A 115,343-nucleotide genomic window follows, 5' to 3' on the forward strand; every position below is an offset into this window, starting at 1 on the left:
ACGGACATTGACGGTGAGGAAATCCAAGCCTTCGGTGACTCGTCATTCGACTTGAAATTCCTGAAAGAAAAACCGGACTTCAGCGAATTGACCGATACGCAATTTTTGAATTGAATAAATGCATCCGTCCCCCTCACGAGAAAGTGAGGGGGTTTTTCATGCCCGCTGCGCTTTTTCAAAGCCGTAGCGGCAGCAATTAATTTCTCATAGGCTCAATAGCCGTACTTGAATAGAAAAAAGCGGAGGCTTGGATGCCTCCACTTTTTTATGAAAGAACGGTTTCTTCATTACGCCAAAACCAAATGACGACAGGCACCAATAATAATGATAGAACGCCGCCTGCAAGCGACAACACTGCAAAACTCGTGCCGGCTACAACAAGGCCGGACATGCCACCGCCAGTCGCGCCGGCGAGTGCGATCAAGACATCGACTGTGCCTTGTGTTTTGGCGCGTGCTGCCGGCTTCGTCGAATCGACGATTAGCGCTGTCCCACTGATCAAGCCGAAATTCCAGCCGAGACCAAGCAACGCGAGTGCGAGAATCAACACAAACAACGAGTCTCCTGGAGCGAACGCAGCGACCAGCCCTGCTGAAAGCAAGGTCACGCCGGCCGCGACGACCATTGCGACACGCCCCACTTTATCGACTAGCACACCTGTCACGAGCGAAGGCAAATACATCGCGGCGACGTGAATGCCAATGACCATGCCGATCGCACTGAGTGAATGGCCATGATGGCCCATATGCACCGGTGTCATCGTCATAATAGCGACCATGACGATTTGCGTGATGACCATCACAGTTGCCCCGAGGAAAACGCCACGACTATTGATTGCAGGCCCTGTTGCTTCTGCTTCACCTGATGCTGCCTGGTCCCGTTTTTTTTGATCGCTGATGACACGCGATACTACAAGCGGGTCCGGACGCAATAGCGCGAACAACACAGTGCCCGCCAGTAAATAGGCAGCACCTGCTAAAATAAACGGTCCAGCAAGCGCGGGCACTCCAATTGATTCGGCAAAACTTCCCATGACACCGACCAGGTTCGGACCGGCAAATGCGCCGAACGTGGTCGCCACCATTGCCACACTGATAGCCGTGCCGCGCTGCTTCGCGCTTGCCAAGTCGGTTCCGGCATAACGTGCTTGAAGGTTCGTCGCCGAGCCTGCGCCGTAAACTAGAAGGGCTGCGAACAATAAGAAAACATTGCCCCATATCGCGGCGAATACCACGCCAATCGAACCGGCACCCCCTGCCAAAAAGCCGGCGGCCAGCCCTGTCCTGCGGCCGAAACGTTGCGACAAGCGCCCAACAACGAGCGCGGCCCCTGCTGATCCGAGGGTAAAGAGAAAGACTGGCAATCCCGCATAACTTTCAGTGCCAAGCATATCGCGCGCAAGCAACGCACCGACCGTGATGCCAGCCGCTAAACCTGCTCCCCCAAAGATTTGCGACAGCATGACGATCCATAAAGTGCGTTTGTATAACCCCTGTAATTTTTCTGGCGAGTCGCCATAATGTTCAAGCGAGCGCCCCCCTGTCTTCACATTTTCATCAGCCATCCTCAGGCCCCCATTCGGAAGTAAAACAACGGTTCCATTATAACGTGTTTCCGCTTACTTCGGAGGATGGAGTTTCAGCTAGAAGTCTGGCGTGCTACTATCGGCAAAATAGATGGGAGCGGTTTTTCCTTGCGGGATGACGCTTGCCTCCTGTTCTGCCGACCTTTTCTCTCTGCACAAAGACCGGGAATTAAAAAATTTGGGCAAGATGTTTAAGGAGCCGCCACATGTGGTAACTACTTAACAGAAGCGTATAGTGAGCTTCCCCTTCACCCCCAAATTTTTTGAAGGCCCGATGCAGGCGACTGCACCGGGCCATTTCTTTTGCTCATTGCAAAACAAATCCCCGCAGCTTTTTCGCTGCAGGGATTCTACTGTTTATATAATGCCTTGCCAACGCAAGATCACCTCAGCGATAAGAGCCGATCCGAGAAAAGTCCCAAGAAAGACCAATATCGCCACCAAGAAGCTTCGGAAGCCTAACTGGCGGAAATCTGCCCAGTTTGAACCGACTGAGATGCCGGCATAGGCAAGAATAGGTGTAGCAAGCGACAAAATGCCGATTTGGCTCGTCCACGCGACCACATATTCAGAACCTGGGACCCCAGGCAAGGAAATAAGGATAGCGAGTATCCCGATATAACCGACAGCTGGCATGCTAAAGGGCAAAGCCTTCTCCAACATCAAGCCAACGAGACTGACTGCCATCAAGACCAGCATTCCCGGAATCGCCTGCCACGGCAACACATCCATCCCAAACCAATTGCCAATCAAGGCGGCGATGCCAAAAATGGCCAACACCCACGTCCATTCAATTACGCTTTTAAGCATTTGGCCCGCCTCCTTTAGCTATTTTGCGTTCAGACCTTCTCATCATGATGCTGTATAATTTCTCCGTCAGCGGCAACCCGATAAAAATACTGAAATATAAACCGGTCGAAAGTGATAACAAATTACTCGCTCCTGCAAATGCGACAATCTGTTCTTCAAGCTCCGGATACGCTCCAATTAGTGAACCGCTCGCCGCCGCCATCATCGATCCGCTCCCAACACCGGATGCCATAGCGAACGATAGCGGGTGCAGCGGTGTCGCCGTCGCAAGCAAACCAGAGATCAAGCCCAGGAAAACAGCACCGAACACCGTCCCAAAAATATAAACCGCCATAACACCGCGGCCTTCCGGTGATGAGAATCCGAACTTATTGACGATCAGCCCAACATTCGGCTCACGCGCAATCGAGTGGGTCATGCCGATGCTTTCACGGCGGAATCCAAGCAGCACTGCAAGCGGCAGCGCCAGGAAAATGGTCCCTAAGTTGCCGAGTTCCTGCAAGAGCAAGGCCGGTCCTGCTGCGATAATCGCTTCAATCTGCGGCCCGATCGTAACCCCGATTTTGGCAATCAGCAGCGTCACCCCTAAAATAATGAGCGGTTCTGCATTTTTTGCATTTTTCTCAGAAATGAGCGGCGTGAAATACAAACCGAGTCCTAGAAAAAATGCGTACAGCATCGGTAATAATAGAATAACTCCTGGCCCTACAGAAATGCTGAACAGGCCGATTGCTTCGGTAATGGCGACTAAAATGAAGGCAATGGCATGCAAACGCCAATCCTTGATGACCGATTTCAATTCTACTTTCTCCATCTCTTCTCCCCGCTTTCTTCGTAAATAACAGTAATTATGAAAATAAATCGCATTCCATAAATCCAGTCTACGCTATTTAACGTACGATTCAATACATTATTTGAAATTCGTTCGCTTTTCATCTAAGTGAAAGCATGTCATTTACAGAAGTGACAGCTTTTTCAATCAAAAGAAAAACAGCACAAGCTGACGAGAAAGCGAAAAGCTATATTTTCCGAAGCTTATCGCTCGCTTTCCGTGGGCTCGCGCCCAAGCCTCCTCAGCCGCTTCGAAACCCTTGTGCTCCCACATCTGCTTAACGCAGATGCGTCGCAAATGAATGCACTCAGCAAAGCTTCGTTCATTCATTCCTTGCGGGGTCTCGGTCGTCTCGCTGATCCACAGGAGTCGAGCGAACGCTTCTTCAAATATTGAGAGAGGTCATTGATTATTGAATGCGAAAAAAGTAGCTTCTTTCGTATTTGATAATGAACTATGGACTTCTTCAATACTCTAAAAAACAGCACAAGCGGAGGCTTGTGCTGTTTCATTCCGTCGGATCGTATAGAGTGACGCTTTCAATATAATTGATGTATTTTCTTAGTTCCTTCGCTTGCTGCCTGGTGATTTCGGCGGCATCGTACATATCATAAATTTTGGCGCGGCCCATGTCCATAACATTGATGCGCAGCTCTTCTTTTTGCATCTCGTAACGCTCGTCATACAAGGTTTCCGGCTTTCTCAAACGACTGATCATTTTTCGGTATTCGGTTAGAACTGACTCAACGATGTCTTTGCGGCTAGCTTTTTCATGATAGGCTTCTAAGTTTTCAAGGGCGGCTTCGAGTGCCTTTAATTGCACTTCACGGCCGACCTGATATTCGACCAGCCGGATTTCCTCGTCCTGCCAGTTTTCCCCGCGGAATCTCCGCCACGCCCGGATCAGCTTGCCTTGCAGATACAAAAGCGTCGAGCGGGCGTTGTGGGCAATCGCTTCTTCGCGGCGATTTAAGGAATGTTCGAATGCTTCATAGACCTCCCGCTCCATGCCATCCGTCTTCTTCACTTTTTCGATATAGCGGCGCTCTGCTTTTAATGCCCTCAGCCGAACTTCTTTCATACGGCGCTGGTATTTCTTATTGGCTTCTTTCGCTTCCTCGCCTTCCGGCTGCACTTGCTGGAAACGCAAGCGGTATTCATCCATCAATTCGTACGCTGCAGTTTCGTTTGCTTCTGTTAACTCCGATTTGATGCGGGCGATCGATGCCAGCAATAGCCGGCGCCGCGCTTCTTCTAAATCGATGGTTTCGCCGTCCTCGCTTCCCGCCAATTTGCCTTTACTGAGCAATGGCAAACATACGGTCGCCAACAGCAAGGTTGAAAGGATCGTCCCGACTGCCAAAAACAGCAACAAGGAACGTTCTGGAAAGATATAGCCGCCTTCAATGATCATTGGCAAAGACAAAACCCCGACCATGGTCACGGTTCCGCGTACACCCGTCAAGCTGACGAATAAAGTCAATTTGAGAGTTGGCTTAGCGGCATCTTCCATCTTGCCAAAGCGGTATTCGTAATGGGAAAACAAATACGCCCAAACAAAGCGGATACCAAGCAGCATGGCCGTAATTGCCAGCACATACGACAGCAAGACGCTTTCATCCATGCTTGGGTTTTCCAATGCGCCGCTCATCGCTCCTGGGATGTTGAGACCGAGCAGGAGGAAAATGATGCCGTTCAAGACAAACGTGATGATCGTCCAAATATTTTCCGTCAGCATTTGCTCTTCTGCGACTAAGGCTTCCGTGTCTTCTTGCACAAGCGAATGAACGATGCCCCCGACGACTACTGCGATAACGCCAGACGCACCAAATAGTTCATCTGCGATGACAAAGATAATGAATGGCGTCATGATTTGCAAAAGCGAATGGAAGGTCACGTCATTGATGCCTTGTTTGCGGAACAGTAGCCGGATGCCGACGAACAGCAACGCCAACAGGCCACCGAGCAGCGCACCCGCAAGAAATTTATAAGAAAAATTAAAGATTGCGGAGTACAACGAAAAGGTACCCGTTACGACTGCAGCGACTGCATAATTAAATGCGACAAGCCCCGAAGCATCATTGATCAGTGACTCTCCCCGCACCAAGCTCAGCACATTGCTCGGGATGCGGACACGCTGCGAGATGCCGTTTACTGCGACCGGGTCCGTCGGCGACAGAATGGCAGCAAGTGCGAAGGCAGCGGCCAGTGGAATGTCTTCAATGAGCCAGTGGATAAAATACCCACCGATCATGGTCGTCAACAGCACCAGGATGACCGCATTGCCGAAGATCGGCCCGCGCATTCGCCATAATTCTTCACGCGGAAAATGCCGCCCATCGTTAAAGAGGAGCGGTGCGATAAACAATAGTAGAAACCATTCGGCTTCCAATTCAAAGGTGAAATCCTCGAAGACCAGCACGATAATCGTTCCGAGCGCTACTTGGATAAGCGCTGTCGGCACTTGTGGCACATAGTGGCTCACTACATTGGAAACGAGAAGCGCGATCAACAGGATCAATATAGTCAGCAATAATTCCATCGTTATTCCCCATTTACTTGTGATGATATATGTATACCCCGATTGTGATTTTAGTTATCCATTTCGCTGCGACTTTCTAATTAAAGCACACACTTTTCGGGTAAACTATGAGAAAGCAGAGGCTATCCGGCCGAAGGGGGTCTATTACTTGTCACGGCAATCGTATCGAAAAGAAAAAAACCAACTGACTTATACCCAACAGCACCTCGCCAACGAACGCACTTATCTAGCCTGGATCCGCACCGCGATTTCGATCGTCGGCGTCGGGTTTCTCGCCACCAGCCTGCATTTTACAATGGGCGTCGTCCGCAATCCGTTTGTCGATTTGTTTACGATTATCCTGGGTATTTTTGCTTGTGTGTTTGGCCTGGTCATCATTTTCACAGCTACCCGAACCTATCGCGAAAAGCGCCAACAGATCATTCAGGAGACATTTTACTCCTCAAACTTGCGCATCAGCATGATTTCGACGATGCTGTCTATTATGATCATTATGGTTATCATCTATTTCTTTATTATTATGTAATTCATTTGCGGCAGCAACTTGTTTACCTCTCATTAAAGTAGGCTATTGCTCACCCATAACACGAAAAAACCTAGTGAATTCCTCATTGTTATAGTATTCTGAAGTCAACAATGCGAATGAATACAAGCTGTCTTGGCCATGATTCTGGCTGAGCAGGCGAAAGGAATACAAGAATGTTAATTTCCAGAAAATGGTGCATGTCATGCTTGGCAGCAATGGGGATCTTATCCACTAGCGAGTTACCCGCTGCAGCTGAACCGGCCCCCACTGAATTTACAGAACGCTCGATGCCACTTGCCGTTACGCCGGAGCGATTGGCGAGAAAGAACCGTGTGAGTTTATCCGCCATTGGCGATGTACTCATTCACGAGCTTGTTTATGAAGACGCCAAAACCGGTGCTGCATACAATTTTAATTCGATGTTCGAACCCATCCAACCCTTTCTTGAAACGGCGGATGTTACCATCGCCAATTCCGAAAGCATTATCGGCGGCAGCGACATCGGGGTTTCGACTTATCCGTCGTTTAATAGCCCATTCGAGCTCGGCGATGCCATGAAAGCGGCTGGAATCGACGCTGTCTCCATGGCAAATAACCACACTTTGGACCGCGGCGTAAAGGCCATCGAAAACGCCGTTACTTATTGGCGGGACATTGGGGTGGTATCTTCCGGCGCTTATCTGTCTGCACAACAGCGTGCGGACATTCCAGTGCTCGAACGCAACGGCATTACTTTATCTTTCTTGTCTTATACGTATGGAACAAATGGCATCCCGACGCCCGCCCGCCAGCCTTATTTGGTCAATCGCATCGACAGGGAGGTGATCCGAGAAGATTTGGCAGCTGCCCGGAAGAAATCCGACGTCACGGTGCTGAGTCTCCATTTTGGAAATGAATATGAAACGATGCCTACGCAAGAACAGCTGGAGCTTGCCCGCTTTGCAGCTGACAATGGCGCAGACATTATTTTAGGGCATCATCCACATGTCTTGCAGCCCCCAGCTTGGATTGACACTGCCGATGGACGACGCAGTTTTGTCTTTTACTCACTCGGCAATTTTCTGTCTGGGCAAAAAGGCGTCGAAAGGCGAATTGGCGGCATCGCTCACCTCGAAATCGAGAAACGCATAACGGCAGATGGCTCAAACATCTCCCTGACAAATCCAGCCTTCACCCCGACCTTCGTACAGCACCAAAGGTATGAAGACTATGAAGTTTTATTATTGAAAGACATCAGCGGGGAATGGAATGACCATACAAAAGCTCATCTGGCCACTTGGATACCAGAACTCGAATTCCGCGAATAAAGGAGAGAATCGATGATGCAGGACTGGAAAAGGGACGAACAAAAATTATACCTTCCCGCCACTAAAGCCCATACCGTCCACATTCCCAAACAATTCTATTTTGTCATCGACGGGCGTGGCAGCATTGGGTCCGATGATTTCCACGAACGCCTTCGTTTGTTGGAGGCTTTATCAGAAGCCGTGAGAAACAGTCCGGAGACGGGTTATCGCCCGCCGGGATTTGCCGAATACGCTCTATATCCAGTGGAAGCCTTGCATCACTTTGAAGGACCGTCCTCAACTTTCTCACTGATGATTAGGCAACCAGACTTTATTGATAACGAGACGATCAATCGTGCCTTTAAGCAGATTCACCAAGAGCGGCAGTTCCCCATGCTTCCAGAAGTGGCATTCGAGGAGTTCACCGATGGCTTATCGGTTCAATTGCGCAGTTCCACAACACGCGAAACGATTGGGGAAGCTTTTGGCAAGATCGACCATTTTCTTTTGGCGAATGCCCTGAAGCGCCGCAACCTTCAGTACCGTGAACTTTATCCTGATGCGGACAATGCGCTATTCGAAGAAGTGGTGTATCGCGTTTTTGTAGAAGAAGCGGAATAGTTCCGGTCTGTTTACAGGCGAGCTCCAGCCATAGGAAAAGCCGCCCCGAAAAAGTGGTTCCACACTTTTATGGGGCGGCTTATTTCATTACATTTGATGTTTCTTATAGTTTTCATCTCGCCGGAAGTTCCCGACGACTTCCATCGTCTCCGTGATGCTGACAAAGGCATTCGGATCAATTTCCCGGATCAGCGGGCGAACAAATGCCAGCTCATACCGTGTGATGACGCTGTGCAATATTTTGACTTTGGCACCCGTATATGCGCCTTCCCCGTCCGTCACTGTGATGCCACGGTACAGGTTCGTCAGGAGTTTCTTCTTCACTTCGTCGCCTTTGGAGGTTACGACCATCAAGCTGAGCTTGATGTGGCGCGTATGGATGCGGTCAACAACGATACCGGTGATGTAGATGGAAGCCATTGTATACATCGCTAGCTCCCAATTGAAAATAAAGCCTGAAATGAAGACCACACCGCTGTTCAAGGTAAACACCATGAAGCCGAGCGGGATATCGCGTTTCATCGTCAATAATAGGCCAACCACATCAAAGCCGCCCGTCGAACCGTAAAAGCGGATGATGATCCCGACCGCTGCGCCTGAAATGACGCCGCCGAATACGGATGATAGCAAAGCATCTTCCGTTACTTGAACAATCGGGATGTACAGCATGGCGATCGATGTAACAGCTACCGAGAAGATGCTGTTGGCGATGAAGGTTTTCCCAAGCTTCATCCACCCGACAACAAGAATCGGCAAGTTCAGCAAAATCAGCCAGATCCCTGAGTTGATTGGCGTCATCAAACCGAAGATCATGGCGACCCCAGTAACGCCCCCTGATAGAATTTCATGTGGCAAGAGAAACATATTAAAAGCGATCGCCATTACAATGGAAGCAATGAAAATTGCCCCGAGGCGTAAGAATTTGTCCATTTTTATTCTCCGTTCGTCTATACATAATGAAGCGATGCCCACATTCCGTTGAAGGCGATGAGGCAAGGCAGCGATTCACATTATAGGGGGTGGGCTTATAGAAAAGCAAGCACTTCTGGTTGGATTTTCACTTTCTTATTATTCACGCAATATTTCTCATTTAAGTGGTGTTTCGAAAGCTTCAATTGAATGCTGGGATAATTAAGATTAAAATAGAAGAAGACTGTGGACGGCAAGGAGAGATATTATGGATCCGTTAGACATCATCGACAATATGGACAACATCATGCCAGTGTTTCAGCCGATCGTCAGCGCCGTCAAGCATGACGTCATCGGTTATGAACTGCTCGGCCGCTTCGTACAACCCGACGGAACCAAGTCACTCGGCGATTTTTTCAACGATCCGGAAGTTCCGGATGAGTTCAAAACAGACGTTGACCAAAAGCTGCTGGAAATGGCGCTGGATCAAATGCTGCTGGAAAACAACGACTGCTTATTGTTTATCAATCGCAACGCACGCCAGCTGATGGCGGGGAACGGCGAAGATTTCCTGAAAACATTGCTCGAATATCAGAAACGCGGATTCCCGTTAGAACGCATTGTCCTTGAAATTACCGAACACGATTTCAATGAGGATTTTGACACACTCAATCACCTGCTCTTATATTTCAAGACATACGGTATCCAAATAGCGGTCGATCATGTCGGAGCGAAAAGTTCGAACATCGACCGCATCCGTCAGCTGCGGCCGCATATCTTAAAAATCGATATGAGCATTAGCCGCCACCACCAACCTGACGCTTTTCAGGACATCATCCATTCATTATCGATGCTTGCCCACCGTATTGGCGCACGTTTGTTGTACGAATACATAGAAGATAACCATCAATTGTATTTTGCTTGGAAACATGGCGGCCATTATTACCAAGGTTATTATTTGGCGCATCCAAACCCTGCCTTGCTGACGACGGATTCTTTATCCATCCACGTAGGCGAAAAAGTAAAAGAATTTGTCCACCGCGAAAAAACGATGGTCAGCGAACGCTTGGCTTATACCGCCCGTTCTGAAGAAAAACTCAAACGCTTGATGGGCAAATGGCAAACCCCTGATTTGGCCGACCAGTTCATTCAGGAAGTGCAACCCTTTTTTGAAACGGAAAGTTTCCGCATCTATATCTGCAACAGCAACGGAGAACAAATCTCTTCCAACTTTCGGAAGACCGCTGGCTTTTGGCATGGCGAACCTCAACACAGCGGTTCACATTGGGCTTTCCGCCCGTATTTCCTAGAAAACATGATGCTTATGAAAGCGAGTCACAAGGGCCGATTATCGGACATCTACGCCGATATCGAGACTGGGGAGATGATTCGCACCTTCAGCTATCCGCTATCGGACGAATGCTTCCTATTTATTGATCTAAGTTACGACTTCCTCTCCGAAAACGACTATTTATTGTTTCAATAGCCATCCAAACAAAACCCGAACCAGCGTTTGCTGATTCGGGTTTTGTCATTTTACTTCCTGTTCCAATTTATCGATATAATACTGCAGCTTTTCTTTTTGTCCCCCGCTGATCTCAGGCAATTCCGGGTTAATGTCTTTCAGCATTTCCACCATTACACGGGCAATAATCAAACGGGAATACATTTCGTCATCCGCCGGCAATACGTACCACGGGGCGTGGTCAGTCGCTGTATGCGTCAGCATATCCCCAAAAATATTCTGATATTCCTCCCAATGCTCTCGCTCTTCTACATCGCTGAAAGAAAACTCCCAGTTCATTTCGGGATTTTTCATGCGTTCAAGCAGACGTGTCGTTTGCTCTTCTTTCGAGATATTAAAGAAAAATTTCACAAATGGGAAACCATTTTCGCACATATAACGTTCAAAATCGTTGATTTGCCTGTAGCGCCGATTCCATACTTCGCCGTCTATCAACTGGTCTGGCAGCGGCTCTTCTTCGAGCAGGTTATGAACGCGCGGCGCAATCACTTCCTCGTAATGGGAACGATTCAAAATGCCGATTTGTCCCCGCTCCGGCAAAGCTTTGTTCAAGCGCCACAAATAATCATGCTTCAATTCTTCTTCCGTCGGTTTGCCAAGTGTCGTCACTCTCAAGCCCTGGGCCGTCAAGTGTGAGAACAAGTACGTGATGGCTTCGTCTTTACCCGCCGCGTCCATTGCCTGAAGAACCACTACGATGCCTTTTTCTTCTTCAGCATGAAGCCTGGTATGCCATTTTTTAAGTTCTTCGATTGTTTCTTTCAATTGTTCCTTGACTTGACCGAGTTCCATTCCGCTCTTTTCATGCGTTGGCCAGTCAGCTAAATCCACTTTCTTTCCCAACTCCACTTTATAGCGCCGTGTATCCATGAAATTCCTCCTCAAAATCGAATTGCCTCTTTCTCCATACCCGTTTTCTCAAACTGCAATGACAGGGCTTTTTCCTCAAACGCTTTATACACATTCTTATATCATGGGCCTCAGTCAGCGATTTTAAAACATAAAAAAGCTCCTTCGCCATCCATGATGGATGGCGAAGGAGCTTTTAATCGCGTTATTCATAAGCAATCGTTCCGTCTGCCTGTTGTTCATAACGAATATTTTCCTGTTCCATTAAAGAAATCAAGATTTCGGCTTTATCGTCCGCTTGCACTTTTTGGCGATCCAGAATGTCGTCCAATTCCTCATGAACTTCCTCGGCCTGGTTTTTTTGCAAAGTCTTTGTCATTTCACGCGTCAACTCAATTTGAGCAAAATGGTAGGATTCCAATCGCGCAAGTCGCGGATCATCCGTGTCGAGTTCTTTGGCAAGTTGCTTCAATTTCTCTTCCATCTCATTGATGTGGAGGTCTGTCAGCGAATTGTGATCATATAAGCGAATGAGCGAATTGCTGACTTCTTTGAGCGTTTCCTCACTTTTTTCGCTTCGGTGAATGTATTGCTCGATTTCATCCTGCTCAGCATCGCCAGTTGAACGCTCATCACTCCACGGAGCAACATAGCTTGCAAAAGCATACACATTGCATAGCACAAACAATAGCAAAATACCGCCACCGGCTTTTAGCCAAAATTTGCGGCGTTGCGAATTCTTTTTATTTGATCGAAAATTTGGCGGTTCAGCACCTGTCTCGGTACCTTTTTCCGCTTCGATTCGATTGGATTCATTATGCGGATTACCGTCTGAAAACTGATTGTAATTAGCCATGTTACCCTCCGGACATCTATTCGTAACATGATTGTAACAAATAACACGAAAAATAGCATCCGTTTTTTTATAAAACCTAAGAAATTAAGACAAAATTCGACAAATCTACTGTGTTTTTAAAAGAGAGGATTGACGCAGAATGATCGACTCATCTTGACTCGAGAAGAGTATTCGCCCTTTTTTCGGGTAAACAATTGGAAAACCTGATAAATTGAATCTACCTCGTGGCCCTTTTACAGTCATCCTGAAAGGAAAGAAAGGCGGGCAATTCATGCGCATTTCCTGTATGGGAAGTTTATTGATTTCCATCATCTTGTCAATCGTATTAACCATCTTGCTAAATTTACTATTTTTCTAGTTGTTCTCTTGCCAATTTGTTGATCGTAGCGAACGCTTTGTACTTGAAGAAATGGAGGAATGCCCGATGACGAGAACATTTGTCATTTTACTGATCGTATCGGCGCTGTTGTTCATCGGATTCTATGTTGCCATTACCTTGTATAACCGTTTTGTCGGAGGCTTTATGATAATGGAACCGGCTTTTTCTACAACGTTAGCTTTATATGACCAGCTTGCTTTCAAGTTTCAGTAAAGCAAGCTAACAACCCCCATCGCTGAGGCGATGGGGGTTGTTATTCTCGGTTGCGACCTTTGACTGGCCAGGTTTCTCATTTTCGATAATCGAATTGCCATTGCACGCCAAACTTATCTTGAACCACACCATAAGCTTCGCTCCAATAGCTTTCTTCAAACTCAAAAATCACTTTGCCGCTTTCCGCTAACTTATTGAAATCGGCTTTCATTTCCCCGAGATCTTCCGACTGGATCGATACATGAAAATTGCTGCCGAATGTCGCTGGCTTTCCGGGCATGGCATCCGATAGCAGCAAATAGTTTCCATAGAGCGGAATGGCTGCTTCTAAAATCAATTCCTTCAGGTCCTCGTCTAGTTTCGACCCTGGGTTGTCGCCGTAATGGATGACGGATACATCGGAGACGCCAAACACGCCTTCATAATAAGACAGCACTTGTTTGCAGTTTCCGTTAAAAATAATTTGTGGATAAATCGCCACATCGTCGCCTCCTTGAACTTTCTGTATCCTCTCCTTTTCCCTGTCACTTTTGGCACTAAACTCCCCGTCCTATTTCCAAGCGGGTAACTTTTTCAAGAAGGCATACACAATGGGCCCAAGGAAAACAGCTGCTAGGAATAGATAAAATGAAACGGAAGCAACGAGTATCGTGAAAATACCGCTCCACAACCCTGCCACTAAGTACAAGAACAGCAAAAGCGTCGCCCATACGATGCTCACGCGCAGTGCTGCATTTTTCATGCGAATCCGCCTCAATGCCGCTAAGCCCAGTGACAGCAAAAAGGCCGGAACAATCATCCACAGCAAGGTGTTTGTTGCCATGTTGCCCCTTACTTCATCATTGAGCAATAATGTATCCGACCCAGCGGAAATCGCCATTGTCACCAACAGCCCGACGACCGTGATCAATGCATAAAGACCCAATCCGAACAACATATCTTTGACTAGCTCCACCGCTTTCCAATTTTCCAACGCCTTCCCTCCTCAACATGCTAAAAATCCTATCGGCTATTTCGCCTATAAGAAAACATTCACTATTTCGATTAGTTCGCCGCGCTACCGCTTTTCCCCTGCCAGTCCTTTTAAATCCCTCGGCGGGTTCCACCATCGACTGCCGTCGTCAAAATATTTCATTCCACAATAGTTCCCACTTTGTAGATACGCGCCGAATACACTAAAATTAGGGTGCGACTACGACCTTTAAGGAGTGACAATATATGAACGAAACGATTCGTCAATTGACAAGCGATGACCTGCAAGCTTTACAAGATATGGACACCGGCATCGACGATGATTACGTGATTCGAGTATTCGACCGGATTTCCACAGGGGGCAACCGCTTGTTTGGCTTGTTCTGCGACGGCCAACTTGCGAGTATCGGCGGTTATACTGTTTTTGCCGGTAGCTACGCCATGCTCGGGCGGATGCGAAGCGATATGCGCTTTCGTGGCCTCAATTTATCTTCCCGATTGATGGCTCATGTTCGCGACGCAGCTCTTACGCACCCGGGCATTCGATTTGTCGGTGCGAATACACAGGAGTTCAATGTTCCGGCACAGCGCGTCTTGGAAAAAATTGGGCTCTCCCGCCAAGCTGAGTTGTTTTCAGCCATCGCAACGAACGTCGAAACTTTTGAATACGGCGCTGCGCCTTGGAAAAAGATCGATAGCGACGAGGAAAAAATGCGCTGGCTTGAGACAGTTTATATCCGTTCCGGCCGGGTCTTTCCTTTTGAGTGCTATTATCCGTTCCCTGCAAGTACGGAGTTGTTTTCTGGCCAGCCATTTGCAGATTGGGAGTTTTATGAAAATCCGGCACGCGACCGCATCCTCATCACTAAACACGACGTAAAAAAATATGACTATCTCCATACACTCTACCCTTGGGAAGATTTATTCGAACAACCCGGTTTATGGGAAACTTTGCGCGCCCCACTCGAAAAGATCCGTCTGCAATCTGAAGAAGGTGCTTTTGTATGGATGGATTTGACCCGAAATCAGGCCGGCCAATTGCCGGACCAGCATCCATTTGACTTGCCATCGCCCTGGTTCTTGTACGGGACAGATATCTAGTCATCCTTTCTCCTTCGATTATGAATGTTTAATGCTCTGCGTTAATAGGAAGACACAGAGTATAGAAGCAAATCAGCCAAGGAGGAGAATTGCATGACACAGCAAAAACATCGCCAAGAAGAAGTAACGGAAGACTTGAAGCAGGAAATGCCAGTTAAAGAAGTGAAAAACGGCGTCGAGCTGTCGAATCCGCTTGAAATCGTCCAGCGAATGCTCGAAGTAGCGACACAAGATCTCGAACTTCCGCAAGGAGTATACGAGATTCTCAAAAAGCCGAAGCGTATTTTGAAAGTGTCGATTCCGGTGCGCATGGACGACGGCACCTATCGTGAGTTCGAAGGCTACCGTTCCCAGCATCTAGACGTGCTCGGACCGACCAAAGGAGGCGTCCGTTTTCACCCAGGCGTGACCGAAGATGAAGTCGCTGCCTTGTCGATTTGGATGTCGATGAAAGCAGCCATTCTCGGAATTCCATATGGCGGCGGTAAAGGCGGCATTGTTGTCAATCCGAAAGAATTGTCCGAACGGGAACTCGAGGAATTATCCCGCGGCTTTATCCGGGAACTGGAACCGATCATGGGGCCTGAAAAAGATATCCCAGCTCCGGACGTCAACACGACGCCGCAAATCATGGGCTGGATGATTGATGAATTCTCCCGCTTGAAAGGGAAAAACGTCCCCGGCACGATCACTGGTAAGCCGTTAATCCTTGGAGGATCGGAGGGCCGAATCGAAGCGACCGGTCGCGGTGTTGTTTTCACCATTGAAGATGCCGCCCAGAAGTTGGGGCTCGAGCTGAACGGCATGACCGCAGTCGTACAAGGTTTTGGCAATGTCGGGTCCATCACTGCTAAACTCTTGCACGAACGGGGCGTAAAAGTGCTCGGAATCGTGGATGCAGGAGGCGGCATTTATCATCCAGAGGGCCTGCCAATTGGAGAATTGATCGACTATGCCCAAAAGACCGGAACAGTTTCCGGATACAATGGCTATGAGTCTCTCAGCAACGAAGAATTGTTTGCAGCTGATGTCGATATCGTGGTCCCTGCTGCGCTTGAAAACCAAATCACTTCAGTTACTGGCCCTACTATTCGCGCCAAGATTGTGGCAGAAGCAGCGAATGGGCCGACGACACCAGACGGCAACGTGGCGATGGAAAAGAACGGTGTCACAGTCATCCCGGATATTTTATGTAATGCTGGAGGCGTCACAGTGTCCTATTTCGAATGGGTGCAAAACACTACACACTTGCGCTGGACTGAACAGGAAGTGAATGAACGGCTCCACACCGAAATGACGGAAGCTTTCAACGATGTCTATGAAATGAAAGAACAAAAAAACAGCACGATGCGCGAAGCGGCATATTTGGTCGCAGTCGAACGGATTGCCCAAGCGATGGAGGCGCGCGGCTGGATTTAATGACAGAAGCTGTCCCGAAAGCCCATAACGAAGGGCATTTGGGACAGCTTCTTTTTCTTTTTTTTGCTCCGATGTTTCCGAACAGCTTTTTACAGGTAGTGAATAGGAAAGGCCCCTATCGCCAGAAAAGGAGAACAATCATGAAAACAATTGATTACTGGGTCTATTTGGCCTTTTCCGCATTTAAATTATTTCTTTTCAGCTTATACACCGATACCCCGTTCAGCTTCGGTTTTTTCCTGATTAGTTTGTCCAGTGCATTGCTGCTGTCGAGCTGGACCTTGCTCATCGATGCGCGCAAGCGGCGGTGGATTTTATTGTCGCTTTTGGCATTGCATAGCACCTTATTGATTTCAGACGTTTGGTATTACCGTTATTTCGGCGACCTGCTGTCAGTGCAATTGATTCCTTCGATGACGCAAATGAATGATGTGGGTGGCGGTTTTATGAGTTTGATCCGCTGGACGGACTTCCTGTTTTTCGCTGATTTCCTATTGTTCCTGTTATTCATTTTTGCACTGAAAAAGAGCCAGACAGTACCGGCACAGAAAGCGAACGGCAAGCTTGCCGCCGTGATTGCCACAGTTGGATTATTGTTATTTTCAGCACCGCTTTTTATGAGCATTGCAAAAGGCGAACGCTGGCTCGCTGGGGATGCGACCAGCAATATGCGTGAATACTACGAACTCGGCTTTTGGGGCTACCACGGATATGATTTTGGCAAAGGCGTCGTTTCGATATTCCGTGATCCCATGCCTTCCGAACAAGATAAGGCCCTTTTGTTAAAAGCCGCGGCCGACATCAGCACAATCAATAAAGGCGAGCAGCCCAACATCATCCTCGTGCAACTGGAATCGCTGCAAACTTCCGTCATCGGGCAAGAAATCGGCGGTGAAGAAGTCACGCCATACTTAAACACCTTAAAAGAAGAAATGCTCTACTTCCCTTCTTTCCATCATCAGACTCATGAAGGGCGCACATCAGATGCTGAGTTTGCCATCAACTCCTCCCTTCACCCGCTGCGTACAGGTTCTGTCTATACCCGATTCCCTGACAATACCTTTGCCCCGTTGCCGGAAGCCTTAAGAGATAGCGGTTACGATACCGCTGCGATGCATGCTTATGAAGCCAGCTTTTGGAACCGCAATACTGTCTATGAACATATCGGATTTTCCCATTTTTTTAGCAAAAAAGACTATCCTGATACAGAAAAGATTGGCATGGCGATCAATGATGAAGATTTTTTCACCACTTCGATTGAGCATATGGAAAAACTCAAAGAACCGTATTTTTCGTTCATGGTCGCTTTGAGCAGCCATATTCCATTTGAGATTCCCGAAGATAAAAAACAATTGGCTCTGCCTGGCTATGAAAACGAATTGGTCCGGAACTATTACCATACCGTCCATTATGTCGATGGCGCCGTTGAAGTGCTCGTCGAGGAACTAAAACAACGGGATATGTGGGACGATTCGATCGTCATTTTCTATGGAGACCACGATAGCGGCTTGACCGAGGCAGGCCGTGAGATGGCAAATAAGCTCGATGCCAATGGAGTGACAGAGCAATTTGAATTGGCACGCCAAGTTCCTCTGTGGATCAAGCCGCCTGAACTCGCGCAAGGTGAAACGATCGAAACTGTCGGTGGACAGATCGACGTGGCACCAACGATTCTTGAACTTGCGGGCGTCGACCAAGGCTTCATGCTTGGCACTTCGCTGCTATCTGATACAGAAAGAATGGTCGTCTTCCGAGATGGCTCTTTCCGAAAAGGCGATGTGTACTTCCAGCCTGATTTGACGACGGTGCCGGGTACCGGTGAATGCTATTCGATTGAAAGCGGCGAACAAATCGATGGTTCCGCTTGTGAGCCATATATCGACGAAGCGCTCGATCAATTGCGCATATCGGATACGGTAATCGAAGACAATGCACTGGAATACATCCAATAAGAAAAAGCATTGGACTCTCTGGGAGAGTTCAACGCTCAGCTTGTCGAGAAAGTTAAAAAGCCGTATTTTCCGAAGCTTATCGCACGACTCCGTGGGCTCGCGCCCAAGCCTCCTCAGTCGCTATGCGCCTTGCGGGGTCTCGGTCGTCTAGCTAATCCACTGGAAAGATAAGGTCGACCTACGGGAGACATTATCTTTGCGAAAGTAATGCGCAGCATTATTGAGCAGAAGGGGTTACGAGCGAACGCTTCTCCAAATACTTGGAGAAGTCATTGAATATTGGATATAGAAAAAGGTTCTCTCTTTCATAGTTGAGAGCGAAATGTGGACTTCTTCAACACTCTGAGCGTTGGACTCTCCGTGAGAGTTCAACGCTTTTTTCATCTCATGACGCTCCCGCCTGAGATTTTCACCGATTCACCGACGATATTCGGGGCTGCGTCGGTTAATAGAAACGCGATTGTCTGGGCAACTTCTTGAGGCTTGGATAAACGGTTCGACGGAATGCCGGATTGCGCTTCTTCCATCGCCTGCTCCATAGAGATTCCTTGTCGTTCCGCCTTTCTTCGGATGCTGGCCCTCGCCATTTCCGTATCGACGTATCCCGGGCATACTGCATTGACCCGGACGCCGTATTCGATTGCTTCCAATGCCATCGATTGTGTCCAGCCGACTACCGCGAATTTACTTGCTGCATAAGCGGTATTTCCAGCCGTACCGCGAAGGCCCGAAAGTGAAGCCAGGTTGACGATGTCGCCTCGGCCACTTTCCATCATGCGCCGGTACACGAGTTGCGTCAGCAAGACTGTCGAAGTGTAATTGATGTTCATCAACCGCTCCAATAATTCCTGATCCAACTCTTCCACATGCTTGCCCCCAGCCACACCGGCCGAGTTGACCAAGCCATCGATCCCTCCTAAATGTGCTTCAGCTGCTGCGACAAGTTGCTCACGCTCATGGGCGTCCGTCAAATCTGCTGCGTAGAGATACAGCCTGTCTGGATCCATCAAGGGCACCAATTCACTTTCTAGTTTTTTTAACTTCTCTAAATCGCGTCCTGTGATCGTTAGTTTCGCGCCCATTTCCGCTAGCGTTTTCGCTGTTTCCCATCCAATTCCACCAGTGGCGCCGGTAACCAATACATGCCTTTTTGCCAACGCTTCTTTGTCAAAAATCCCCATAAACTTACGCCTCCTTTTTGTGCAGTCATTCCCTTAAGCGCAAGCTATGTAAACATACGAAACGGCTGTTCGGTTAGAAGAAGCATAAAGACACCAGATAGTATATACTAAGGGGAGGTACACAAGTGCTGTCATTTTTTTCACTTCCTGCTTCGTATAAGGCTGCAGGCGAATTTCATCACTATTTGGATCATGCGTTATATGGAGGGGAAAAAAATGAACCAAAAAATGAGCGATTTCACCGAAACCTTGCGTCAGGCAGACTATGCGCATATCTTATACTTGACTGAACAAACAGATGATTATATTGATAATGCTGTATCCTTTGTCCTCGATGGCGTCCGGAACGACGACCGCGTATTGTTCGTGGAAAACCCAAGAATCTATCCTCAGATCCAGAAAAAGCTCCAGCAGCTGTTGGGCGCTGACGAACTGGATTTGGTCCACTACGTCAACAACTTCGATTTCTATTGGCGCAAAGGGAACTTCCATCCGGAAGCCATTTTGCAATATTTCGAAAGCGTCATCGAATCTTTCACTGTCGATGGACGGCATTGCCGGACGTGGGGCCATATCGAGTGGGGCAGCCAGGAAGACATCGACCAGAAAATCGTCGATTACGAAATCGAGATCGACCGCTCTGTCCCGCAGCGCAAAGTTATCTCCGTTTGTGCATACGATACAAGCCGCGTCTCGGATAGTCTCCGCGAACGGCTGATGCGTTGCCATGGCTATTTAATGAAAGACCAGAGCATCACGACCTTGTCTTTTTACGATGACACAAAGGCCCGGAATTAATATTTCCAGGCTTTTTTTTCATTCAGCTTCATGCTCTTGCTATACGATGCATATTTTTTACAAACTCAGGGAATACTGAAACAACTGCCAACAAAAGGCAAGGCTGATATAGAATGAAGCGGAGGATAGTGCTATGAAAAAAGAAATCACAGTCGGTGCGGCCGAGTTGAAATGGGATTTGGAAACAGGGGAAGTGCTTTTTGATGGAGGCGATGTCGTCTTTTTCTGGACTTCTGCCATGGAAACCTTTTTCGACACCATTCGAGAAATCTCTGGAGCAGAGGCAACTGACCTGGTACTGGAAACGACAGGGTTCAGGCAAGGGATCGTTGTGGGAGAAGGGTTCCGGGAACTAAAGAAGATTGATGCCAGCAATGTCGTCGAATGGATTTCCAATACTTATGCACCGGCTGGATGGGGCAAAGTGGAAATCGTCGAGATGGATATTGAACAATACACTTTCACAATGCACATCCAGGACGACTGGGAATACAAAATGAATCAATTGAACCACAAAGGTACAAAAGGCATTTTTGTTCCTTCCCATTACGCTGGGGTCTTGACTGGGTTGTTCGGCCAGAATTTCTGGTACCGGACGATCCACTATCAAAATTCCGAACAGCCTTACAGCATCGTCGAGTATTATCCATCAGATGTCAACGTCCAACAAAATATCCGGGAACTCGCGAGACGGCAAGAAGACCAACAGATCCGGCAGCTTGAAAATATGGTCGATGAAAAAACCAAAATGCTTCAAAGATTGGTGCGTGAACTTTCTTCTCCTGTCATCCCTGTGCTCGAAGGCATCATCGTTGTCCCGATGATTGGAAGCTACGATGAAAATCGTACCGAAGACCTGATCAACAACACATTGAATGAATTGCCAAAGCATAAAGCCGAGTTTCTATTGCTGGACCTGACAGGATTAAACCGCAACATTTCAGAACACACTGTCCAACTAATCGACAAACTAGCAGCTGCAGCACGATTGCTTGGCACAGAGACCATTCTGGTCGGTGTGTCGCCAGAACTCGCCATGATCATTACGCGAACGATGCAGGACCTATCAAAATTCGAAACCTTGCAAAGCTTGCAGCACGGCATCTATTACGCACTTGGGCGCAGCGGCCGCTCCATCAGCACTAAAAACAAGTAAAGACGAGGGTTTCCTCATCTTTGCTTGTTTTTTTATCCTCTTTTGCGGGCGGCTGTTTCAGAAAACGTCCGCCCGTATTCATATATATCAAAGCAGCTCCGATACACACCAAAAACAAACCCACGCCAACATAAAACATCCAATTTGCTCCACTCCATATGCCAACGATCCATAATGCCAAGGCCAACAATAGCTTTCCAATAAAGCGTGCCATCGCTGGACTATCATATTTTTCTTGTTCTTCTCTCGGCATCGTGTTGTAGCCAGTGATTAAAAACATCCCCTTCCCCTGCAACATATAAAGCCCCAGAAGCACTAACAACAAAGCCACCCCGCCGATAATCATTGCTGTTAATTCCATTTCTCCCATTCCATCACCGCCTTGCTAGATCATTCCATAAACGCTCAAAAAAATCCTTTTCAAACACGAAAACATCCTGCACCCGTCTTCCCTGTACAGGATGTTCCGTAAAGCGTTCCACATTTTCCATTAATGTGTCCAATTTTTAAATGAGAATACCATCCCGATGATGACTACAGCTATTCCGCCAAAAATGAGCATGGGCAGCAGCCCAACAATGTCGACCATCTCAAGGGCACCTCCTTTTCTTCGATCATACGCCGATATTGCAGAAATCGCCACAAAATTGTTTGATTTTTCGGTCATTTTTGATTGTATGGCCATTATAATGAAACTAAGAGGTGGCAATGCAAGCTTCTTGAAAGCCATATATTCATTTTCAGTGCATTCGTTTCCCATCGAAGGACAGTTTTTATCGAATAAATGACGTCATCAAAGTCTTAGCAACAGGCTAGAAAAAAGCCGCCGGCATTACCGGCAGCTTTGTCCTTATAATTTGTCCATTAGGGCTCTGTAAACAGGTGCCAATACTTTTCGTAAAGCGGCTACAGGCGGCACTGGGCTTCTTTGCTGCCATTGAATCCATTCGAGTGCCACAAGACTTAACACAAGCCAGATGGTGCCGGCAATATAACCTGCGATAACATCACTTGGAAAATGGGCGCCGAGGTAAATGCGGCTAACGCCGATCAGTACGATTAACACACTTAACCCAATAACGGTGGCCCATCGCACCCAGGGTTTCTGCCCCGTCCGGATAACCAAATAAATAAGGAAGCCGTAAAAAATCAGCGAACCCATCGAATGGCCGCTCGGGAAACTATAGCCGACCGCATCGATTGTTTCATTGATGCTTGGCCGTTCACGGCTGAAAAAATGTTTCAATAGAACAGTCAACAGCGAGCCGCCGCCAACCGCAACCAAGTAAAACAAGACGCCCCATTTATCGCGCATCTTGACACCCAAAATCCACAAGACGCCGATCGATAGCATGACGAGAAACCAAACGGACCCCAGCTCTGTGATGATGAACATGATGGTATCCATCCAATTGCTTCCAATCGCTTCTATCAAATGAATGGTGACAGCATCAAATACTGCCAACTCCTGATCTAGCATTTCATCTGCCAATTCTGCAAATAATACAATGAATAATGTCGCCAGCCCAAGCCCTGCAAGAAGTACGATAAAGGCAAATCCTGATAATTTCGTTTCTCTATCCATTCAACCGCTCCCATACTATTACTTACGGTCAGTTTACCCGACTTTATCGATAAGTATGCCGCATCCTTTCAGTTTCGTGGTTCAAAGGACTTTATTTGGGGAATAACTCAAATAGATAGCAATTCGCGCAAGAAAACGCCAATTTTTCAGCGAATTGCTTGCCCTCACCTGGAAGGATGATCATCATGAAATTACCACAACTGCTGCTTTTACTAGTTGCCCTTCTGCTCACCCTCTCTTCCTGCTCGGAAGCCTTATCAGAAAACCGCGGCCCTGAGGCACCTGATTTTGCGTTACCTGACCTCAACGGCACCGTCCATCATCTCTCCGACTACCGGGGCGAGAAAGTTTATCTGTTCTTTTGGGCATCCTGGTGCTCGATTTGCCTTTCTGGATTAAACGAGCTGGAAGAATTGGCCGAAAGTGATAACGACTTTACGATTCTCACCATCATTTCCCCGGGAACCTACGCTGAACGAAATGCCAATGAATTCAATGCTTGGTTCTCAGCCATTGACCATCACGGGGATTTTATTGTCCTGCTGGATGACGGAGGGGATGTATTCGGACAGTTCAAAATGGAGGCCTATCCGAGTTCTGCCTGGATCAGTTCTGCTGGAAGAATCACCAAACAACGCACCGGTCATATAAGCAACGACGAAATACTCGAATTGATGAATTCGATTCGCTAGAAAGGCGGAACCACCAATGACACGATATTTCATGCCTATACTCTTACTGCTACTATTGCTCGCAGGCTGTTCAAGCGAAGCAGCTACTGACTCCACTTCAGTTTCATCTTCAGCTTCGGAATCTCGTTTCCCAGACAATCCGAATGAAGAACTTGAATTCGATACGGAAAACCTCGAAGACATTTGGTTTGCAGGCGGCTGCTTCTGGGGTGTTGAAGCCTATATGGCACGCATCTACGGCGTTTACGATGTGACTTCTGGCTATGCCGGCGGAACGATCGAAGACCCGACTTACGAAGAAGTACTGACAGGCGATACCGGCTACGCCGAAACTGTCCATTTACGATACGACCCAGAACGCGTATCGCTCGAGGAACTGCTCGACCGCTATTTCCTGATCATCGATCCGACGCTTGTCGATCAGCAAGGCAACGACCGCGGCAATCAATACCGGACCGCCATTTTTTACGATGACCCGTCTACTGTGAGTACAATTGACGAGGTAATCACAGAAGAGCAAAAGAAATACGATAAACCAATCGTCACCGAAGTCGAACCGCTGACGAATTACTACCTCGCGGAAAACTACCATCAAGATTATTTGGAAAAAAATCCTGACGGCTATTGCCATGTGGATTTCACTAGCCTAGAAGACCAACAAGTACCGCAATTAATCGATCCAGCCGATTATCCAAAACCAGATGAAGAAGAAATTCGGGAGATGCTGACAGATGAACAATACCGCGTCACTCAAGATGACGGCACCGAAACGGCGTTCGATAATGAATACGACGGCTTTTACGAGCCAGGTATTTATGTCGATATCGTCACTGGTGAACCGCTCTTTTCATCCACAGACAAATACGATTCCGGAACTGGTTGGCCAAGTTTCACGAAACCGATCGATCCAGCAGTCGTGACTGAACACGATGACTTGTCCCTATTCGGCATACGGACGGAAATCAGAAGCCGAACAGGCGATAGTCACTTGGGTCATGTGTTCGAAGACGGTCCGGAAGATGCAGGCGGTTTGCGCTATTGCATGAACAGCGCAGCTTTACGTTTTGTGCCGCTTGAAGAAATGGAAGCACAAGGTTATGGAAATTTAACAGACAAGGTAAATTGACTGCAAAAAGCCGGAACCCGCATGATGCGGATTCCGGCTTTTTAATGCTGGATTTCGACCTTATTGGCTTTGCACCCGCTTGACGAAACGGCGTTCCAAAATGCCTTCAACAATCATAAAGTTTTCATGGCATTTCGGGCGATAGTGACCTTTGGCGATTCCTTCAATCGTCAAACTACTGACATCGTATTTCATCCCCAGATGTTCGGCAGAAACTTCTTCAATATGGTAGAAGTACAGGATGCTATAAATCATTTCATCGTTGAGTCTGTTCAATTCGTCTGTTGTTGTCATAATGATTGACCTCCCCATCAGGCTGCTGGCGACTTCGATTGGCTTTATATTGCTGATAGCCTTTAATAAACCGTCCATAACTAGCTGCAAACGCTGCACTGATTTTTTTCATCTCGTTGTGGTCTCCCATAGTAAACACTCCCCAATAAAAGTTTAGCTCTCAGTAAGTTTCCACCAAGTATTTTTCAATTTGGTTGAACCCCTTATAGCAATCCCTTCTCACGTGGCCAGACAGCAAATCCTCTAAAGACTCGGCGCTGATATGAAAATGCTGGGCCAACTCTTTCGTTTGCCAGCCTTTTACTTTCCACAAATATAAGATCAGATAGATATCTTCATCGCCTAATTTAATCAAGTCACTCCGATTATCCATTGAAACTACCGCCTTCCTTTGGTGTGGATCTTCATGCCGGCTGCTCGAGGCAACTCAACGCCGAACTCAGCCTTGAAACGAATGTTTTCGGTGACTCATGGGAACGGATCCGCACGGACAAACCGTCTCCGCAAGGTTCAGCTGTCTGCAGATAATCCGTCGGCAAGGGCACCGGATAGGCAACTAGCGACTGGGTAAATGCAGACAGTTCTTCTGGCTTTAGCCATATCTCTACTTGGTTGATCGCGCGACCGTCGCTATCATAGCCAAGAAATCGGATGATCCCGCCTGCAGTTCTCTGATTGTTCACTCTCGTTGACGCCAGGTCTTGCCAAGTGTCGTTCAATGGCTTTCCTAGCCCTCCCCTTTCTTCCATTGCGTTCTCTCCTCTTTTCCGTAATAAAAAAGCACCGGAACAGACTCCTCTATCGAGAGGAGAATATTTCCGGCGCTGTGTACAGCACGATAGTCTGTCACATTCAACCAAAGTTTAAAGTTTGCCGTTGAACAGAAACGGCAATGCCTGCTCTCTGCCCGGTCCGGAAACAACCGTTCAATTCGTTCGAAACCGCTCCCTTAAATACGCTAACTGAAATCTTTTTGTATAAGATGATTTGATAGTATTAGCCTACATTATTTCACATTTCTTGTAAACCCTTAATTACTGAATATTTAAAATAATAATTTATCATTATTTATCTGGTTATTATTAATAAAAAATACACCCTATTTGTTCAGTTACCTCAAGGTTTCTTAATATAACAGAAAATAAAAAAACTGCGCTGCCTGCGTCCAAACTTCGCAGGCCTCACAGTCATTCAATTAAATCAATAGATTGAACAGCAAAGAATCGTTATTAATGTCTTTATACGGAAAGCCGTTTTGTGTCATGCGTTCAACGAGTGGGCCATAATCCGCTGGGTCTTTCAATTCAATCCCCACAAGGACAGGCCCGTGTTCTCGGTTGTTTCGTTTGGTGTATTCGAAATGAGTGATATCATCTTGTTCACCAAGCACATCGTCCATAAACTTTCGGAGGGCGCCTGCGCGCTGCGGGAATGTAACGATGAAATAATGCTTCAAGCCTTCGTAAATCAAAGACTTTTCCTTGATCTCCTGCATTCGTTCAATGTCATTATTGCCGCCGCTGACGACGCAGACGATATTCTTCCCGCGAATTTCCTCACGATAAAAGTCGAGTGCCGCCACAGACAAAGCGCCTGCCGGTTCAGCAACGATGGCGTTTTCGTTATACAATTCGAGAATTGTCGTGCATACCTTGCCTTCCGGAACTGGGACGATGTCATCCAGCACTTTTTGGCAGATCGCCATCGATAAATCACCAACTTGCTTCACTGCCGCTCCGTCGACAAAGGTATCGATTGTCTCAAGTCGCGTCACTTGCCCTTCTTTGAGGGAAGCTTTCATGCTCGCCGCGCCTTGTGGTTCCACACCGATCAGTTTCGTCGTGGGAGAAACGCCTTTTAAATATGTGCCGACTCCAGAAGCCAATCCGCCTCCGCCAATTGCGCAAAACATATAATCGACTGGTTCTTGCATATCATTGAGCACTTCGACCGCAACGGTGCCTTGCCCTGCAATCACCGCTTCCGTATTGAACGGGTGTACGAAAGTCTTGCCTTCTTCCGAACACACTTCCATCGCTGCCGCAAAAGCATCGTCAAAGCTGTCGCCGGTCAAGATGACTTCTACATACGCACCGCCGAAGCGTTTTACTTGTGACACTTTTTGACTCGGTGTGGTAAGCGGCATGAAAATCTTGCCTTCGATGCCAAGCGCCTGGCAAGAATAAGCCACGCCTTGCGCATGATTTCCGGCACTTGCGCAAACGACGCCCTGCGCCCGTTCAGCTTCGGTCATGCTGCGGATGAAATTATACGCGCCACGCAGTTTAAAGGAACGGACGACTTGCTGGTCTTCGCGTTTCAAAAAGACATTGCAGCCGTAACGTGCCGAGAGAATCTCGTTGCGCTGCAAGGGCGTCCGGATGATGACATCCTTCAGCGCCTGATTAGCGACCATAATATCGGCCACGGTCACCTCGTCCGCGATAGCTTCCCTTTCCAGCTCTGTGATGTTTTTTGCCATCTGATTCACCCTCTTCATTTTGATTATTGAACTACTCTAACACATCAGCGCTCTTTGTTGTGTAAAAATTTAGACAATTATGTGAGCTTTTCATCAGATTTTCAGTTTTTCGCAAATGTATGCGGTTTCACATTTTAAATGAGGTAAACTAGATAGAACAAGAAGCTCAAGGCAACACAATTATGTAAAAAAGGAGATGATGTTTTGCAGGAGGTCCACCACAAAATTGCTATTATCACCGGAGGCAATAGCGGCATCGGATGGGAAGCTGCCAATATGCTTGCCGGACGAGGCTTTTCGATTTTATTGGCTGTCCGTGACCTGGTCAAAGGCGAAATCGCCAAACGGGAAATTCTCGATTTCCATCCGGAAGCGACGGTCGCCGTGTTAAAGCTCGACTTGGCTGACCTTGCAAGCGTCCGCCACTTTGCGGACAGCTACAAAAAACATTTTCATTCACTCGATCTATTGGTCAATAATGCAGGAATCATGATGCCGCCATACGGCAAAACGAAAGACGGCTTTGAACTGCAGTTCGGCAGCAATTACCTTGGCCATTTTGCGTTGACTGCCCACCTTCTACCCTTGCTCGCCAAAACGCCAGATTCGCGCGTCATCACACTCGGCAGTCTGGCTCATAATCGTGGCACAATCGACTTCGATAATCTCGACGGATCAAAAGGCTACAGAGCGAAAAAATTCTACAACCAAAGCAAACTCGCCAATATGCTATTTGCGATAGAGCTCGACCGCAGGCTGAAAAAGCACAACCTACAGACCATCAGCGTCGCTTGCCATCCCGGGGTTTCGGCTACGAATATCTTTAAGATCGGCAAATACGACGCACCCGTGCTAGTGCGAGATTTCGCCAACCGCTTTTTGCAGCCTCCCGATATGGGAGCACTCGCCACCGTCCATGCCGCCACCGAACCAGATCTAAAAGGCGGCGAATACATCGGTCCTGCTGGAAAAGGGCGCAGAAAAGGCTATCCGGCTCTTGATACGCCCCATCCAACAGCTGTCGATGAAGCACTCGCTCAAAAACTATGGGCTGTCTCCGAGCAATTGACGGGTGTTACATTCGATTTTGAATCCGTTGAGCGTGACTATCCATTACCGGAAAACTGACATTCGCTACACATTTTTTCACTTTTGATGAAAAATCCGATTATTGGTACACTAAGCAGGGAACAGCAGTAATGCAGACAAATTCTTAATTGAGGAGCTGAGACGATGAACACAAAACAATTTGAAGTAATGAAGAACGGCAAAGGCTTTATTGCAGCGCTCGACCAAAGCGGTGGCAGTACGCCAAAAGCGTTGAAACTGTATGGTGTGAACGAAGATGCTTACTCCAATGAAGACGAAATGTACGACTTGATTCACGAAATGAGAACACGTGTTATGACAGCACCCGGCTTTACGTCAGATCACATACTCGGGGCCATCCTGTTTGAGCAGACGATGGACCGCGATGTCTATGGCAAATATACGAGCGACTATTTATGGGAAGCAAAAGGCGTCGTACCATTCCTGAAGATCGATAAAGGTCTTGCGGATGAACAAAATGGCGTGCAATTGATGAAGCCGAACCCGAATTTAAACGAGTTGTTGACACGTGCGGTTGAACGCAATGTCTTTGGCACGAAAATGCGTTCAGTCATCAAAGAGCCAAATGAAGATGGCATTAAGCAAGTGGTCGACCAGCAGTTTGAAGTGGCGAAAGAAGTTATCGCTGCCGGACTCGTGCCGATCATTGAGCCAGAAGTCGACATCAACAGTGCCAACAAAGAACAAATCGAGGCGATGTTGAACGACGAAATCTTGAGCCACCTCGACAAACTCAGCGACGACGAGTATGTCATGCTAAAATTGACGATTCCGACACTCGCGAATTTCTACAAAGAACTTATCGATCACCCGCGTGTCGTGCGCGTTGTGGCGTTGTCCGGTGGTTATCCGCGAGAAGAAGCGAACCAGAAGCTTGCCGAGAACAACGGCTTGATCGCCAGCTTCTCACGCGCCTTGTCCGAAGGCTTAAGCGCAGACCAAGCGGATGAAGACTTTAATGCGACGCTTGACCAGTCGATTAAAGAAATCTACGAAGCATCTATCACCTGATATAAAAAAAGCGCTCCCTTTGTGGTGCGCTTTTTTTCTTATGGATTCGAATGTATAAATAAAATCAAATCCAGGCCTTATGGCTAAAGGCATGCCCAAGCGGGAGGCGACTGCTTCTTGATGACATCATTAACGAACACTCCATCTCGCTCACAAACCTAAATAAGCATCACCACCAGCGGATGAAAATGTGAAAAAGAAATGCTTCATCGCTCAAAACTACAATGAAATGTATAAGCCGAACCGCGCACAAGGGCGAGCCGATGCCAGGAGCCGAGTATTCTTCTTGGCTCATGGCGAGAGGCCTGCCCCAAGCGGGAGGCGACTGCTTCGCGATGACATCATCAACGAACAACCCATGTCACTATCAAGCCTAAATAAGCATCACCACCAGCGGATGAAAATGTGAAAAAGAAATACTTCATCGCTCAAAACTACAATGAAATGTATAAGCCGAACCGCGCACAAGGGCTGGCCTCTCGCCAGGAGACAAGTGTTCTTCTTGGCTCCTGGCGAGAGGCCAGCCCCAAGCGGGAGGCGACTATTTGGCGATGACATCACCAACGAACAATCCATGTCACTAACTTCTTCAACTTCTATTCAGCACAAAGGAGAGATTGCATGTTCTATTTCCTGGTTCCGATCGCTATCGTCTTCGGCCTTGGCTTTATCGTCGACCGCCGGCGCAGGACGTCTGCTTATTACGACAAGCCGACCCACCCGGACGCAAAGCCTGGCGACAGCTCGAATTACACCATGGGCGACAACCGCTATACAAGCGGTGGAGAATAAGAAAAAGCGCGGCATCCAATTCGGATGCCGCGCTTTTTCATTACGGACGATAGTTCAGCGTGATGCCTTTAAGAAGATTCCGCATAAGTTGATCGCCCAACTCTTTGTAGTTCTTGTGCCCTTCTTTCCGAAGAAACGCTCCAAGTTCACCTTTGGAGACATTGATTCCGGCCAGCTTCCACAAATCGAGCAAGTCTTCGCTCGTCAGTTCCAACGCAATACGCAGTTTTTTCAAGACCAAGTTGTTAACGTGCTCCCCGCTGACTTCAGGTGGTCCGGAGTCGCCGGGTTTCGGGCCACGGTTAAACGTGATCAGACCGTTCAGGAAACGTTCCAATTGGTCATTTGCCAACGGAATATTAGGTTCTGCCCCTTCATCGTCAGGTTCCGGCGTTTTCGTTAAGATTAATGGGACATCCACCGCATCCACTTTTTCCCCGCCGAGTGCGAAAATTTCTTTTACGTCGCTATTTTTCAAGTCCAGCGCATAACGCAACCGGATCAATACATCGTTATTGTCCATCTAAAAAAATCCTCCTGCCGTGTTCGATTCAAATCCTGTTCCATCATACCACAGAGAAATAGCGCCCCGAACCATCAGGGCGCTATTTTTCAACGTTCAATGAATGTATGACGGAACCAAGTGTATTCACTGATATGCCGTTCACGCAATTGGTATTTTAAAATTTTGCCTGAAGCGTTGCGCGGCAATTCATCCGCGAAACGGAATTTTTTCGGTGCTTTGTGAGGCGGCAAATGTTCCAGCAAGTATTCCGAAAGCGCCACTTCATCGATCGTCTCCCCTTCTTTTGGAACGATGACAACACCGACGATTTCGCCCCACTCTTCTTCAGGGATTCCGACAGTCGCCGCTTCCTGAATTTGCGGATGACGATTTAGCAATTGTTCAATTTCAATTGAATAGATATTGTTTCCCGCAGAGATGATGCGGTCAGATTTTCGGTCGACGAGCGTGATATAGCCGTCTTCGTCGATTGTCGCAAGATCGCCAGTCAACAGCCAGCCATTTCGGAAGGCGGCTTCGGTTTCGTCCGGCATCTTATAATACGATTTCATGATCGTCTCGCCGCGCATGATGAATTCGCCGACTCGCCCCGGCGCGACGTCATTCATTGATTCATCGACCACTCGGACATGTGTCATATACATCGACTTACCGCCGGCGCCTTCTTTATGAGCATGCTCGCTTGGCAACAAATAAACGCCTCCCGGACCACCCTCTGTGAGAAAGCATAAATTATAAAATTGTTCGTGACCGAAGAATTTCATCGCACGTGCTACCAGGCCGCTTGGCATCGGGTCTGTCCCGTACATGCATTTACGAATCGTCCCAAGGTCGTACGTGCTCTCCGGTGCTTCCATCAATGCATGGTACATATCCGGCAACCCGAAAAACACCGTACAGCCGTCCTGTTGAATGGCTTCCAATACATCCCTGGTCGCGAAGTCGCGCAAGATGGTTTGTGGCACGCCGAGTATGACGCCAGTCACTAAAAATAAATTCAGCTGGGAAGGATGGAAAAACGGTGCAGCATGAAGCAAGCGGTCATCATGATTGACACCGGTCCCGAGGATGAAAGAGGTGCTGACATTGACGATTCGCTGATGGTCAAAAAGTGCTCCTTTCGGTGGGCCGGTCGTTCCTGAAGTATAGAGGATTTCAGCATCGTCATCCGGCAAGATGTCGATGCCAGGTTCCGTGCGATCATTATCCAGCATTTCGTCCCAGCTCAGATGGGCTTGCTCTTGCGCTTTCGGGTAGACGACTACTTGATGCAGCAGCTCCTCCGATTCCTTTGCTTCCGCCACTAAGCTTTCAAACTCCTGATCGCAAAACACATAGGCCGCATCCGACTGACCGAAGAGATATCCCGCTTCCTCAGCATTTAGCCTGTAATTGACTGGGACGACGACGCCCCCTGCCTTCAATGCCGCAAAAAATGCTATGACGTAAGCATCCGAATTCTTCATGAATAGCGCGACTTTCTCGCCTTTTGAAATCCCTTCACGTACTAAAGCGTTCGCCAAGCGATTCACTTCCGCGTTTAATTCCTGATACGTATAGGATTTCCCCTCAAAATTCAATGCAACTAAATCAGGCTGACGCGTCGCGTTCATCGTCAAAGACGTGGTAATGTTCATCTCCCATTCCTCCTTTGTTTGTTCATGAATCTCCCCTTCTGACTGAGCGGTAGTTCTTCAATATTATAATATTCTGAAAATATAGTCAATATTACAGTAATTGGAAATAAAAAAGACTCTTTTCAGAGCCTCTCTTGTGCCAACTAATTTATGGCCAAATAGATAAGATACAAAGGAATCAATCCGAGTGCCATGTACTTGGCAACTACGAAGGTACTTATACCGAGACATTTTATTTTGGCTGTCAGTACTTCGCGGAAATCATTGAACAATTCAGGCATTACTTGGCCCTCCTTTAGGGTATAAGACCAGTATAGGCCAGCAAGCCGCCACAAGAACAGCACAAGATACTCGTTTCTGTAACTTTTTATGGCCTCTTGCGGTCTACTCTATAGACACAAAAAGGGGGCGAACCCAATGAAGCAAAAAGCCGGAACTAGTTGGTTCATGCTAATCGTGGCTCTTTTAATGCTCGCTTCGTGCGGTACAGAAAGCGACAATCTACCGGAAGATCCGGATACAGGGGGCGAGATCATCGAAGGTGAAGTCACATCAACAATCGAAGAAATGGACAATGGAAACTACCGTTATACCGTAAAAAACGATACACAAGAGCTCGTGACGTTCAACTTTACGAGCGGACAGCGCTACGATTTTACCTTAACTGACGAACAGGGCATCGAAGTATTCCGCATGTCTTCCGTCAGCATGTACACTCAAGCGCTGGGTGAAGAAAACTTATCCCCTGGCGAAGAGCTTCAATACGATATTCAAGTGCCAGCAGCCAATCTCGAACCTGGCACTTACACGCTTGAAGTATGGATGACATCGACAGAAGGCACAAATTATCCAGCGGAAATTGAGCATACGATCGAATAACAAAACACCCGAACCGAATGTTGCGGTTCGGGTGTTCTACTATGTGCCGTGATTGTTCGTTTCTCGGCTTTCACGATAGACTAAAATCATCAATTAGTTAAAAAGGAGAATCCCATGGAACTTACACCCATTCCCGATCACGTGAAAGACGGGCTCGACATCCTATTTGTCGGGTTCAACCCGAGCATCCGCTCTAGTGAAACCGGCTATCATTACGCGAACCCAAACAACCGCTTCTGGAAAATCCTTTATGAATCCGGGCTGACACCCAGAAAATACGCGCCTGAAGAAAACCATGACCTACTCGAGCTCGGATACGGCTTGACCAATATCGTTCCCCGCCCGACTAAAGCAGCGGCTGATATCACCAAGGAAGAATACAAAGAAGGCGCCGAACAATTAAAACGCAAAATCGAACGTTACCGCCCGAAAGTAGTATGTTTTGTCGGCAAAGGTGTCTACCTCCAATTTAGCGGCAAGAAATCCACTCATTGGGGCAAACAGCCAGACTCAGTCATTCCTGGTGTCATCGAATTTGTCGCTCCTTCTTCAAGTGGCCTAGTGCGGATGAAACAAGCCGAAATCGTGGAAATTTACGAAGGTTTGCACCAATTAATTCAAAAAAGCCAGTGACGCATTTTGATTCGCTCCTATAACCAGCCTTGATTATCCTCCCTTTGTTGCGGGTAAACAGAGAAATGAAGCACTTAGCACAAGGAGGAGATTCTACATGGCAAAAACAGCAATCATCACAGGAGGCGGCAGCGGGCTCGGGCAATCGGCCGCGTTGCGTTTGGCACAGGAAGGCATCAATATCGCAGTTGTCGACATCAGTGAAAAAGGCGGCAATGAGACGGTCGAGCAAGTGAAAGCACTTGGACCGGATGCAATCTTTATTAAAGCCGATGTCTCCAAGTCAGAAGAAGTAAAAAACTACGTTGATAAAACAATTGAACAATTTGGTTCCATCGATTATTTCTTCAACAACGCTGGCATTTCTGGAAGCGGCAAGCCGTTTCTCGAAACGGATATTGAAGAAATCGAGCAAATCGTGGGGATCAATATGCTTGGCGCGTTATATGGCCTTCGCTACGTGGCGGAAATAATGGTGAAAAACGGTGGCGGGTCAATCGTCAATACCGCATCGAGCGCGGGTGTCATTGGACAGGATACAGTCGTCACCTATTCCGCAACCAAGCACGGCATCGTCGGCATGACTAAGTCACTGGTTGCCGAATACGCGAAAGACGGCTTACGCGTGAACGCTGTGGCTCCTGGTCCGACTGAAACGCCGATGGTCAAAGCCTATTTTGACGCCAATCCGAAAATGAAGAAAAGTGCAGAAGAAGGCATCCCGCAACAGCGGCTTGGGACCTCTGATGAAGTCGCAGAACTTGTGGCGTTCCTACTGACTTCTAAAGCGCAATACATTAATGGCGACGTTATCCGCATTGACGGCGGCTTCACCAGCACGAAATAAACAAAAAAGGTTTCAAGGGACAATTCCCTTGGAACCTTTTCTTATGCGCCGTTTCCTGCACCGCCGCATACTTTCAATACTTCGCCCGTGACATAGCTTGCAGCGGGTGATGCCAAATAAGCGACCGCTTCGCCGATATCTTCCGGCTGTCCCGGGCGTTTGATCGATTGCAGCTCGAGCGGATAATTGACGCCTTTGGTGATGGCGGTCTCAACCGGCCCTGGCGCGACACTGTTGACGGTGATGCCGAACTCGCCGACTTCTTTTGCGACCCATTTCGTGAAAGCGATGATGCCGCCTTTTGACGCGGCATAAGCAGGGCCTGAACGCCCTTGCCGCTCGCCATCTTCGCCGTAAGAAATGGCGCCGCCCATCATGCCGGAAATCGAGCTAATGTTGATGATGCGCCCGCTCTCTTGGTTGACCATATGCGGATAGATGGCTGCTTGTGTGAACAAGAACGTGCCGCGCAAGTTCGTCTCGATATCGCGGCTCCAATCATCGTCCGTCATATCTTTCAAGCTCAGGCGCGAAACGGTACCAGCGTTATTGACGACAATATCGATTCCGCCAAATTCCTCTACCGTTTCGTGAATTGCCCGTTCGACTTGGGCCCTGTCGCGGACATCCACTTGCAGCGCCAATACGCGGATACCTGGAAACTCCGATTCCAGCAGCTGTTGTGCATCATCGCAATCCAGGATATCCGTCAAAACGATTGAAGCTCCCCGTTTTGCGAGTGCTTTTGCGCAGGCAAAGCCGATGCCGCGTGCACTTCCGGTAATTAGCGCCACTTGATTGTATAATGTGTTTTCCATGCAGATTTCTTCCTTTCTATTCAGCCAGCTTCTTCAATTCAATTTCTTTCAGTTTGTGTTTTTGGATTTTGCCGACGGACGTACGCGGGAAATCTTCGACAAACTCGATGGCGGATGGCACTTTGAATTTGGCCAACTGCCCTTTGCAATAATCAATTACTTCCTGTTCGGTTGCCGTTTGCCCTTGCTTCAGGATGACGAAGGCTTTTAATGCTTCGTCATGCATCGCATCCGGGATCCCGATGACAATTGCTTCATAGACGGCAGTGTACTCCATGATGACATTTTCCACTTCGCTCGCTGCAACATTCTCGCCGGCGCGTTTAATCATGTCTTTTTGGCGGTCGACAAAATAATAGAAGCCATCCTCCGATTTGCGTGCCTTGTCTCCCGTATGGAGCCAGCCGTTTTGCAAAGTTTGATTGGTCGCTTCCGGATTATTGTAATAGCCTTTCATAAGGGTTTTTCCGGGAATGCCTTCAAGCAAAATCTCTCCCGGATCCCCGTCCGGCACTTCATTGCCTTCTTCATCGATCAGCTTGATGCGCGATTCAGCGATCGGTTTGCCGATGCTTGTATTGTCTTTAGTGCCTTGCAATGGATTCATCAAGGGCGGCGCAACCGTTTCTGTCATGCCGTAAATCTGGTATAGCGAAGTATTATAGCGCTGTTCAAACGCCTTCAATTCTTCAGTAGTCACCGACTGGGCGAAAATGACGGCACGCAGCTTATTAATGCGCTCCTCTTCAGCGTATGGCTGCGCGAGGATCATTCGGATGGGCGCAGCGAAGAGCGAACCGAGCGTTGCACCTAAACGCTGGACTTGGCGCCCATAGCGGCTTGCGCTGAAGCGTTCCGTGATGGCGACACTGCCTCCCGCAACCAAACTCGGCATGATCATATAATACTGGCCGTTGCCATGGAACATCGGCAAGACGACAAGCGCACGGTCTTTTTCCGTAAAGCCGATATGCTCCGCTACAATGCGTCCCGTGTAAATATAATTGGCATGCGTAATGAGGCAGCCTTTCGGTTTTGACGTGGTGCCGGAAGTGTACAAAATCGCTGTCACGTCTTCCGTATGGATTTCCGTTTCCGGCACTTCACCTGAAAATTCCGCAATCATTTTGTTAACGCTTTCAAATTTACCCGGTTCATCCGTCCGCGCCAGGATAATCTGCCGGAGCTTCGGGAGATTTTTTTGGATGGATTTAAACTTCTCGATGTATTCCGGTTCCGTAATGAGCAGGACCGATTCCGAATGGCCGATTAAATAGTCCATTTCCGCCGCAGCCGACAAAATATTGGTCGGGACCATGACGGCTCCGAGCTTTGCAAGGGCAAACCAGCAGACGACAAATTCCGCGGAGTTCGGCAAATGAAGCGTCACTTTATCGCCTTTGCGGATGCCGCGTTCAAAAAGCGCGCCGCTGAATTGTTCGACTCGCTCCAAAAATTCGCCGTAGCTGTATTGTGTCACTTCCTCTGTATTATCCTCGAACACCAGAAATGGCTGTGCGCTTCGCTTTTTACATTGTGCCATTAAGAGGTCGATCAATGTCTGTTCCGCTATCAAAATCATCAACATCCTCTCTCGTCTTGTCAATTCCATAGACCGCAGTCTATAATCTATAGACTATAGTCTATTGAACTCAATAGAACTTTGTCAATCGTTTTCAAATAATTCAGTCTAATAGTGGTTCTTGAAATAGAACGACTGGCAGAAAGGAGCCATTATGACGAGCAGACAGGAAAAAGCGACCGCAACAAAACAACGCATCCTCCGTACCGCGCTGGCATTGTTCAGCGAAAAGGGATTTGACCGGGTATCGGTAGATGAAATCGTCCGGAAAAGCGCAACTTCCAAAGGGGCATTCTATGGGCATTTCACGACCAAATACGATATCTTTCTTGAAAAGTTCAAGGAAATCGACCAATTCTACCGCGATTTCCAGGACAGCCTGCCAGAAGACTTGCCGGCAGAGCAGAAAATCCGCAAACTCGCCACAGTACAAATGGCGTATTTGCGAGATGAGCTCGGGCGCGACGGCATCCGTGCACTGTATGCCTATGCACTCACGCCTTCTGTCGATAATTATTTGTCCGACACGGAACGCCCGCTTTACACCATTCTCGAACAAATGGTATCTGAAGGGCAGGCGCACGGCGAATTGAGCCCCTCTGTCTCATCCGGGCGGCTTGCATTGTTATTGTCCCGCAGTATGCGCGGTACGCTTTACGACTGGGCAATCTTCGACGGCGACTTTGATTTGACGGGTGAAATTGACGGCTGGCTGGAATTGTTGTTCAGCGGAATCCGGAAGTAGCCAAGAAAAAACAGGAAGAGAGCACATCGCTCCCTTCCTGTTTTTTCGCCTTCTATTCGACCAGCTTTTGCCCGCAGTTTGGGCAGAATTTTGCGCCGCTTACTTTCTCGCCGCAATTCGGGCAGAAGTTCGGTCCTTGTTGGCCGCCGGTGCTGCCTGAAACGCTTGATGAACTTGCGCTCGAGTTAGACGATTCTTTCTGGTCATCCATCATTTCCTTGGCGATGTTCATGCCCATCATCATGCCCGCCATATCGGAGGCTGTATTTGATCCGGATGATTTGCCCATCGCATCTGCGACAGAGATTTGCTGGTATTTTGACACGTCTCCGACCATGCCGTGTGAGGCGTTTTTATTGATCATGTCCTGGATTTCTTTCGGGTAGTTAAAGCTCATGACCTGGAAGCCAGTCACTTTCATCCCGTCGTCCATGATTTCCATGTTCAAGTCATCCTGGATGCCCTTGCCGATTTCATGTGAATTCGACTGCAAATTGAACATGTCCTTGCCTTCCCGGGTGATCCACTTCATCAATAATTGATCGAGACGCGCCGTAATGCGCAGTTGGACATCTTCGACCAGGTAGCTTTGTTTGACGCCGGCAACTTTATCGATCAAATTGACGTAATCGTTCACTTTAAAATGGAACGTGCCGTTCGCGCGGATGGGCATGCCGCCCGGAAGCTGCGGAGCGGGGATATTGATTGGGCTTTTCGTTCCCCATTTGACGGTAAATTCTTTCGTATTGACGAATAGCACTTCGACCCGCATGCCGCTGTTAAAACCAAAACGGAACCCTTTCAAAGTGGACAGGAACGGCACAATCTCTGAAACGATGTCGTACTCGCCCTCTTGCTCGAAGATCCCTTCCACTTTGCCGTTGTTGAAGAAAATCGCATCCTGGCCTGGCCGAATGATTAACCGGCTGCCTTTCTTGATTTCCTTATTCGTCCACTTCCAAAAAATCATATCGTCGCGGAACTCTTCCCATTCCACCACATCTGAAAATTGATTGCCAAAAAACGCCATGTTCTTCATTCCTTCCTTTGTTCAATCGCCTAGAAGCTTCGACCGCCGCCACTGAATGAACGTCCGCCGCCGGTCATGCCACCGCCACCGCCAAATCCGCCGCCGTCTTTATTTTTCGGGACTTTTCTGCGCGTGACGGTTTTATTGCGGAAGCGGTCGTCCTGGCTGCGTACGCGTGTGTGGTCCCGGTCGACGTATGTGCCAGGGGTCGTCGTCACCTTGCCCCCTGCGTTATAGAGCATCGATCCGACGATGATGCCTGCTAGCAGGATCGCGATAGCTAAATGAAACCAGGTTTTTAAGAAAATGCTCTCCGGATTGACACCCGGCCGGTATTCCATGTATTCGCTTGACGTGACGACTGCATCTTCGAACGCCCCGCCGTAATCCTCAGCCTGTATTTCCGGCATGATGCGGTCGAGTACGAGTTCAACGCGTTCTGAATCCAAGGTTTGCTCGGCCGTGCCGAATCCTGCGAGATAGAGTTCGCGCCCGCCGATATCGATCGTCAACAGTACCGCATCTTCTTGGCCGGTGCTATCGGCACGCGCATCGAAGAAATCTCCCATATAAGCTTCAATGGATTGCCCGTCTGTACTATTGGTGGTCAAAAACAGAAAATCGACGTCTTGTTCTGCGCCGTATTGTTCTGCTAGGGCTTCCAGTTCCTGCGCTTCTTCGCCACTGAGCAAGCCGGCTTCATCGTGAATCAAGTCAGCGGCCTGCGCGAAAGCCGGCATGCCACAGGCGATCAACAATAAGCCCATCAATAGCGCCCATGCCAATTTTTGCGAGAAATGTTTCACCATAAGACACCCCCTACCGCAAAGGCGATGGCTTTCATGGCCACAAAACTCGAGGCGGCGATGCCGGTGAACCATAGGGCGACTTTGCCGCTGCTGATCGGCGGCTTGCCGACCACTTTGCCGGTTTGGCCATTCATCGCAAAGGTGTGCTCTTTATTGTCGAAATCGTAATACACCATCCATACCGGGAACAAGGTGTAATAGACTTTCTTTTTTTGCGCATCGATTTGCTTATTCGTATAGCTGACGGACGAATAGCCCGAAATGGTTGTGCTGATATAAGAGTCGATATAGGGGATAATTTTCGATTCGACGCGGGAAAACAATTGCTCATCGTCAAAATCGTATTTCTCGGCTAAATAGCCCGCCAAATACGGCATGCGAAAATCTTTCAAGTCGCTGTAATCATAAGGCTCAAGTTTATCCATCAACACATCGTCCATTTTTTCAGAGGCATCGGCCGGCACTTTTAAATAGCTCAAATCGATTTCACGGAACACATCGTAAAAGTCTGTCTCGGTGTAAATCGTATCGCCTCTTTGATACGTGCGGACTTGCGTGCCAATGGCTTGGACATGGGCTTCCCCTTCAATATCATAAAGCCAAAACGGCACATACATGCCGGTCATTTTCTTGATGCGCTCACCGCTCATAAAGCCGCGCGGGGTCAAACGCCCGCCGCGCGTCCATTTCTTGAACGCTGCGACCGCCTCGTCTTTGCTGACGGTGAATGGGATGACTTTGGCAGGGGCGAGATCTCCCGTCAGCCGATCAGCGAGCACGACCGGCGCTCCGCAAAAGCCACAATGAGTCGCGGTCGTTTCAGCTTCCGTCAAGATGATGGCCCCACAGTTTTCACAATGATATTCTTTCGCTTCGCCTTCGTCGAATTTGCGCTCGATATTTTCTTCCGGCAAAGTCTCAATTGTTTCTTCGTGGCCGCAGCTCGGGCAGTTTAAATGGCCCGATTCGCTATCGAATGCCATGTCGGCCCCACAATTCGGGCATTTATAATGGATGACCAAACGAGTTTCCTCCCTTCGAATTTCGGGACTGTCCCTAGTTTCCGGACATTACTCGCCCTTGTTTACTTGGCTTTTCAACGCTTCCAATTCAGCGTCGACATTCGTCCCTGACTTCAAGGATTCCAACTCATCGTCAACATTTGGGCCATCGTCGTATTTTTTCGCCAAGTCCTTGATGCTCGTCTCGGAACTTTTATTGAGTTCAGCCATTGCTGCCGATTCATCCAGCTGCTGGTTGATTTTTTTCTCCATCGCATCGAACGCCGAGATGCGTTCGCCCGCCCCGCTGACACTAGACGCGAAATCGTTCATGCGCTGCTGCGTCTTCGCGACCGCCGCTTTGCCTTTTAGTTCCTGGCGACGTGATTCGAGTTCGCTGATATCGCTTTCTAATTTATCGTGCATTTGGCGCATCTGCTGCGTGTTGGTTGCCGCGAGTTCAACTGCCGTTTCCTTGTCTGTTACGCGTTCCGATAATTCCGCCTTACGCTGAAGGAATTTCCGGGCGTCATCCTCGTTGCCCGCTTCAAGTGCTTTGACCGCGTAGCGCTGCATGTCGTCCATTTCTTTCTTCAATTCATCCAATTCGCGGCGCTCGCGTTTTTCCGCTGCCATAATCGCGGCCGTTTCGGATTTCACTTTGCCAAGATCGCTATTCAAATCGCGCAAATACTGATCGATCATTTTTTCCGGGTCTTCCGCCTTGTCCAGCATCGCGTGGATATTGCTCGTCATGATATCTCTGAAACGTTTTAGGATTTCCATTGTTCATTCTCCTCTTCGATTAAATTTGTGGTTCTGTAAAACTTCTATTATTTTTGAAATTCTCCTCTAAAATGCTTACTCACTCTAACTCCCACCGGTTGTCAGAGTAGTATGAATACGTTTAATCGTTGAATTGGTTTCATTTGAGTCCGTTGGAATGAAAAGAACCGCCCCCTGGCGCTAGTGAAAAAAAGCGCTGGAGACGGTATGTGTAAACTAGATTAAAGCGGGCCGTATTCGATGAACTGGGCGATGATGAGTGCCACGACGGCAACGGAATACCAAACAATCAATAACGGGAAAATGAACTTCAGCCATTTCTCCCAGCGGATGCCGCCGACAGCGAGCGTTGCCATGAAATATCCAGACGTTGGGTAGAAAATATTCGTAAAGCCGTCACCGAGCAAGAATGCCAAGACCGCCGTCTGGCGAGTGACGCCGCTGATGTCGGACAAGCCGGTCATGATCGGCATCGTCACCATCGCCTGCCCGCTCCCCGATGGAATGAGGAAGTTGAGCGCTGCCTGGACAATCAGCATGAATACTGCCGTCAATGAATCCGGCATGATGCTGACAAATTCGCCGAGCGCAAATATGATCGTATCCATAATATCGCCGGCATCGAGGACCACGGCGATGCCGCGCGCAATCCCGACGACAATCGCGCCAAGCAGGATTTTTTTGAAACCTTCATTGAACGCATCGGCGATTTCAGAAGGCTTAAGCCCTGCGACAAGCCCAGCCGTAATGCCAATCAACGCATACAGACCGGTCAATTCACGGAAATACCAACCGTAATTCAAGAGGCCGAAAAGCAAGACGCCAAATGCCGCAAGCAAGGTGAAAGCCGTCCATATCTGGCGCTTCGTCGCCTTCGCCGGGGCCATTTCTTCGACTTGCGGCTCCATATTATTTTCATCGAAAACAATACTTAGTTCCGGATTGTTATGTACTTTCTTTGCATAACGCCATACGTAAGCCATCCCAGCCAGCATGACGATCACCAATAACACGATTCTAAATCCGATGCCGGAATACAGCGGCAGTTCCGCGATTTCCTGCGCTACCCCGAGGTTTGCTGGAATCGCTAACGCGACCGAAAACCCGGCAATGGTCGAGACGAGCACAATCGCTGCTGCCGTGATGCGGTCAAAACCGAGCTTCAGGACGAGCGGTAAAATCGCCGGCAGATAGATGAGCGACATCTCCACTTGCCCAGTGAAAGTAGTGAACAGCGCAAACGGCAGCATCAAGGTCGGAATGATCCACAAGCCTTTATCGGCAAACTTGCTGGCGAGTTTATTAACACCTAGCGCGATAACCCCGGTCCGTTCAATAACCGCGAACATTCCGCCAATCATGATGATTCCAAAAATGATTTCGGCTGTTTGGATAAAGCCGTCCGGAATTGCGAACATGAATTCAAAGAAAGTCACCGGAGAAGAGTCCGCATATTCGAAGGTCCCCGGCACAATGACTTCCGCGCCACTGTCGTTTGTCTGGCGTTCGAATTGTCCAGCCGGGATGACGTAGCTTGCGAGCGAGGCGAGTGCGATCATGATGAAGAGAATAACAAAAATATGGGGCACTTTAACTTTGCTTTTTTTCTTTGCTTGTTCTGGTCCTGCGTGTTGTACCATTGAAACCCTCCTGTGTTGGATAAATGATGAATAATTCCAGTCTACCCTATTTTCTGAAAATTGATGGGCTAAATTCCAAATTTATGGAATTAGACCTATGCTGAAAGGAAATACACCACGCATATCTACTATTTTGAACTAAAGACATTTCAATTAAAGATTTTTTCATTTTTAAGTTTACAGAAACTTCGAAAAAGGAAATAGAAGGGAGTAGTTAATCAAAACTCTAGGAGGAACTTAAGTGGGACATTATATTCAAGTTGAAGAAAACGTAAAAATTCATGTAGAAGATATCGGTTCAGGACAGCCGGTCGTCTTTCTTCACGGCTGGCCGTTGAACAATAAAGCATTCGAATACCAGACGAGCTTGCTCGCGAAGAATGGCTTCCGCTATATCGGTGTCGACATGCGCGGCTACGGAAAATCCGACAAGCCTTGGGCAGGGTACGATTACGATACGATGGCCAAAGACCTGGAAGCGGTCGTCAATGAACTTCGTCTAGAACCATTCGTGCTCGCCGGTTTTTCAATGGGCGGCCCGATCGCGATTCGTTATTTGACAAAATTCGGTCCGGAAAAAGTCGACAAACTCCTCTTGATGGGTGCTGCAGCTCCGATCTTCACGCGGCGTGATGATTTCAACGTCGGCATGAAACCTGAAGAAGTGGACGACATCATCGCCCAAATCGAAAAAGACCGCCCGGCGTTTCTTACAGAGTTTGCGGACTTGTTTTTCGAACAGGAACATTCCCCTCAATTCCTGAATTGGTTCCAGTCACTGGCGCTTGAAGCAGGCGCACACTCCACACTGAACTCAGCCGTTGCCCTGCGCGACGAAGACTTGCGCGGCGAGCTGTCATCGATTACCGTGCCGACAGCCATCTTCCACGGCAAAAAAGACCAGATCTGCCCGTATGAACTTGGCGAACTGTTGAACAAGGAAATTCCAGATTCCGTGTTGGTGCCATTTGAAGAAAGCGGCCACGGCATGAACGCCGATGAACCGGAACGTTTTAATGACGAACTGTTGAACTTCCTGACCAGCTCAAGCAACTAATCCACAAAGCGCCAAAACAAAATCCAGCCTTCCCGCATTCAGGAAGGCTGGATTTTCAATTGAACCGAAAAGCTGTCGCAAACGACCGCACAATGTCGATCAAAGTGCCGGTCATTTCTTTTGGGGATTTCTCATAGCCTGTTTTGGCCCATTCCAGAATAAGTCCTGAAGTCCCGTACGCCATATACCGTTTAAACTGCTGGGAGTTAATATGGTCGCTGTGGATCCCTTCGAATGTAAACCCTTCGTCGAGCATTTCAAAAATCGCTTGCGGCAACTCTCCGTGAAGTCCGGGGATGGTGTCTTCTGCTAGATATAAATTAAAAAAAGAACGATTATCATACACAAAGCGGATCAATTCAAAAGAATCCGCATCCATTGCCGAAGTGAGCACATCCGCTCCCTTTTTGTAGCGCTCGGTACTGGTTCGTTTAATCTGCCGGAACATTTCTTCGAGCAGTTCTTCAGTCAAATGAAACTTGTCTAGATAATACAAATAGAAGGTCGCGCGGTTATACTGCGCTCGGTGGACAATATCCGTCACCGACACGTGGCTATATCCTTTTTCGTTGATCAATTCGATATACGCTTCTTTTAAATGCCGTTTCGTTCGCTCTGCTTGCGGAGACATTTTTTCTTTTTTGCTCTTCATCGCCAATCCCCCTTCAACTCGACAGTTTTCAAGGATGTGTCGAGTTATTCGACACATCCGGAAATTTTATTGATTGAGAGCTTTTTTGTAAAGGCTTACAGTGAAAGAGTAGCCTATTTTCAAGTTTAGCATATCCACCAAAAGGAGAGATGTTCACATGATCGATTACCAAGACAAAGTTGTTCTCATTACTGGCGGGGGTTCTGGCCTCGGCCGCGCCGCTGCCAATTCCATCGCAGCTCAAGGCGGCAAGCTCGTACTTGTCGATATGAACAAAGAATCGCTGGAAACAAGCAAAAATGAAATTCTGGCGGATTTTAAGGACGCTTCCGTTAAAATCTTCGAAGCGAATGTCACCGATGAAGAACAAGTAAAAAACTATGTTCAATTCACGCTCGATACGTTCGGAAAAATTGACGGCTTTTTCAATAACGCCGGCATTGAAGGCAAACAGAATTTGACGGAAAACTACGGCTCTGACGAATTCGAAAAAGTCATCAGCATCAACTTGAACGGTGTCTTCTACGGCATGAAGCACGTCTTGAAAGTAATGAAAGAACAAGGCCATGGCTCGATCGTCAACACGGCCTCGGTCGGCGGCATCCGCGGCATCGGCAACCAGTCTGGCTATGCAGCGAGCAAGCACGGCGTTGTCGGCATGACACGCAATTCCGGCATCGAATATGGTGAGTTTGGCATCAGCATCAACGCCATCGCCCCAGGCGCCATCATGACGCCAATGGTCGAAGGCTCTTTGAAGCAAATTGCTGGAGACGACTGGGAAGCAGCCGGCAAGGAATTCGTCAGCGTCAACCCGATGAAACGTTTCGGCAAACCAGAGGAAGTCGGCAACCTCGTCGCTTTCTTGTTATCGGATGCAGCGAAATTCATCAACGCTACCGTCATTCCGATCGACGGCGGCCAATCCTATAAATATTGATCACACGAACAGCCCGGGATTTCCCGGGTTGTTTTTATTTTGACTCAATACTTAAACGTATTTTCCGAAGCTTACCGCTCGCTTTCCGTAGGCTCGCGCCCAAGCCTCCTCGCTCACTACGTTCACTGCGGGGTCTCGGTCGTCTCGCTTTACCACAGGAGTCGAGCGGACGCTTCTCCAAACACTCCAATATCTCGCTGATATCAATACACAGCAAATACGATTTTTCTCAGTAACCGGAAAATCACCTTCTCAAGACGCCTCGCATGCATTTCCGAATCAAATCACAGATAATAAGAAAGTATTTAATTGCGGGAAGGCCTTGTCCTGCCCAAACTGAAGGAGTGTTACGATGCAATCAATTAAAGGGAAAACGGCGATCATCACAGGTGGAGGACGCGGCATTGGCCGTGCGACAGCGATCGCTCTTGCCAATGAAGGCGTAAATGTCGGTTTGATCGGCTTGAATCAGGAAAACCTCGACAAAGTATCTGTCGAACTGCAAGATGCGAATGTCAAAGTGGCAACAGCTTCAGCCGATGTGACGGATCTCGCAGCGATTGAACAAGCGACAGAGAAACTCAAAAACGAACTCGGGGCTATCGACATCTTGATCAATAACGCCGGCACCGGAAAATTCGGCGGCTTTATGGAACTATCTCCAGAAGAATGGAAAAACATCGTCGACGTCAATTTGATGGGTGTTTATAACGCCACACGTGCCGTCTTGCCTGGCATGATCGAGCAAAGCTCAGGCGATATTATTAATATCTCATCTACCGCAGGACAAAAAGGCGCACCGGTCACGAGCGCTTACAGCTCTTCCAAATTCGCTGTCATGGGCTTGACTGAATCGCTCGCACTCGAAGTACGCAAGCACAATATCCGTGTTACGGCGATGACGCCGAGCACAGTGGTCACCGACCTTGCTCACGAGTCCAATTTGATCACGGGGGACGCTGAAAAAGTCATGCATCCGGAAGACTTGGCAGACTTGATCGTCGCGAGCCTGAAATTGCACCCGCGCGTCTTTGTCAAAAGCGCCGGACTTTGGTCGACCAACCCATCCTAAATCACAAAAGGAGCTCGAGGACATGTCCTCAAGCTCCTTTTTTTAGTTGTGCTCTTTATCCGTCACATCGTGATCGTCTTCGCTTGATACGTGCTTTGAATATTCTTTTGCGTCTTCCTGTTGATCTCTGCCTTTTTCTTCGCCATAATCCGTTGCTTCGTTGTCTCCATCTAGCGCCTCTTTTGTTTTATTGATTGCTTTATCAATCGCAGATTCACGTGCCCCCACTTGCTTTTCAGGCGTGCGCCCAGCGGTTCCTTTTCTGGCCATACAGCAATTCCTCCTCGTCGTGCATTTTGTATACTGTACCCGTTCACCCGGAACTTACACCTGCTTAACGACACAAAAAATGTCAGTTATTTTCTTAAAACATGCCGCTTTCGTGGTTATTGCGAGTGGCTTGACGCCTTGCATCTGCTTCTGCCGTGCTTTGGTTTAAGGATTTGTCTGCTTTCCCCAAGCTGTATTTTTTCTTTGTCAGCTTATCCACAATATAGCTTCCAACAAACAAAGCTCCAAAGAACCCCCAGAAAATCCACATCATCCAATGCATAAAAATCTCCCCTTTCGTCTTTTGTTCACTTAGTTAACTTATAGTACGCATTCAACTGTATAAAGTTTCAAAAATCGGTATTTTCAGTTATTTTTAAAATGAAAATAAACTCACGTCTTCCTGCTGCTCCATATCTTTTTCCGCAACCATTAAGCATGTCGTGCAGTCTTAATGAATCATCATCATTTATCAATTGGAGGTGAAGCGATGTGGTTCCTATTCGGCCTGCTTGCCATCACGGCGACCGGTGCCAACCTTTTTTTATACGCGACAGGGAAAGACTATCGGCTAGCGATGGCGCTGGGACTGTCGTTTACCGCTTTAACCATCGCGGCTGATTACAGCATGGTAGCCAGTTGGGTCCGCGCAGAAGATTGGTCAGCGCTAGCGGATGTCGTACCGATTATAGCAACAGCGTTATGGATTTTGACGATTTTGTCGATTTTGTTGAATATTAGCCCCCTGCTGCTTGAATACAAAAACACTCAAAAACGATAGGCTTTCTACACACACTAAACCCCTCGCATCTTTTTAAAAGGATTACGAGGGGTTTAGTATAAGCCGTTTTGAAAGTCTCATATATATTTTTCCGATTCTCGATCTAACATTTTGCAAATGACACAATTAGTCCATTCTTTCTTATTCCAGGCAACGCCCCTACTTACTTAACGCTATCCTTCCAGCGATAAATAAATTTTCTTTCCATCAGTTCACAAGCATTCGTTTCAAATATTCGCTGCATCGGAATATTATTTTGTCCAGTTGCACCAATGTAATAAGCGGCACCCATTTGTTTCAAAAAATGTAGAGACAATTTATGTAGGTATTTCCCCCACCCCCTGTTACGGAAAGCCGGTATAATCCCAAAATAAAACAATCTTCCTTCATCGATAGTTCCCTCTTCGATTTGAGGCATAGTCACACCAACCGCTTGGTTTCTATAAAAAATAACAAGACAGTTTTTTTCATAGTCCGGCCCAAGCTCAGTTTGCAGGCCTTCAAATTCTTCTTGCACGGAGAGTGTGGAAAAAGGAGTAGAGGCATTTAGCGAACCACTGCTAGCTTCTGCCCACGTTTTCAAAAATATATCACTATCAATTTCTTTCAAGGACTTAACCGCAAACGCCGACTTCATTTTTATATTTTTGAATTTAGACAAATCTCGTCTATAAAAAAATTGAGTTTCTTGTCTTTCAAAACTGAATTGTCCAAGCAATTCTGCATATGGGGTATATTCAACTTCTTGTTCATTAAGTACCACGGAAACTGATTGAATCTCTTTTTCCCTGATATACTTCATCAATTCACTTAAAACCTCTTCAAAATGTTTTGCAGAATCAATTTCCCCAATCTCTTCAATCACCAAGTAATGAGGAGTCCCATCTAAAATTTTGGCTTCCCGTGTCGTAAATATCTTGACCACCCCCTTCCCTCTCAGCTCAGTATAACCAAAATGATTCAATTCACGAGAGTTCCAATCAGACAAAAGGAGAGAAGCGTGGCCTAGACCCGCTTTTCTCCTGATGAAGTAAGTATTGAACTAGTTAAGAATAGCCTGGCTAATATGGTTGATCATATCCAAATGCCATTTTCACGTTTCGCTTCTCTAATCCTTTAAAGCACTCTCTACCAAATCGATTCTGCCCATTCCGGATGATCAACGAACGGGTTGCGGTTGCCTTGGATATCCTCGATTTTGTCGTTGCGTTGCTGTTCCCATGAGCTGACCGGATCTTGTTCATGCCATTCGAGCAACACAGAAATCTTGCCGTGGTACGGCGTTGAGCCGTTATTCACGAAATCATTCAATTCCAAGTCTACGCCGTCACCTGATTCATAACGAACCGCCATATAAAACAGCATCCGGGCGACATCGCCTTTCACTTCATTTGGCGGCTCCCAAGAAGTCGATGTGCGCAAGCAGCCATCGCAGCCATTTACCGCACTGCCACCATAATTAAAGTCTAAATTGCCGCGCAGCCCATTCACTTGTACGTCGGTCGGGCGCAAATGATGGATATCCGTTCCCGCTCCCATCGCCGTCCCGAAATTGCCGTGAGACTTCGCCCATGTGTGTTCGCGGTTCCAGTCGCCGACATTGCCGCCGTTCAAGGATTTCGAACGGGACTCGCCTGTATATAATAAGAGAACGTTATTCGCATTATTCGGGTCTTCATCAGTGACTTTCAATGCGTCCCATACTTGTGAATAACTAAGTTCCGTGTGTCCATCGATGATGTCGTGAAGCTCTGCTTTTAATGACTCGCCTTGTAAACCATTTGCCGTTTCGTAATAGCCATCTACAGTTGGATCTGGATCAGGGCCTGGGGTTACGCCAGATTCCATCGTGTGATTTCCTAGGTATTCCACTGTATCGCTTGGGTATACCGTCCATTCAGTTGAAGGGTTGAATGAGTTATTCACTATGCTGTCGCCAGACTGAATATCCGGATTGCGGACCAGCGTGACATCTTTCAAGTTATCGATGCGTGCGCCTACTTGGCCAAGCGAATCGATCGGAGCGCCAGATTTTTCTAGGACCAATGCGTCGTCGCCATTGAAATTGACGACACTGCTATTTTGCAAATCGCCCTTGCTTTGGATCGCTGCATTAGCGCTTCCGTGATAAATGACGACCGTCTCACCGTTAGCGACAGTGCCGGAAAGAGCCATTTCACTTTGCGAGGACGTACTGCCATTGGTATACAGCGACAATGAATAAGGGCTCAATTCAACAGAAGCGCCTGTGCCATTATAAATCTCGATTGCTTTGTTGAAGCTGCTGCCTTCTATGTATTCCGAGATAAATAAGTCATTTGCCGGAGCGGCTGCTTCCACCGCCGTTTGTGATGTCGGCACCCCAAAGCTTGCGACTAACCCTACTGCCAATAACGCCTTTGCTGATTTGTTCCATAAGCTGTTATTCATCGTCCTGTCGTCCTCCTTTTTAGTAAAAGCCCTTAGTTGTGTATTGGTGGTTTTTATTCTGTAAATTTTTGAAACTTAATTATTCAAATTTACAGTTTTTTCTTCCGTCGTTTTCAACTTTACAGAACGCTTTCTACAAGGTCAACGTTATTTAGCAAAAATTACAGAAAATTAATAAAAAGCGCCGAATCAAATTTGTGATTGATTCAGCGCTTTAACTCATAGGTTATTTAATTTCATTTACTGTCTGTCTTTTTAGCGGGGCTTTTGAAAATGCCGATCGCGCTTTTTACTGAGGGTATACGTATAGAGCAATGCGCCAACCAAGAATAGAATTACGGCAATCGGTATGCTTGCCATCTCTGTGTAAATCAACAGCGCAGGTGATAACAACAAAATGAGACTGACTACTTTCAGAATAGAAATCATCGACTCCCCCCCAAAAAAATTTGGCCTGCAAAAGCTTATTCAAGCAAAGAATAAAAGAGATTGGACTCATCCAGCCTTGTTACTTCAGTCAATTCTTCACGGCTGGCTACCTCATTAATTTCCATCGTGAAATCGAAAATTGCTCCGTATAAGATAGCTACTTCTACTCCTGCTTCTGTTTCAAACGTGAAACTTCCAGTTGTATAGGGCAAGTCCCCCGTGTTTTCAAATCCGTGATAAGGAACACTTCTGTACCAATGATAGCCCTTTTCACTTTCTGTGATACTTGCTGCCCCTAAAGCCCCTTCGTACTCATACAACACAATCGTTTCGCCTTTATATTCTTCCACCGTTACACCATGCGCTTTGTCTTCCAGCCCATTTTCCATTGCCTCTTCTTTTGTATCGTACCAAACGGCCTGATCGCAAGCTGCTAAGGTGAACGCGAGACAGATGCCAAGAACTATCGTTTTGAAGCTTTTCAAAGAACCATTCCCTTCAATTGGCCTGCTTATCAATGAACTCGAGCTAAATCAACGTCAGCATGAACGTGATAACAAGTGCCTGCCCTAGGATGATCGATAAATTTTTTATATTCATTATTTTCTTTTCTGGCAGCAAGAACTTATACGCCACAGAGAAAATCACCAGCAAAAGAACAAAAGTGAAAAGCAGTGATGTTAAAAATTCGGCCATTGGAATCCCTCCTAACATTCCAATATTGCATTATTTATTCCGCGTTAACATTCAATCCAGCAACTTCATATGTCTTTACGAAATGTTTTTAAGAAACAGGTCCAATACTTCGCTATATAGTTTGGGTTGTTCCAGATGAACTAGATGCGAGGCAAAGGGAATGATGGAAACATGAACATGTTCATGCATGGAGCGATAAGAGATCGCCCCGGTTGTCTCGTTAGGGTTTCCTTCGCCCGCGATCAGCAAGATAGGTGACTGAATCCCCGCCAAATCTTTTGTTTCTTCGAATGGATACCATTCGTCGTTTCGCGCCATATGCAGAAACTGCTTCCAATCGGCTGCGTGCAATTGATCGAAGTAACGAACAGCTTCTTCATTTTGAAGGAGCTGGGTTTGAACTGCTACATCTTCCTTGTGCATCTGGCTCCAATTCTCAGGTTTTCCCGGTGTGATCCCAGACAGCGTCAAGCTTTTGACTTTTTCAGGAAACCGCTTAGCAAAAAACAAGCCAACCAACGCGCCCAATGAAGCACCGACGATATGAATAGCGTCTATTTCTTTTTTCGCCAATGTATCCACCAGGTCTCTTGCAGCGTCCTCAAAAAAGTTGGATAAATCGTTGTGGATGGATTGGCCATGTCCGCGTAAATCCGGAAGCACCACACGAAATGAATCTTTAAAGAATTCTCTTTGGTATTCAAAGTCAGTCGAACCCGTCTGTAGTCCGGAGTGCAAGAATACAATAGGCTCTCCTGTCCCCACTTCTACTGAATGCAAAATCATGAAGGTATTCCTTCCTTTCCTCTTTAATATATAGAAAAAATTGTTAATTTAATTGTACCTTACATTTTTCTGGAACAATAGGGGGGATTTCATTCGCACGGTTTCCAACCACGCCGCAGCCTCTTTCGGGAATAAAAAAAGAAGATGCTCCAAACCCGCATCTTCTCACCTAGCCTTTATTGATTTCTGATAGAGATGTCCCCTCAGAAATTAGTTTCTACTTGCCAAAAGAAGAAAGAAACTTCACTCTGTCGCCCATCGGCGGAATATTATTATCGACCAACGCCACTTCTAAAATGGCAGGGCCGTTCAAGCCGGTTAATGCGTCCAACATGTTTTGAGATAAATCGTCAAACGTGTCTACGCGGAAGTTCGGGATGTTCAAGGCTTCCGCCATTGCCGCAATATTGACTGGCTCTTGCTCAAAAGAGGGATGCGAGCGTTTATATTGCAAAGTATGCCCCTGGTAAACCATCCCTAGTCGCGCATTATTCATGACGACGAACAAAACAGGCAGATTGTATTCTTTGGCGGTGAGGATTTCCATGCCGTGCATAAAGAAACAACCATCGCCTGTCAGTGCCACAACTGGCCGATCAGGCTCAGCCAATGCCGAGCCGATCGCTGCACTCAGCCCGCTCCCCATCGCACCGAAATGGACGTTGATGTCAAAAGTGTCTTCTTCCAACACTTCCATGTGATGAATCACATAAGCCATAAACTCCCCGATATCAATCGTATAGCGAGTAGAAGCCGGCAATAATTCCTGCAGCTTTAGCAAGACGTTTTTCGTATTGTATTCCGCATCCCGCTCCGTTCCCTGGTCACGCTCCACTAACTTCACAGTCTCCGGTCTTGTCAGTCCTCGGTCTTTAAGTTCGTCAATAATTTGGGACAAACTATCTGTCATGTCTCCATGCACAGGAATATTAACAGGATACTTCCGGCCGAAAACAGTGTCGTCAAAGTCTAGCTGAATCACAAATCGGTCTTTTGCAAGATTTGGGTTGTAATTGCTGGTGGCAGTTTCCCCTAGACTCGACCCCAGTACCATTAAGGTTTCTGCATCGCCTTCGTTCACCAACAACGAGGTCTGCTCATTGCCGGCAAAACCGAACACGCCTGAAAAAAGCGGATGATCTCCTCGGAACAGTCCCTTAGCTACAGGCGTCGCGACGATCGGCCAATCGAGTAATTCGGCTAGTTCGACGACTTGAGCCACTGAATTGCGCACCCCTTGCCCCGCAAAGATGAACACTTTTTTCTTCTGCATCAACCGATCGGCTACTCGCTTTACTAACTCATTGGAAATTGGGGCAGTCCGCTCGATTTCAAGCTTTGGCATAGGCAAATGTTCCACGTTCCCCATTTGCACATCAATCGGCATCGCCACATGGACCGGGCCCGGAACACCGGACAAGGCGATTTGTGTCGCTTTGGCCACCTCAGCTAATAGATCCTCAGGTTTCAACACTGTCACACTATATTTTGTGACCGGTTGAAAGAGCGACTGTGCATCCAGTTCTTGTGACGCATTCAAGCCCATCGTACTGACCGGCACAGCCCCAGTAAGAAACAGGATCGGCAAATGCTCGCGCATCGCGTTAGCCGCCCCAGTCAATAGATTCGTGCCTCCAGGGCCGCTGCTGCCGATACAAACACTCAACTCCCGAGAATACTTTGCGTAGGAAGCGGCCATATAAGAAGCGGCCCCTTCATGCTTCGTGACGATCGGAGTCATTTCAGGAAAATCCAATAATTGATCATAAAACGCATTGACCGAACCTGCCGGGATCCCAAAGATATACTTCACACCATTTCCTTCTAGGTATTCCAACACATTACGAACTGCTTTCATAACACGCCCACTCTCCTCAAATAGTAGTAGCCGAAACTTTATTCTGTTGTATCAATAAATCCAAGCATCTCCTCTAGGTGTGCACTCAAGCTGTAAACATAATGGAGTTTTAGTCAATCGCTATCATTTTAAAAATTTGATGCCTTGTGTAAGTATCTCTTTTAATTGTTATATATTTCAAAAAACTTACTGTGTCATTTTTACTATAAGTTTCAATTCAAAAATATGCAATAGCTGGAAGGGAAATTCAGTTAGTAATTTTCAGGGAATCCATTCTTTTCCGTAAAAAAAAGAAGCTCTACAATGAGCTTCTTTTTTTCTGATATCCGGCCTATTAGCACTTCTATAATATTCTTCTCGATTGAAGGACACACATTTTGATAAGGTGTTCTCTAAACTTTTCCCTCAGCAAGATTCATTGTCTTCTAGCTGATGAATATACATGTCTACTTCGATAATAGTTCCTGTTAAATAGCAAAATTCAATGACTTCTTTGTCAAAAGAAATTTTAGGTTTTTCCGCTGTTCGATTTTTCATTGAATCTTTTAATTTGCCTTCTGTTCTGTAAGACATAAAGGCCCATTCGAAACTAATCGCCCGGTGTACTTCAACCGGAGATGCCGGCTCATTCAACAGGTCCATAATTTCAACAATTCGATTGAAATGCGAATTCTTTCTGCAATAGATACTATATTGTCTTTTCATTATTCGTAACTTGCTGTAGCTCTGCCTAAAATTATCTTTGTCAAGGATTCCTGACTGTTAATGGCTTATTTCAAGGTCAGCATGCCGACCGTAGAATGCCTGGCAAAAGAATATTTTTTGTAGTTTAACGCTTTTTTGATGGTCTCTAGATCCTTTACAGTTGCGGCCAGCCTGCATTCAATAACAGAAAGACCAGCTCCACAATGATTAATTGAATAGACATGGTAGTCGCTTATAAATATTAATATAACAGAACACAAATAACCGTTCGTAAACACACCCATTCACTTTCCAAACGTCCGCTATCTTCCCACTAGTTTTACGAACGCTTGTCTTACTGTTCCTTCGCACGGTTCACGCCTCATTCAAATGCGAAGCTCATAAAAAAACTCCTGACCACCAGAATTGGTAGTCAGGAGTTTTAGCTTACTCAAAATAGCCCATACTCTTGAGCTCTTCGTAGACGATCCATGAATATTTTTTTCTGCCTTCACTGTTTAAGTGGTCGGAGTCGATAAAATAGTCTTGGTTGTCTGAGAATCGGGGATCGTCCATGTAGTTTAAGAAAGGTACGTCCAAATTTAGCGGGTCTAAGTATTGAAACACCAACCGCTCCATCGCTTGTTCGTCAAAATGGTCTAGATACGTTTGGTGGACTGGCTCCATGGTCAGTACGACTTGGTAGCCTTGGTCTTTGCAATATTCCAAGAGCTCCTGAAATTGCTGTACATTTTGCTCGATTTCATCGTTTGCGGATGCTTCCCTATACTGCTCTTCTATGAACTCCGTCTTTCTTTCCGCATAGTTTTTGCCATCGTTTGCCCAGGATTGATGGGAAGTCCACTTAAAGCCTTTCCATTTACTTGAAAGGGCGGACGTGAAGATTTCGCTATTGGTGCCCGGGAAGTATAGATACCGGTAATAATCCACTAGGCTGAATGGTTCAATTTCGCTATGGTCCAAAATTTCATAATAGCGCCCGACGTCCATGTCCTTACTATTGATGAAAGTCAGTTGGGAGATGGAGACAATGACTACCCCGTTTGGCTTTAAATGCTCGCCGTACTCTTTCAGCAATTTAAAATCGTATTGAATCGTCTGGGCAGGCAGCGCCAAATCCAAATGAGACAGGCCTGTCGGTTTGAAATAATAGCCGTACATGGAATGGGAGGCGCCCAGGTTGATGATGTCGACGGGATGCGGATCTTTCTTGAACGCCAAGATGTCGTCGTTAATATTGTAACTCCGTGACTGCTTGACAAAGTTATTGATTGGGAGAAACAATAGCAAAGCCACAGTGATGATAATGGTTAATTTTATGAATAAACGGCCCATGGCAAATCCTTTCGTTGCTGTAGTTCTTTTCCTTAATTGACTGGATAGCCCGCGCTTAGATTACGCGCGCACCTTCCCGGTTAAAATCCACCGTACACAAATCCTTGCCCTGTCGCACCGAATACTAGGACTGATACGACGATTAGCACGTAGACGGCGTAACGGGCGAATACAGGCCGTTGCGATAGCCAGTTCCACGTCGAAGCATTTTTTCTTTCTACATGGTGAAACAATTGCATGACGACAAAGAAAAACGCAAAGATGGCTAGATCGAGCAGTGAAAATATCTCGAACGCGTCTATGATTCCGGACGGCCGCCATGAGCTAGGTGTTAAGAATAGCTGTGCATTGGTAAATGCAGCGGTCACTGAATCCGACCGGAAGAACACTCTAGAAAAACACACCAGCAGGAACGTAATCGCGATTTTCACCCATTTATGAAATGTGGGATTTCGGTCCAGGTAGGTAAATGATGCCATCTTTCCACGAGCTTGTTTCGTGTGGTCGCCAAATACGCGGTAAAACCCGTGAATCAGTCCCCATAACACAAAACTCCACGCAGCTCCGTGCCAAATGCCGCTGATTAAAAACGTGATGATGATGGCTACATAAATTTCGCTTCTTTTCTTTTTCCCTTTACATAACGGCACGAAGATGTAATCTCTGAGCCACGTAGAAAAGGTGATATGCCAACGGTTCCAGAAATCCCCGATCGATGTGGCAAAATGCGGCTGCTTGAAGTTTTCGGTCAATTTGATCCCAAGCATTCTGGCGCAGCCAATTGCAATGTCGCTAAGTGCGGAAAAATCGGCGTAAAGTTGAACCGAAAATAAAATGGTTGCGAGGACGATTTGTGACCCGGTTGCATCCGGGTTATCGTACACACTCGCTACGATGGGCGCGAGCCGGTCCGCAATCAAGGTCTTCTTGAAAAACCCCCAGGCGATTCGCTTCATCCCATAGCTTAAGTTTTCGTATTTTAAGGTTTGCTCTACTTTAAATTGTGGAAGTAGTTTTTTCGCGCGTTCGATCGGCCCCGCCACCAATTGCGGGAAAAAGGCGAAATAGATGGAAAAATAGCCGTAATGTCTTTCCGCTTTTAGCTTGCCGCGGTAAATGTCCACCAGGTAACTGACTGCCTGGAACGTATAAAAAGAAATCGCGATCGGCAGGATAATTTCCTGATAAGGAATGGTGTAATTCCAATTCAAGTAGGCTGAAATGGCGCGAAGTGAATCGTTGACGAAGTTAAAATACTTAAACCAGCCAAGAAAAAACAACAAGACGCCAATGCCCACGAGCATGACTTTTTTCTTTTGTTTTTTCGTTTCCTGTTTTTCAATCAGGATTCCGGTCACATACGAAAACGCTGTACTGGTCAACAGCAAGAAGACAAAATAGCCGCTTAAGCTGGCGTAAAAGCTATAACTGGCTGCCAATAAAAGAACCCATCGCCAGCGATGCGGGATGGAGTAATACGCAAAAACGATTACGGCGAAAAATAAGAGAAATTCAATTGAAATAAACGTCATTCGATCACCTGATAATTAATCAACTAAAGGATGCTTTTGTCTGAAAGAAGCCAGATCCAACTGCAGATGCAGCTAGCCCTGCCCCCCTATCCAATAGGCAGCTCCGCATATAGGATTTTCCCGAAATCGTTGCGTGGGAATTCCTCAATGCTTATTACTTTAAAGCCCTTTAAGTTTAATTTTTCCTTAATTATTTTTTTAATTTGCACTTGGTCTTCCTTCAATGTGTAAACAAATAATTTATCGTCTGTTCCTGAGCAGACACAGTCATGTCCTTGCTCATGCAACAGTCCTTCCACTTCATCTAAACTGATGCGGCTTCCGGCAATTTTAAGGATGCGTTTCGTGCGTCCGGTGATAAAGAAATACCCATCCTCGTCAACGTACGCCAAATCCCCTGTATGCAGCGTTCCGTGATTGTCATCTTTGCTCGATAGATCGGCTGGGGATTCTGCATAACCCAGTGACACATTGGCACCTTGGTAAATTAATTCCCCGATTACGTGTGGCGACGTGATCGGCTCACCATCGCCAGCTTGCAGCATCAATTTGCCGCCGGGGATCGCGATGCCGATGCTTCCGGCTTTCTCGAGGCTTTTTTCATGCGGCAAGTAGCTCATCCGCGCTGTCGCTTCGGTTTGGCCGTACATCATGACAAATCGAATCCCTTTTTGCTGGCAGAGTTCCGCAAATTTAGACGAGAGCTTGGCGTTCAGTTTCCCTCCCGCTTGCGTCAGTGTTTTCAAATTTGGGAGGTCGAACTGTTCAAACTTCAGCTTATCGAGCATCTCATAGACGAACGGGACGCCCCCGAACGTCGTTGCTTGTCGCTCCTTGCACAAATCCCAAAATTCTTTTTTCAAGATCGAAGCATCCGTCAAAATGATCGCCGCGCCACAGATGAGATGGCTATTGATGATTGACAGTCCATATGAATAATTCATCGGAAGCGTGGTGATCGGTTTATCGTCTTCTTGGATATCCAGGTACTTCCTGATCGACTCCGCATTGCTAAAAATGTTCTCGTAACTTAAGCGGACAAATTTGGGGCTGCCCGTACTTCCTGAGGTGGTCAAAAGGAGCGCAAGACTTTCGTCTAGCTCATGTTGATGCACGACTGGGCATTCGAATAAAGCATAGTTCCCGAACTCGAATGGCCGTTGCATCGTTTTTGCGAGGTCTTCGTTTTCACGGTTCGCCCAGATATACGCAGGCTGATACAGCTCTATCAGCCGTTCAAGCCGGTCTGCTTGAATGGAAGCATCCAACAGCACCGGCACGACACCGCCTCGAAGAAAGCCCACATAGCCGAATACAGATTCTTTATTATTGGCACATAGACAAAAAACGAGCGTTCGTTCTCCAACTTGTCGGCTAATCGAATCGGCAATCTCAGCCATTTCAGCGTACGAGTATTCCCGCTCCGCATATATGGCCGTGCGATCTCCAAACGCCTCCAATTGGTTGAAACTATTCATTGATGAAGTCTACTCCTAATCGGTCCAATAACTTTAGTCCAGACTGGTACGAATCGAATTCGGACATCCATTCGGAATCCAAAGAGACGTCAAAGGCCTCTTCCATCGTGGAGATGAGAATCATATGGCCCAGTGAATCCCATTCACTCGTCTCACCCAATACTAGCTCTTCCCCTACTTCGTCTTCTTCTATTTCCAATGCCTCTACAAAAGCATTTCTGTATTTTTCAATATTCTTCATTCGTTACACCCTTTCCATCCTGGTTGTCAGTTGTCTCTGTAGAAAGAATGGCTTTTCAACCAGATTCCATACGCGAGAATTTTAAGTGCCGCGGCAGTGTTTCACAGCGACAACAGCTTTATAGATTTGCTTCATAAATTGTTTAATTGAAAATGATTATCACAGTCAATTATAAATCCAACCAATGAAAAGTCAACTTCGTATTTATGCGTGATAAACGCTTTAGCTACACGGCTTAGGTGGTTATTGTTCCCGCTCATCTTAAGTAACGTACTCATTCTTTCCAATAACCGACTGAAAGCCCTAAACATTTTGGTTCTCCTCTCCTAAATCCAAAACAAAAGTGCTACACTGAAACTAAGTAAATAATCATGCAGGGAAAAGGTGCTGATTCGTCAGCGTAACAGGGAATCCGGTGAAAGTCCGGAGCTGTTTCCGCAACTGTAAGTGCGTATGAAATAAGAGATGCCACTGGGGAGACCCGGGAAGGCCTTAGAGTAAAGCGATGCACAAGCCAGGAGACCTACCTTTTTCTGAACGTATTTTTGCTCTTCGGAAGATAAGAGGATCTACGGCAACTTTTTCCTATGGACAGCTTTATGCTGGATATTCGCAATCGTGCCACTCTCTTCGTTGAGAGTGGCTTTTTTTATCTCTTTAGAAAGCGATACGTCTGCTGATATTTACGGATTCTATTTTGGAGGTGAACAAATGAAAAAAGATATGCGTTACCTGTGCTACCCGTTCATGCGGGAAAGCGCCTCGACAGTCGATTTCGAAATCCGCACCGATTCCTTGACGACACGGATCGGCGAAGCCATCGCCGTCAACGATATCCCGCAAATCATCGATGATTTGCGCTACCTGCAGCCAATGGTTTACCACTTGAACGGCTCGGTGCGCGGAAAACTCGCCATCACCGACCAAGACCTCGTCGATCTCAGCGATTTGTATAATCGCTACGTGGCGGAAGTGAAGGAACAAATCGACCAGTTCGTCTTGCCGCAAGGAACGCACGGGGCATGCATTCTTCACGTATGCCGCAGCGAAGCGAAAAAATCCGTCCGCGCCCTTCACCACGTGACACTCGAACGCGAGGTGCCGGAGCATTTAATGGATTATGCCAACCTGCTCGCCAATGTCTTTTTCGTCATGGCCGTCTATGCCAATAAGCAGCACGGCGTCGATGAAATCCCATTCGTCAGTAAGTCCTATCCAACAAAACGCATGAAGAAAAAGGAGACTCACTCGTGAAAATCAAATCATTTCTCTTACTCAGCATCCCACTCGCTTTAACACTCGGCGCTTGCCAAGACGACTCAGCCGAAGCTCCTGCAACAGAAGAAACACCTGAAGAAACGGCAACTGACACTTCAGGCGACACACCATACACGGTTACCGATGATAGAGGTGAAGACATCGAATTCGAGCAGGCGCCTGAAACGATTGTCTCGCTCATTCCGAGTAACACCGAGATTGTCTTCGCACTGGGTGCAGGCGAGCAATTGGTCGGCGTGACCGATTTCGACAATTACCCAGAAGCGGCACAAGACATCGAGCGCGTCAGTGATTCTGTCGAATTCAATGCCGAGAAAATCATCCAGCTTGACCCGGATGTCGTCTTGGCCTATTCTACCGGCGAAGCGCCGCCTGCCCTGTCTCAACTAGAAGACGCTGACATTCCGGTATTCGTCATTCAATCCGCGACTTCATTTGACGAAGTGTATGGCGACATTGAACAAATCGCTTCTGTTCTGGCTAAAGAAGACCAAGGCGCTGAAGTAATCGAAGGCATCCAGACGCAAATTGAAGACGTTCAAGAACGCCTCGCTGCAGTCGATGAGCAGAAAGAAGTGTACGTGGAGATTAGCCCGTCTCCTGAAATTTACACAACCGGCAAGTCGACATTCATGCAGGAAATTTTGGACCATGCCAACGTAACAAATGTCTTTGAAGATCTTGAAGGCTGGCCGAATATTTCCGAAGAAGAAGTCATCACCCGTGATCCCGAAATCATCTTGACGACCGTGTCATATGTCGAAGATGCTGTCGGTGACATCGAAGCGCGCGATAGCTGGTCAGCTGTTGAGGCCATCGAAAACGGCGAAGTCCATTTCATCGATTCCGACATCACTTCCCGCCCTGGGCCGCGCATCGGTGAAGCCGTACAGCTGGTCGCAGAAACCGTCTATCCTGAATTAATGAAGTAAGTTTTTTCTTTAATCTATTCAACCGAAAAAAAAGCGCAGCCGATTGAATCGGTTGCGCTTTTTTCTATTCATCGCCGCGAATATTTGGCTGGCGAATCATTTCACTGAACTTTCCTCAATATACGTTAAAGTTTTCCCGCTCACGCCGAGCAAGACCGTCAATAAAGGCGACAGCAAGCAGAAGAACGCAAACGGCAAATATTCTAATGTCGAAACGTCCAAAACCGATGCGATGAAAATCCCGCAGACGCTCCACGGCACGAGCGGATTGACGACTGTACCGGCATCTTCCATGACACGGCTTAAGTTCTTTCCAGCCAAGCCGACTTTTTTATACGGTTCTTGGAACGCTTGGCCTGCCAATAGAATCGATAAATATTGTTCCCCGACGAGAATGTTTGTGCCGATGGCTGTCAAGGCAGAGGCGACAATGACAGAAGACACTTTTTTCAGCAAGCTCTCGATTTTCGCAAGCAAGCTTTGAATGATCCCGAGTTTGAATAACAATCCGCCCATACTCAGTGCAAGCAGGACCAAGGCGATGGTGAAGAACATGCTTTCCATACCGCCGCGTGACAACAATGCATCGACTTCTTCAATGCCGGTCGCTGATTGGTAGCCTCCGAACAGGATGCCAAGCATCGACGGCATTTGCAGGCTCTGATGGAATAGGGATACGCCAAGCGCGACCACTGAACTCGCAGCCAAGGTCAACACCGCTGGCACTTTGAAGACCGTCAAGGCGATTAAGACGACAAGCGGTGCTAAAGCGTACCAATGAATCAAGCCGGTCTCAAGCAAACCTTCCTTGAACAAAGCGATGTTTTCCGTATGGTCCAAGCTTACAGATGGCGATAATAGCCCGAAGAACACTAGCGTTAGAATAAAGGCCGGAATCGTCGTCCAGCCCATATTGCGAATGTGTTCAAAGAGATCGACGCCGACAATGGAGGCGGCCAAATTGGTCGTATCCGATAATGGCGACATCTTGTCCCCGAAAAAGGCGCCGGAAACGATTGCGCCTGCTGTGATGGCGAGTGACAAATCCAGTGCGCCGGCGATGCCGATCAAGGCCACACCCACGGTCGCTACGGTGGTTAAAGAACTGCCAATTGATAACCCGATGATTGCTGTGACGACAAAGACGACCGCAAAGAAAAACACAGGCGTCACCAGGCTGAAGCCGGCGTAGATCAAGGTCGGGATCGTCCCGCTCATCATCCAACTGCTGATGAGGATGCCAATGAAAAAGAATAGGAACACGGCGCCCATACCTGCGCTAGCGCCTTCAATGAGCCCCCGCTCCAATTCACGGTAGGATAATTTTTTAACCAGCCCGTAGCACATCAATAATAGGATCGAGATCAAGATCGGCACATGCGGCGCCGCTTCGAACCGGATAATGCTGAAGCTAATGATGGCAACAATTAGCGCAACCAAAGCTGCTGCTTCCTTTGTGCCTGGTGATAAAATCGCTTTAATATGAAACATGTCTAGTTCCTCCTGTTGTATGAAAATAAAAAAAGAAAACCCATCATCCCTAAAAAAAGGGACGAAGGTTTTCTCCGCGTTACCACCCTAGTTGATCTTCCACTCCGGAACATCCACTCAATTGACCGTTGAAAATACAGATGCTGTAATTCATCCCGATTGCTGCCTAGACTTCCACCGACCGTCCAGTCTCTTCTTGCTGCGCGCAATGAGCCTACTCTTTCATCATTCAACATATTCGTCGTTGCTTTTTGCAATTGCTTTAAATCTTAGCATCTCCGCGGAATAAGTCAAGCGGTGGAACGCGGACAGGTTTTCTCCTCCTATTTTCACTTCTCCACCATGCGCTTGAGAATCCGAATCTGCCCCCTGTGGCTCGTTTCATCTTCTACGACATGGAACCAGAGATAATACTTATTGTAAGTGACGCCATTATCATATTGCCCTTCCTCGTACAACCAGCTATCATCGACACTTTCCATTAGCGACAGTGTATGGTCCCTGACCTTCTTTAATTCATCCAGATAATAATCAAGCGAATGCCCACGGATCTCGCTTCTCGCCTTGTCCCCCAACTCAAGTGGCACCAGCCATTGCTCCAACTCTTGCTCTGTCAGGTCTCGGTTTTCAAACGCGATGATCTGGTGGACAAATTCAATCGCCGCTATATGCATTAAGAGCGCCCCGATCGAATTTGAATGCCCGTCAGCTAAATGATCCAGCTGTTCGATGGATAAGCCTTCTACATCCGCTAAAGTTACCGCGCGCGTGTAGTCGAGCATGGAGACAAGTTCGCCGATTTTTGGCGAAAAGCCTGCTCGCTCTTTGATTCGGTAATCCATCCTTCCGCCCCCTTTTAAATTGCAAGTTGCCTCCGACAAAGAAAAAGACTGGATTATCCAGTCTTTTTCTTTGTGTCTTCCACATCGAGTCTACGCTAAACTGAACTTCTTTTGGATTCTTTTGACGATATCCGCTTCTTTACTTTGAATGAATTCGTTCGCAATTTGCTTCACCAGTGCATTGATTTCCCTGTTCATTTCGGTCTTCATTCTGACTTGATCAATGACAACTCCGTTTGGCGTAAATTGCCGGCCTACAAGATCATCCAGCGAGACATTGTATAAGTCTGCTATTTTCATCAACACTTTAAGATTCGGCTCACTTTTCGTGGTCTCAAAATGACTATAGCTCGCCCGTGCTATTTTTAAATGATCCGCAACCACTTGCATCGATAGTTTGTTCTGTAGCCTAAGTGCCTTTAAGTTTTCAGCTAGTTTTGGCATAAAGTTTCTCCTCACAAAATCATTATAAGAACACCATCAATTATGAATTGTGCTTCTAAGAAGGATTTCCATGTTTAGGGGACGATAAAACGAATAGATAATAGGAAGAATGCGCATTTAATAATTAAATAGTATCACATCAACTTCTATTATATAATCATAATATCATACGTATTTGGAAATAATTATAGATAGGATGTGTACTCATGTTGAAAAACCTGCTTAACAAACTATTATCTCCGGCTCCTGAAACTGCTCCATCATCAAAAGTCTATTTGTATGAACCTAATCAAGACGCCTTAAACGAAGTGATGACCTCTCCCGATATCCCTGGAAAAGCACCGGGCTATGTCTATTTCGTGCAAGAGCATATGAACGGCTCGTTCAAAATCGGCAAAACCAAGCATGTCGAGCGCTATATGAACTTGTTCGTCGTCAAATTGCCTTTCGAAAACAAATTGATCCATTTGATCAAATCCGGTGATCACCATCAGACAAAAGCCGCTTTCCATCAGTATTTCAAAGACAAACGTCTGGAGGGAGAATGGTTTGCGTTGAATCAAGATGACGTAGCTTGGCTAAAAGCAGGAAAATACCCTGAGGCTATACAGCAGACGATCTCAGGCGGGCAGACAATTGCGGATCCGCCATCCTCTCAGGCAGCAAAAGACGATAAACCACTGACGCCAAAGCAAATGGCATTCGCTAAAACCTTACTCACCAAGCTTGAGGACCGCTACGAACTTGCTGTGGATTTTTCGCAGCTCACCCACAAAGACCTGAACCGCTTAAGCGGCTATTTCCGATTTAACAACCAAGGCGCCTTAAACAATTTGGTATCGGCTGGTGTGCTCAAAGAAAAATGAGAATACTAAAAAGGCGGCTTCAATGGAAGCCACCTTTTTATCAGAGTGTTGAAGAAGTCTATAATCTTCTATAAATGAAAAGAGCTTGGCACTATTCCACAATTAAAAATCAACGAATTATCTAAGTATTTGGAGAAGCGTTCGCTCGTAAACCCTTCTGCTCAATAATGCTGCGCATTACTTTCGCAAAGATAATGTCTCCCGTAGGTCGACCTTATCTTTCCAGTGGATCAGCGAGACGACCGAGACCCCGCAAGGCGCAAAGCGACTGAGGAGGCTTGGGCGCGAGCCCACGGAGTCGTGCGATAAGCTTCGGAAAATACGGCTTCTTAAATTTTTCGAAAGTCTAAAAAGGCGGCTTGTCGATTACTAAAGCAAAGCTTCCATTTGATCTAACCAGATGAGCCGGTCCGCAACCGTCGCAGGTTTGGGATGGCGCGGGAAGCCATTTTCAGCTGCTACCCAGGCGATCGCATGCTCATACGGACTCTCTGCCTGCCCGTTTCGGAACAAGCCGAACTCTGCCGCGAGCCTTTTGGCGACAGTCGATGAGCCCCATGCAAAAATAAGATGATCGGCAGACCCGAGCATAGCTTCACGCTCATCCATATTCCCTTCTTGGAATAACGAATGGGCGACACCCGAGTTATTGAACTGACTTTCGATAACCTTGAACTTGCCCATATTCCCTTCACAAATATCCGATAAATTGACGAGCGTGACTAGATTCCATCCTTGCCGCTCCATCAAGTTCATCAATTGGTATTGCGTCGGATTCGGTTTCGTGGAGACCCACTTTGCATCTCGCAGGCTCTTCTCCGTCTTCCCTGCTTGCTCACAATTGGACGGATTGATCATCACGATCACCGCATCTGCCCGTGTGGCAAACACACCGTTTCGCCTGATGTGCGCTTGCCGGCGCATGAGAATTTTTTCGTTCGCTAGTTCGGCCTGATAAAACTTGGCCTCGACCGAAAAAATTTGCTTTAATTGTTCAGCTGGAATCAGCGACACCCAATCACTCCCTACGCTTATGATTCATATCAGTCTATCAAATAGATGATTCTTACACAAAAAAGCTCCCAAGCCATATTCGGCCTGGGAGCTTTCTATCGTTTATACTTTCGCGTCAACTTTGACCATGCCGTAAGAAGTGACAGCGTTCCACATCGTTTCTGGGATGTCGAGTTTGCCGACCAATTCTTGCGGTACTGTTTCGTTGATTTCTGATTCGTTTCCTTGTTTCACTTTCTCGGTCCATTCCGGATCGACCAGTGCTTGGCGGCCCATGACGATGATGTCCGCTCCTTCTTCAAGCGCAGCTACTGCATGATCAGGACGTGTGACCCCGCCGACTACGACGAATGCAACACGGCCGTCGATTTGTTTCGACAGGATTTGGACGATGCTATCGCCATCTTCCATGCCGCGCGGCGCTTTTTTGAATTCCATAAGCGATACGTGGAGATAATGGATGCCGCCTTCAATCAAACGCTCGACCAATTGTTGCGTCTCTTTGATCGTATAGCCGACGGATTCTGCATTGTTTTCTTCCGGCGATAAACGGTAGCCGATGATGAAGCTGTCGTCTGCATGTTTCGCAGCGACTTGCTTCACTTCATCTAAGACAGCCAAGGCAAATTTCAAGCGGTTCTCTAAGCTTCCGCCCCACTCGTCTTCACGCTGGTTGTAAGTAGCGGAAACGAATTGCTGGATCAAATACGTATTGGCGCCGTGGATTTCCACGCCGTCAAATCCGGCTTCGATTGCGCGGCGCGTCGTTTCACCGAAATCGCGGATGATGTCGGTGATTTCCTCACCCGTTAAAGCACGTGGTGTCGGCTTGTCTGCAGACTCTGCGATGGCGCTCGGTGCGACCGTTTCGCCCGCTTCGATCAAATCCGGCTGGCCTTGGCGTCCGCCATGCTGCATTTGCAGGATCGCTTTGCTTCCTTGTGACTTCATTTCCGTCGCCAATTGCTTGAGGCGCGGCATGACATCGTCTTTGTATGCGACGAATTGATTCGGGAAAGCGAGACCGTTTTCCGATACCGCGATGCAGGCAGAGACGAATAGGCTGCCAAGACCTGCACGGCGGCGGTAATAGGCAAGTTCTGCATCTGATACTGTGCCGTCTGGATTTCCTGAATAAGTTGTCATCGGGGCAACGCCTAAACGATCAGACAGGACAACGCCGTTTGGCAAAGTGATTTCTTCAAATAATGATTTGTATTGCGGGTTCATTTTATGACCTCTTCCCTTGAATTAAAGTTAGTTATATTAAAATATCATAGCATTAGGACAACTACAACAATACGAACTTGACGAGCTGGAAATTTTACTTTTTTTCCATGAGAGTGGTACGCTTTCCTATGCAAACTTATTCCAAGGAGGAATTGACATGACCCCAAACACATATAGAGAAATCCAATTGGCAAACCGCCCAGAAGGTACGCCGACTGATAATGACTTTAATTTTGTTGAAAAAGAAATTCCAGCCATCGGAGCAGAGGAATTATTGCTAAAAACTTTATACCTCTCCGTTGACCCGTATATGCGCGGTCGCATGAAAGACCAGAAATCCTATGTGGCGCCATTCGAATTGAACAAGGCGATTTCAGGCGGCATCGTCGCAGAAGTCATCGAATCGAAATCCGAACACTTCACACAAGGCGATATCGTCACAGGTTCTATGGACTGGGCTGAATACAACGCGGTCGAAGCGAAATCCGTCCAAAAAGTGGACCCATCCATTGCGCCAATTTCCACGCGCCTTGGCGTACTTGGCCTGACAGGTCTCACCGCATACTTTGGCTTGCTGGATATCGGCAAGCCGCAAGAAGGCGAAACAGTCGTCGTTTCCGGCGCGGCAGGAGCTGTCGGTTCTATTGTTGGGCAAATTGCCAAACTTAAAGGCGCACATGTTGTCGGCATTGCCGGCTCACAAGATAAAATCGATTACTTGATCAACGATCTTGGATTCGACGAAGCCGTCAACTACAAAGACGCTAACTTCAAAGAAGCCTTCCAAAAAACCATTCCGAATGGCGTTGACGTCTATTTTGATAATGTCGGCGGCGAAGTATCGGACGCAGTCATAGTGGAGATCAACCGCAATGCACGCGTCGTGTTGTGTGGCGCCATTTCTGCTTACAACAATCCGGAAGCAGATATCGGCCCACGCATCCAATGGAAATTCATCACGACAAGCTCGATGATGAAAGGCTTCACACTTGGAGATTATGCGCATGATTTCAAAACTGGCGCACAAGACCTTGGCAAATGGCTGCAAGAAGGCAAATTGAAATACGAAGAAACGATCACCGAAGGCTTCGATAATACGCCAAAAGCATTCCTTGGCTTGTTCGATGGCAGCAACCTCGGCAAACAATTGGTGAAAGTCGCAGATCCAGACTTCGCTAAATTGTAAATCTCACTTTCATCTATAGAAACACAAAAGCTGAAGCGGGAACCTAAATGGGTTCCTGCTTCAGCTTTTTTTATCATCCTTTTTCAGTAACTTCCCCTGAATAAGCGGCATGGTAGATTGCGTAAATATCTTCTCTTTCAAGCGGCATTGGGCTTCTCGCGAGAATCCTCGTTTGCTTGATGCCATCATCTGCCAAGCTGTCTAAAGCGTCTTTTCCAATATCGAAGCCTTTCAGCGACACAGGAATGTGGACGTCGGCGACGAGTTTTTTCAATTCCTCGACGCATGTATAGGAAGCTTGTTGTTCATCCAGCTCTGTGACGTTGACGCCCATCGCCTCGACGATGTCCTTCATTCTCTTCTCGCAGCTCGGACGGATATAGCCCATGACATACGGAAGCAAAACAGCATTCGATTCACCGTGCGAAATGTGGAATTGGCCGCCGAGTGGATACGCCAAGGCGTGCACACCGGCAACGCCGGCATTAAAGAAGGCCAAGCCTGCCAAATAGCTTCCATAGCTCATATCGGTGCGCGCTTCTTTGTTTTCCCCGTCTTCTACCGCCGTGCGAATCGAGTTACTGATCAAACGGATCGCCTGCAACGCCAAGCCATCTGTCACAGGGTTGGCGTTTTTCGATACGTATGCTTCTACTGCATGCGTCAAAGCATCGATGCCTGTCGCCGCTGTCACTTTCGGCGGCAAGGAAACCGTCAATGCCGGATCGACAATCGCCACGTCCGGCAATAGGTAATCATGTGTCACGACGTCTTTCGTGGAATCCAATGACAACACCGCGATATTGGTCACTTCAGAACCCGTTCCTGACGTCGTCGGGATCAGTATTTTCGGAATGCCTTTGTCGGCTAACGTACGGTCTCCCGTCAAATTCAAATAGTCAGCTACTTTTCCTTCGTGCGTCGCAAGGACTCCCGCTAGTTTCGCGAGATCCAGTGCACTGCCGCCGCCAAGGCCAACGACGAGGTCGAATTTATGTTCTTTCGTGTAGGCGACCAGTTTTTCACCCACCTCAAGCGGGGGTTCCGGCACGACTTCTGTGTAAACACTTGTCTGCCATCCTTTTGCTTCGAGCGGTTCGACGATTTTTTTCGTCATCCCGAGTTCTTCAAGAAACGGATCGGTGACGATGAGGATATTGCTGGCGTTCAGCCGTTCTGCTTCGACCGTCAACTGTTCCAATGCGCCCCAGCCGGTATAGCTGATCGGCATGAATGTAAGTTTGCTCGACACATCATTCACTCCTTTTCCCAGTTCTTTACGATTGATTCCAGATGACCAATTTCATTTCAGTCATTTCTTCAATGGCGTATTTAAGTCCTTCTTTGCCGTTACCGCTTTCTTTCACACCGCCATAAGGCATCTGATCGACACGGAATGTTGGGATGTCGTTGATCAACACCCCGCCAACTTGTAGCTTTTTCGATGCGCGGAAGGCAGTCTTGATATCATTCGTGAAAATCCCAGCTTGCAGTCCGAAATCCGAGTTGTTGATTTCGTGGATGCCTTGTTCGATCGATTGGATAGAATTAACGATAACGACAGGCGCAAACACTTCCTGACACGACACTTTTGCATCACTTGCCACATTGGACAAGATCGTCGGTTGGAACACTTCATCTTCGACGGTTCCTCCAGTGATCAGCGTAGCCCCTTCATCAACTGATTCCTTCACCCATTCGACAGCCCGCTGTTGTTCTTGTTTCGAGATCATCGCGGACAGATCAGTTTTCATATCCAATGGATCGCCAATCACCAATTGATTGGCCGCTGTTTGGAAGCGGGACAAAAACTCATCCATTACATTTTCCATGATGTAGATGCGTTGCAAAGAAATACACACTTGCCCTTGGTTCGAAAAAGCACCGGCAATCGCTTTTTCCACGACCACGTCCAAATCGACTCCTTCGTCGACGATCATGCCGGCATTTGACCCTAGTTCCAACGCCACTTTCTTCAGCCCTGCCTTGTCTCGTATGCCTTTACCGACAGCCGGGCTTCCGGTAAAGGTCACCATTTTCACTTGGTCGCTTTCGACCAACACATCGCCGACTGTTCTGCCGCTGCCTGTGACCAGGTTGAACGCGCCTTTCGGCAAATCTGTCTGGTCCAGAAGTTCAGCCAGAAAAAAGGCCGAAAGTGGAGTTTGGGAAGCGGGTTTCAAGACGATCGTATTGCCTGCGGCTATAGCTGGACCTATTTTATGAGCGACCAAATTTTGCGGGAAGTTGAATGGTGTGATCGCAGCCACGACGCCTAAAGGTTCGCGCAATGTATAGGCTAAGCGGTTACTTCCGCCTTTTGCGGCGTCCATCGGAATCATTTCGCCACACAGCCGTTTCGCTTCTTCAGCCGCGAATTTATACGTTTCAATCGTCCGGTCAATTTCCCCTAAGGCAAATTTCAATGGCTTGGCTGATTCTTGCGCTATGATTTTCGCCGCTTGCTCTTTATGTTCAATGAACAGTGACACCAATTGCTCCAGAATTGCCGCACGCTCGTAGGCCGTTAATGCTGCCATGGCTTCGCGTGCTTCAGAAGCTGCATCGATTGCCGCTTCCACATCTGCTACAGAAGCTTTCGGGATTTCACCGATTTTTTCATTCGAGTAAGGCGAGAACAACTCGGCGTGGTCTATTGTTTCTTGCCACTCCCCGTTTAGATAAAGTTTCTTTTTCATACGCGACACCCTTTCATCCGTTAAGCATTTTCTTTCGTTTCCGGCACAAGGTCTTTCGTGAATGTCTCATCCGATTCGTTCTTGAAGAAGTCTTTTCCGTAAATCAATAAGCACAATGCGATACCGACCGGGAAAGCCCATGCCGCTCCTTTGATGACTAGGACGGCCCCAATGATGCCGGCAATTCCTAAGTCACTCTGGCTTCTCGCTTCCAAGATGCCGACTTTCACACTGACATACCCTTGGATCAATAGCGTTAATGCGAGAGCGATGCCGAGAATTGGCTGAACCAAGCTGACGATTGGCAATAACAACAAGCCGGTATTCGTTCCCCATCGGAATGAACCTGCGCCCCCGATGAAAGAATCCATCGCTTTTCGGCCATCTTTATATCGCTGAACCACGACCACTTGCATCGCTGCCCATAAAGGACCCGCCATGGTCACATCTGGCCCGAGTACACTCATCGCTGAATTTCTCGCCCCGAAAATCAAATGCGCACGGTTCGGATTGTAGTCAAGTTTTTCATCCGGTCGTGATAAGTCTGCTTCTTTTACTAATGCTTTCGTCTGCAATACATCGCCGAAAAGAACAATATACGCCGCCAGGACCGTTGGAATACCTGTGACAAACAGCATCAACGGCGGGAACCCTAAACCAAACATAGTGTAGTTCGTCCATAGGCCGACAAAATCAGGCGAGATCAAGCCCCATTCAATCGTCGGCCATGGCGCTTCGCCAAACAGTGGCGCAATCACAATCGCGATGATGATGATCGGGAAAATGCCTAGCTTTCCGACCAAGCCCCATATCGGATGGGTTGTTTTGAGTTTATCGAAATGCTTTGAAAACAATAAATAGAAACCAATACCGACAGCAATTGAAATTGTCCATGGGAAGGTTTCAAAACGGCCGCCTACTTCAAAAATCGACGCCACTGCGGCAAATCCGGCACCTAGAATAATTCCGGCCCTAATGGCAGAAGGAATGCTCGATACGACTTTGGCAGCCAATCCGGTCGATCCAAGAAGAATCGCAAACACCCCTAAGGTCATTTGAAAAGCGATTAATGCGTGTATCCTCTCAGGCCCTTCTGGAAATTGCATGCAATACAACATAATCAGCGGAATCGCCGGTGTAATCCATCCCGGAACTGCTGGATCCCCGAGCAAATGATGCAGCAAATAAAAGGCCCCGTTCAGCAATACAATGGCTAACGCCACTTCAAAAGGCATCCCAAGCAATTCGATCAATAACGGAATTGCAGCTAGATCAACTACGCACATTAACAGGCCTTGCACATAATCCGGCCACTCAAATCGATAGTGAATAAACGGCAAGCGAATTTTAAACGGCCCCGCTGGAATAAAAGGTGACTCTTCTCCAAACTCACGTTGTTTCCATTTCATATACATCCCCCAGTTTCTTCGTGAAATTTTTACCCCTTTGCTATTTAGATGAATACAAGTTCATCTCCCCCTAATGAAAGCGCCATCATTTTCACTAACAATAAAATGGTTACGTAACCATTTTGAGTGAAAAAAAAGGGCTTATACCCTCCTTCTTGCCATTGTTGTCTTTCTTTCGAATAGTCTAACAGCTTTTGTGATTTGAATACAAGGATTATTTTTTTCACAAATCATATCGATCAGTGTTTCAATCGCCAATTGACCGAGGTTGGCCGATGAAGAAATGCCGACCGTGGTTAAGTTGATAGAGGCATGCTGGCCGATTTCTACATTGTCGATGCCGATGATGCTAATATCTTCCGGGACGCGATAACCTGCTGAAATATAAAAATCCATCATCTGGATTGCAATGGCATCTGTCGCTGCATAAATCGCCGTCGGTTTGTCTTTCAACTGTTCCATTTTCAAAAAAGTTTTGCGCAGCTCTTCTTTGCTTGTATCGGTTAGAAAAACACGCTCTTGCTCGACTGCAACTCCGTTTTTTTGAAACGCTCTCAAAAAGCCGTCATACCGGCCTTTGAATGTGCTAACTTCTAGGGGCCCACCCACCCAGCAAATCGTCTCATGACCAAGCGATAGTAAGTAATCAGCAGCCAGAAAACCGGCCTGTTCGTTATCCATTTCAACAAAATTCTTATTGCTTTCGTGCTTTCTATTGTATGTAATGAACGGAATTCCTGATTTTTCCAACTTATGGAAAATAGGATCCTCTATCAAAATAGAGGACAGGATTATGCCGTCCACTTTGTTTTCAAATATGGAGTGGTACGTATCGGTAATGTTTTCGTTTTTAGAGAAATGGACATTCACTTTAAAGCCGTTTTCATTGGCAAAATTAACTATGGATGTTGTCGTTTCTACAAAAAACGGGTTAAACAAAGGCCCTGACACCAAGGCGATGGTATCGGTTTTTTGCTGGACGAGCGAGCGGGCATTCGCATCCGGAATATAGTTTAACTCGTCGATGGCCGCCATCACTTTTTTATACGTAGGTTCTTTGACTCGATCGGGCGTATTCAATACACGCGACACCGTCGTTTGTGAAACGCCTGCATATTTTGCAACATCTTTGGATGAAACCATATGAACCCCCTCAGCTGATATAAGTTATGGAACATCTATGAACACAAATTGAATGGCATCCATCAACGCCTGTGTTTTCAGTGTTTGTCGAAACGGGCTTTCACTGAAATATTACACGAAAGTCGATGATCGATAAAGGGGGAGCTAGCCTCCAAGGCTTTATTGTCCCATCTCATAAAAAACCCGCTCCCCATTTCAGGACAGCGGGTTTCACGCTTATAACATTTTCTCTAAAGCCATCTTCGCTTCCACCGCCGTTTTGTCATCTACTTGAATGCGGTTAAGGACGCGGCCTTCCACCAGTTCTTCCAAAATCCACGTAAAATGCGGCAAATCGATGCGGTTCATCGTCAAGCATGGGCACATAAACGGGTTCAAGGAAACGATATCACGGTCAGGGAAATCCTTGATGAGCCGGTTGACAAGGTTCATCTCCGTGCCGATCGCCCATTTCGAACCTGGTTCCGACGCTTCAATCATGTCGATAATGTATTTGGTCGACCCGGCAAAATCGGATGCACTGACGACTTCGTACGTGCATTCCGGATGTACCAGAATATTGCGATCTGGTTCTTTTTCGCGCAGGTTGTCGATGTGTTTCGGCAGAAAATTCATATGGACCGAGCAATGCCCTTTCCACAAGATCACTTGCACCTCTTCTATGGCGCAGTCGAGTTCAAGCTTCTGTCTGATGGGATCCCATATAGCCATACGCTCTAGCAGAATCCCGAGTTTCACCGCGGTGTTGCGCCCGAGATGCTGGTCGGGCAAGAACAGCATGCGCTGCTTTTGCGCCAATGCCCATTCAACCATTTCTTCGGCATTGGAGGAAGTGACAGTTGCGCCGCCGTTGCGGCCGACAAAGGCTTTGATCGCCGCTGTCGAATTGACATAGGTCAACGGCACAATGGTATCGCCGTATAATTTCTGCAATTCCAGCCAAGCGCGTTCCGTTTGGTCGATATTGGCCATATCCGCCATTGAACAACCTGCCCGCATATCCGGCAAGATGACGGCTTGATGCGGTTCGGTCAAAATATCGGCCGTTTCCGCCATGAAATGGACGCCGCAGAACAGGATGTAATCCGCTGTCTGGCGGCCGGCGATTTGGGATAATTGCAGCGAGTCGCCTTTAACATCGGCATACGCAATCACTTCGTCTTTCTGGTAATGGTGGCCCAGAATATAAAGCCGGTCCCCGAGTGTTTCACGAGCCTGTTTTGCCCGTTTGTGCAGTTCTTCAGTCGATGCGGTTAAATAACTTTTTGGCATGGCATCTGCCATTTGCAGTTCTTCAAGCAAAGAAGTCATCGTACAAGTACCTCCTTATGGGATAGGGAAAGATTCATGCTCATGTCAAGATTCGACACGCTGTGGGTCAAGGCACCGATGGAAATGACATCGACACCGGTGTCGCGGTAAAGTGCGAGCTTCTCAAGGTCAATGCCGCCGGATGCTTCTGTGCGAATCGATTCTGGCACAAGCTGGACCCAGTGCCGAATTGTCTCAGGTGACTGGTTATCAAACATGATGGCGTCAGGTTGTGCTTCTATAGCCTCCATCAATTGCTTCTCGGTTTCGACTTCTACTTCGATCATCGTCATATGGCCGAGTGAGTCGCGCACTTTTTTCACTGCCTCAATAATCGAGCCGGCAGCCGCGATGTGATTGTCTTTTAACATGACTGCATCGTACAGCCCGTTTCGGTGATTAAACCCGCCGCCTGCGCGAACTGCGTATTTTTCAAACATGCGCAGCCCCGGGGTCGTCTTACGGGTATCGACGATTTTAGTATGGGACGAACCAAGTGCGTCAACGCATTTTGCGGTCAATGTCGCCACTGCGCTCATGCGCTGAACTAAGTTCAATAACACCCGCTCCCCTGCAAGCAGCGAGGCAACCGGGCCCGTCAGCTTGACGATCGCTTCCCCCGCCCGTACCCGGTCTCCATCCCGTTTCAATAGCTCTACACTGACCGAGGCATCCAATAGCCTGTACCCCCATATATAGCAGTCGAGCCCTGCAATGACGCCGTCTTGCTTCATGCGGACGATGGCTTCGCCGCTATCGGTATCGCTAAACAATACAGACGATACGTCGCGGTCTCCGATATCTTCGAGTAAAAATTGCTTTAACGCTTGTTCTGCTTTCAAACGATTCATCATACTGTCTCCTTGAGATAAATTTTACGCTCGCTTAAACTTGTCCCTTGTTTCGACAACTCGATGACTTTTCCGGTCCACTGTTCTTTCATTTCCGGAATATCGATCCGGTAATGGCCGCCTCGGCTTTCTTCACGCAATAAAGCAGCTGTTGCAATGAGGCTGCTTGCGGTGCTTCGGTGGATCTCGGCAATGAGCTCATCCGGATAGTCACGAAGCGGAAACGAACGCAGCGGATGCGCCTTCAGAAATCGGGCCAGTTGTTCAGGATGTCTCAAAATCCCTGCGATATGTGTCATTTCTTTTTTCAATTCACTTTCATCTAGCGCTTCGAAATCGGGCCGTTGGCTAGCACCAAAATTCACAGGTACGTCCAGTGGCATTTTCTGATGATGAAGCTCTTTGATCCGTTCAGCCAAACGGCGGCCGAATACCAACCCTTCAAGTAAGGAATTGCTCGCCAGCCGGTTCGCTCCGTGGACGCCAGTCGATGCCACTTCGCCAATGGCAAACAGTCCTGCAACCGTCGTCGCACCGTAACTATCCGTTTTCACCCCGCCCATATGGAAATGCGCGCCCGGGCGCACCGGTATCAGTTCATAGCGCGGATCGATTCCGTGCCGCATACAATTCGCCTGGATTGAGGGAAAGTGTTGAGCAAACTCAGCCACTTTTCTAGCATCCAAGTACACAGGGCCATGTTGTTGCCAATGCCATTCAATGGCCCTCGCCACGACATCACGCGGTGCAAGTTCCATGAGTGGATGGATGCCGGCCATGATGCGCTTGCCGTTTCGGTCCACCAGCAAAGCTCCTTCCCCGCGAACCGCTTCTGAAATCAATCCACAAGACTTGCCGCCGATGGTCAGGACCGTCGGATGGAATTGGACAAACTCCAGATCTTCCAGCACCGCTCCTGCGTGGTAAGCAAGTGACAACCCGTCGCCCGTTGCCACGGAGGAGTTCGATGTCTGGCAATACAATTGGCCAATCCCGCCTGTCGCAAGAACGATGTGACGGGCACGGATAATCGTGCGGTCACCTGTAGGCTGAGAGACAAGAACACCTATGCAACGACCTTGTGAAACTATCAGTTCCAGAGCTTGATGGCCCGGTAAGCGCGTAATGTTCTCTGCGGAATCTTCCAATAGAAACTGCATCAGCATGCTTCCAGTTTGATCGCCTCCTGCATGCAAGATGCGCCTGGTGCTATGCGCGCCTTCCATGCCAAGAGAGGGCTGGCCGTTTCGATCTGCATCATAAGGCAATCCTTCTGCAAGCAATTCCGCTACGATGTCGGCTCCTTCACGGACTAATATATCCACCCGTTCGGCATCTGCGTGATGGGCCGAAGCGAGCATGGTATCGATGGCATGGGATTGTGCACAATCGTCCACACTAATGCTCGCGGCAATGCCGCCTTGTGCGAGTGCAGTGTTTCCTGCGTAAGCGTGCTGTTTAGTCAGCAAGGCAATTGAATACGAATCAGGAAGCGAGCGCGCAAGCATCAGCCCGGCTACGCCTCCTCCGATAATGCAAACATCATACAAACTTTACACCTTCTTTACAAGTGTCTTGACACCATTAATGACATAAAGATAGAGTGATTACAAGAAGAAAGTCCATTCAAGGAAGGAAATTGATAAGAGATGATGATTTATCTGGACTCTGCCGCAACCGCCCCGATGAGAAAAGAAGCGATCGCTGCCTACGCTGAAGCAGCGGAAAATGCCTTTGGCAACACGCAAAGCCTTCACGACGTAGGATCTGCAGCCGCTGATTATGTCGTTTCGTGCCGGAAGTTATGGGGACAATTTTTGAACGTCCGGTCTGATGGCATTTATTTCACCGGCAATGCATCTGAAGCGAACCAGCTCGCCATCCGCTCGCTGCTAAACGGCAGGCCCACAACTTGCCGGCAGATTGTCTCTACGAAACTCGAACATGCTTCCGTGTTGTCTACACTGCATGAACTTGAAAAACAAGGCTACACGATCGATTACATTGAAGTCGACCGCTTTGGCCAAATCGATATGAAGGCCTTCGAGCAAGCTGTCAGTGAAAAGACAGCGCTCGTCGTGATGCAGCTCGTCAATTCCGAGATGGGTGCCGTGCAGCCGGTCAAGGAATGTGCGCAAATCGCCAAGCGCTTCGGCGTTCCGCTTCATTCAGATATCGTTCAGGGATTCGGGAAGCTCCCCGTCGATCTCACATCATGGGGCGTCGCTTCCGCAGTATGTTCGGCGCATAAAATCGGCGGCCCTAAAGGCGTCGGAATCGCCTACCTCGACCCGTCCGTCCACTGGCAGTCGGTCCATGAAGGGACGACGCATCAAAACGGATTCCGCGCAGGGACTGTGGATGTTCCGGGCATTGTCTCCGCAACCATCGCCGCGAAGCTCGCCGTCAGTGAACAGCTGCAAAACTATGAACAAGCGCAAACACTTCAGGACTACCTATTAGCACATCTACCTGATGGCGTAATCGCAACCGGTGATATTACCTCGAAATCTCCGTTTATCCAAGGTTTGATCTTGCCGCATGTCGAAGGGCAATGGATGATGCTCGATTGCAATAGGGCACAGATCGCCATTTCCACCGGCACGGCCTGCAAGATCGGCTATGGCGAAGCGATGTCCGCAATGCTTGCGATGGGCATAGAACCGGATGCGGCACGGAAATTCATCCGCATCTCCTTTCATCAAGAAACCAGCACACGGGACATTGACCAGTTTCTCCACGTCGTCGAAAAGTCCTTAGCCCAATTCAGTTCCCCCCTTTAAAGCCGCGATTCCAGCGGCTCTTTTTTTATGCTTGGAACTTTTCTGATAATTCCGTTGACAAAAAAACACCTTTGTTATATGGTTATACACATAAGTATATAACCATTACACCAAATCACCTTAAGGAGGTGTTTCCATGATCAACCCATCCGATTCGACAAAGCCCCTGTTTCTCCAAGTCCGCGAATTGATTGAAGACCAGATTGTTAACGATCAATTGCAAGAAGGCGACCAAGCCCCGTCGACCAATCAATTGGTCAATTTCTACAAGATCAATCACGCCACCGTGTCCAAAGGCATCACCCAGCTCGTCGATGAAGGCATACTTTATAAAAAGCGAGGGATTGGCATGTTCGTAGCAGAAGGCGCAAAACACACATTAGTCCAGCAGCGAAAAAAATCATTTGTTGATAATTACGTTACCCGCCTGGTACAGGAAGCAGAAAAGCTCGGCATCACCGAGCAGGAAATCATTGAATTCATCAAATCGGAGAAAGGACGTGATGCATGATGACAGCCGTTCAACTCAATCATGTGACCTTGAAATTCAAGAAATTCAAAGCCTTAGAAGATATCTCCCTTACGCTCGAAGCCGGTAAAATTCATGGACTCATCGGCCGGAACGGCGCAGGCAAAACCTCGCTTCTTTCGTTAATCGCCGCTTTTCGGGAGCCGACAGCTGGTGAGGTCTCGGTAGACGGAGCCTTCGTTTTCGAAAACCCGGAGAAAATGGAGCAAATCGCGTTCATTTATGACAAAGACTATAAAGAAGAAACCGAGAAGGCAAAAAAATTGATCGCCCTCGCCTCCCATTACCGGCCCCATTTCGATATGGGCTACGCGGAGCATTTGATCAAGCGTTTCAAATTGCCCGTCGATAAACCTGTCAACAAATTATCGAAAGGCATGCAGTCGGCACTGAATGTTGTCATCGGCCTCGCAAGCCGCGCGCCTGTTACGATTTTCGATGAAGCCTATCTTGGCATGGATGCACCCGCACGCGAGATTTTCTACAAGGAAATCCTGATAGACCAGGAAGAACATCCGCGTACGTTCATCCTCTCCACCCACCTAGTGTCCGAGATGGATTATTTGTTCGACCATGTCATCATTATTGACCAAGGGCGGCTGGTCTTAAACGAACCGTATGAAACACTTGAAGCGCTAGGCGCATCGGTCACAGGCGCAGCAGCAGATGTCGATGCATTTACAGCAACTATGCAGCGGCTGAACGAACAGCAGCTCGGCGGCACGAAATCTGTGATGGTCTACGGGGAACTCGGCGAAACGAAACGCCAGGAAGCCCATGCTTTAGGACTTGAAATAGGACCCGTCTCGCTTCAAGACCTGTTCATCTACTTAACCGAGGAGGCGAACTGATATGACATCCATACGCTCTATGAAAGTAGCCACTGCCGTATTTAAGGAAATGATTCGTTGGAGCCTTTGGTTTTTCTCCATTTTGCTGGCGATCCATTTGATCCGGGTTTTTTGGCTGAATGGCGGGACCGCCCCCATTGAAGGGTTCTTCACCTTCTCCCAGTACTCGACAAGTATCTTCACGCTGGTGCTCGGCATCATGACCGCTTATACGTTCATGGGCCGGCATATCCAACAAGGCGTTAGCCGACGGGATTCTTTCTTCGGTATCTCCCTTGCCGCCACTGGGTTCGCTTTGTTCCTAACCGTTGTGCCGCTTGCCATTAATGGCCTTCAACACTTGTTGGCTAAAGCTTCGATCTTCCCGGTCGCGCTGGATACGGCTGTCGTTTTTGAATCCACAGCTGGCGCAGCCGCTGCAGCGATTGGGCTGTTCTTGAATGTGCTCACTTATTTTTTCACCGGCTGGCTCATCAGCATTGGCTATTACCGTTTCCGCTGGATTGCCGGGTTCGGCTTTATCGCCTTGTCGTTCATCGTCTTCGGCCTCAACGACTATCTATGGAAGCCTGGAAATTACACGCTGGACTGGCTGCCATACGAACCGTTTGAAATGGATTTCTGGCTGACGGTACTCGGTTCGGTCGCCATGCTGCTTGTGCTTTTCCTGGCCATGAGGCTTTTGACAAAACGTGTCCCGATCAAGATGTAACAAACTAGCCCATCAAAAAAAGCTGTTCCGCAGATGATTACATCTGTAGAACAGCTTTTTTTAGAGTGTTGAAGAAGTTTAAATTTCATTAAATATCAAAAAAGCAGACGCGATTATACATTTAAATAACCAATGATCTGTCTAGTATTTGGAGAAGCGTTCGCTCGACTCCGGTGGATCAGCGAGACGACCGAGACCCCGTAAGCAGCGAAGCGGCTGAGGAGGCTTGGGCGCGAGCCCACGGAAAGCGAGCGATAAGCTTCGGAAAATACGATTATCTAAGTTTCTCGTCAGCTTTTTCATATGTCGTCTTAACGGATTGCCCCGTGCGGCAAAATGGCGTGAACCCCTTTAACGCCATTGACGATCTGGGTGATGTGCAAATCGACCGCCACACTTGCCAAAGCGGTCGCTTGTGTTTTGGAAACGGAATGAAATGTTTGGATCAAGCCGACCATTTCATCAAGCGCCGTCGCGGCCGCCTCATTCAAGTCTTCATCAAAGCCAAACGTCACCCAGCCTGCAGGCGTTTTCGCTTTTGGCATGCGGAGCGTCATCTCTTCGTGAAGCACGACCGTCAATTCGACGTGATCCATCGGGCATTCGATCGCCGTCCCGGAGTTTTCCCCATCGCCTTGCAATGCGTGCCCATCGCCGAACGATAGCATCGCGCCGTCGACTTCAACCGGCAAAAACAGCGAGCTGCCTTTGACCAGTTCCTTGCAGTCGATATTGCCGCCCGTCCGGTATGGCGGAGCGGTCCGGTGGGTGCCTGGTGCGCCTGGCGCCAAGCCAATCAACCCAAGGAATGGCGATAAGGCGACGCTGAACTCGGTTCCGGACATCGAGCATTTGCCGGTCATCTGTTCACGGTCCAGCGCCCAATCGACCTGGAGGCGCTCGCTGTTTGCGATGCCGAGCTTTTCATTTTGCCAAGCCGGCGTCCCTCCTGCCCAGTTGCGGCCATACCAGCCAGGAACATTCTCGTTAATGCGTACTTCCAGGACCATCCCGGGCTTTGCGCCTTCGATTTCAATCGGCCCGAGGAGCGGATGGCCAAGTTTTTCTTCCTTTTCCCTCGAGCTATAAATGATCCGCTCTTCGCCTTCATGCGCCGAATAGCCCCATTCGATGTCCGGCGTCCGTGCTTCGAGTGTGTCGCCGGAACGCACCGACAGGATTGGCTTGTAGGCCTGGTTGAACGACGAGTGGAGATTTTCGGATGTGAGTTCGATTCGATGATTCATGAGCTGCCCCTTCCGTGTAGCTGGTTTCTTTTGATGATAGCAGAACCCATGCGAGTTCCGGCAGGTCTTTTGCGATCAGGCACTGCGCTTTCGAAACGCGCGCCTTTCTGCATACAATACGCATTGCGCACAAACGACTACCGCCTCGTTGCGGTCGTTATAATATTTTCTTGGCTGCCGCGCGCGTTGTTTGCACACTGCACATTTTTTCTTGAAAAATGAAAACATAGTCTGTCGCTCCTTTACGATAATAAATCAGCTTTCTTTTAGTCTTTCACATTCACGGCTGTTAGAGAAGTTTTTTGCCCCGCTGCCAGCCCAAACAAAAAAGATGCCCTTGACCGATCGCTCGGCCTGGGCATCTTGTTCCATCAATTTTCTATATTTCTCGGCTGTTGGTAATAATAATCCGCCGGGTCGACCGGGGTGAATCCAACAGGTGTGTAAAACCTCAGCAAGTCGCCATTGACGACGCCATCCGACAGTTGCAGTTCATATCTGCCGCGCTGTTTCAATTCCTCGGCTTCCTCCAGCTGCTCTTCATCAAGCGGCAACCCGGTATCCGGATCGTAAAACGCTTCGCCGATGGAATAGGCCTCGGGGCTGACATAATCGCCATTGCGGAACATGACGAGTTCCTCATGCTCTTCTGACAACAGGTCAGTCCCAAAATGCACGTAGTTTTGTGTTTCCACACCGAGCAAATGCAACACGGTCGGCAATAGGTCAATCTGGCCGCCGTACGTATCGTTGACGCCACCCTCCATCCCTGGCACGTGGATGAACAATGGTACACGCTGAAGCTTGGCATTTTCAACCGGCGTGATGTCTTTCGATAAGACTTCAGCCATCGCTTCATTGTGATTGTCGGAAATGCCGTAATGGTCACCGTACATGACAATCATTGTATTGTCGGCAAGTCCCGACGCTTCAAGCTGTTCAAAAAATTGCTTGATCGCTTCGTCGGCATAACGCGCCGTTTGGAAATAATTATCGACGCTCGCATCACCTGTTGTCCCTTTTTCGATGGTCGCCAATTGCTGATCCATTTTATAAGGGAAATGATGCGCCACAGTGATAAATTTCGTATAGAATGGCTCCGGCAACGATTCCAGGAGCGGTGCGGACTGCTCGAAGAACGGTTTGTCCATCAAGCCGTATTCAGCCAAATCGGCTTCGGTCGTATTCGGGTACGATTCGATATCGAAGAAATGATCGTAACCGAAGGATTTGTAAATCTCGGAGCGATTCCAGAACGTCCCGTTGTTGCCGTGAAACACAGCCGACGTATAGCCTTTATCTTTCAAAATGGCTGGTGCGGACTGATAGGTGTTCTGCCCTTTCGTAATAAACGCCGAACCTTTCGGCAAGCCAAATAGGGAGTTTTCCAACATAAATTCGGCATCGGACGTCTTGCCTTGAGCCGTTTGATGGAAGAAATTATCGAAATACATCGTGTTCGGGTCTCCTACCATCGAATTCAAAAACGGCGTCACTTCTTCGCCGTCCAGCTCATAATCGATCAAGAAGGTCTGGAACGATTCCAGGTGCAGATAGATGACGTTCATGCCTTCTGCTGCACCAAAATATGCTTCATTCGGGCTCGCATAATTGGATTTCGTGTAATTCAACACTTCCGTATTATCGTCGCTGTCGGCCATGACACGCTGTGAGGAAGCTTTCAGGCTTTCCACCGTGTCATATAATGCGTAATTATACATTCCCAAATACTTGACGATGTACGTGCGGTCAAAGCCGCGCGTTAAAAGATCCGGCCGGTCCGATTCCGCAAGCGACAAATTGAACAATGAGATCAATAAAGCCGCCGCAATAAGGGGCAGCGCCATTCTCTTTTTGATCGTGCGCATGTCTTTTTCCATCCGCTTCGACAGGATCAATGTCCCGAGCAGCAAGACATCTGCAAAGAACAGGATGTCGAGTGGCTGGATCAAGGTCAGCACACTGCCGCCTAAATCACCGAAATTCTGGGTTTGGAACAAAGTCGGCAAAGTGATGAAATCACTGAAAAACCGGTAATAGACGATATTGGCATAGAGCAGAATCGACATGCCAAGGTAAATCGACAGCAATGCCCAGTATTTTCGCATCCCTTTAAAGAATAGGGACAAGCTCAGCAATAAGAGCGCAGAGCCTAACGGATTGATCAACAACAGGAATTCCTGCAGCCCGCCTTCTACTTCTAGTGTGAATTGTGTTTTTTGCGAGATATACGTTTTCGCCCATAGCATTACAACCGCTAAGAGAAAAATGGGCATGTAGGTATTCATTTTCATTTTTTTCATATTCATTACACCTTTTCATGATCAATTATCTTCAGGCCATTCAATTGCCTGTTTCCTGAAAGAAACATTCTCTATTGTACTCCCATTTTCCGGAAATTCAAAGCCCTACGCATGTTCTGCTGGGGATTCTTGGCTCGCCATCGCTTCGCGCCATGCGAGCAATTCCTGCTTCTCGATCTGTTTTTGAAGCACTTCATCCCAGATATTGCTCTTTGTGTTCCAGACGCGGGCGTAAAAGAGGTCCTGCTCCCGGTCGTATAGCTGAAATTCGATGCAAGGGATAGCGTCATGGCCAATTTCCTCCAGCGTCAAGACATCCGCAACTAGCACTTGATAGCCTTCTTCGGCAGCATCTTTTTCCTGCGCCAACAGCTCCTGGATGCGGATTTTGTCAGCTGACGGTTCCGTGGCATAGCGGTAGACAGGCCCGTCAGCTTGTTTTTTGTCCTGCACTTCTTCTATAAGCCAATAGCGGTTATGGGCCGCGCTAAAAGAAGCAATAGCTTCATCGCTTTCTATCGCTTCCTCAAAAATGCCTTTTTCCAGCTGTCCGTAGCCTTTATCGGTCAGCCGGTAGCCTTTGGGGTCGAGGCGGATCAGCTGCGTATGGTGCATCTTATCGATTAAGTCGCGGATGAACAGCTCCTCGACAAACAACATCTCAGCGAGTGCAGCAGGGCGGCGGATGTCTGCTTCCTGAAAAGCCAGCAGCAGCATCTTCATCAAGATATCCATTTTGAAGCGCTTGATGCGGGAATAGGATACTTCATAAGAAACCAGCGGTACATGCCACGACAGCTCGTTTACGATTTCTACATTTCCGTTCGATGCCAATTCCATTCGCAACTTATCCACTAGCTTCACCATGTGCTCACCCCTTCTGCAGAACTTTCACGCCATGTTTTTGTTCGGCGACATCCAATACGTGCTGATACATCTGTTGCGTCTGTTGTTTTTTCGCCCGTTTCGTAAACATTTCGGAACTGCCGACCATCACCAGCAATTGCTTAGCACGCGACAAGGCGACGTTCAATCTACGGTAGTCTTTGGCGAAACCGATATCGCCGCGGTCATTTTGGTTATTGCGGACCATGCTTAAAAGGATGATCTCCATTTCGCTGCCTTGGAAACGGTCAACTGTTCCGGTGCGAAGCAATAAATGCGGCAAGCGCAATTCCTGGTCGATCATGCGCTGCAGCCGCTTCACTTGTTCGCCGTAGAACGAAATGACGCCAACCGTTTTCAACTCATTTGCCGGAATCCGGCCAGCTGCTTTGGCTTCAGCGACCGATTCATTGAGTTCTGTCAACAGGCGGCTGATCTCGGCAAGTTCCGACGGATTGTACAGGCTTTTCCCGCCGCTCATGCGTTCTTCAAAATACGCCGGTTCGTTCGGCAAGTCGAGCCACATGAGGTGGTTATGGCGTTTCACCGTTGCCGATTCCAGGAAATGGTCGCGGTCTGCGTCTGAGTCAGCTAAGCCGCATTGCAATTGGACATTCTCGTCTTTATAGAACGGTGAAATGGTTTCCATGATATCCGCGTGCATGCGGTACTGGATCGCAAGCATCGTCTTATTGGTATCCGGCAAGTTTTTATACAAGCGCTCAAACAGCGATTCTTCGAGCAGTTTCTCGAGTTCGCGTTTTTCTTCAAAGCCGCTGTTCTCTTTGATCATTTCTTCCAGGGTTTCTTCTAAAGTATCGTTGCCAAGCAAAGGCGGCAATTGGTGGTGGTCCCCGACCAAAATCACTTTTTTGCCTTTGAGCATCGGCAACAATAGTTCCGGCGGCGTCGCTTTCGATACTTCATCAACGATGACGACATCGAATACCGGATAATTGTCCTGGAAATCTTTACGCGCAGACGCCACACAGGTCGTGCCGATAACATTGGCGTGCTTGATGTAGAGCTTGCGGATCTCGTCCAGATCGTGTTCGCTTGCCGATTCCAAAAGAGCAATCCATTGTTTTTGCACCGATTGCAAAAGCGGGAAGTTCTTTTGCTCTTGCTTAAGCGATTCCATATCGAACGACAGGCTGGCGAGCTGTTTCGCGGTTTCTTCGTAGGCCGCTTCCGGATCCGTTGAAAGGATGCTTTCCAATTCTTGCAGTTCCTGTTGCTTGTCTTTTAGACGCTGTTTCGCTTCGCCAAGTTGCGCTATGACGTCGTTAATTCGCTGTTCGGCTTTTTCAACTGCCGTTTGTTCAGCGAGCAAGTCGGCTTGCAGTTGCTCCAATTTCGCAGCCGCTTGTCGAAATTCAGCTTGGTCGTTTTCAAACTGCGCCAACTGGTTTTGGCGATCGGCAATCGCTTGTTCGACGTCTTCTGGCACGTCGATAGATACGGACAAAGTACCCGCTTGCCGTTCGATGCGTGAAAGCTCTTCCCGCTTCCGCTCGAACTGCTCGAGGCCTCGTTCATCCAATGCGAGATAGCTTTGCCTTTGTTTGTCGAGTTCTCCGCACAATGCTTTCTTTAATTGGGCGAATGCACGCTTGGACTCTTCGATATACACATCGGCGGCTTTTAGCATCGCGCCTCTCCGCCATAGGTCATTCTGGCGTTTGTATAAGCCGCTCAAAGCTTTGGCAAGAACAGCCGATTCGATCTGCTGGGAACTTTTCAGCATCGCGCGCAGTTTTTCCAGAAACTCGTCGATATTGGCAGAAGTGAATGATTCCGCTTGAGACAAGGCGCGTTCTTTTACTTGCGCGACGTCAATCCCTGCAGCCTTCAGTAAGTTCTCAACATAGCCAATCGCTGAAGTGACGCTCGTGTTATACGCTTCAAGCTTTTTGCGCTCTGCCACTTTGTCACGAATCATGTCGAGCTTGCTGAGTGAAAAAGCAATCGACGGCATTTCTTCGATCTTTTGTTGCGCCATCACTTCAAGCAAGCTATCGACCTTTTTCATATCCTCAACGGTCTCGAGCACCGCTTGCTTTTCCTGCGCTCTGGCCACTACTTCGTCACGCTTTTCTTCAATTAATTCCATGTCGCGGCGCAGGATGGCCAGCTGTTCGCTCAGCTTCTTTGCTTCGCGCGCGCGCTCGAGTTGTTCGATGCTGACTTGAGTTTGCTGTCGTTGTTGTTCAAACCAATCGGCCCCTTGCCCGCTATCGAGCAAATCCTGCGCTTTGTCAATGGCCGCTTCTAGCTTCTCTATTTTTCCTTCGATGCTTTGCTTGTGGTTTACCGCTTGCCGCTGTTCAAGCTCACGCGCCCGTTCTTTGTTTTGCCAAGTTTCCATGGAAACCCGCAAGTCTTGCTGTTTTGCCTTGGCTGCTTTTTTATCTTCGACGGCTTGCTGCCATTTCTCAAATACCGGCTGCAGCTCCGCGTAAGCTTGTTCCGTTGTTTCAAGTTTTTCGGCGACTTCTTTTTCGCGCACTGTACGCGCCTCATACTGCGCCGTGATTTCTTTTAAGGTATGGTCTTTCCAATACTGCCCGACGTTTTCTTCGATGAATTTTTGGCCGTCTTCTTCGATGCTCTCCGTACGCCCGACACGCAAAATCCGGATGTCTTTATGGGCAAGCAAGCGCCCAAGCGCGTTATCGACTGCCAAATTCGACTGCGAAGCGACGAGTGTACGTAAGCCTTTCTTGGCGTTTTGCAGGCAGATTTCCGAAATGACCGTTGTCTTACCGGTCCCGGGAGGTCCTTGGATGACGTACAGGTCTTCCGCTGACATCGCCCCTGTGACCGCTTGCTGCTGGAATTCGTTCAAGCGGTTGTGGAACGTGAGCTTCGGCAATTCCTTTAATGCCGCTACATTTGGCCGCTCTTCGAATAGCAGGCGGTCGAGCTGCGGATTGACCGCAAGCCCTTTTTCAAGATTGGTGAAGCCTTGGCGCAATCTGCGGACTTGGCTGAGTGCAGCGAAATTGCTGAACACGACTTCTCTTTTATGGAGAGCCTGCGCTTTTTCGCGCATCTGCTTGATGATGAAGGGATTTAATTCGATTTCGATTGTGCGATTTTTCGCTTTGAGGACGGTGCCGACATCGCCGTCGATGCCGGTGAGTCGGACGCTTAGATTGCGCAAGTTTTTCCATTCTTTATCGTCCATCCGGCAGCCCGTTAACGTGATGCGGCTAAAATCGTGGTTGAACGCCAAATTCGAATAGCCCGTTTTGATGTCTGGAATATCCATACCCTGTTCTTGGATTTTCAAGTATCCTTCCCAGCTCGAGATGCGTTTTTTCACATAATCCGAACGCTCTTTCGCCGGTGTCAGTCGGTTGATTAAGTTCATGAACGCTACCGGCACCGGATCGCGCGAATTCTTGAACTGGATCGATTCCTCGCGCTGCCAATTGGTGCCAAGTGCCTGATAGGCTTTTCTGAGCGTCACATTGGTCACCAATAGTTGATGGTTCGCGAATACGCAATGAAGCACGGCAGCTTGCCCGCCCGCCTTATCCGTCAGCCTCTCTGTTTGTTCTGCACTGAACAGAAGCGCAACAGAAAGAGAACCATCCGCAGTCGACGGATAGCGCTCGAGAAATACTTGAAACGGGTAGTCCGCCATAAAAAATAAGCGTTCGCTAATGCCGAACCCTCTCATCTTTTCCGATGCGGTTTTAGTTAAACGTATAGACGTCTCATATGTTTTGGTTTGTGTTGCCATTGTGTCATCACCTGTTCCGCCAAACTGAAAAGACGTGTAGCCCGGCTGGTTTCTTCAAGATTTCGCTGTCGATCGTATCTTCTAATCATATCATCTGCAGGTGCTTTATGTTTTCTGAACTTATGTATTTTACGGGAAACCATTCTTTTGCCTCACGTCTTTTTTTCATTTCCTTGAACCTTTTCTATAATAGAAGCCATCAAAAAACATCTGTGCATTGGATGGTCTACCCAATGCACAGATGTTTTCGAATGTCCATATTTTCTCTTTACTTATTGCGCAGTATAGCCGCCGTCAACTAAAATCGTCGTGCCAGTAGTAAAGTCATTTTCACTGAGGAAGATGATGGCATGAGCGATTTCATCCGCCTTGCCGATGCGCCCAATCGGATGCTTGCTGACCAGCTGCCCGTAAAATTCTTCTCCAAGCGCTTCACGGCTAACCATGCCAGACTCGACATAGCCCGGTGCCACGGCATTGACACGGATTCCATGAGAAGCATACTGGAGCGCTAATGATTTCGTCATGAGATTGACCGCGCCTTTTGAAGCATTATAGGCAAATGCCGCTCCTTCCCCGACACTTCCGAGAATCGAAGAGGTGTTGATGATTGCACCGCCTCCATTGTTCATCATATGGCGGATGGCATGCTTCGCCCCAAAGAAGATGCTGTCCTGATTGACCGCAATGACTTTATGGTAGTCTTCATAACTCAACTCGTGCGTTTCTGTCAGCGCACCGATGCCGGCATTATTGACGAGCAAATCAATGGTGCCGAACTGATCGATCGTGAAGTCGATCATCGCTTTTACCGAGTCTTCACTTGCCACATCTACTTTGACAAATAAGATATCGCCTTCATCTTTCAAGTCCGCTGCCGCCTGTTTGCCGCCTTCTTCGTTAAAATCGGCAATCACCACTTTTGCGCCTTTTGCCAAATACGCTTTTGCCGCCGCTAGCCCAATTCCTGAAGCCCCGCCTGTCACTACTGCCACTTTTCCTGCTAACTCCATCTTCTCGCCTCCACTTCCATATTTTTCAACGCCTTTATATTATCATAATTATCAATCAATTTTAGAACTATTTCGCTACCTGTCCCTCTAACTCCCTCATCAGCTCGTAAATCTTCCGAACGGTATTCACATTGCGAATGGTAACTTGTTTATATAACGTCGTGCCCACGATCTTAGCCATTCCACTCTTCGACACATGCTCCCGGTCGACCGACCAAAGAACGGCGCCTGGTACATACACCGCTCGGTCAATGTCCGGTTTTAACGGCAATTGTTCGAGCACATTTTGTTGGTCGACCTGCTGCCATAAAAACAGCACATCGCTTTTCAACTGTTTATCATTGGCCCATTCTGGCGGGACCGCCTGTGCAATGCGGCTATATTCGTCAAATGAATACACCAGTACTTTAATGCGCAGCGCAAATTGTTCCAGAATCGCTTGTTCTAAAAGAACTGTCACTTGTGCTTTCTCGCGGCTGTCTTGAAAGACGATATTCCCTGAATTGATGTAGGTTTTGACTGATGACATGCCCGCCTGTTCGAACGCCTCTTTTAATTCCTTCATGTTGACTTTATTATGTCCGCCGACATTGATGCCGCGAAGCAACGCTGCATAGATCATGTGCATCTTCCCCTTTTAAAGTTAACGGATCAAAACCGCGTTCGTTGTTGTGCTTGCTGTTTTCGAAAATCCTAATTTTTGACGGGATTCTCAACAAAATATTACAGTAAAGACACCCTTATGAAGGAGGACTACTTAGATGAATGACATTCCATTAATCGTGACAACTGACTGGCTAGCTGAACATTTAAACGATGCCGATTTACGGATCGTGGATGCTACGGTGTTCATGAAATTCCCGGAAGTTGGCGGTGCGCCAACTGTTGAATCCGGCAAAGCGTCCTATTCCCAAGGCCACATCCCGGGAGCAGTTTATGCAGACTTGCTCGGGGAATTGACCGATAGCGAAGCAGCTCTGCCGTTTACCGTCCCGCCGCGCAATGCATTTATTGAAAAAATGACCGACCTCGGTATTGGCGATGGCATGCGCACCGTCATTTATGATCAAAACGCACTTGTCGGCGAAGAACTTGCCGCTTCTCAATGGGCGTCACGTCTCGCTTGGCAATTGCGTTACGAAGGATTTGGCCAAGTCGCCATTCTAGAAGGCGGATTGCAGAAATGGCAGGCGGAAGGCCGTGAGTTATCAACAGATTTCCCGTCTTACCCGAAAGCGAACTTTTCGGGGCAGCGCCGAAGCGATATGCTCGCCACAAAAGAAGATGTCCGCAAAGCCATCGAGGACGAGCAGACGGTCCTTATTAACAGTTTGTCGCCCGACGATTTTCACAGCGGCCACATTCCAAGCAGCGACAACGTCTTTTTCGGAAGCCATGCAAACGAAGATACGAAAGCATTAGTCTCTGACGAACAATTGCGCACAGCTTTCGAACAAAGCGGCGCACTCGCCCCTGATAAAAAAGTCATCACGTATTGCGGAGGCGGCATTGCCGCTACTTGGACCGCCTTATTGCTCAATAAACTCGGGCAGCCGAATGTCGCCGTGTACGATGGGTCGATGAATGAATGGACAAGCGACCCGTCCTGCCCGGTCGCAACCAATAAATAAAGCAACATCAGCTAAACTCATGGATTCCTTTCCATGGGTTTTCTTTTTGCATCGATTGCCATCACGTTTATAAAAGATTTGTCACTGTTCCCGCTGCGTCGCCATGATCGCAAAATAGCTTCCTTCGAGACCGCTGTGCGCAAGGCGTTCAAAATGAGTGTGAAAGCCCGCTTGCTCCAATAATTTTTCCCATTCCGCCATCGAGAACAGCCCAAATTCCGCGTGGTCTGATTCCGTAAACACGCGACCATCTTCATCTCGCATGATATAGACATATTCGGTTTCGGTTACATGATCACTTGTATCCGCATCATAGCTCCACTCCAAATACCGTAGGCCCCGCTTGCCTTGATCGATGCCACCGTGATGGGTTTGCGGCTTGAATGTTTCGGTAAACTCATCCGCTACGATCATCAAGAGGCCGCCGGGATTTAACTGCCTTTTGGCATTTTGCATCACTTCCAATAAATCCTGTGCCGCCGTAAAATGCATGATGGCGTCGTGGATGAACACAAGATCAAACCGCTCGCTTAAATCGAGATATCGCATATCCCCTTCGACATGTGGGCAATCCGGATTTAATTTCTGGCTGATGGCCAGCATGTCCCGAGACACATCCGTCAAGGTGATCGGAAAATGGCGTTTAAGGTAATAAGCGTTACTGCCACCGCCAGACCCGAACTCCACCGCTTTTTGAATGCGCGGATGATGTTTTTGCATGAGCTCCAAGTAAAGTCCCGCTTCCTCCTCGTATTCTGTATGAGGAGACATCAATGGCCACCAATTAGCCAATTCTTTATACAATTTCATCGCTGTCCTCCTTTCTAGCGTTCTTTCCAGCTCGCCAATAAGCGTAGTTCTTTTGAGCTGTCCAATCCGGCTGTGCCGACTACGCCCTCTTGTTGCAGCCACTCGTGGGTATCTTGAATCGTTTCTTCAAGCGGCCTAAAACTCAGTCCTTGAGCCAGCGCTTTGTCAATCGACATCGCCATGAAACCATCTACGTTCTCACTGTCCGGTATCCATAGCGGCAATTCCATCCAATATCCGACATCGTTTGCCATCAAAAACTCATCATCCATCCACACGAATTGCGCACGGCTCGCCAAGGCATTTCGGCAAGTTTTCAGAAATGCCTCCATCGTCAATGAATGACTAGGCCCTGTCGCATTGAATACGCCGCTTACTTGCTGCTCCACCATGCGCAAAATCCATTCCGCCAAATCCCGGACGTCGATAAATTGGATCTGCCTATCTTTGCGCCCAGGCGCCAGCACTTCGCCGCCCTGCGCCACCCGATTGGTCCAATAGCTGAACCGTCCCGTGAAATCATAAGGCCCGACGATCAATCCCGGACGGATGATCAGCGCCCGGTCTGGAAACTGTTTTTCTACTTCCCGCTCACATAGGAATTTCAATTCCCCGTAATATTCATTGCTAGGCGGATCGGCCACGTCTTGCGGCAGCTTGCGCACAGCATGCTCTTCATCAATTCCTGGATCTTGCAAATCATCATAAACCGAAGCGCTGGAGATGAACGTGTAATGTCCAGCATTTCCCGCGAGAAGTGCTGCTGATTGCCGTACGACTTGTGGCACGTAACCACACGTATCGATTACTGCATCCCACGTCCGCCCCTCAAGCGCCGCCAGCTCACCGTCCCGGTCACCGACTAGTTTCTCAACTTCTGGGAAGAGCGCTGGATTTTCTTTTCCTCTATTGAATAAAGTAACTTCATGCCCTTGATCGAGGGCAGCCCGCGTTAAAAAGCGTCCTAAAAAGCGAGTACCTCCAAGAATCAAAATCTTCATTTTCCCCCATCCTTTCCACTGTCTTCTCGCATCATTCCTTCCATGCGTATTCGCCTACTGCCTCGAAAAACCCTTCAAAACCCGTTATTTCGAACACGCCAAAAAGGCCCTAACGAATTATTGGGCCTTTCGAATACTAGCTATAGGGACATTAAAGAAACCTCACGAACCTAAAAAGCCGTTCTATTCCTCGACTTCTTGTTCAGCGACCAATTTCGCTTGGACAATATACCGGTCCGGGGCGAACCCGATGAAGTCAAAAGGATAGCAAGTCGTCAATGTCAGCATCGACTCTTCTTTTTCTACAATGACTGTTCGATCATCTTCGTGTGTGATCCAAGTGTCCGTGACTTCGTAACTGAACAACTTGCCATCGTATTGGACGTGAAGCAAATCTCCTTTCTCGAGTTCATCCAATCGGGTGAATACGGTATCCCGATGTCCGCTTAAAACCGTATGGCCATAACCGCCTGGCACCGTCGTCAAATCGCTGACAAACATCCCGACACCTTGCGTCAAAGTCGAAGTATCTGTCCCCCAGTAGATGGAATATTTCTGTCCAATTTTGGGGATGAGCAGTGCAGCAATCTCCGTTCCTGCTGCCTGCTGAATTTCATTAGTAAACACGGGAGTCGGCTCTTCAATAGAAGGCGGCGTATACATCATGTCCTTTTCCAGGGTCTGGGCCACTTCTGTCACTTCTTTTACTTCTTTTTCAGTAAAATCTTGCGCAGCAGTGTGGCCAGTATTCCATTGCAAAAAATTCACGATGACAATGCCTACCCCAACCATAAGCAAGATCATCCCAAGCCAACGCCTCATCACCTATCACCTCACAATAAAGAGGCTGCCTCGGAAGTGGATGAACACGACTTCCACAGGCAGTCTCTTTGCAAACCTGAATCCAAGAGCGGATATTCACTCTCAGCTTTTATATGGTGGCTTACAAGACAGCCATAAGGCGTTATGCTGTTTGTTTCTTTCTGCGGAACAAAAGCAATGAACCTGCCCCGGCAATGCCAGCGCCGAACAGCATCATCAAAGGCCCGTTAGAAGCGGTATCTGGCAACGCAGCGCCTTCCTCTTCTTCTTCGGCTGCTTCATCCTGATCTTCAGCAGCTTCGTCATCGGATCCGGCAGCTTCTTGGCTCGCTACATAATCATCGTATTCTGATTGGCTGACTTCACAAGCAAGCCCGTCATTGTCACGGTCAAGATCATGCGGATCGTTTTCTGCACTATAGCCGTTTGTGTACCAAAACTCCATGACCTCATCATGGTTCGCGAAATCACCGCAGTCTTTATCGACATGGTTGTCCGCGGCTACATTTAGAGAAGCTCCTATAAATAAAAGCGACCCCATGAAAATTCCAGTAATTCCTTTTTTCATATGTTTCTCCTTCCATTTCCTTTATTTTCTTGCTATCACAAATAGTAGTCTGAATTAATAAAAAATTCAATATAAATTTCGTTATTTTTGTCATAATTCTCATAAAGACATCAAAAGTCCCGCATAAAATTAAGAATTCCCATATTTTTCTTTTGCGTAGATAATAAGCCCTCCGTGTAAGCTAGAGATATTTTATCGTCTTTTGTAGTTAAGTTTGCGATTGTACTCCTACCAGCCAGCAGCTAAATACAAAAAGCGCTCCTATCATATTCATAGCCCCTCTTTCCAAGCTATGCCATACTGGTACCATAACTGATTAGGGGGGGAATCTAAATGGCAGAATTGAACGAGATGATGGGCTGGACCTTCGTCCAGGAAATCGATGTGCCGGATTCGGTCAAAGAGTTATTGGTGACCGGCGAGGAAGCGAAAGCCGCTTATAAAACTGTGCGCGATACCGCTGTCGTGACGAATAAGCGCCTTATCATTTCCGATAAGCAAGGCTTGACTGGAAAGAAAGTCGAAATCTACACGATCCCGTTTTCATCTATCCACATGTACTCAAGCGAAAACGCCGGTACTTTCGATGCCAATGCGGAAATCCAGCTGTGGACAAAAGCTGGGAACTTCAAGCTGAACTTGAATAAGAAAGTCAACATCCGCAAGCTGGATAAGCTAATTGCGGAAGCGATCCTGTAAAGTCCAACCGAGCTGCACCTATACGCCTAACTGGCGGATAAGTGCAGCTTTTTTAATACTTGCCATCGCCTGTCCGGCCTCGGCCCAAACTTTCACAATTCTTTACATTGCGTTTACCGTAGCTTAGCAGCCGTTTGAGATACTGGTGTCATTAAATGAAGAAGGAGTTGTTGAACATGATGAAAATTGCAGTGATTGGAGATTTGCACTTTCCTTCGGTAAAAGAGAGCTATGCGTTTATCCGGGAAGACCGGCAGTCGTTTTTCGAGTCTTTCATGGAACAGTTTTTCTCGATTCCCGCAGATCTGTATGTATCGATTGGTGATTTGACGAATTTTGGTTCAGCTGACGAATTGGAAGATATCTACGCTATAATCCGGCAGCATCAAAAGCCATTTGTCCACGTACTCGGCAACCATGATGTCTATGCCATGAACCGGAACGATGTCCTCCACATCACACAGCAAGAGCGTTTTCATACGATTTCAACAGACCATGCCGTCTTGGCTTTTTTGGATACTGCCCAAGAACAAAATTACGAAGACTGGGGCGGAACCTTGGATCTCGTCCAACAACAATGGCTTGAAACAGTAGTCCAAGAATCCGGTGACTTGCCGCTTGTCGTCTTCGGTCATCATCCGGTCCATGGAACGACCAAAAACTCTGAAAAGGAAAAACGCTGCATTGCGCCAGATATCCCGATGTGGGAATTGCTGAAACCCAAGCAACGGGCTGGATTGTACGTCAATGGGCATAACCATTACAATTCCATCGCCGCCAGGGAACAATGGACATTTCTCCAACTAGCGGCGGTCCTGGATGAACAAGCGGTGCGGATCATTGATGTATCCGAGTCCTTGATTGACATCGATTATATTCCTTTAGTTGATCCGAAATTAAAATCGGCAGCCCAAACGATTGGCACAGCCATCGACCATTTCCAACTAAAGCCCCACCCACTCGGCACCCAGGCCGATGTGAAATACGCGATCCCGCTTTCGGCTTCATCGCCCATCGCTACTGGGTTGAGCTTGCAAGATATAAAAAAATGACAGCGAGATAAGGCCGTCATCTAATCTTTAATATTTATCTCATCGGAAGCTTCTAATTTCACACTTTGGATTTGCAGTCGGACAATCGCAGTATTACGGTTGAACTTGTATAAGGAAAAAGCTATCCACGAATCCTTTTGGGATTCATGGATAGCTTTTTAAAGTTCGAACGATTCCTAAAAACACACCCCAGAAGACAGAGTGTGAACTGTATCTTATGGGGCGAATCATTCTCTTTTTGAAACTTAAAGCCCTGTATAAAGAACCGTGTTCGCCAAAGTAATAAGCGTCATCAAGATAGTATTCAAAAATGCCCCAACATAGACATTTCCGGTTTTCCTGAAGAAATAACGGTTGTAAATAGCTGCCAACAGCAGGACTGGAACAAGCCCAATAACAATGATTGATGAGAGGGATTCGGCAGGATAGCCACCAGTCCCTGTCAAGAACAACAATCCGTAATGGTAAGCGAGATACAAGACCAATCCGCCGATAAAGTGAAGAATGGAGATTCCATAGCCTTTCCATCCATCATATGCACTGCTGGCCGTATTGACGTTTACAGACAACCCAACAATGAAATAGTAGATGAAGAACAGCGGCGCATAGCGCAACAATGCGAAGACGTGCTGATCTTCAAAGGTTTTCACTGCTAAAGTCCACAGACGGAAGTCGACTTTGAAGAAGGCGTCCACCACGTACAACAGGCCATAACCGATTGCTACTGCCGTAATCGCCGTAGCTAAAGCGGCAATAATCGTTTTGAAGTTTGCTTTCAAGCCGTAACTAGCAAAGCTTGCACCTTCTGCTTTTTTCGCTACGAAGTGATAACCAATCAAAATCATCAAGGTCACGATGGCTACGTTGATTGCCCAAAAGACAATTGGGTTAACCGTCGCTGCACCGAACCATTCAGTCGTCGCAAAAAAGCGTTCTTGTTCACGCAAATAAATATACTGGACGATGCCAAGCACCAGAACAAGCCCAGATCCCAATTTCGCAGAATGTCCGGCATTTCTCACAAAACTGAAGATCAGAATCAACGCCGCTAATCCAATCGTAATCATGCTGATCTGACGAAGAAGAGTCATGCCCGTTGCATCTCCGCTATGAAGTGCTGTAAAGAATAGAGCAGGATACAGCGCACCTACTACTAATAAAATATAGCCTGCCAATTTAGCGCCTGGTGTTTTAGGAGCTGCTAAAGCAACTGGAGATTTTGTATAAACCCAGTTGAAGAAAGGCAACTTAGTCAATAAATTGATAACCGGAATGAACAATAAGAAGAAACCGATAAGCGCGATGAAAGAAAACCACTCTTTCCACATCCAGGTTTGTCCATCTTCGCCGACTGTCACTACATTCCCATATTCTTCAAAAGCAGTATCATAGAAATCAACGGCATAAGCTGTCGATTGCTCGGAGAAGTGATTCCACGGATGAGTCTCGTTCGGCTGATAAATGATGCGCTCAGCCCCGTCAACTTCGTAAAATTCACCCGCCTGCGCAGATTCTAAGCCGCCTAGGAACCCTAAACCTTCAGGCGTGCTGACATAATCTTTTTTCACTACTGACTGTCCGGCTGCCGACGCCTCTGCATCAAAGAAAAATTCATCATAAACTCCGGCAATTTTCCCAGATGGTCGTGGTCCATAGGAAGCATTGATTTCCTCGTCCGTGTAGCCAAGTGCTTTGACCCACTGATAATCCGACCCCATCGTCAAAGAGCTGTGAATCTTACGCACTCCCGACTCCTGGTAATCTGCTTCATCCAGCATTACTGCATGAGTAGATGAAAATCCACCCATCGAATGGCCGGAAACCGCAATAACCCCATTTTGTTCTGCATCTTTCAGTACATAATCTTGTTCATACATGTATTGAACTGCGTCATAAATGGCATAGGGCCAAAACGAAAAGAACGGGATCGGCTTTTCCATTGTGCCAGTCGAATGACCATGATCGTATTGGTCAAGCGCCAACACTACATATCCGCGCTTAGACATTTCAATTGCCTGTGCGTCTTGCATTTCCGCAGAATTCAAATATCCGTGAGTGGTAACCAATGTCGGCCTTGCTTCACTATCGGCTCCGTCAGGCTTATATAGCAATCCGGACAATTCGCCTCTTTCCGTATCGAAATAAATTCTCGACACGTCCACTTCACCGTTCGAACTATTAAACTGGGCGGCAACTATACTACCGATTAACACCAATAGCAACGAAATAATCAACAATACAACTGGTTTTCTATTGTTCTTCATGTTCTTCCCCCTTTTTCTGTGCATGCCTATTCATCAAGATCTCGAGAAACTGGTAGCTGTTATAATATCCCTCCTCTCTTATTTGGGTATATGCAACGAAAAAAGAGACACATTAATGAGCTTTGGGGGATGCCCAAAGCTCATTAATGTGTCTCCATTTCTCCGCACAAGATATTAACCTAAAATTAGCATATTCGTAAATGAAAGCGTTGTCAATAAGAAAACACATTATTCTAATTAATATAAAAAATAAATCAATTGGATTATTTTTCAAATTGCAACTGACACTCTGGCTATTTCTGAAACCTTCCCTCCACTCAACCGTATTCCTATACAAGAGGTGATGAATCGTGAAGAACAAAAAAATCTTGGCTTTTATTCTGTTTGTCTTCCTGCTGCTCGTCCCGGTCCAGGCATTTGCTATCGACTTCAATATTACGGATGTGCAGATCGAAGCCCAACTGAATGAAGACGGCACGGCAGATGTCACGGAACAATTTACGTACGAATTCGAAGATGAGTTTAATGGCATTACGAGGAGCTTGATCCCAAAAGAAGGAACATCGATTGAAGCGTTTACGGCGAAGGACAGCCGGCGTGATTTGGAAGTAGAAGCCGAAAACGGCCTATACAAAATCTACCGCTCCGGCAACGAGGGCGATACGATCCAAGTCGAGTTGAATTACCAGATTGTCGGGGCTGTCGAGAAATTTTCTGATGGCGCTGAATTCTACTGGCCGTTTTTCGATGACAGCAATGAAAGCGACTACGGCGAGATGACGATCACGGTCATTCCACCTGCTGCGGCAGCGGAAACCGAAGCGCTCGGATACGGGGAAGCGTTTGATACAGCGAGCGTTACAGATGATGGCACCGTCGTTTTTGATTTAGGTGATGTGCCTGCTGGAAAAACGGCCGATATCCGAGCCATTTTTGAGGCTGGATTGTTTCCTGGCGTCACGGCGCAGGACGGTACGGTGCGGGATGAAGTAGCGGATGACCGCGAAGAACTGGAAAACGAAGCAGCCGCTTTCGCCCGTAACCAACAGCTCGCGAAATCCATTGGAATCCCCGTTATCGCGACGCTTGGCGCTTTACTTATCGGCTTGGTGATCTTCTCTTGGATTAAGGCGTCAAGACGCAAACGGGAAGCCCGAAGTGAAGATGATGAGTTTTTCGTACCGGAAGACTCAATGAGCATCCCTGCCTTGCTTCATTTCACGAATCCGAATTACGTAGCGGCGAACGGCATGTCGGCGGCAATTTTGGATTTGATGAGAAAAGGCAAGATTCGCCAACTGTCGGAAGACCATTTCGAACTGGCTGACCGCAGCACCGACCATCCGCACGAAGCGGTGCTGATTGGGCTATTGTTTGATACGATCGGAGACGGGTGCGAATTTACGCTTGAACAAGTGGAAATCTATACGAAAAATGAACTTAATCACGACCATTACAACGCAGCGACCGCTGAATGGAATAAAGAAGTGAAAGCCGAAGTGATGGCCCACGATTTTTACGAAAAACACAGTGGCCAGCGCTTGGCAGTAGGCATCATGAGCGCGGTCTTCATCGGCCTCGCCGTCGTGTCAGGGATATACGGATTGTTGCCATGGATGGCTTTGTCCATTGCACTGGCGATGCTCGCGCTTGGCTTTGCGATCGGCTATTCACCGATCACGCGCGAAGGACACCGACTACGCTCTGAATGGCGCAGCCTGAAAACGGCGATGGCGCAGTTGCCGACAGAGCAATGGGAGCGCTTGACGCCGGATGAAAAGCAGCGTGCTTATGCATACCTACTTGGCAGCGATCAGAAAACGGCTGAGCGCAAAGCGCACGCCTTCACAGCTGCAGAGCCAGCAAATGATGTCTCCGGCTTTGCGGTGAATCCAGTCCTCATGACCGCCGTGTTCGTTACGGCAAGTACCACAACAAGTGCCACTGCCGATGCAAGTGGCGGCGGCATCGCCGGTACCGGTGGAGGAGTCGGCGGCGGTGGTGGCGGCTCCGGCGCGTTTTAAAGTAAATAAAAACATAAAAAGGAGGATGGCGACTGCCATCCTCCTTTTTATAGTGTTGAATAAGTCCATAGTTCGTTATCAAGTACAAAAGAAGCTACTTTTTTTCACATTCAACAATCAATGATCTTTCTAAGTATTTGGAGAAGCGTTCGCTCGTAAAACCTTCTGCTCAATAATGCTACGCATTACTTCGCAAAGATAAGTTCTCCCGTAGGTCGACCTTATCTTTCCTACGGGATTAGCGGGTTTAAGAGACCCCACAGGCAATGAATGAGCGAAGCTGTGCTGAGCACATTCATTTGCGATGCTCGAACATAGTGAGAGTTGAGCAACGCTTTAGTGACGAGGAGGCTCGATTCCCGCCCCGAGGAGTCGTGCGATAAGCTTCGGAAAATACGACTTTTCACCTTTCTCGACAGCCTGTAAAAAGGAGGATGGCGACTGCCATCCTCCTTTTCTCAGAGTGTTGAAGAAGTCCATAATTCGTTCTCAATTATGAAAGAGAGGACCTTTTTCTATATCCAACAATTAATGAACTCTCTAAGTATTTGAAGAAGCGTTCGCTCGACTCCTGTGGATCAGCGAGACGACCGAGACCCCGCAAGGCGCGTAGCGGCTGAGGAGGCTTGGGCGCGAGCCCACGGAGTCGTGCGATAAGCTTCGGAAAATACGACTTCTTACCTTTCTTGACAGCCTGTAAAAAGGAGGATGGCGACTGCCATCCTCCTTTTCTTATTCTCTTCCTGAGATATACGCCCATTTATAACTGAAATCGCCGGTGAACGGATGCGTGATGACATCGTGCACATACGGTTTTTGCAGCGCCATACTGCCGAACTGATACATATTGGCGATGGCGGCATCTTCTTCGACAAGAATTTTCTCGACTTCCGCTAACGCCTCCCAGCGTTCTTCTGGCTTCAAGGCAAGTTCGCCGTTCGCCTGTTCAAGCAATTCGTCCACTCGTTCATTGGAATACGCCATCGTGTTTTGAGGGGATTCCGTCGCAAACAAATCGAGGAACGTAATCGGGTCTTGGAAATCAGGGCCCCAGCCTGTGCTTTGGATATCGTAATCCTGCGCTTCGTTCTTATCAAGCAAGACGTTGAATGGCACTTGGCTCATCTCAAGCGTCAAGCCCTCCAGATTGCCTTCCATTTGGTCTTGCATATAGGCATCGATTTTTTTCGAAAGTTCCGTATCGCCGCTTAAGTATTCCAAGCTCACTTCCGTCAGCCCTTCTTCTTCCAAGCCTTCAGCCCATAAAGCTTTCGCTTCTTCGGCATTGAATTCCATCATATCTCCGTTCACTTGGCGGAAATCTTCGTTGTCCGCATCAAACGCAAACTCTGTTGGGACCAGGAAATCTGCCGGAATCGAGCCGTTAGCAAGAACGATATCAGCCAAATCCTGTTTATTGAACGACAATGCCAAAGCTTTGCGCAATTTCGCGTTGGCAAGCGGCGTCGATTCGCCTTCGCGCTGTTGATTAAATTGCAAATAATAAACAGACGGTTTCAAGACGCGCACGACTTCTTCATTCTCTGCGTATTGCATCGCAAATTCGCCAGCTAATCCGGCCCGGTCCGCATCCCCAGTCTCATACAAATTAACGCCAGTCCCTGGATCCGGAACGATATTAAATTCAACAGTTTCCATTTTCACGTTTTCCGCATCCCAGTATTCAGGGTTTTTCTCCAATTCCCATGACATCGCCGTAGCGTCCCAGTTTGCCAATGTGAACGGCCCGTTCGATATCAGTTTGGACGAGTCCATCGCATAATCTTCTCCGAGTTCTGTCACGTACGCTTCGTTCTGTGGGTAAAATGTGCCGAATGCCATCAAGGACAAGAAATACGGAATCGGGCGTTCAAGCGAAACGACCAGTGTTTGGTCATCTTCTGCTGTTATCCCCAGTTCCGATTTATCCAGTTCGCCTGCTGCAATTGCCTCGGCATTTTTGATTGTTCCAGCCATCATGTACGGCCCGTATGTCGAGCCTGTTTCCGGGTCGGCTGCGCGCTGCCACGCAAAGACAAAATCATGTGCCGTTACAGGCGAGCCGTCCGACCAATTCGCATCGCGTAATGTAAACGTATAGTTCAAGCCGTCTTCGCTAATTTCAGGTTCGCCGGATGCCATCGCTGGAATCGCCGTATTCTGCTGATCGAGGCGATACAAGCCCTCTGCCGCATTGTTCAACATGGTGAACGATACCGCATCATCTGCCAGTACGGAGTCCATGGTCGGAATTCCAGAACCGGTTGTTATCCGCAGTTCCTGTACGTTATCCAATTCGCTTTTCGGTGCAGCCTTTTCTGTATCCGCGGCAGTTTCATCTTCCCCACCGCAGGCCGCAAGCACGGCAGCTAAACTGGCAGTTAGCATTAAAGCCCAAGCTTTATTTCGTTTAATCATTGTGAAGCCTCCTATGTCTATTGCGCTAGTGCATTTCTCCTCTCATTATATACAAATAATAATTTTCTTTAAAAAAATATAAAATTTTGAATTTGATAGAAGTAATATCATCATTAATTTACCTCATCAAAAAGAACAACAAGCTCTCCTGGGGTGGAAAGCTCATTGTTCCCTTACCTTATTTCCGGTAATTTAATTGCTTAGAAACGATGCGCATGAATTCATCGAATGTTGCAGAGTACCGATTCCACTGATGATACCATTTGCGGATTGTGTCGAGCAGCCAGAACGGCACCGGTTTGCCATCGACGATCGGATAATATTCCACATAAGCTTTTTTTAAATGCTCCCAGCGGAAGTCGTTGCCAGGCTGGATGTATTCGGAGACATCGAGCAGTTTTGCACGGCCGTTTTGCAAGAGGATGTTTTTCAAATGAATGTCCCGTGGATTCAAGCCGATTCCGCGAATATACTCGCGCGCTGTTTCCACATCGGCAATTGCCTGCTCCGGCACAAGAATGCCTTGCAATAGGCAGTCGAACAAAGTTGGGCCTTGTTCGAATTTCAACACAAGCATGCGCTCGTCTCTGCCGTAGCAAGTCGAGAAATAAGGGGAATCCCCAATTTGTCTGTAAACCGCTGCTTCCGCTTCGAGCTTGTCACTTTTGCCTTCTGCGTATACTTTGAACGCGTACTGTGGAAATTTCTCAGCTTGAAACACCGCTGCGTCCGTACCGACACCGATGCAGCGAAATCCATCTGCCGTCCCCGTTATCGTTACTGGTTCATTGTTGGGATGTGCTGTCACATTTACCGCTAGTAAAGCTCGAGCCGCCAATTGCCAGTGCTCATCGTTCATGCCCATCTCTCCTCTGATCTGTAGAGCTTCGTTCCGTTAAAATAACGAACTGCCCTTACTCGAGGTTCCTCTCCGTCACAGCAGTTGCGTGTTCAATTAAGCACCCGGCTTCATTTCCTGGCGATTGACCCACTCGCGGACAGTCTCGACATACGCTCCAGGTTCTTCAATAGACGGCATATGCGAGCTGTTTTCGAACACGTAAAATTCGGCATCCGGCACGAGACTTGCATAATGTTCTGTTGCTTCAGGCGTCGCTTCGTCGTAGCGCCCGCACGTAAATAAAGACGGAATGTCGATTTCAGGCAGGCGCCCGGTCGCATCGAACTGCTTTAAGGTACCGGTAACTGTGAATTCTGATGCTCCCCACATATGATTATAAACCTGAGGGTTCAGCTGCTCGAGATCCTCCGACAGCTCGTTTGGCCAAGGATCGACGCGGCACATATGCGTTTTGTAATATGCCATCATCGCTTCCTGGTAATCTTCTGAATCAGTTGTTCCTTGGTTTTCATGTTCCTCAATCACCTGTTGTACTTGTGCCGGGAATTGTTTCAAATAAGCACGCTGGTCCCGCTCCCAGCGCTGCGCATCGAGTGCGGGTCCGGAAAACACGACACTGCGCACGCCACCAGGCTTCGTAAATAGATACGAAGCAGCGAGCATCGTCCCCCAGGAATGGCCGAGCAAATGAACTTCTTCCAACCCTAGCGCTTGAATCACTTGTCCGAGCTCTTCAACGTAGCGATCCACTGTCCAAAGAGATGGATCTTTCGGTCGGTCCGATTGGCCGCAGCCGAGCTGGTCGTATTGAATGATGGGCCGTTCTGCGCCCAGTTGTTGTAGGGGGTCGCTGTCGCTGCTTTTCATTCCCGGCCCGCCGTGCAAAAGCAAAAGCGGGATGCCGGGGCCATTGCCGGTGATCCGGTACCAGACCTTGCCCCCAGTGACGGGGATAAATCCTTCTGTTACGTGTTCCATCCATGATGCCTCCTTTAGTCTCTCCACTACCTATTCACTTCTCCATTTACTAAAATTCTCCTTTCCCCTCCCTCATTCAAGCTATTCGAAAGACCTCGACCTCGCCCTCGCCCACAAAAAAACCGCCATCTCAAAAGGATGGCGGTTTTCTAGAGTGTTGAAGAAGTCTGTAATCCCCTATTAATGAAAAGAGTGTGAGACTATTCCACAATGAAAAACCAACGAACTCTTTAAGTATTTGGAGAAGCGTTCGCTCGACTCCGGTGGATTAGCGAGACGACCGAGACCCCGCAAGACGCGAAGCGGCTGAGGAGGCTTGGGCGCGAGCCCACGGAGTCGTGCGATAAGCTTCGGAAAATACGGGTCCTTAACTTTCTCGACAACCTGAAAAACCACCACTCTCGTAAGAATGGCGGTTTTTCGGACTTTCAGTAGTAACGCTTATTCCTCTTCCAGCAAACCGTTTTCCACTAGCCAGTCATACGCAACGACCGATACGCTCTGGCCTTCAATATCTACCAGGTAGTTCAGTTCGCGCATAATATTGCTGTCGAGTCTGTCGGCTAAGCGGGCTGTGATTTCTTCGATTTCCGGATACTCTTCGAACACTTCCTCGTTAATCGTTACCGCTATCCGGTAAGGCGGGAAAAAGCGTTCATCATCTTCTAGCACGACGAGGTCGTAACTTCTGATGGTGGCATCCGTTTCGAAAGCTACCGAAACGTCTACTTGCTCGTTATCGAGCGAACGTTGCGTCAAGCCCAAGTCCATTTGCTTAACTTGCCCGGAGCCAAAACTAAATCCATAAGTTTCTTCTACTCCCGGAAGGCCATCCGAACGGTTGGCAAATTCTGCATCGGCCGCCATTGTAAGCTCGCCTGGATTGTCATTGATGTAATCAGCCAACTCGCTGATCGAGGTGATGCCAAGTTCTTCTGACCGTTCGCTAGTCATCGCGAGCGCGTAAGTATTGTTAACTTCTGACATGTTCATCCAGTGGATATTGTTTTCACTGTCGAGTTCTTTGACCCGCTCGAAAGCTTTCTCCGGATCCGAAATGGCTTCTTCCCCCATATACGTGATAAGGGCCGTTCCGGTATATTCCCACATCATGTCCACTTGTCCATTGATGAGTGCAGAACGGACGACACTGCTTCCGAGATTGTTCATTTGATTGACTTTGAATCCTTCTTCCACCAATAAGAACGCCGTCATCTCGGACAGTAAATATTGTTCGGTGAAGTTTTTGCCCCCGACCGTCACTTCTTTTCCTGTCACGCCCGAACAGGCAGACAGGATCAGCGCAATGACCAGCAAGGGGATGAGTTTGAGTGAGTTAATCACAAATTCCGATACCTCCTATTCGCTAAGCTTTCTCAACACGCCTTGATCCTTTTGGCACGACGATATATTCCACTTTGCGCAGGATATAATCAGCAAGAATCGCCAATAGCGTCACTGGGATCGCCCCTGAAATGAGGAATCCGTTGTCGAACAAATTGATGCCGGTAAAGATCCATACGCCGAGGCCGCCCGCTCCGACTACATAGGCAAGCGCCGCTGTCCCGATGTTCAAGACGACAGCCGTGCGGATGCCGGCGAGGATCGAGTAAGCCGAATTGGGAAGTTCGATGCGGAACAGGATCTGATGGGGTTTCATGCCCATCCCTTTGGCCGCATCGATCATGTTCTTATCGATTGAATCGATGCCTGCGACCGTGTTTCTGAAAATCGGCAAGATCGAATAAATGAATAGCGCAAACACCGCCGTCTGAAAGCCGATGCCCAAAATACTGATCATCAAGGCCAGCACGGCAAGGCTCGGGATCGTTTGTCCCAAGTTTGCGATATTGGAAAACACCCATTCCACTTTCTTGAATTTTGGCCGGGTGATGAGGATTCCAGCCGGCACTGCAATGAGGATGGCCAGCAATGAAGAAACCAGCACCAATACCACGTGCTGTCTCAACAGCACCAAGAATGTATCCGATTGGCTGAAAATATAGTCGAAATAACTATTGGAGATCGCCCAGATGAAAAATACGGCGACCGCTGCATATAGCGCAAATCGGACACTATTGCCTATTATTTTTTTACGTTTCACCGGATCACCCTTCCTGGGAGGCGGACATCTTCCCTTTTATTTCAAAATGCAAATATTTTTGGACCATATCGATAGTAATCGTCCCGATGTTTTCATCCTGCTCATCTTTGACGATGACTTGATCCGCTTCTTGATTTAATAGCATCGACAAAGTATTGCGCAAATCTTGATGGACATGGATGGTTTTCGTATCTTGTATGGCTTCATCCACCGGCCCAAGCCCGATGACTTCACGTAAATTTTGAACTGTGTGCAAGCTCAAGCTTTTAATGGCTCGGTCTTTTCCGAAAAATTGGGATACGAATTCATTGTTTGGATGCGCCAGCATTTCCGATGGCGTGTCGAATTGCATGATTTTCCCGTCACGCAACAACACAATTTTATCCGCCATTTTGATTGCTTCATCGATGTCATGGCTGACAAACAAAATGGTCTTCTTGACTTCGCGTTGAATCTGCAGGAATTCTTCCTGGATCTTATCGCGGATGATCGGGTCAAGTGCGCCGAACGGTTCATCCATCAGCATGACCGGCGGATCCGCTGCCAGAGCCCGGACAACCCCAATTCGTTGTTGCTGGCCGCCTGACAATTCGTGTGGGTAGCGTTTTCCGTAATCTTTAGGATCCAAGCCAATCAGATTCATTAAGTACTCAAAACGTTCACGCTTTTTCTTCTTATTCCAGCCCAATAGATCCGGAACGATCATGACGTTTTCTTCGATCGTCATGTTCGGGAACAAGCCGTTGCTTTGGATAACGTAGCCGATTTTCCGTCTCAATTCGATCGGGTCCAAGTCTTTCGAGTTTTCCCCGTTGATGACGATTTCGCCTTTTGTGATGGACTCGAGCTGGTTAACCATTCGGAGCAATGTCGTTTTCCCGCAGCCGGAAGGGCCGAGCAGTACGACAATCTTGCCTTCTTCCACCGTGAAGTCGACATCATCGATTGCGGTTATTTCTTCTCCGTAGCTTTTTGTTACGTGATTAAATGAAATCATAGACTCACCTCTCTGCAGTTACTCCGCTATTGCTTTTTTGGTAAAACGTTTTTGAATCAGCAGTAGAATCGCATCTGCAATAATCGCCAATATCGCCACCGCGATAGATCCGCTGATGATCAAATAATTGTCGTTTCTGCTGATGCCTTGTGTGATCAAGACGCCAAGTCCGCCCGCGCCGATATAAGCCGCGATGACTGCAATCCCGATATTCATGACTACCGCCGTCCGGACACCTGCCATGATGACTGGCAAAGCATTCGGGATTTCCACGCGCAACAGGCGCTGGCGGGTTTTCATGCCCATGCCGATTGCCGCGTCGCGCATTTCGGGGTTGACGTTTTTGATGCCGGTATACGTATTGCGGATAATCGGTAATTGAGAGTACAGCACAAGCGCCACAAAAGCGGGAACAAATCCAATCCCCTGATTGATCAGAGAAAAAATTGGAATCATCACCCCGAACAGCGCAATGCTCGGTATGGTCAATGTGATGGAAGCGATTTGAAGAACTGTGTCTGCAAGGTATTGGTTCGTAGTTAAATAAATGCCTAGTGGAATACCGATTAAAAGCGCAACAAAGATAGCTAATGACACGAGGATAGCGTGGTCAATCGTCAATTCCAAAATACGAGAAGAGTTTACTTCAAGAAAACGGGCCCAATTGTCCATCGAAACACCTCCCTTCTATGAACAAAAAAATGAATAGAACTGTCTATGCCGTTATGCGCCTCCGCTTCATACCATTATGTGAAACCGCTCTATTTTGCCAGTTTCATCTAACGATACGAACCGCAAAAAACGCAAACTGCTCAAAAGACAGCCTTTCACCTGCTATAAGCATAACATGTATTTTTCTAATAAAATGATTTTTCAGGTATTTTCATCATATTTGACGTCGATAGAGAGAAAAGAAAATGCGCTTTACATTGTTTTATTCGCATAAAAAAACCTGCCACATTCGAAATCACATGATTTCAAATGTGGCAGGTTTATCGTTTTCCTAGGTCAATGATCAGGAAGCCGACCAGACATCTTTGGCAAAGCGCCCGGATTGCTCCAGCTCGCGAAGCCACGCTAAGGCTTGTTCGTGCGTTGCGCTGTGCAATTGCTGATAGCTGCGGACCATAGTCTCTTCTACCGCTGGCGCCATCTTGCCGCCGTCCCCGCAAATATACAGATGGCCGCCCTGTTCCAACAGCCCAAGAATTTCCTGTGCATTTTGTTCCATCAAATGCTGAACGTAAATTTTTTCTTGCTGCTGTCTCGAGAATGCGCTGTGCAATTCGATCAAGCCAAGCTGCTCGGCTTGCTTCAATTCTTCTTCATATAGAAAATCTTCTTGTGCGTGGCGGCAGCCGAAATAAAGCTGCGCTGCACCAAGAGTCGCACCTTGTTCTTTCAAGGCATGACGCGCTTGGATAAAGCCGCGGAAAGGCGCAATGCCTGTTCCCGGACCAACCATGACGAGCGGCGTTTCTAGGTCTTCCGGCAATTGGAAGGCCGTTTGGGGAGTACGGATAAAGCAGGCAAGTTGGTCACCCGTCTCGCGCTTCGCCAAATAATTGGATGCGACACCTTCGTATTCACCAGTGCCGCTCCACGCAGCGCCTTTAACAACGCTAACCGTGATGCTCGCTTGTTCTGATGCACGCGGCGAGCTCGAAATGGAATAATAACGGGCTTTCAATGCCGGCAATAACGACAGGAAGTTTTCAAATTCCATCTCGCACGACATAAAGCGCTCGAGCAGTTCAAGCATCGTCAAACGCTTCGCGAGCACTTCGCGTTTGTACGTCTCATCCTCCACAAGTTCTTCGAGTTCCTGCTTATGCGGCGGGCACGGATTGCTTTTGGCGAGTTCGCGGAGTTGCGCGCGCGTCGCCGGTTCCTGCAGTTCTACATAGCTTGTGAGCAATTGGGCGAGTTGCACCGGCTGACCCGTCGGCAAATGATCGGACCGCCCTGAACTGCCCTCAAGCACGACATAGTTTTCGCCTTTCAAGCCGAAACGATTCAAGACGCGTTCCACCAGTTCATGCGAATTCTCCGGCAACACGCCGAGATGGTCGCCTTCTTGGTACACGGCCCCTTCAGGCAAGTCGATCTCAATATGGCGTGTGCTGCGCTCTGGTGTATTCAACAGCTCTTCATTGCTCGAGACGACTGCTGTGAAAGCCTCGTATGCACGAGCAACCGGCGTATGGCTGACGCCGCTGATGAACTCCATCGACAGGTGGTTTGTTGCTTGCGCGTTTGTTTCCAGATCGAGCCCGAATCTTTCGGCTAATGCCAGCCACAAGGCTTGCTGCCATTTTTCGAGTTCGCCGTCAAAGTCTTCGCTGGCGTCGCCCTCGCCGCGTTCGATAAGCCGTGTAGCACCATTTGCTGATAATTGTTCATCGATGATGCCCGGCACTCGCTGATAAGTCGTCGCCCAGTTGCGGTCGCCGCAGCCGAATACAGTATAGGTGACGCCTTTCAACTCACTGCCTGTTTCGAGCCATTCCATAAAGCGCACGGCATTGTCCGGTGGGTTGCCGTTGTATGAGGCTGACACGATCACAACGGCCCCTTCAGCCGGCAAGTCCCCTGCATAGTCATCCAAAGCAGCAGCTTTTGAGTCAAAGCCTTTAAAGCGTGCCGTTTCCGCCAGTTCACGCGCGACACCTTGTGCGGTTCCAAGATTGGATCCGTACAGCACGAGGAGCGGTGTGCCATGTGAATCGATTGCTTGCTGCTGTTCTTGCGCTGGTTCGGGTTCTTCCACGACAGGTGCTTGGAACATCTGCACTTTTCGTCTCGGCTTCACTTTCATCGTCAATCCCTCAGGCTTAAAGGTCAAAGTTTCTTTGACGTCTAATTGGTAATCGGTGTGGTCGATCAATTCGAAATGCTGCAGCACCATGCCGAGCACGAGCACTGCTTCATGCAGCGCAAATTGCTGGCCGATGCAGGCGCGCTGTCCATTGCCGAACGGTTTGAACGCATGATGTGGGATTTGGGTCATGTCTTCAAAACGCTCCGGACGGAACTCTTCAGCATCTTGCCCCCAAACGCTCGTGTCGCGGTGGAGTTCAGGAATAAGCAAAGTGAACGCTTCGCCTTTTTCTACTTCATATTTGCCGGCAAGCGTCGTATCTTCTTTCGCGTAGACGGAAAATGCCGGTGCGGTTGGCCACAAACGCAGTGCTTCGTTCAAGATCATGCGCACATATTTCAATTGCTTCACTTGCTTGAACGAAGGCGTTGCATCGCCAAGCACTTCGTCCACTTCTGCCTGTGCTTTTTGCAATTTGTCCGGATGCTTCAAGAGAAACTGGATCGCGAATGACAACAAGCCGCTCGTTGTTTCGTGTCCTGCGATCAAAAACGTGATGATCTGGAAGCGGATGTTTTCATCATCCAAAGATTCGCCGGTTTCCGGATCTTTCCCTTTTAGCATATGTCCTAGTAAATCGTCTTCCCCTTGGTCACCCGCTTCTTTGCGTTCTGCGATCAATTGGTCGACCAAGTTGAACATATAATCGATATCTTCCTTGAATTGCTGCTTCGAGCGCACCATCAACTTGTCCTGGATGCCGAGACGCTGTGTTTGGCTCATCGATTCATCTAACGCACGGACCATCTTCTCGATGAACGGATGGGAATCCTCGCGGTAAAAGCTATTAAAGCGATAGTTGAAACCACATAAGCCGATTGTATCGAGTGTCAAGCGTGTCATGTCATCCGGCACATCAATCTCTTCATTTGGATTGAGGCGAGCCCATTTCTGCACCAATTGCGACGCGAGGTCGATCATCTTATCATGATAGCCTTTCATCGCTTGCTGGCTGAAACTCGGCAATAAAATATTATGGGCTTTCTTCCAGTTCGGCTCTTCCGTTCCGCTCGTAAACAAACCATCGCCACCGAAAGCGCGGACTTTTTGCAGCGCCGGCCCGATCTTTTTATCGAAGCGGGTCTCATCGCAAATTTCCGCTGCCAGTTCTGCACTCGACACGAACGTGCTGGCGCGGCCTGGAAAATGGAATTGGTAGATGGGCCCAAGTTCACGAGCTTGCTTCATGAACGACTGTACCGGTTTTTCTTTGTCGATCAACGGCAGATTGCCTAGTGGGCCGTAAGATTTCGGTTGTGGAAGATTTTTCATTTGGATCATTTATTAGCACCTCTTCTGTGAAATTAAAAATCGGAATGAATATTCATTCCTAATACATGAGAAAAAAACTGGCATCATCACGAATGATGACGCACAGCGTCCCAGCAACTTTCTTCGACTCCTGCCAATAATTCTTCGGTCGCTTCAAGTTCGCCAGCCCGGACCAATTGGTAAAGCTGAAGAAAACTCCCGAAAATAAGGGCAATCAAAGCCTTGGATGGCAGCGGGCGGATGTCGTTATGCTTCTTGCCTTCTTCGAAAAACGTCTCGAAGATCATCAGCAAGTCCCCAAACTGATCGCGGCTGTTTGCGTCCAAAAAATAAGCGGATGTATGGGTTTTGATGAAATACAAAGCATGATCGTGTTCGTTCGTAAAACGGATCATCCCTTGAAATAAATGGTGAAATTGCTCACGAATGTCCGCTTCCACGGGGTAATTTTTTTCCAGTGCTTCCCGAAACAGCGTGACATAATGTTGAAACAAAGTGTTCACAAGCATTTCCTTATTGTCGAAATAGCGGTAAATCGTTCCGGCCCCGACTTTCGCATCGGTCGCGATCATCGGAATGGTCGTCGCATCGAATCCGCGTTCGGCAAACAACGTCAATGCGCTGCCAAGCACATCGTCTCGTTTAGTGGTAGGTGTCGGCATCTGAAAAATTCTCCCTTCTGTTGCGGAATGAACATTCATTCTCCGTCAGTTTACTCTTTCTTTTTTTGAAAATCAATGAATATCCTAGATGAAACCTACTTGTTTTTCGACCGCCTGCCCTCACGCAATTAAAAACTTGCCGCTTGAAATGAAACGATCTTGCCGGATGTCCGTATACTGTAGTATCCAGTTAAAGGAGGAATCGTTCATGTCGAAGTATTCCATCAAGCAATTTGTGCAACAAACCAAACAGCAAGAAAGCGCGCGCGACTTTTTCGAACTTGAAACAGAACGCTTGCTCGAAGTGAACTTAGACGGCCAAGTGTGGGCAAAGGCCGGCTCAATGATTTCCTATGAAGGCAATATTAAATTCGAACGGGAAGGCATGCTCGAGCACGGCCTTGGGAAATTCGTCAAAAAAGCGCTCAGTGGTGAAGGCGCCCAATTAATGAAAGCAAACGGCCAAGGCAAACTTTACGTGGCGGATAGTGGGAAGAAAATTACCATCCTCGACCTTGAAGGCGAAAGCATTTTCATTAACGGCAATGATTTGCTCGCTTTTCAGGACGGACTCGACTGGGACATCAAATTGATGCGCCGCGTCGCTGGCATGATGGCAGGCGGACTGTTCAATGTGCGCCTCGAAGGACAAGGCCTCGTCGCCTTCACTTCCCATTACGAGCCGCTCACTTTGCTCGTCACCCCAGATACGCCGGTATTCACCGATCCGAACGCCACTGTCGCCTGGTCAGGAAGCTTAGAACCTGATTTCATCACCGATGTCCAGCTGAAAAGCTTTTTTGGCAGAGGCAGCGGGGAATCTGTTCAGATGAAATTCTCCGGCAATGGCTTTGTCGTCGTCCAGCCTTACGAAGAAATTTACCATGCACCGCAAAGTTCATAACACCCGAATAACGACGGCCCCGCGGCGATTAGGAATATCTAATCGCCGCGGGGCCGTTTGTGTTTAGAAGCTGATATTCCATTGTTGTTTTAATTGTTCCAGCAAGTTCTCCGGCGCATCATAAAGAAAATACGTAACGCCTTCCTGGTTCACTTGAATCGTTCCATCCTTATAAAAATGAATCAAATACGTCGGGTCGTCCATGCGGTCAGCTGCAGGCATATTGTAGAGCATCATCCGGTAGCTGCCAGGCTGCTCAAGCAGCTCTTCACTCTCCTGCAATTCCGCTTCACTCGCTTGGATCAGCTCTGTTCCGTTCAAGCGATCGATCAATTCATCGGCTTTTTCCGGCCCTTCGATGAAGGTTTCTTCATAGCCTGCCGTTTGGCCAGAAGAATAGGTGCTAGAAACAAGTACGCCTTCGTATCCCCCACGATGTTCAATCTCGAGCGTTTCCGGTCCATCATCGTTGGTGCAAGCACCCAATAAAAAAATAAGGATTACAATAAATGGCACCGTTAATAAATTAGCCGAGCTTCTCATTGTTAGCCTCCAGTTCTTGTCATTAATCCCTATTATACCAAATGGTCAATTCGCAAAATCCATTCATGCACAAAAAAGGTTCCGGCTTGTAGGCCAGAACCTTGAATTACTCTCTACTTCACTTTCATTTTTTCGGCAAGACAGCTTTCGGAGAAACCAGTCCTTTGTCGACAAGTTCGTCCCAGAAGGCAGACGGGATGTCAGCTGTCATGGCCGCCAAGTCTTCCTTGATGCGGTCTGGACGTGTCGAACCGGTGACGACCGCCTTGACTGCTGGATGCG

At 47.9% G+C, this 115,343-nt stretch carries 111 protein-coding genes and 1 riboswitch (2 of these 112 cut by a window edge); of the genes, 37 read left to right on the plus strand and 74 right to left on the minus strand.

Features of this window, described 5'->3' with window-relative positions; translation table 11 throughout:
* Nucleotides 1-114, plus strand: partial view of an ABC transporter substrate-binding protein gene (locus tag AY633_RS08955; RefSeq protein WP_068488014.1) — the 3' portion only. 879 nt of this gene lie to the left of the window's left edge; the window shows 114 of its 993 coding nt (coding positions 880-993); its start codon lies off the left edge, out of view; it ends in the stop codon at nucleotides 112-114.
* A 151-nt stretch (nucleotides 115-265) separates the two neighbouring features.
* On the opposite strand, the gene AY633_RS08960 is transcribed toward AY633_RS08955, so the two are convergent.
* The 4 genes from AY633_RS08960 to AY633_RS08975 all read right to left on the minus strand — a co-directional run bounded on the left by AY633_RS08960 (nucleotide 266) and on the right by AY633_RS08975 (nucleotide 5,769).
* A complete protein-coding gene (locus AY633_RS08960; RefSeq protein ID WP_068488015.1) occupies nucleotides 266-1,564 on the minus strand; it encodes an MFS transporter in 1,299 nt (432 codons plus the stop codon).
* A gap of 378 nt (nucleotides 1,565-1,942) precedes the next feature.
* A complete protein-coding gene (locus AY633_RS08965; protein WP_068460992.1) occupies nucleotides 1,943-2,395 on the minus strand; it encodes a hypothetical protein in 453 nt (150 codons plus the stop codon).
* Complete coding sequence (locus tag AY633_RS08970; protein ID WP_068488016.1) at nucleotides 2,388-3,209, minus strand: DUF3100 domain-containing protein; 822 nt, start codon at nucleotides 3,207-3,209, stop codon at nucleotides 2,388-2,390. Before AY633_RS08970 ends, AY633_RS08965 begins: the two co-directional genes overlap by 8 nt.
* Nucleotides 3,210-3,735: 526 nt before the next feature.
* On the minus strand, nucleotides 3,736-5,769 hold the full coding sequence (locus tag AY633_RS08975) for a Na+/H+ antiporter (protein ID WP_068488017.1): 2,034 nt from the start codon (nucleotides 5,767-5,769) through the stop codon (nucleotides 3,736-3,738).
* A 148-nt stretch (nucleotides 5,770-5,917) separates the two neighbouring features.
* Between AY633_RS08975 and AY633_RS08980 the strand changes: the two genes are divergently transcribed.
* The 3 genes from AY633_RS08980 to AY633_RS08995 all read left to right on the plus strand — a co-directional run bounded on the left by AY633_RS08980 (nucleotide 5,918) and on the right by AY633_RS08995 (nucleotide 8,202).
* Nucleotides 5,918-6,295, plus strand: a complete 378-nt coding sequence (locus AY633_RS08980; RefSeq protein WP_068488018.1) for a YidH family protein — start codon at nucleotides 5,918-5,920, stop codon at nucleotides 6,293-6,295.
* A gap of 197 nt (nucleotides 6,296-6,492) precedes the next feature.
* On the plus strand, nucleotides 6,493-7,602 hold the full coding sequence (locus AY633_RS08990; protein WP_260804551.1) for a CapA family protein: 1,110 nt from the start codon (nucleotides 6,493-6,495) through the stop codon (nucleotides 7,600-7,602).
* Between the two features lie 12 nt (nucleotides 7,603-7,614).
* Nucleotides 7,615-8,202 carry a hypothetical protein gene (locus tag AY633_RS08995; RefSeq protein WP_068488021.1) on the plus strand — a complete coding sequence of 196 codons (588 nt, stop codon included), beginning with the start codon at nucleotides 7,615-7,617 and terminating at the stop codon, nucleotides 8,200-8,202.
* An 87-nt stretch (nucleotides 8,203-8,289) separates the two neighbouring features.
* Here AY633_RS08995 and AY633_RS09000 read toward each other — a convergent pair whose 3' ends face one another.
* On the minus strand, nucleotides 8,290-9,132 hold the full coding sequence (locus AY633_RS09000) for a YitT family protein (protein ID WP_068488022.1): 843 nt from the start codon (nucleotides 9,130-9,132) through the stop codon (nucleotides 8,290-8,292).
* 247 nt (nucleotides 9,133-9,379) lie between these two features.
* Between AY633_RS09000 and AY633_RS09005 the strand changes: the two genes are divergently transcribed.
* A complete protein-coding gene (locus tag AY633_RS09005; protein ID WP_068488023.1) occupies nucleotides 9,380-10,597 on the plus strand; it encodes an EAL domain-containing protein in 1,218 nt (405 codons plus the stop codon).
* A gap of 45 nt (nucleotides 10,598-10,642) precedes the next feature.
* Here AY633_RS09005 and AY633_RS09010 read toward each other — a convergent pair whose 3' ends face one another.
* Nucleotides 10,643-11,506 carry a PPK2 family polyphosphate kinase gene (locus AY633_RS09010; protein ID WP_068488024.1) on the minus strand — a complete coding sequence of 288 codons (864 nt, stop codon included), beginning with the start codon at nucleotides 11,504-11,506 and terminating at the stop codon, nucleotides 10,643-10,645.
* A gap of 184 nt (nucleotides 11,507-11,690) precedes the next feature.
* Entirely contained in the window at nucleotides 11,691-12,341 is a 651-nt protein-coding gene (locus AY633_RS09015) for a hypothetical protein (RefSeq protein WP_068488025.1), read from the minus strand.
* Between the two features lie 424 nt (nucleotides 12,342-12,765).
* Here AY633_RS09015 and AY633_RS16605 point away from each other — a divergent pair, with 424 nt between their 5' ends.
* Nucleotides 12,766-12,933, plus strand: coding sequence for a hypothetical protein (locus AY633_RS16605; RefSeq protein WP_171900944.1), 168 nt, complete (start codon nucleotides 12,766-12,768; stop codon nucleotides 12,931-12,933).
* A gap of 76 nt (nucleotides 12,934-13,009) precedes the next feature.
* Here AY633_RS16605 and AY633_RS09020 read toward each other — a convergent pair whose 3' ends face one another.
* Nucleotides 13,010-13,414, minus strand: coding sequence for a VOC family protein (locus AY633_RS09020; protein WP_068488026.1), 405 nt, complete (start codon nucleotides 13,412-13,414; stop codon nucleotides 13,010-13,012).
* A 69-nt stretch (nucleotides 13,415-13,483) separates the two neighbouring features.
* Complete coding sequence (locus AY633_RS09025) at nucleotides 13,484-13,906, minus strand: hypothetical protein (protein ID WP_068488027.1); 423 nt, start codon at nucleotides 13,904-13,906, stop codon at nucleotides 13,484-13,486.
* A gap of 245 nt (nucleotides 13,907-14,151) precedes the next feature.
* On the opposite strand from AY633_RS09025, the gene AY633_RS09030 reads away from it, so the two are divergent.
* The 3 genes from AY633_RS09030 (at nucleotide 14,152) to AY633_RS09040 (ending at nucleotide 18,377) form a co-directional block, all read left to right on the plus strand.
* Nucleotides 14,152-15,006, plus strand: a complete 855-nt coding sequence (locus AY633_RS09030; RefSeq protein ID WP_068488028.1) for a GNAT family N-acetyltransferase — start codon at nucleotides 14,152-14,154, stop codon at nucleotides 15,004-15,006.
* Between the two features lie 147 nt (nucleotides 15,007-15,153).
* A complete protein-coding gene (locus AY633_RS09035; protein ID WP_141705919.1) occupies nucleotides 15,154-16,425 on the plus strand; it encodes a Glu/Leu/Phe/Val family dehydrogenase in 1,272 nt (423 codons plus the stop codon).
* A 140-nt stretch (nucleotides 16,426-16,565) separates the two neighbouring features.
* A complete protein-coding gene (locus AY633_RS09040) occupies nucleotides 16,566-18,377 on the plus strand; it encodes an LTA synthase family protein (protein ID WP_068488299.1) in 1,812 nt (603 codons plus the stop codon).
* Between the two features lie 380 nt (nucleotides 18,378-18,757).
* Here AY633_RS09040 and AY633_RS09045 read toward each other — a convergent pair whose 3' ends face one another.
* Complete coding sequence (locus tag AY633_RS09045; RefSeq protein ID WP_068488029.1) at nucleotides 18,758-19,558, minus strand: SDR family NAD(P)-dependent oxidoreductase; 801 nt, start codon at nucleotides 19,556-19,558, stop codon at nucleotides 18,758-18,760.
* Nucleotides 19,559-19,774: 216 nt separating this feature from the next.
* On the opposite strand from AY633_RS09045, the gene AY633_RS09050 reads away from it, so the two are divergent.
* Together AY633_RS09050 and AY633_RS09055 are read left to right on the plus strand one after the other, a co-directional pair.
* Nucleotides 19,775-20,356 carry an MEDS domain-containing protein gene (locus AY633_RS09050; RefSeq protein WP_068488030.1) on the plus strand — a complete coding sequence of 194 codons (582 nt, stop codon included), beginning with the start codon at nucleotides 19,775-19,777 and terminating at the stop codon, nucleotides 20,354-20,356.
* A 133-nt stretch (nucleotides 20,357-20,489) separates the two neighbouring features.
* A complete protein-coding gene (locus AY633_RS09055; RefSeq protein WP_068488031.1) occupies nucleotides 20,490-21,512 on the plus strand; it encodes an STAS domain-containing protein in 1,023 nt (340 codons plus the stop codon).
* Here the strand turns inward: AY633_RS09055 and AY633_RS09060 are convergent.
* The 3 genes from AY633_RS09060 to AY633_RS09065 all read right to left on the minus strand — a co-directional run bounded on the left by AY633_RS09060 (nucleotide 21,499) and on the right by AY633_RS09065 (nucleotide 23,097).
* Complete coding sequence (locus AY633_RS09060) at nucleotides 21,499-21,882, minus strand: DUF3784 domain-containing protein (protein WP_068488032.1); 384 nt, start codon at nucleotides 21,880-21,882, stop codon at nucleotides 21,499-21,501. The genes AY633_RS09055 and AY633_RS09060 overlap by 14 nt on opposite strands.
* Nucleotides 21,883-22,002: 120 nt before the next feature.
* Nucleotides 22,003-22,197 carry a hypothetical protein gene (locus AY633_RS16610; RefSeq protein ID WP_186008762.1) on the minus strand — a complete coding sequence of 65 codons (195 nt, stop codon included), beginning with the start codon at nucleotides 22,195-22,197 and terminating at the stop codon, nucleotides 22,003-22,005.
* A gap of 165 nt (nucleotides 22,198-22,362) precedes the next feature.
* Entirely contained in the window at nucleotides 22,363-23,097 is a 735-nt protein-coding gene (locus AY633_RS09065; RefSeq protein WP_068488033.1) for a phosphatase PAP2 family protein, read from the minus strand.
* Between the two features lie 185 nt (nucleotides 23,098-23,282).
* On the opposite strand from AY633_RS09065, the gene AY633_RS09070 reads away from it, so the two are divergent.
* Both AY633_RS09070 and msrB read left to right on the plus strand, forming a co-directional pair.
* On the plus strand, nucleotides 23,283-23,789 hold the full coding sequence (locus AY633_RS09070) for a TlpA family protein disulfide reductase (protein ID WP_068488034.1): 507 nt from the start codon (nucleotides 23,283-23,285) through the stop codon (nucleotides 23,787-23,789).
* Nucleotides 23,790-23,805: 16 nt separating this feature from the next.
* A complete protein-coding gene (msrB, locus tag AY633_RS09075) occupies nucleotides 23,806-24,915 on the plus strand; it encodes a peptide-methionine (R)-S-oxide reductase MsrB (protein WP_068488035.1) in 1,110 nt (369 codons plus the stop codon).
* A gap of 60 nt (nucleotides 24,916-24,975) precedes the next feature.
* Here msrB and AY633_RS09080 read toward each other — a convergent pair whose 3' ends face one another.
* From AY633_RS09080 to ilvA, 4 genes are all read right to left on the minus strand, one after another.
* On the minus strand, nucleotides 24,976-25,209 hold the full coding sequence (locus AY633_RS09080) for a hypothetical protein (RefSeq protein WP_068488036.1): 234 nt from the start codon (nucleotides 25,207-25,209) through the stop codon (nucleotides 24,976-24,978).
* Nucleotides 25,210-25,369: 160 nt separating this feature from the next.
* Nucleotides 25,370-25,582 (minus strand): hypothetical protein, encoded by a 213-nt coding sequence (locus AY633_RS09085; protein ID WP_068488037.1) that lies wholly within the window; start codon nucleotides 25,580-25,582, stop codon nucleotides 25,370-25,372.
* Between the two features lie 31 nt (nucleotides 25,583-25,613).
* A complete protein-coding gene (locus AY633_RS09090) occupies nucleotides 25,614-25,958 on the minus strand; it encodes a hypothetical protein (RefSeq protein ID WP_068488038.1) in 345 nt (114 codons plus the stop codon).
* A gap of 446 nt (nucleotides 25,959-26,404) precedes the next feature.
* Nucleotides 26,405-27,691 (minus strand): threonine ammonia-lyase IlvA, encoded by a 1,287-nt coding sequence (gene ilvA, locus AY633_RS09095; RefSeq protein WP_068488039.1) that lies wholly within the window; start codon nucleotides 27,689-27,691, stop codon nucleotides 26,405-26,407.
* Nucleotides 27,692-27,895: 204 nt separating this feature from the next.
* Here ilvA and AY633_RS09100 point away from each other — a divergent pair, with 204 nt between their 5' ends.
* From AY633_RS09100 to AY633_RS16615, 3 genes are all read left to right on the plus strand, one after another.
* Complete coding sequence (locus tag AY633_RS09100; RefSeq protein ID WP_068488040.1) at nucleotides 27,896-28,819, plus strand: oxidoreductase; 924 nt, start codon at nucleotides 27,896-27,898, stop codon at nucleotides 28,817-28,819.
* A 105-nt stretch (nucleotides 28,820-28,924) separates the two neighbouring features.
* Nucleotides 28,925-29,812 carry a fructose bisphosphate aldolase gene (locus AY633_RS09105; RefSeq protein WP_068488041.1) on the plus strand — a complete coding sequence of 296 codons (888 nt, stop codon included), beginning with the start codon at nucleotides 28,925-28,927 and terminating at the stop codon, nucleotides 29,810-29,812.
* 621 nt (nucleotides 29,813-30,433) lie between these two features.
* The gene (locus AY633_RS16615; protein ID WP_171900943.1) at nucleotides 30,434-30,604 is read left to right on the plus strand and encodes a hypothetical protein; all 171 of its coding nucleotides are present in this window, start codon (nucleotides 30,434-30,436) and stop codon (nucleotides 30,602-30,604) included.
* Between the two features lie 40 nt (nucleotides 30,605-30,644).
* On the opposite strand, the gene AY633_RS09110 is transcribed toward AY633_RS16615, so the two are convergent.
* Both AY633_RS09110 and AY633_RS09115 read right to left on the minus strand, forming a co-directional pair.
* On the minus strand, nucleotides 30,645-31,127 hold the full coding sequence (locus AY633_RS09110; RefSeq protein ID WP_068488042.1) for a YehS family protein: 483 nt from the start codon (nucleotides 31,125-31,127) through the stop codon (nucleotides 30,645-30,647).
* Between the two features lie 89 nt (nucleotides 31,128-31,216).
* Nucleotides 31,217-32,797: a class I adenylate-forming enzyme family protein gene (locus AY633_RS09115; protein ID WP_260804559.1), complete on the minus strand. Its 1,581-nt coding sequence runs from the start codon at nucleotides 32,795-32,797 to the stop codon at nucleotides 31,217-31,219.
* Nucleotides 32,798-33,184: 387 nt separating this feature from the next.
* On the opposite strand from AY633_RS09115, the gene AY633_RS09120 reads away from it, so the two are divergent.
* The 3 genes from AY633_RS09120 (at nucleotide 33,185) to AY633_RS09130 (ending at nucleotide 35,126) form a co-directional block, all read left to right on the plus strand.
* Complete coding sequence (locus AY633_RS09120; protein ID WP_068488044.1) at nucleotides 33,185-33,646, plus strand: BsuPI-related putative proteinase inhibitor; 462 nt, start codon at nucleotides 33,185-33,187, stop codon at nucleotides 33,644-33,646.
* Nucleotides 33,647-33,760: 114 nt separating this feature from the next.
* The gene (gene mug / locus AY633_RS09125; protein WP_068488045.1) at nucleotides 33,761-34,279 is read left to right on the plus strand and encodes a G/U mismatch-specific DNA glycosylase; all 519 of its coding nucleotides are present in this window, start codon (nucleotides 33,761-33,763) and stop codon (nucleotides 34,277-34,279) included.
* A gap of 97 nt (nucleotides 34,280-34,376) precedes the next feature.
* The gene (locus AY633_RS09130; RefSeq protein ID WP_068488046.1) at nucleotides 34,377-35,126 is read left to right on the plus strand and encodes an SDR family NAD(P)-dependent oxidoreductase; all 750 of its coding nucleotides are present in this window, start codon (nucleotides 34,377-34,379) and stop codon (nucleotides 35,124-35,126) included.
* Between the two features lie 41 nt (nucleotides 35,127-35,167).
* Here the strand turns inward: AY633_RS09130 and AY633_RS09135 are convergent, their stop codons facing one another.
* Together AY633_RS09135 and AY633_RS09140 are read right to left on the minus strand one after the other, a co-directional pair.
* Complete coding sequence (locus tag AY633_RS09135) at nucleotides 35,168-35,944, minus strand: SDR family NAD(P)-dependent oxidoreductase (protein WP_068488047.1); 777 nt, start codon at nucleotides 35,942-35,944, stop codon at nucleotides 35,168-35,170.
* Nucleotides 35,945-35,960: 16 nt separating this feature from the next.
* Nucleotides 35,961-37,526: an AMP-binding protein gene (locus AY633_RS09140; protein ID WP_082799222.1), complete on the minus strand. Its 1,566-nt coding sequence runs from the start codon at nucleotides 37,524-37,526 to the stop codon at nucleotides 35,961-35,963.
* 154 nt (nucleotides 37,527-37,680) lie between these two features.
* Here AY633_RS09140 and AY633_RS09145 point away from each other — a divergent pair, with 154 nt between their 5' ends.
* Entirely contained in the window at nucleotides 37,681-38,271 is a 591-nt protein-coding gene (locus AY633_RS09145; protein ID WP_068488048.1) for a TetR/AcrR family transcriptional regulator, read from the plus strand.
* Nucleotides 38,272-38,323: 52 nt separating this feature from the next.
* On the opposite strand, the gene AY633_RS09150 is transcribed toward AY633_RS09145, so the two are convergent.
* The 5 genes from AY633_RS09150 to AY633_RS09170 all read right to left on the minus strand — a co-directional run bounded on the left by AY633_RS09150 (nucleotide 38,324) and on the right by AY633_RS09170 (nucleotide 43,537).
* Nucleotides 38,324-39,301, minus strand: a complete 978-nt coding sequence (locus AY633_RS09150) for an SPFH domain-containing protein (protein ID WP_068488049.1) — start codon at nucleotides 39,299-39,301, stop codon at nucleotides 38,324-38,326.
* Between the two features lie 29 nt (nucleotides 39,302-39,330).
* A complete protein-coding gene (locus AY633_RS09155; RefSeq protein ID WP_082799223.1) occupies nucleotides 39,331-40,110 on the minus strand; it encodes a TPM domain-containing protein in 780 nt (259 codons plus the stop codon).
* Entirely contained in the window at nucleotides 40,104-41,132 is a 1,029-nt protein-coding gene (locus tag AY633_RS09160) for a TFIIB-type zinc ribbon-containing protein (RefSeq protein ID WP_068488050.1), read from the minus strand. The genes AY633_RS09155 and AY633_RS09160 overlap by 7 nt, the downstream gene beginning before the upstream one ends.
* 48 nt (nucleotides 41,133-41,180) lie before the next feature.
* On the minus strand, nucleotides 41,181-41,897 hold the full coding sequence (locus tag AY633_RS09165) for a PspA/IM30 family protein (protein WP_068488051.1): 717 nt from the start codon (nucleotides 41,895-41,897) through the stop codon (nucleotides 41,181-41,183).
* 221 nt (nucleotides 41,898-42,118) lie between these two features.
* On the minus strand, nucleotides 42,119-43,537 hold the full coding sequence (locus AY633_RS09170) for a YfcC family protein (protein WP_068488052.1): 1,419 nt from the start codon (nucleotides 43,535-43,537) through the stop codon (nucleotides 42,119-42,121).
* A gap of 241 nt (nucleotides 43,538-43,778) precedes the next feature.
* Between AY633_RS09170 and AY633_RS09175 the strand changes: the two genes are divergently transcribed.
* On the plus strand, nucleotides 43,779-44,594 hold the full coding sequence (locus AY633_RS09175) for an alpha/beta fold hydrolase (protein ID WP_068488053.1): 816 nt from the start codon (nucleotides 43,779-43,781) through the stop codon (nucleotides 44,592-44,594).
* A gap of 55 nt (nucleotides 44,595-44,649) precedes the next feature.
* Here the strand turns inward: AY633_RS09175 and AY633_RS09180 are convergent, their stop codons facing one another.
* Nucleotides 44,650-45,246: a TetR/AcrR family transcriptional regulator gene (locus tag AY633_RS09180; RefSeq protein WP_068488054.1), complete on the minus strand. Its 597-nt coding sequence runs from the start codon at nucleotides 45,244-45,246 to the stop codon at nucleotides 44,650-44,652.
* A gap of 157 nt (nucleotides 45,247-45,403) precedes the next feature.
* Here AY633_RS09180 and AY633_RS09185 point away from each other — a divergent pair, with 157 nt between their 5' ends.
* Both AY633_RS09185 and AY633_RS09190 read left to right on the plus strand, forming a co-directional pair.
* A complete protein-coding gene (locus tag AY633_RS09185; RefSeq protein ID WP_068488055.1) occupies nucleotides 45,404-46,186 on the plus strand; it encodes a glucose 1-dehydrogenase in 783 nt (260 codons plus the stop codon).
* Nucleotides 46,187-46,538: 352 nt separating this feature from the next.
* Complete coding sequence (locus tag AY633_RS09190) at nucleotides 46,539-47,258, plus strand: 3-ketoacyl-ACP reductase (protein ID WP_068460919.1); 720 nt, start codon at nucleotides 46,539-46,541, stop codon at nucleotides 47,256-47,258.
* Between the two features lie 42 nt (nucleotides 47,259-47,300).
* Here the strand turns inward: AY633_RS09190 and AY633_RS09195 are convergent, their stop codons facing one another.
* Nucleotides 47,301-47,528 (minus strand): hypothetical protein, encoded by a 228-nt coding sequence (locus AY633_RS09195; RefSeq protein WP_068488056.1) that lies wholly within the window; start codon nucleotides 47,526-47,528, stop codon nucleotides 47,301-47,303.
* Between the two features lie 94 nt (nucleotides 47,529-47,622).
* Nucleotides 47,623-47,811, minus strand: coding sequence for a hypothetical protein (locus AY633_RS09200; protein WP_068488058.1), 189 nt, complete (start codon nucleotides 47,809-47,811; stop codon nucleotides 47,623-47,625).
* Between the two features lie 207 nt (nucleotides 47,812-48,018).
* On the opposite strand from AY633_RS09200, the gene AY633_RS09205 reads away from it, so the two are divergent.
* The gene (locus AY633_RS09205; RefSeq protein WP_068488059.1) at nucleotides 48,019-48,309 is read left to right on the plus strand and encodes a hypothetical protein; all 291 of its coding nucleotides are present in this window, start codon (nucleotides 48,019-48,021) and stop codon (nucleotides 48,307-48,309) included.
* A 163-nt stretch (nucleotides 48,310-48,472) separates the two neighbouring features.
* Here AY633_RS09205 and AY633_RS09210 read toward each other — a convergent pair whose 3' ends face one another.
* The 11 genes from AY633_RS09210 to AY633_RS09255 form a co-directional block, all read right to left on the minus strand.
* A complete protein-coding gene (locus AY633_RS09210; protein ID WP_145915670.1) occupies nucleotides 48,473-49,234 on the minus strand; it encodes a GNAT family N-acetyltransferase in 762 nt (253 codons plus the stop codon).
* Between the two features lie 203 nt (nucleotides 49,235-49,437).
* On the minus strand, nucleotides 49,438-50,739 hold the full coding sequence (locus AY633_RS09215) for an endonuclease (protein WP_068488062.1): 1,302 nt from the start codon (nucleotides 50,737-50,739) through the stop codon (nucleotides 49,438-49,440).
* 464 nt (nucleotides 50,740-51,203) lie between these two features.
* On the minus strand, nucleotides 51,204-51,653 hold the full coding sequence (locus tag AY633_RS09220) for an ABC transporter substrate-binding protein (protein ID WP_068488064.1): 450 nt from the start codon (nucleotides 51,651-51,653) through the stop codon (nucleotides 51,204-51,206).
* Between the two features lie 43 nt (nucleotides 51,654-51,696).
* The gene (locus tag AY633_RS16620) at nucleotides 51,697-51,864 is read right to left on the minus strand and encodes a hypothetical protein (protein WP_171900940.1); all 168 of its coding nucleotides are present in this window, start codon (nucleotides 51,862-51,864) and stop codon (nucleotides 51,697-51,699) included.
* 75 nt (nucleotides 51,865-51,939) lie between these two features.
* Nucleotides 51,940-52,650 (minus strand): alpha/beta fold hydrolase, encoded by a 711-nt coding sequence (locus AY633_RS09225; protein ID WP_068488065.1) that lies wholly within the window; start codon nucleotides 52,648-52,650, stop codon nucleotides 51,940-51,942.
* A 217-nt stretch (nucleotides 52,651-52,867) separates the two neighbouring features.
* Nucleotides 52,868-54,508 carry a thiamine pyrophosphate-binding protein gene (locus AY633_RS09230; protein WP_068488066.1) on the minus strand — a complete coding sequence of 547 codons (1,641 nt, stop codon included), beginning with the start codon at nucleotides 54,506-54,508 and terminating at the stop codon, nucleotides 52,868-52,870.
* A 405-nt stretch (nucleotides 54,509-54,913) separates the two neighbouring features.
* Nucleotides 54,914-55,150 (minus strand): hypothetical protein, encoded by a 237-nt coding sequence (locus AY633_RS09235; RefSeq protein ID WP_068488068.1) that lies wholly within the window; start codon nucleotides 55,148-55,150, stop codon nucleotides 54,914-54,916.
* Nucleotides 55,151-55,639: 489 nt separating this feature from the next.
* Nucleotides 55,640-56,548 (minus strand): hypothetical protein, encoded by a 909-nt coding sequence (locus AY633_RS09240; protein WP_068488070.1) that lies wholly within the window; start codon nucleotides 56,546-56,548, stop codon nucleotides 55,640-55,642.
* An 80-nt stretch (nucleotides 56,549-56,628) separates the two neighbouring features.
* Nucleotides 56,629-58,080, minus strand: coding sequence for an MBOAT family O-acyltransferase (locus AY633_RS09245; protein WP_069577267.1), 1,452 nt, complete (start codon nucleotides 58,078-58,080; stop codon nucleotides 56,629-56,631).
* 86 nt (nucleotides 58,081-58,166) lie between these two features.
* Nucleotides 58,167-59,558, minus strand: coding sequence for an AMP-binding protein (locus tag AY633_RS09250; protein WP_068488071.1), 1,392 nt, complete (start codon nucleotides 59,556-59,558; stop codon nucleotides 58,167-58,169).
* On the minus strand, nucleotides 59,551-59,799 hold the full coding sequence (locus AY633_RS09255; RefSeq protein ID WP_068488073.1) for a hypothetical protein: 249 nt from the start codon (nucleotides 59,797-59,799) through the stop codon (nucleotides 59,551-59,553). Before AY633_RS09255 ends, AY633_RS09250 begins: the two co-directional genes overlap by 8 nt.
* 365 nt (nucleotides 59,800-60,164) lie before the next feature.
* Nucleotides 60,165-60,344, plus strand: a riboswitch (cobalamin riboswitch).
* A gap of 166 nt (nucleotides 60,345-60,510) precedes the next feature.
* On the opposite strand from AY633_RS09255, the gene AY633_RS09265 reads away from it, so the two are divergent.
* Together AY633_RS09265 and AY633_RS09270 are read left to right on the plus strand one after the other, a co-directional pair.
* Nucleotides 60,511-61,053 carry a hypothetical protein gene (locus tag AY633_RS09265; RefSeq protein ID WP_068488077.1) on the plus strand — a complete coding sequence of 181 codons (543 nt, stop codon included), beginning with the start codon at nucleotides 60,511-60,513 and terminating at the stop codon, nucleotides 61,051-61,053.
* Nucleotides 61,050-62,009: an ABC transporter substrate-binding protein gene (locus tag AY633_RS09270; protein ID WP_068488079.1), complete on the plus strand. Its 960-nt coding sequence runs from the start codon at nucleotides 61,050-61,052 to the stop codon at nucleotides 62,007-62,009. Before AY633_RS09265 ends, AY633_RS09270 begins: the two co-directional genes overlap by 4 nt.
* 96 nt (nucleotides 62,010-62,105) lie before the next feature.
* Here the strand turns inward: AY633_RS09270 and nhaC are convergent, their stop codons facing one another.
* From nhaC to AY633_RS09285, 3 genes are all read right to left on the minus strand, one after another.
* Complete coding sequence (gene nhaC / locus AY633_RS09275; RefSeq protein ID WP_068488081.1) at nucleotides 62,106-63,500, minus strand: Na+/H+ antiporter NhaC; 1,395 nt, start codon at nucleotides 63,498-63,500, stop codon at nucleotides 62,106-62,108.
* Nucleotides 63,501-63,829: 329 nt separating this feature from the next.
* Nucleotides 63,830-64,342, minus strand: coding sequence for a DinB family protein (locus AY633_RS09280; protein WP_068488084.1), 513 nt, complete (start codon nucleotides 64,340-64,342; stop codon nucleotides 63,830-63,832).
* Nucleotides 64,343-64,432: 90 nt separating this feature from the next.
* On the minus strand, nucleotides 64,433-64,786 hold the full coding sequence (locus tag AY633_RS09285; protein WP_068488086.1) for a helix-turn-helix domain-containing protein: 354 nt from the start codon (nucleotides 64,784-64,786) through the stop codon (nucleotides 64,433-64,435).
* Between the two features lie 206 nt (nucleotides 64,787-64,992).
* Here AY633_RS09285 and AY633_RS09290 point away from each other — a divergent pair, with 206 nt between their 5' ends.
* Nucleotides 64,993-65,652, plus strand: coding sequence for a GIY-YIG nuclease family protein (locus AY633_RS09290; protein WP_068488087.1), 660 nt, complete (start codon nucleotides 64,993-64,995; stop codon nucleotides 65,650-65,652).
* Between the two features lie 369 nt (nucleotides 65,653-66,021).
* Here AY633_RS09290 and AY633_RS09295 read toward each other — a convergent pair whose 3' ends face one another.
* Nucleotides 66,022-66,666, minus strand: coding sequence for a DUF1643 domain-containing protein (locus AY633_RS09295; RefSeq protein WP_068488089.1), 645 nt, complete (start codon nucleotides 66,664-66,666; stop codon nucleotides 66,022-66,024).
* A gap of 102 nt (nucleotides 66,667-66,768) precedes the next feature.
* Nucleotides 66,769-67,896 carry an NADH-dependent flavin oxidoreductase gene (locus AY633_RS09300; RefSeq protein ID WP_068488091.1) on the minus strand — a complete coding sequence of 376 codons (1,128 nt, stop codon included), beginning with the start codon at nucleotides 67,894-67,896 and terminating at the stop codon, nucleotides 66,769-66,771.
* A 157-nt stretch (nucleotides 67,897-68,053) separates the two neighbouring features.
* Here AY633_RS09300 and AY633_RS09305 point away from each other — a divergent pair, with 157 nt between their 5' ends.
* Nucleotides 68,054-69,082, plus strand: coding sequence for an NADP-dependent oxidoreductase (locus tag AY633_RS09305; RefSeq protein ID WP_068488093.1), 1,029 nt, complete (start codon nucleotides 68,054-68,056; stop codon nucleotides 69,080-69,082).
* Between the two features lie 73 nt (nucleotides 69,083-69,155).
* Here the strand turns inward: AY633_RS09305 and AY633_RS09310 are convergent, their stop codons facing one another.
* The 7 genes from AY633_RS09310 to nadB all read right to left on the minus strand — a co-directional run bounded on the left by AY633_RS09310 (nucleotide 69,156) and on the right by nadB (nucleotide 78,045).
* Entirely contained in the window at nucleotides 69,156-70,313 is a 1,158-nt protein-coding gene (locus AY633_RS09310) for an iron-containing alcohol dehydrogenase (protein WP_390176116.1), read from the minus strand.
* Between the two features lie 46 nt (nucleotides 70,314-70,359).
* On the minus strand, nucleotides 70,360-71,781 hold the full coding sequence (locus tag AY633_RS09315; RefSeq protein ID WP_068488096.1) for an aldehyde dehydrogenase family protein: 1,422 nt from the start codon (nucleotides 71,779-71,781) through the stop codon (nucleotides 70,360-70,362).
* Between the two features lie 20 nt (nucleotides 71,782-71,801).
* On the minus strand, nucleotides 71,802-73,190 hold the full coding sequence (locus AY633_RS09320) for a hypothetical protein (RefSeq protein ID WP_068488097.1): 1,389 nt from the start codon (nucleotides 73,188-73,190) through the stop codon (nucleotides 71,802-71,804).
* A 141-nt stretch (nucleotides 73,191-73,331) separates the two neighbouring features.
* The gene (locus tag AY633_RS09325) at nucleotides 73,332-74,333 is read right to left on the minus strand and encodes a LacI family DNA-binding transcriptional regulator (RefSeq protein ID WP_068488098.1); all 1,002 of its coding nucleotides are present in this window, start codon (nucleotides 74,331-74,333) and stop codon (nucleotides 73,332-73,334) included.
* A gap of 216 nt (nucleotides 74,334-74,549) precedes the next feature.
* Nucleotides 74,550-75,644, minus strand: a complete 1,095-nt coding sequence (gene nadA, locus AY633_RS09330) for a quinolinate synthase NadA (protein ID WP_068488100.1) — start codon at nucleotides 75,642-75,644, stop codon at nucleotides 74,550-74,552.
* Nucleotides 75,641-76,495 (minus strand): carboxylating nicotinate-nucleotide diphosphorylase, encoded by an 855-nt coding sequence (nadC, locus tag AY633_RS09335; RefSeq protein ID WP_068488102.1) that lies wholly within the window; start codon nucleotides 76,493-76,495, stop codon nucleotides 75,641-75,643. Before nadC ends, nadA begins: the two co-directional genes overlap by 4 nt.
* On the minus strand, nucleotides 76,495-78,045 hold the full coding sequence (nadB, locus tag AY633_RS09340) for an L-aspartate oxidase (protein ID WP_068488105.1): 1,551 nt from the start codon (nucleotides 78,043-78,045) through the stop codon (nucleotides 76,495-76,497). Before nadB ends, nadC begins: the two co-directional genes overlap by 1 nt.
* A gap of 99 nt (nucleotides 78,046-78,144) precedes the next feature.
* Here nadB and AY633_RS09345 point away from each other — a divergent pair, with 99 nt between their 5' ends.
* The 4 genes from AY633_RS09345 to AY633_RS09360 all read left to right on the plus strand — a co-directional run bounded on the left by AY633_RS09345 (nucleotide 78,145) and on the right by AY633_RS09360 (nucleotide 81,370).
* Nucleotides 78,145-79,278: an IscS subfamily cysteine desulfurase gene (locus tag AY633_RS09345; protein ID WP_313903504.1), complete on the plus strand. Its 1,134-nt coding sequence runs from the start codon at nucleotides 78,145-78,147 to the stop codon at nucleotides 79,276-79,278.
* A gap of 136 nt (nucleotides 79,279-79,414) precedes the next feature.
* The gene (locus tag AY633_RS09350) at nucleotides 79,415-79,789 is read left to right on the plus strand and encodes a GntR family transcriptional regulator (RefSeq protein WP_068488106.1); all 375 of its coding nucleotides are present in this window, start codon (nucleotides 79,415-79,417) and stop codon (nucleotides 79,787-79,789) included.
* Nucleotides 79,786-80,658: an ATP-binding cassette domain-containing protein gene (locus tag AY633_RS09355; protein ID WP_068488107.1), complete on the plus strand. Its 873-nt coding sequence runs from the start codon at nucleotides 79,786-79,788 to the stop codon at nucleotides 80,656-80,658. Before AY633_RS09350 ends, AY633_RS09355 begins: the two co-directional genes overlap by 4 nt.
* A 1-nt stretch (nucleotide 80,659) precedes the next feature.
* On the plus strand, nucleotides 80,660-81,370 hold the full coding sequence (locus AY633_RS09360) for a hypothetical protein (RefSeq protein ID WP_068488109.1): 711 nt from the start codon (nucleotides 80,660-80,662) through the stop codon (nucleotides 81,368-81,370).
* 311 nt (nucleotides 81,371-81,681) lie between these two features.
* Here AY633_RS09360 and AY633_RS09365 read toward each other — a convergent pair whose 3' ends face one another.
* The 6 genes from AY633_RS09365 to AY633_RS09390 all read right to left on the minus strand — a co-directional run bounded on the left by AY633_RS09365 (nucleotide 81,682) and on the right by AY633_RS09390 (nucleotide 91,191).
* Entirely contained in the window at nucleotides 81,682-82,617 is a 936-nt protein-coding gene (locus tag AY633_RS09365) for an acetamidase/formamidase family protein (protein ID WP_068488111.1), read from the minus strand.
* Between the two features lie 371 nt (nucleotides 82,618-82,988).
* A complete protein-coding gene (locus tag AY633_RS09370) occupies nucleotides 82,989-84,920 on the minus strand; it encodes an LTA synthase family protein (protein WP_290438400.1) in 1,932 nt (643 codons plus the stop codon).
* Between the two features lie 105 nt (nucleotides 84,921-85,025).
* Complete coding sequence (locus AY633_RS09375; RefSeq protein WP_068488115.1) at nucleotides 85,026-85,787, minus strand: hypothetical protein; 762 nt, start codon at nucleotides 85,785-85,787, stop codon at nucleotides 85,026-85,028.
* Between the two features lie 4 nt (nucleotides 85,788-85,791).
* Nucleotides 85,792-89,556, minus strand: a complete 3,765-nt coding sequence (locus AY633_RS09380) for an AAA domain-containing protein (protein ID WP_068488117.1) — start codon at nucleotides 89,554-89,556, stop codon at nucleotides 85,792-85,794.
* A 272-nt stretch (nucleotides 89,557-89,828) separates the two neighbouring features.
* Complete coding sequence (locus AY633_RS09385) at nucleotides 89,829-90,569, minus strand: SDR family NAD(P)-dependent oxidoreductase (RefSeq protein WP_068488118.1); 741 nt, start codon at nucleotides 90,567-90,569, stop codon at nucleotides 89,829-89,831.
* A gap of 67 nt (nucleotides 90,570-90,636) precedes the next feature.
* The gene (locus AY633_RS09390) at nucleotides 90,637-91,191 is read right to left on the minus strand and encodes a DUF1697 domain-containing protein (RefSeq protein ID WP_068488119.1); all 555 of its coding nucleotides are present in this window, start codon (nucleotides 91,189-91,191) and stop codon (nucleotides 90,637-90,639) included.
* Nucleotides 91,192-91,330: 139 nt separating this feature from the next.
* Between AY633_RS09390 and AY633_RS09395 the strand changes: the two genes are divergently transcribed.
* Nucleotides 91,331-92,200: a sulfurtransferase gene (locus AY633_RS09395; RefSeq protein WP_068488120.1), complete on the plus strand. Its 870-nt coding sequence runs from the start codon at nucleotides 91,331-91,333 to the stop codon at nucleotides 92,198-92,200.
* Nucleotides 92,201-92,281: 81 nt separating this feature from the next.
* Here the strand turns inward: AY633_RS09395 and AY633_RS09400 are convergent, their stop codons facing one another.
* The 4 genes from AY633_RS09400 to AY633_RS09415 all read right to left on the minus strand — a co-directional run bounded on the left by AY633_RS09400 (nucleotide 92,282) and on the right by AY633_RS09415 (nucleotide 95,401).
* A complete protein-coding gene (locus tag AY633_RS09400; RefSeq protein ID WP_068488121.1) occupies nucleotides 92,282-93,010 on the minus strand; it encodes a class I SAM-dependent methyltransferase in 729 nt (242 codons plus the stop codon).
* Nucleotides 93,011-93,024: 14 nt separating this feature from the next.
* Nucleotides 93,025-94,011 carry an SDR family oxidoreductase gene (locus tag AY633_RS09405; protein ID WP_068488122.1) on the minus strand — a complete coding sequence of 329 codons (987 nt, stop codon included), beginning with the start codon at nucleotides 94,009-94,011 and terminating at the stop codon, nucleotides 93,025-93,027.
* A gap of 183 nt (nucleotides 94,012-94,194) precedes the next feature.
* Nucleotides 94,195-94,833: a class D sortase gene (locus AY633_RS09410; RefSeq protein ID WP_068488123.1), complete on the minus strand. Its 639-nt coding sequence runs from the start codon at nucleotides 94,831-94,833 to the stop codon at nucleotides 94,195-94,197.
* A gap of 142 nt (nucleotides 94,834-94,975) precedes the next feature.
* Nucleotides 94,976-95,401 (minus strand): LPXTG cell wall anchor domain-containing protein, encoded by a 426-nt coding sequence (locus AY633_RS09415; protein ID WP_068488124.1) that lies wholly within the window; start codon nucleotides 95,399-95,401, stop codon nucleotides 94,976-94,978.
* 333 nt (nucleotides 95,402-95,734) lie between these two features.
* On the opposite strand from AY633_RS09415, the gene AY633_RS09420 reads away from it, so the two are divergent.
* Entirely contained in the window at nucleotides 95,735-96,100 is a 366-nt protein-coding gene (locus AY633_RS09420) for a PH domain-containing protein (protein WP_068488125.1), read from the plus strand.
* Between the two features lie 176 nt (nucleotides 96,101-96,276).
* Nucleotides 96,277-97,152, plus strand: a complete 876-nt coding sequence (locus AY633_RS09425; protein ID WP_068488126.1) for a metallophosphoesterase family protein — start codon at nucleotides 96,277-96,279, stop codon at nucleotides 97,150-97,152.
* Between the two features lie 245 nt (nucleotides 97,153-97,397).
* On the opposite strand, the gene AY633_RS09430 is transcribed toward AY633_RS09425, so the two are convergent.
* Entirely contained in the window at nucleotides 97,398-99,416 is a 2,019-nt protein-coding gene (locus AY633_RS09430; RefSeq protein WP_068488127.1) for an alpha/beta fold hydrolase, read from the minus strand.
* 350 nt (nucleotides 99,417-99,766) lie between these two features.
* Between AY633_RS09430 and AY633_RS09435 the strand changes: the two genes are divergently transcribed.
* Nucleotides 99,767-101,440, plus strand: a complete 1,674-nt coding sequence (locus AY633_RS09435; RefSeq protein ID WP_068488128.1) for a DUF2207 domain-containing protein — start codon at nucleotides 99,767-99,769, stop codon at nucleotides 101,438-101,440.
* Nucleotides 101,441-102,172: 732 nt separating this feature from the next.
* Here the strand turns inward: AY633_RS09435 and AY633_RS09440 are convergent.
* The 9 genes from AY633_RS09440 to AY633_RS09480 form a co-directional block, all read right to left on the minus strand.
* Entirely contained in the window at nucleotides 102,173-103,858 is a 1,686-nt protein-coding gene (locus AY633_RS09440; protein ID WP_141705913.1) for a peptide ABC transporter substrate-binding protein, read from the minus strand.
* A gap of 178 nt (nucleotides 103,859-104,036) precedes the next feature.
* The gene (locus AY633_RS09445; RefSeq protein WP_068488129.1) at nucleotides 104,037-104,717 is read right to left on the minus strand and encodes a protein kinase family protein; all 681 of its coding nucleotides are present in this window, start codon (nucleotides 104,715-104,717) and stop codon (nucleotides 104,037-104,039) included.
* A 96-nt stretch (nucleotides 104,718-104,813) separates the two neighbouring features.
* Nucleotides 104,814-105,698 carry a proline iminopeptidase-family hydrolase gene (locus tag AY633_RS09450; protein ID WP_068488130.1) on the minus strand — a complete coding sequence of 295 codons (885 nt, stop codon included), beginning with the start codon at nucleotides 105,696-105,698 and terminating at the stop codon, nucleotides 104,814-104,816.
* Between the two features lie 441 nt (nucleotides 105,699-106,139).
* Nucleotides 106,140-107,042 carry a glycine betaine ABC transporter substrate-binding protein gene (locus tag AY633_RS09455; protein ID WP_068488131.1) on the minus strand — a complete coding sequence of 301 codons (903 nt, stop codon included), beginning with the start codon at nucleotides 107,040-107,042 and terminating at the stop codon, nucleotides 106,140-106,142.
* 22 nt (nucleotides 107,043-107,064) lie between these two features.
* Nucleotides 107,065-107,802, minus strand: coding sequence for an ABC transporter permease (locus tag AY633_RS09460; protein ID WP_068488132.1), 738 nt, complete (start codon nucleotides 107,800-107,802; stop codon nucleotides 107,065-107,067).
* 4 nt (nucleotides 107,803-107,806) lie between these two features.
* Nucleotides 107,807-108,799, minus strand: a complete 993-nt coding sequence (locus tag AY633_RS09465; RefSeq protein WP_068488133.1) for an ABC transporter ATP-binding protein — start codon at nucleotides 108,797-108,799, stop codon at nucleotides 107,807-107,809.
* 18 nt (nucleotides 108,800-108,817) lie between these two features.
* Entirely contained in the window at nucleotides 108,818-109,471 is a 654-nt protein-coding gene (locus AY633_RS09470) for an ABC transporter permease (protein ID WP_068488134.1), read from the minus strand.
* 343 nt (nucleotides 109,472-109,814) lie between these two features.
* Nucleotides 109,815-112,961: a bifunctional cytochrome P450/NADPH--P450 reductase gene (locus AY633_RS09475; RefSeq protein ID WP_068488135.1), complete on the minus strand. Its 3,147-nt coding sequence runs from the start codon at nucleotides 112,959-112,961 to the stop codon at nucleotides 109,815-109,817.
* 77 nt (nucleotides 112,962-113,038) lie between these two features.
* The gene (locus AY633_RS09480) at nucleotides 113,039-113,614 is read right to left on the minus strand and encodes a TetR/AcrR family transcriptional regulator (RefSeq protein WP_068488136.1); all 576 of its coding nucleotides are present in this window, start codon (nucleotides 113,612-113,614) and stop codon (nucleotides 113,039-113,041) included.
* 208 nt (nucleotides 113,615-113,822) lie between these two features.
* Between AY633_RS09480 and AY633_RS09485 the strand changes: the two genes are divergently transcribed.
* Entirely contained in the window at nucleotides 113,823-114,518 is a 696-nt protein-coding gene (locus AY633_RS09485; protein WP_068488137.1) for an AIM24 family protein, read from the plus strand.
* 63 nt (nucleotides 114,519-114,581) lie between these two features.
* Here the strand turns inward: AY633_RS09485 and AY633_RS09490 are convergent, their stop codons facing one another.
* Nucleotides 114,582-115,061 (minus strand): hypothetical protein, encoded by a 480-nt coding sequence (locus AY633_RS09490; RefSeq protein WP_068488138.1) that lies wholly within the window; start codon nucleotides 115,059-115,061, stop codon nucleotides 114,582-114,584.
* A gap of 124 nt (nucleotides 115,062-115,185) precedes the next feature.
* A protein-coding gene (locus tag AY633_RS09495) for an aldo/keto reductase (RefSeq protein ID WP_068488139.1) crosses the window boundary here: on the minus strand, nucleotides 115,186-115,343 show its final stretch. 829 nt of this gene lie beyond the right edge of the window; the window shows 158 of its 987 coding nt (coding positions 830-987); its start codon lies off the right edge, out of view; its stop codon occupies nucleotides 115,186-115,188.

Origin of the sequence: Planococcus maritimus (assembly GCF_001592825.1) — a bacterium.
In the GTDB taxonomy this organism is placed as follows: domain Bacteria; phylum Bacillota; class Bacilli; order Bacillales_A; family Planococcaceae; genus Planococcus; species Planococcus maritimus_C.

Bases quoted from the DNA above. Each gene is read 5' to 3' on its own strand.
- AY633_RS08960 (WP_068488015.1), bottom strand. From the start codon at position 1,564: ATGGCTGATGAAAATGTGAAGACAGGGGGGCGCTCGCTTGAACATTAT.
- AY633_RS08965 (WP_068460992.1), bottom strand. From the start codon at position 2,395: ATGCTTAAAAGCGTAATTGAATGGACGTGGGTGTTGGCCATTTTTGGC.
- AY633_RS08970 (WP_068488016.1), bottom strand. From the start codon at position 3,209: ATGGAGAAAGTAGAATTGAAATCGGTCATCAAGGATTGGCGTTTGCAT.
- AY633_RS08975 (WP_068488017.1), bottom strand. From the start codon at position 5,769: ATGGAATTATTGCTGACTATATTGATCCTGTTGATCGCGCTTCTCGTT.
- AY633_RS08990 (WP_260804551.1), top strand. From the start codon at position 6,493: ATGTCATGCTTGGCAGCAATGGGGATCTTATCCACTAGCGAGTTACCC.
- AY633_RS08995 (WP_068488021.1), top strand. From the start codon at position 7,615: ATGATGCAGGACTGGAAAAGGGACGAACAAAAATTATACCTTCCCGCC.
- AY633_RS09000 (WP_068488022.1), bottom strand. From the start codon at position 9,132: ATGGACAAATTCTTACGCCTCGGGGCAATTTTCATTGCTTCCATTGTA.
- AY633_RS09005 (WP_068488023.1), top strand. From the start codon at position 9,380: ATGGATCCGTTAGACATCATCGACAATATGGACAACATCATGCCAGTG.
- AY633_RS09010 (WP_068488024.1), bottom strand. From the start codon at position 11,506: ATGGATACACGGCGCTATAAAGTGGAGTTGGGAAAGAAAGTGGATTTA.
- AY633_RS09015 (WP_068488025.1), bottom strand. From the start codon at position 12,341: ATGGCTAATTACAATCAGTTTTCAGACGGTAATCCGCATAATGAATCC.
- AY633_RS16605 (WP_171900944.1), top strand. From the start codon at position 12,766: ATGACGAGAACATTTGTCATTTTACTGATCGTATCGGCGCTGTTGTTC.
- AY633_RS09030 (WP_068488028.1), top strand. From the start codon at position 14,152: ATGAACGAAACGATTCGTCAATTGACAAGCGATGACCTGCAAGCTTTA.
- AY633_RS09035 (WP_141705919.1), top strand. From the start codon at position 15,154: ATGCCAGTTAAAGAAGTGAAAAACGGCGTCGAGCTGTCGAATCCGCTT.
- AY633_RS09040 (WP_068488299.1), top strand. From the start codon at position 16,566: ATGAAAACAATTGATTACTGGGTCTATTTGGCCTTTTCCGCATTTAAA.
- AY633_RS09045 (WP_068488029.1), bottom strand. From the start codon at position 19,558: ATGGGGATTTTTGACAAAGAAGCGTTGGCAAAAAGGCATGTATTGGTT.
- AY633_RS09050 (WP_068488030.1), top strand. From the start codon at position 19,775: ATGAACCAAAAAATGAGCGATTTCACCGAAACCTTGCGTCAGGCAGAC.
- AY633_RS09055 (WP_068488031.1), top strand. From the start codon at position 20,490: ATGAAAAAAGAAATCACAGTCGGTGCGGCCGAGTTGAAATGGGATTTG.
- AY633_RS09060 (WP_068488032.1), bottom strand. From the start codon at position 21,882: ATGGGAGAAATGGAATTAACAGCAATGATTATCGGCGGGGTGGCTTTG.
- AY633_RS16610 (WP_186008762.1), bottom strand. From the start codon at position 22,197: ATGGCCATACAATCAAAAATGACCGAAAAATCAAACAATTTTGTGGCG.
- AY633_RS09065 (WP_068488033.1), bottom strand. From the start codon at position 23,097: ATGGATAGAGAAACGAAATTATCAGGATTTGCCTTTATCGTACTTCTT.
- AY633_RS09070 (WP_068488034.1), top strand. From the start codon at position 23,283: ATGAAATTACCACAACTGCTGCTTTTACTAGTTGCCCTTCTGCTCACC.
- msrB (WP_068488035.1), top strand. From the start codon at position 23,806: ATGACACGATATTTCATGCCTATACTCTTACTGCTACTATTGCTCGCA.
- AY633_RS09080 (WP_068488036.1), bottom strand. From the start codon at position 25,209: ATGACAACAACAGACGAATTGAACAGACTCAACGATGAAATGATTTAT.
- AY633_RS09085 (WP_068488037.1), bottom strand. From the start codon at position 25,582: ATGGATAATCGGAGTGACTTGATTAAATTAGGCGATGAAGATATCTAT.
- AY633_RS09090 (WP_068488038.1), bottom strand. From the start codon at position 25,958: ATGGAAGAAAGGGGAGGGCTAGGAAAGCCATTGAACGACACTTGGCAA.
- ilvA (WP_068488039.1), bottom strand. From the start codon at position 27,691: ATGGCAAAAAACATCACAGAGCTGGAAAGGGAAGCTATCGCGGACGAG.
- AY633_RS09105 (WP_068488041.1), top strand. From the start codon at position 28,925: ATGAACACAAAACAATTTGAAGTAATGAAGAACGGCAAAGGCTTTATT.
- AY633_RS16615 (WP_171900943.1), top strand. From the start codon at position 30,434: ATGTTCTATTTCCTGGTTCCGATCGCTATCGTCTTCGGCCTTGGCTTT.
- AY633_RS09110 (WP_068488042.1), bottom strand. From the start codon at position 31,127: ATGGACAATAACGATGTATTGATCCGGTTGCGTTATGCGCTGGACTTG.
- AY633_RS09120 (WP_068488044.1), top strand. From the start codon at position 33,185: ATGAAGCAAAAAGCCGGAACTAGTTGGTTCATGCTAATCGTGGCTCTT.
- mug (WP_068488045.1), top strand. From the start codon at position 33,761: ATGGAACTTACACCCATTCCCGATCACGTGAAAGACGGGCTCGACATC.
- AY633_RS09130 (WP_068488046.1), top strand. From the start codon at position 34,377: ATGGCAAAAACAGCAATCATCACAGGAGGCGGCAGCGGGCTCGGGCAA.
- AY633_RS09135 (WP_068488047.1), bottom strand. From the start codon at position 35,944: ATGGAAAACACATTATACAATCAAGTGGCGCTAATTACCGGAAGTGCA.
- AY633_RS09140 (WP_082799222.1), bottom strand. From the start codon at position 37,526: ATGATTTTGATAGCGGAACAGACATTGATCGACCTCTTAATGGCACAA.
- AY633_RS09145 (WP_068488048.1), top strand. From the start codon at position 37,681: ATGACGAGCAGACAGGAAAAAGCGACCGCAACAAAACAACGCATCCTC.
- AY633_RS09150 (WP_068488049.1), bottom strand. From the start codon at position 39,301: ATGGCGTTTTTTGGCAATCAATTTTCAGATGTGGTGGAATGGGAAGAG.
- AY633_RS09155 (WP_082799223.1), bottom strand. From the start codon at position 40,110: ATGGTGAAACATTTCTCGCAAAAATTGGCATGGGCGCTATTGATGGGC.
- AY633_RS09165 (WP_068488051.1), bottom strand. From the start codon at position 41,897: ATGGAAATCCTAAAACGTTTCAGAGATATCATGACGAGCAATATCCAC.
- AY633_RS09170 (WP_068488052.1), bottom strand. From the start codon at position 43,537: ATGGTACAACACGCAGGACCAGAACAAGCAAAGAAAAAAAGCAAAGTT.
- AY633_RS09180 (WP_068488054.1), bottom strand. From the start codon at position 45,246: ATGAAGAGCAAAAAAGAAAAAATGTCTCCGCAAGCAGAGCGAACGAAA.
- AY633_RS09185 (WP_068488055.1), top strand. From the start codon at position 45,404: ATGATCGATTACCAAGACAAAGTTGTTCTCATTACTGGCGGGGGTTCT.
- AY633_RS09190 (WP_068460919.1), top strand. From the start codon at position 46,539: ATGCAATCAATTAAAGGGAAAACGGCGATCATCACAGGTGGAGGACGC.
- AY633_RS09195 (WP_068488056.1), bottom strand. From the start codon at position 47,528: ATGGCCAGAAAAGGAACCGCTGGGCGCACGCCTGAAAAGCAAGTGGGG.
- AY633_RS09200 (WP_068488058.1), bottom strand. From the start codon at position 47,811: ATGCATTGGATGATGTGGATTTTCTGGGGGTTCTTTGGAGCTTTGTTT.
- AY633_RS09205 (WP_068488059.1), top strand. From the start codon at position 48,019: ATGTGGTTCCTATTCGGCCTGCTTGCCATCACGGCGACCGGTGCCAAC.
- AY633_RS09215 (WP_068488062.1), bottom strand. From the start codon at position 50,739: ATGAATAACAGCTTATGGAACAAATCAGCAAAGGCGTTATTGGCAGTA.
- AY633_RS16620 (WP_171900940.1), bottom strand. From the start codon at position 51,864: ATGGCCGAATTTTTAACATCACTGCTTTTCACTTTTGTTCTTTTGCTG.
- AY633_RS09225 (WP_068488065.1), bottom strand. From the start codon at position 52,650: ATGATTTTGCATTCAGTAGAAGTGGGGACAGGAGAGCCTATTGTATTC.
- AY633_RS09230 (WP_068488066.1), bottom strand. From the start codon at position 54,508: ATGAAAGCAGTTCGTAATGTGTTGGAATACCTAGAAGGAAATGGTGTG.
- AY633_RS09235 (WP_068488068.1), bottom strand. From the start codon at position 55,150: ATGGACCTGTTGAATGAGCCGGCATCTCCGGTTGAAGTACACCGGGCG.
- AY633_RS09240 (WP_068488070.1), bottom strand. From the start codon at position 56,548: ATGGGCCGTTTATTCATAAAATTAACCATTATCATCACTGTGGCTTTG.
- AY633_RS09245 (WP_069577267.1), bottom strand. From the start codon at position 58,080: ATGACGTTTATTTCAATTGAATTTCTCTTATTTTTCGCCGTAATCGTT.
- AY633_RS09250 (WP_068488071.1), bottom strand. From the start codon at position 59,558: ATGAATAGTTTCAACCAATTGGAGGCGTTTGGAGATCGCACGGCCATA.
- AY633_RS09255 (WP_068488073.1), bottom strand. From the start codon at position 59,799: ATGAAGAATATTGAAAAATACAGAAATGCTTTTGTAGAGGCATTGGAA.
- AY633_RS09265 (WP_068488077.1), top strand. From the start codon at position 60,511: ATGAAAAAAGATATGCGTTACCTGTGCTACCCGTTCATGCGGGAAAGC.
- nhaC (WP_068488081.1), bottom strand. From the start codon at position 63,500: ATGTTTCATATTAAAGCGATTTTATCACCAGGCACAAAGGAAGCAGCA.
- AY633_RS09280 (WP_068488084.1), bottom strand. From the start codon at position 64,342: ATGGATTACCGAATCAAAGAGCGAGCAGGCTTTTCGCCAAAAATCGGC.
- AY633_RS09285 (WP_068488086.1), bottom strand. From the start codon at position 64,786: ATGCCAAAACTAGCTGAAAACTTAAAGGCACTTAGGCTACAGAACAAA.
- AY633_RS09290 (WP_068488087.1), top strand. From the start codon at position 64,993: ATGTTGAAAAACCTGCTTAACAAACTATTATCTCCGGCTCCTGAAACT.
- AY633_RS09300 (WP_068488091.1), bottom strand. From the start codon at position 67,896: ATGAACCCGCAATACAAATCATTATTTGAAGAAATCACTTTGCCAAAC.
- AY633_RS09305 (WP_068488093.1), top strand. From the start codon at position 68,054: ATGACCCCAAACACATATAGAGAAATCCAATTGGCAAACCGCCCAGAA.
- AY633_RS09310 (WP_390176116.1), bottom strand. From the start codon at position 70,313: ATGCCGATCAGCTATACCGGCTGGGGCGCATTGGAACAGTTGACGGTC.
- AY633_RS09315 (WP_068488096.1), bottom strand. From the start codon at position 71,781: ATGAAAAAGAAACTTTATCTAAACGGGGAGTGGCAAGAAACAATAGAC.
- AY633_RS09320 (WP_068488097.1), bottom strand. From the start codon at position 73,190: ATGAAATGGAAACAACGTGAGTTTGGAGAAGAGTCACCTTTTATTCCA.
- AY633_RS09325 (WP_068488098.1), bottom strand. From the start codon at position 74,333: ATGGTTTCATCCAAAGATGTTGCAAAATATGCAGGCGTTTCACAAACG.
- nadA (WP_068488100.1), bottom strand. From the start codon at position 75,644: ATGACTTCTTTGCTTGAAGAACTGCAAATGGCAGATGCCATGCCAAAA.
- nadC (WP_068488102.1), bottom strand. From the start codon at position 76,495: ATGAATCGTTTGAAAGCAGAACAAGCGTTAAAGCAATTTTTACTCGAA.
- AY633_RS09345 (WP_313903504.1), top strand. From the start codon at position 78,145: ATGATGATTTATCTGGACTCTGCCGCAACCGCCCCGATGAGAAAAGAA.
- AY633_RS09350 (WP_068488106.1), top strand. From the start codon at position 79,415: ATGATCAACCCATCCGATTCGACAAAGCCCCTGTTTCTCCAAGTCCGC.
- AY633_RS09355 (WP_068488107.1), top strand. From the start codon at position 79,786: ATGATGACAGCCGTTCAACTCAATCATGTGACCTTGAAATTCAAGAAA.
- AY633_RS09360 (WP_068488109.1), top strand. From the start codon at position 80,660: ATGACATCCATACGCTCTATGAAAGTAGCCACTGCCGTATTTAAGGAA.
- AY633_RS09365 (WP_068488111.1), bottom strand. From the start codon at position 82,617: ATGAATCATCGAATCGAACTCACATCCGAAAATCTCCACTCGTCGTTC.
- AY633_RS09370 (WP_290438400.1), bottom strand. From the start codon at position 84,920: ATGAAAAAAATGAAAATGAATACCTACATGCCCATTTTTCTCTTAGCG.
- AY633_RS09375 (WP_068488115.1), bottom strand. From the start codon at position 85,787: ATGGTGAAGCTAGTGGATAAGTTGCGAATGGAATTGGCATCGAACGGA.
- AY633_RS09380 (WP_068488117.1), bottom strand. From the start codon at position 89,556: ATGGCAACACAAACCAAAACATATGAGACGTCTATACGTTTAACTAAA.
- AY633_RS09385 (WP_068488118.1), bottom strand. From the start codon at position 90,569: ATGGAGTTAGCAGGAAAAGTGGCAGTAGTGACAGGCGGGGCTTCAGGA.
- AY633_RS09390 (WP_068488119.1), bottom strand. From the start codon at position 91,191: ATGATCTATGCAGCGTTGCTTCGCGGCATCAATGTCGGCGGACATAAT.
- AY633_RS09395 (WP_068488120.1), top strand. From the start codon at position 91,331: ATGAATGACATTCCATTAATCGTGACAACTGACTGGCTAGCTGAACAT.
- AY633_RS09400 (WP_068488121.1), bottom strand. From the start codon at position 93,010: ATGAAATTGTATAAAGAATTGGCTAATTGGTGGCCATTGATGTCTCCT.
- AY633_RS09405 (WP_068488122.1), bottom strand. From the start codon at position 94,011: ATGAAGATTTTGATTCTTGGAGGTACTCGCTTTTTAGGACGCTTTTTA.
- AY633_RS09410 (WP_068488123.1), bottom strand. From the start codon at position 94,833: ATGAGGCGTTGGCTTGGGATGATCTTGCTTATGGTTGGGGTAGGCATT.
- AY633_RS09415 (WP_068488124.1), bottom strand. From the start codon at position 95,401: ATGAAAAAAGGAATTACTGGAATTTTCATGGGGTCGCTTTTATTTATA.
- AY633_RS09420 (WP_068488125.1), top strand. From the start codon at position 95,735: ATGGCAGAATTGAACGAGATGATGGGCTGGACCTTCGTCCAGGAAATC.
- AY633_RS09425 (WP_068488126.1), top strand. From the start codon at position 96,277: ATGATGAAAATTGCAGTGATTGGAGATTTGCACTTTCCTTCGGTAAAA.
- AY633_RS09430 (WP_068488127.1), bottom strand. From the start codon at position 99,416: ATGAAGAACAATAGAAAACCAGTTGTATTGTTGATTATTTCGTTGCTA.
- AY633_RS09440 (WP_141705913.1), bottom strand. From the start codon at position 103,858: ATGATTAAACGAAATAAAGCTTGGGCTTTAATGCTAACTGCCAGTTTA.
- AY633_RS09445 (WP_068488129.1), bottom strand. From the start codon at position 104,717: ATGAACGATGAGCACTGGCAATTGGCGGCTCGAGCTTTACTAGCGGTA.
- AY633_RS09450 (WP_068488130.1), bottom strand. From the start codon at position 105,698: ATGGAACACGTAACAGAAGGATTTATCCCCGTCACTGGGGGCAAGGTC.
- AY633_RS09465 (WP_068488133.1), bottom strand. From the start codon at position 108,799: ATGATTTCATTTAATCACGTAACAAAAAGCTACGGAGAAGAAATAACC.
- AY633_RS09470 (WP_068488134.1), bottom strand. From the start codon at position 109,471: ATGGACAATTGGGCCCGTTTTCTTGAAGTAAACTCTTCTCGTATTTTG.
- AY633_RS09475 (WP_068488135.1), bottom strand. From the start codon at position 112,961: ATGATCCAAATGAAAAATCTTCCACAACCGAAATCTTACGGCCCACTA.
- AY633_RS09480 (WP_068488136.1), bottom strand. From the start codon at position 113,614: ATGCCGACACCTACCACTAAACGAGACGATGTGCTTGGCAGCGCATTG.
- AY633_RS09485 (WP_068488137.1), top strand. From the start codon at position 113,823: ATGTCGAAGTATTCCATCAAGCAATTTGTGCAACAAACCAAACAGCAA.
- AY633_RS09490 (WP_068488138.1), bottom strand. From the start codon at position 115,061: ATGAGAAGCTCGGCTAATTTATTAACGGTGCCATTTATTGTAATCCTT.